Annotated in this window: 61 protein-coding genes; 45 read left to right on the top strand and 16 right to left on the bottom strand. The window is 60.8% G+C overall.

The genetic code is table 11. From position 1 onward, the window contains the following. Positions 1–1,395, bottom strand: a 1,395-nt coding sequence (locus tag VF629_RS09320) for a type VI secretion system Vgr family protein (protein WP_331058202.1), incomplete at its 3' end; no start/stop codon positions are given. A 281-nt stretch (positions 1,396–1,676) separates the two neighbouring features. Between VF629_RS09320 and VF629_RS09315 the strand changes: the two genes are divergently transcribed. From VF629_RS09315 to VF629_RS09290, 6 genes are all read left to right on the top strand, one after another. Beyond that, positions 1,677–2,834, top strand: a complete 1,158-nt coding sequence (locus VF629_RS09315; RefSeq protein ID WP_331058201.1) for a hypothetical protein — start codon at positions 1,677–1,679, stop codon at positions 2,832–2,834. 6 nt (positions 2,835–2,840) lie between these two features. Then, on the top strand, positions 2,841–3,227 hold the full coding sequence (locus VF629_RS09310; protein WP_331058200.1) for a hypothetical protein: 387 nt from the start codon (positions 2,841–2,843) through the stop codon (positions 3,225–3,227). Positions 3,228–3,272: 45 nt separating this feature from the next. Then, entirely contained in the window at positions 3,273–3,671 is a 399-nt protein-coding gene (locus tag VF629_RS09305; RefSeq protein ID WP_331058199.1) for a hypothetical protein, read from the top strand. A 110-nt stretch (positions 3,672–3,781) separates the two neighbouring features. Then, the gene (locus tag VF629_RS09300; RefSeq protein WP_331058198.1) at positions 3,782–4,099 is read left to right on the top strand and encodes a hypothetical protein; all 318 of its coding nucleotides are present in this window, start codon (positions 3,782–3,784) and stop codon (positions 4,097–4,099) included. 107 nt (positions 4,100–4,206) lie between these two features. After that, on the top strand, positions 4,207–4,836 hold the full coding sequence (locus VF629_RS09295; RefSeq protein ID WP_331058197.1) for a hypothetical protein: 630 nt from the start codon (positions 4,207–4,209) through the stop codon (positions 4,834–4,836). 5 nt (positions 4,837–4,841) lie between these two features. Next, positions 4,842–5,363 carry a hypothetical protein gene (locus VF629_RS09290; protein WP_331058196.1) on the top strand — a complete coding sequence of 174 codons (522 nt, stop codon included), beginning with the start codon at positions 4,842–4,844 and terminating at the stop codon, positions 5,361–5,363. Between the two features lie 30 nt (positions 5,364–5,393). Here VF629_RS09290 and tssD (VF629_RS09285) read toward each other — a convergent pair whose 3' ends face one another. Both tssD (VF629_RS09285) and tssD (VF629_RS09280) read right to left on the bottom strand, forming a co-directional pair. After that, positions 5,394–5,798: a type VI secretion system tube protein TssD gene (gene tssD / locus VF629_RS09285; protein ID WP_331058195.1), complete on the bottom strand. Its 405-nt coding sequence runs from the start codon at positions 5,796–5,798 to the stop codon at positions 5,394–5,396. A 43-nt stretch (positions 5,799–5,841) separates the two neighbouring features. Continuing rightward, positions 5,842–6,237, bottom strand: coding sequence for a type VI secretion system tube protein TssD (gene tssD, locus VF629_RS09280; protein ID WP_331058194.1), 396 nt, complete (start codon positions 6,235–6,237; stop codon positions 5,842–5,844). Between the two features lie 219 nt (positions 6,238–6,456). On the opposite strand from tssD (VF629_RS09280), the gene VF629_RS09275 reads away from it, so the two are divergent. Together VF629_RS09275 and VF629_RS09270 are read left to right on the top strand one after the other, a co-directional pair. Further along, positions 6,457–6,882, top strand: a complete 426-nt coding sequence (locus tag VF629_RS09275) for a GPW/gp25 family protein (RefSeq protein WP_331058193.1) — start codon at positions 6,457–6,459, stop codon at positions 6,880–6,882. Between the two features lie 159 nt (positions 6,883–7,041). Further along, complete coding sequence (locus VF629_RS09270; RefSeq protein ID WP_331058192.1) at positions 7,042–8,928, top strand: type VI secretion system baseplate subunit TssF; 1,887 nt, start codon at positions 7,042–7,044, stop codon at positions 8,926–8,928. A gap of 400 nt (positions 8,929–9,328) precedes the next feature. On the opposite strand, the gene VF629_RS09265 is transcribed toward VF629_RS09270, so the two are convergent. The 3 genes from VF629_RS09265 to VF629_RS09255 form a co-directional block, all read right to left on the bottom strand. Then, entirely contained in the window at positions 9,329–9,913 is a 585-nt protein-coding gene (locus VF629_RS09265; RefSeq protein ID WP_331058191.1) for a DUF6714 family protein, read from the bottom strand. A 100-nt stretch (positions 9,914–10,013) separates the two neighbouring features. Next, positions 10,014–10,898 (bottom strand): type VI secretion system tube protein TssD, encoded by an 885-nt coding sequence (gene tssD / locus VF629_RS09260; protein WP_331058190.1) that lies wholly within the window; start codon positions 10,896–10,898, stop codon positions 10,014–10,016. Between the two features lie 43 nt (positions 10,899–10,941). Next, entirely contained in the window at positions 10,942–13,527 is a 2,586-nt protein-coding gene (locus VF629_RS09255) for an ATP-dependent Clp protease ATP-binding subunit (RefSeq protein WP_331058189.1), read from the bottom strand. Positions 13,528–13,810: 283 nt separating this feature from the next. On the opposite strand from VF629_RS09255, the gene VF629_RS09250 reads away from it, so the two are divergent. The 6 genes from VF629_RS09250 to VF629_RS09225 all read left to right on the top strand — a co-directional run bounded on the left by VF629_RS09250 (position 13,811) and on the right by VF629_RS09225 (position 23,110). After that, entirely contained in the window at positions 13,811–14,251 is a 441-nt protein-coding gene (locus VF629_RS09250) for a hypothetical protein (protein ID WP_331058188.1), read from the top strand. A 47-nt stretch (positions 14,252–14,298) separates the two neighbouring features. Further along, the gene (locus tag VF629_RS09245; protein ID WP_331058187.1) at positions 14,299–15,672 is read left to right on the top strand and encodes a DUF5458 family protein; all 1,374 of its coding nucleotides are present in this window, start codon (positions 14,299–14,301) and stop codon (positions 15,670–15,672) included. A 144-nt stretch (positions 15,673–15,816) separates the two neighbouring features. Beyond that, complete coding sequence (tssD, locus tag VF629_RS09240; protein WP_331058186.1) at positions 15,817–16,218, top strand: type VI secretion system tube protein TssD; 402 nt, start codon at positions 15,817–15,819, stop codon at positions 16,216–16,218. A gap of 544 nt (positions 16,219–16,762) precedes the next feature. Then, positions 16,763–19,834, top strand: coding sequence for a TonB-dependent receptor (locus VF629_RS09235; protein WP_331058185.1), 3,072 nt, complete (start codon positions 16,763–16,765; stop codon positions 19,832–19,834). A 25-nt stretch (positions 19,835–19,859) separates the two neighbouring features. Continuing rightward, positions 19,860–21,479, top strand: coding sequence for a RagB/SusD family nutrient uptake outer membrane protein (locus VF629_RS09230; RefSeq protein ID WP_331058184.1), 1,620 nt, complete (start codon positions 19,860–19,862; stop codon positions 21,477–21,479). Positions 21,480–22,054: 575 nt separating this feature from the next. Beyond that, entirely contained in the window at positions 22,055–23,110 is a 1,056-nt protein-coding gene (locus VF629_RS09225) for a glycosyl hydrolase (protein ID WP_331058183.1), read from the top strand. 43 nt (positions 23,111–23,153) lie between these two features. On the opposite strand, the gene VF629_RS09220 is transcribed toward VF629_RS09225, so the two are convergent. Then, positions 23,154–24,029 (bottom strand): AraC family transcriptional regulator, encoded by an 876-nt coding sequence (locus tag VF629_RS09220; protein ID WP_331058182.1) that lies wholly within the window; start codon positions 24,027–24,029, stop codon positions 23,154–23,156. Positions 24,030–24,883: 854 nt separating this feature from the next. On the opposite strand from VF629_RS09220, the gene VF629_RS09215 reads away from it, so the two are divergent. The 9 genes from VF629_RS09215 (at position 24,884) to VF629_RS09175 (ending at position 40,634) form a co-directional block, all read left to right on the top strand. Next, positions 24,884–26,002, top strand: a complete 1,119-nt coding sequence (locus VF629_RS09215) for a glycoside hydrolase family 26 protein (RefSeq protein WP_331058181.1) — start codon at positions 24,884–24,886, stop codon at positions 26,000–26,002. A 116-nt stretch (positions 26,003–26,118) separates the two neighbouring features. Beyond that, on the top strand, positions 26,119–27,951 hold the full coding sequence (locus VF629_RS09210; protein WP_331058180.1) for a sodium:solute symporter family protein: 1,833 nt from the start codon (positions 26,119–26,121) through the stop codon (positions 27,949–27,951). A 298-nt stretch (positions 27,952–28,249) separates the two neighbouring features. Next, entirely contained in the window at positions 28,250–29,467 is a 1,218-nt protein-coding gene (locus VF629_RS09205; RefSeq protein WP_331058179.1) for a glycosidase, read from the top strand. Positions 29,468–29,483: 16 nt separating this feature from the next. Further along, entirely contained in the window at positions 29,484–30,701 is a 1,218-nt protein-coding gene (locus VF629_RS09200) for an AGE family epimerase/isomerase (RefSeq protein ID WP_331058178.1), read from the top strand. Between the two features lie 904 nt (positions 30,702–31,605). After that, positions 31,606–34,725 carry a TonB-dependent receptor gene (locus VF629_RS09195; RefSeq protein ID WP_331058177.1) on the top strand — a complete coding sequence of 1,040 codons (3,120 nt, stop codon included), beginning with the start codon at positions 31,606–31,608 and terminating at the stop codon, positions 34,723–34,725. A gap of 21 nt (positions 34,726–34,746) precedes the next feature. Next, positions 34,747–36,414, top strand: a complete 1,668-nt coding sequence (locus VF629_RS09190) for a RagB/SusD family nutrient uptake outer membrane protein (protein WP_331058176.1) — start codon at positions 34,747–34,749, stop codon at positions 36,412–36,414. Positions 36,415–36,502: 88 nt separating this feature from the next. Next, complete coding sequence (locus VF629_RS09185) at positions 36,503–37,642, top strand: glycan-binding surface protein (protein ID WP_331058175.1); 1,140 nt, start codon at positions 36,503–36,505, stop codon at positions 37,640–37,642. A 130-nt stretch (positions 37,643–37,772) separates the two neighbouring features. Next, positions 37,773–39,002 (top strand): glycoside hydrolase family 27 protein, encoded by a 1,230-nt coding sequence (locus VF629_RS09180; RefSeq protein ID WP_331058174.1) that lies wholly within the window; start codon positions 37,773–37,775, stop codon positions 39,000–39,002. 75 nt (positions 39,003–39,077) lie between these two features. Continuing rightward, positions 39,078–40,634, top strand: a complete 1,557-nt coding sequence (locus VF629_RS09175; protein ID WP_331058173.1) for a rhamnogalacturonidase — start codon at positions 39,078–39,080, stop codon at positions 40,632–40,634. 257 nt (positions 40,635–40,891) lie between these two features. Here VF629_RS09175 and VF629_RS09170 read toward each other — a convergent pair whose 3' ends face one another. The 3 genes from VF629_RS09170 to VF629_RS09160 all read right to left on the bottom strand — a co-directional run bounded on the left by VF629_RS09170 (position 40,892) and on the right by VF629_RS09160 (position 46,821). Beyond that, on the bottom strand, positions 40,892–42,883 hold the full coding sequence (locus VF629_RS09170) for a hypothetical protein (protein WP_331058172.1): 1,992 nt from the start codon (positions 42,881–42,883) through the stop codon (positions 40,892–40,894). A gap of 116 nt (positions 42,884–42,999) precedes the next feature. Next, entirely contained in the window at positions 43,000–44,343 is a 1,344-nt protein-coding gene (locus VF629_RS09165; RefSeq protein WP_331058171.1) for a sugar MFS transporter, read from the bottom strand. A gap of 57 nt (positions 44,344–44,400) precedes the next feature. Further along, complete coding sequence (locus VF629_RS09160; RefSeq protein WP_331058170.1) at positions 44,401–46,821, bottom strand: beta-glucosidase family protein; 2,421 nt, start codon at positions 46,819–46,821, stop codon at positions 44,401–44,403. 862 nt (positions 46,822–47,683) lie between these two features. Between VF629_RS09160 and VF629_RS09155 the strand changes: the two genes are divergently transcribed. From VF629_RS09155 to VF629_RS09140, 4 genes are all read left to right on the top strand, one after another. After that, positions 47,684–49,150 carry a sialate O-acetylesterase gene (locus VF629_RS09155; protein ID WP_331058169.1) on the top strand — a complete coding sequence of 489 codons (1,467 nt, stop codon included), beginning with the start codon at positions 47,684–47,686 and terminating at the stop codon, positions 49,148–49,150. A gap of 24 nt (positions 49,151–49,174) precedes the next feature. Continuing rightward, entirely contained in the window at positions 49,175–50,230 is a 1,056-nt protein-coding gene (locus VF629_RS09150; protein WP_331058168.1) for an SGNH/GDSL hydrolase family protein, read from the top strand. A 78-nt stretch (positions 50,231–50,308) separates the two neighbouring features. Next, the gene (locus VF629_RS09145) at positions 50,309–51,313 is read left to right on the top strand and encodes an ROK family protein (protein WP_331058167.1); all 1,005 of its coding nucleotides are present in this window, start codon (positions 50,309–50,311) and stop codon (positions 51,311–51,313) included. 141 nt (positions 51,314–51,454) lie between these two features. Next, positions 51,455–52,540, top strand: coding sequence for a LacI family DNA-binding transcriptional regulator (locus VF629_RS09140; protein ID WP_331058166.1), 1,086 nt, complete (start codon positions 51,455–51,457; stop codon positions 52,538–52,540). 69 nt (positions 52,541–52,609) lie between these two features. Here VF629_RS09140 and VF629_RS09135 read toward each other — a convergent pair whose 3' ends face one another. The 3 genes from VF629_RS09135 to VF629_RS09125 form a co-directional block, all read right to left on the bottom strand. Next, positions 52,610–53,812 (bottom strand): glycoside hydrolase family 26 protein, encoded by a 1,203-nt coding sequence (locus VF629_RS09135; RefSeq protein WP_331058165.1) that lies wholly within the window; start codon positions 53,810–53,812, stop codon positions 52,610–52,612. Between the two features lie 25 nt (positions 53,813–53,837). Beyond that, positions 53,838–55,985 carry a glycosyl hydrolase gene (locus VF629_RS09130; RefSeq protein ID WP_331058164.1) on the bottom strand — a complete coding sequence of 716 codons (2,148 nt, stop codon included), beginning with the start codon at positions 55,983–55,985 and terminating at the stop codon, positions 53,838–53,840. Between the two features lie 562 nt (positions 55,986–56,547). Then, positions 56,548–57,573, bottom strand: coding sequence for a LacI family DNA-binding transcriptional regulator (locus tag VF629_RS09125; RefSeq protein ID WP_331058163.1), 1,026 nt, complete (start codon positions 57,571–57,573; stop codon positions 56,548–56,550). A gap of 380 nt (positions 57,574–57,953) precedes the next feature. Between VF629_RS09125 and VF629_RS09120 the strand changes: the two genes are divergently transcribed. The 10 genes from VF629_RS09120 to VF629_RS09075 all read left to right on the top strand — a co-directional run bounded on the left by VF629_RS09120 (position 57,954) and on the right by VF629_RS09075 (position 71,287). After that, positions 57,954–58,328 (top strand): L-rhamnose mutarotase, encoded by a 375-nt coding sequence (locus VF629_RS09120; RefSeq protein WP_331058162.1) that lies wholly within the window; start codon positions 57,954–57,956, stop codon positions 58,326–58,328. 51 nt (positions 58,329–58,379) lie between these two features. Further along, positions 58,380–59,873 (top strand): alpha-L-fucosidase, encoded by a 1,494-nt coding sequence (locus VF629_RS09115; RefSeq protein ID WP_331058161.1) that lies wholly within the window; start codon positions 58,380–58,382, stop codon positions 59,871–59,873. A gap of 288 nt (positions 59,874–60,161) precedes the next feature. Continuing rightward, positions 60,162–61,415 (top strand): L-fucose:H+ symporter permease, encoded by a 1,254-nt coding sequence (gene fucP / locus VF629_RS09110; RefSeq protein ID WP_331058160.1) that lies wholly within the window; start codon positions 60,162–60,164, stop codon positions 61,413–61,415. Positions 61,416–61,535: 120 nt separating this feature from the next. After that, positions 61,536–62,300, top strand: coding sequence for a glucose 1-dehydrogenase (locus VF629_RS09105; protein WP_331058159.1), 765 nt, complete (start codon positions 61,536–61,538; stop codon positions 62,298–62,300). Between the two features lie 6 nt (positions 62,301–62,306). Then, positions 62,307–63,137 carry an amidohydrolase family protein gene (locus VF629_RS09100; RefSeq protein ID WP_331058158.1) on the top strand — a complete coding sequence of 277 codons (831 nt, stop codon included), beginning with the start codon at positions 62,307–62,309 and terminating at the stop codon, positions 63,135–63,137. Between the two features lie 357 nt (positions 63,138–63,494). Then, positions 63,495–64,283, top strand: coding sequence for an SDR family oxidoreductase (locus VF629_RS09095; RefSeq protein WP_331058157.1), 789 nt, complete (start codon positions 63,495–63,497; stop codon positions 64,281–64,283). A 139-nt stretch (positions 64,284–64,422) separates the two neighbouring features. Next, positions 64,423–65,433: a zinc-binding alcohol dehydrogenase family protein gene (locus VF629_RS09090; protein WP_331058156.1), complete on the top strand. Its 1,011-nt coding sequence runs from the start codon at positions 64,423–64,425 to the stop codon at positions 65,431–65,433. Between the two features lie 35 nt (positions 65,434–65,468). Continuing rightward, the gene (locus VF629_RS09085) at positions 65,469–67,166 is read left to right on the top strand and encodes an alpha-L-fucosidase (protein WP_331058155.1); all 1,698 of its coding nucleotides are present in this window, start codon (positions 65,469–65,471) and stop codon (positions 67,164–67,166) included. 703 nt (positions 67,167–67,869) lie between these two features. Beyond that, the gene (locus VF629_RS09080; protein ID WP_331058154.1) at positions 67,870–68,859 is read left to right on the top strand and encodes a glycosyl hydrolase; all 990 of its coding nucleotides are present in this window, start codon (positions 67,870–67,872) and stop codon (positions 68,857–68,859) included. Between the two features lie 445 nt (positions 68,860–69,304). Next, a complete protein-coding gene (locus VF629_RS09075) occupies positions 69,305–71,287 on the top strand; it encodes a glycoside hydrolase family 97 protein (RefSeq protein ID WP_331058153.1) in 1,983 nt (660 codons plus the stop codon). 185 nt (positions 71,288–71,472) lie between these two features. Here the strand turns inward: VF629_RS09075 and VF629_RS09070 are convergent, their stop codons facing one another. Then, entirely contained in the window at positions 71,473–72,507 is a 1,035-nt protein-coding gene (locus VF629_RS09070; RefSeq protein ID WP_331058152.1) for a quinone-dependent dihydroorotate dehydrogenase, read from the bottom strand. 642 nt (positions 72,508–73,149) lie between these two features. Here VF629_RS09070 and VF629_RS09065 point away from each other — a divergent pair. After that, on the top strand, positions 73,150–74,130 hold the full coding sequence (locus VF629_RS09065) for an aspartate carbamoyltransferase catalytic subunit (RefSeq protein ID WP_331058151.1): 981 nt from the start codon (positions 73,150–73,152) through the stop codon (positions 74,128–74,130). Positions 74,131–74,225: 95 nt separating this feature from the next. Further along, a complete protein-coding gene (locus VF629_RS09060) occupies positions 74,226–75,503 on the top strand; it encodes a dihydroorotase (protein ID WP_331058150.1) in 1,278 nt (425 codons plus the stop codon). Between the two features lie 201 nt (positions 75,504–75,704). On the opposite strand, the gene VF629_RS09055 is transcribed toward VF629_RS09060, so the two are convergent. Beyond that, positions 75,705–77,921, bottom strand: a complete 2,217-nt coding sequence (locus VF629_RS09055) for a TonB-dependent receptor family protein (RefSeq protein ID WP_331058149.1) — start codon at positions 77,919–77,921, stop codon at positions 75,705–75,707. Positions 77,922–78,291: 370 nt separating this feature from the next. Between VF629_RS09055 and VF629_RS09050 the strand changes: the two genes are divergently transcribed. From VF629_RS09050 to VF629_RS09030, 5 genes are all read left to right on the top strand, one after another. Continuing rightward, a complete protein-coding gene (locus tag VF629_RS09050; protein ID WP_331058148.1) occupies positions 78,292–81,483 on the top strand; it encodes a TonB-dependent receptor in 3,192 nt (1,063 codons plus the stop codon). Between the two features lie 450 nt (positions 81,484–81,933). Further along, the gene (locus VF629_RS09045) at positions 81,934–84,414 is read left to right on the top strand and encodes a bifunctional YncE family protein/alkaline phosphatase family protein (RefSeq protein ID WP_331058147.1); all 2,481 of its coding nucleotides are present in this window, start codon (positions 81,934–81,936) and stop codon (positions 84,412–84,414) included. 280 nt (positions 84,415–84,694) lie between these two features. Further along, entirely contained in the window at positions 84,695–85,180 is a 486-nt protein-coding gene (locus VF629_RS09040) for a hypothetical protein (RefSeq protein ID WP_331058146.1), read from the top strand. A gap of 557 nt (positions 85,181–85,737) precedes the next feature. Beyond that, on the top strand, positions 85,738–88,113 hold the full coding sequence (locus VF629_RS09035; protein WP_331058145.1) for a TonB-dependent receptor: 2,376 nt from the start codon (positions 85,738–85,740) through the stop codon (positions 88,111–88,113). 9 nt (positions 88,114–88,122) lie between these two features. Next, positions 88,123–89,031 (top strand): DUF4249 family protein, encoded by a 909-nt coding sequence (locus VF629_RS09030; RefSeq protein ID WP_331058144.1) that lies wholly within the window; start codon positions 88,123–88,125, stop codon positions 89,029–89,031. Between the two features lie 207 nt (positions 89,032–89,238). Here the strand turns inward: VF629_RS09030 and VF629_RS09025 are convergent, their stop codons facing one another. Then, positions 89,239–90,084 carry a hypothetical protein gene (locus VF629_RS09025; RefSeq protein ID WP_331058143.1) on the bottom strand — a complete coding sequence of 282 codons (846 nt, stop codon included), beginning with the start codon at positions 90,082–90,084 and terminating at the stop codon, positions 89,239–89,241. 304 nt (positions 90,085–90,388) lie between these two features. On the opposite strand from VF629_RS09025, the gene VF629_RS09020 reads away from it, so the two are divergent. Then, positions 90,389–91,186 (top strand): serine protease, encoded by a 798-nt coding sequence (locus tag VF629_RS09020; protein WP_331058142.1) that lies wholly within the window; start codon positions 90,389–90,391, stop codon positions 91,184–91,186. Positions 91,187–91,296: the final 110 nt, after the last annotated feature.

Here is a 91,296-nt window from a genome sequence, read left to right as displayed (position 1 = left end):
CGTTTGCAGGCCTTTGAGGTTGTTGTTGGGCGGGCTGTAGGACGTGTTCTGCTTGTTTTGGGGGTGAAACAGGTTGCCCAGCGCCACCGGGAACTCGGCCTGGCCGTGCTCGTAGCCCACCAGCACCTGCGAGCCCACCTCGGGCGTGAACATCTGGCCCTTGCCGTCGCCGGCGTAGGGCGTGCTCACCCGCACCCAGCCGGTTTCGGCGTCGGCGGGCCCGGCCACGGGCCAGTAGTAGCGCAGGCGCAGGCGGCCCAGCCGGCGCGGGTCGGCCAGGTCAATCACCTCGGCCAGCTCCGGCTGCGCGTCGGAAGCAGCGTAGAGGGGGTTGGGCGGCGGGGCCGGGGCCGCGTCGGGCATGGCTTCGAAGTGGTTTTGGTAGTTGCCGTCGCCGTCCACTTCGTGGCGCACGGCCAGCACCCGAAACTTGCCGTAAGCAGTGCCGGCCGCGTCTTGCACATCCAGCACGCTGCCGGGGGCCACGTCGAAGGCCTCGCCGCTGCCTTCCAGGCTCACCTGATTGCCGGCGCGCTTGGCGGCCAGCCCGTCCAGGGCACGCTGCAGCTGGGACTGGTCGTTCATTTGGGCGCCGGCCTGCAAGCGGTGGGGCTGGGTGAATAACTCGTCGGACTTTTGCACCGCAAACTGGCTGAAAGGATGGCCGCCCGAAGGGGCGGCCGCTGTGGTTTTCAGGGGCGCGTGGGTGCGGTAGTTGTAGTGCCCGCCTTCGGTTTTGCCGGGCTGCAGGTGCATCGAGAGCGTGAACACCTGCGCGCTGTTGCTTTTGAAAGGGATGGTTTTGCCCGCGCCGCGGCCCAACTGTAGGGTGGTGCCGTCGTAATAAAACCACTCGCCCTGCTGGGCGGCCAAGCGGCTCAGAAAGTTGAAGCTGGTTTCGTGGTACTGCACCGTGTAGGGCAGCACCTGCTGGCCCTGGGCCTTAAGCTGCTTTTGCAGCGGGTTGGCGGGGTATTCGCCGAGCACCTGCGCAAAGATGGATTGTAATGATTTCTTAACAAACGTTCGGCTTTGGGTGCCGTCTTCCAGCAAGAAAGTAGGGCTGTAGCCGCTGACGTGGTAGTAGTTCACCAAGTCGGCGTCGGTCTGAATGCTGATTTGGGTGATGATGCCCTTGAACTCGAACGAGCGGCCGGCATCGGCCTTGGCTGCACTGGTCCATCCGATGGTAATGTTTTTGCCGCTCAGCTTTTCGTGGGCCTGCGCAAACAGCGCGTCGGGCTTGAGGCCAAGCGCTTTGCCCAGGGCCTCAAACGAGAAATCGAGCGCGAACGAGTGGTGCGTGAGCACGTGCTGGTTCAGGGTGAGCTTATTGTAGTCGGTGAGGGCAGCACCGCCGTCAACTTGCACGTTAACAGTAACCGGATATGACATATTCGGAAGAAAAAGAAGGGTAGTCGTAAAAGTAACCCAATTAACCAATTTGCTGTACGTAAGCCCGGCAGTAGGTGGTCGTCCTCGCGTTTGGCGTACCTTGCTTTGCAACCAATTTCCTCGTCATGAATCCAGGTTTTCAAGATGGCCGGCGTCCCCGCGCTAATGCCGTGGCATCTGTGGCGGCCACGGGCCACATGAGCCCGTTGGCGCGCCGCCCCGGCGCGGGGGCCGTGCAGCGCGCCCACCAGAGCGCCGCCGGCCGGCCGGGGCCCCGGCCGATGTCCGCTCAGCAAATTACCAGCGTCAACGCGGCTCAGAGCCATCTGAAGCGCACGGTAAACCAAGTGGCGCAGCTCACCAGGGAAGAAGCTTGGCGCCTGAACTCGGACGCGCAACTGCGGCGCCGAATGGAAGCGCTGCCTTACGCCAACTACAATGCCAACCGGATGCCCGCCAGTGCCAAAGTGGACGTGATGGACGAGTCCGGGACTGCCATGGGGCAGGAGCGGTACGTGGTAGGCCAGCTGTGGGTATTTGCCAGTACGGTCAACGACGCGTTTGGCACTCGCAAATACTGGGTATACAACACGAGAACCGGGGTATTGGTATCGTTCGAGCCGGAACGTGGCATTGCGGCCAAAAACCGCTCTTATATGTCGGAAAAGGGCCAATTTCAGAACATAGCCGCGGGCACGGGCGTGGTGGGTGGCTACCTGGAGAAGGGGTTTTTGGGCATAACAGCCGGGGCGCTAACAGGAGGCCTGATATACGAAGTAGGCGGGGCCGCCGCCGTTGGCACGGTCATCCGGGCGTACGTTGTGAACGCTGCCAAAGGGGCTGCCCTCCGAGGGGCAATAGATTTAATTGCTCAATTTGGTGTGGGAGCAGTGACTGGAAAAGGGTCAATTTCAGAACGGTCGCGTGCTTCGTTTCAGGATGTGAACTGGACTTCGGTGGGGGGGGCTGCCGCAGTAAATACGCAGGGCTTAAAATGGTGCGCTAAATTGTTGGTTGCATTTGGTTCGTCGGCCGCCACCAATTTTTATACTCTCAAAAAGAGTAACTCGAGAAATTATGGCAGTTTGGGCCACGCCGTGAACTTCAACGACGAGGTTCAAAGCAAGGAATTTGTCATTAATCTTATCCTTGGAACGGCATTCGACCAAGTGAAGGAATACGGCGCGCCTTGGCTAGAAAAAATAATGCGCAACACACCTCATGCGGCGGGCATGCTCACTGCCCTAAGGCACCACCGCGTGGTGCCCAGCCCCACTGTCAAGACAGTGGACCAGACCATGGTGGCAGTGCTAGGCTTTGAAATGGGCGCAATGTTGGAGACGGCTAAGAAGCTGTGGGAAAGTCAACAAGCCGGCCAAACGCCGGCTGCAAAGAAGGTCGTTCCAACCACGCGGCCATCGGCTCAGTTTAACCATTGAGATAGCATGAGTTGGGTTCGAAAATATTGGATGTACGTGGTATTGGCCATTGGCCTAGCCGCTAGTTGGTACAGTGGGCACGTCAGCGAGGTGATGCACACTCGTGCGCGCTACACCATTGGCTATTTAACGGGCGGCATCTATACCCCGAAAAGTGGCAAGAAGTACAGCTACAACTACCGCGTGCAGAACAAGGTGTATGAAGCCACCGACAGCCGCGAGGACCGGATGAATAATACAGAAGGAGCACGCTTTTTGGTAGAGTATGACAGCCTGAATCCGGAAGTGAGCGACGGGCACTTTGCTGCCGCCGTGCCCGACAGCATCCTCGACAGCCCGCCTAATGGCTGGAAAACGCCGCCCGTGCCCATCCCAAAGATTCCGGCGGAATAGGCGCGCGTAGAAAGCCACCAAAGCCCCACGCCCTGCCCGTAAATTGTGAGTACAGTAGAATGGATGCGCAAAAATTGGGCGGCCTTGTTTTTGGGGCTTGGAGCCGTGGGCGGCTGGCATACCTTGCGCACCAACGAAGAACTGCACCAACGGGCCCGTTTCACCATTGGCCACTTAACCGGGACCGTGTACACCCCCAAAAGCGGCACAAAGTACAGCTACCGCTACCAAGTGGGCGGCAAAACCTACGAAGGCACCGACGCCAGCGAAAAAGGCATGGTAGCAGACGAAGGGGGCCGTTTTTTGCTAGAGTACGACAGCCTGAATCCGGAACGAAGCAACGGGCGTTTTGCTCTCCCCATTCCCGACAGCGTCCGCAACAGCCCTCCCAACGGCTGGGTAACACCGCCGTTTCCGGTGCCCGCCGAAGTGCTCAAGCGGTAAGGTGGCCCTTGTGTGAGCGCCCGCAACAGCATTTTGCCCCAATGGACTGGAATAGGATTTACGGACCAAGCTTCATAATAGCCCTTGGCCTGGCCGGGGGCTGGTACAGCATGCACGTAAAACAGGTGATGCACACCCGGTCGCGCTACACCATTGGCTACCTCACAGGCGGCATCTACACGCCCAAAAGCGGCAAAAGCTATAACTACCGGTATCGGGTGAAAGGCCAAGAATACGAGGCCACCGACAACCGCGAGAAAAACATGAACACAGAGAACGGCTCTCGGTTTCTGGTGGAATACGACACCTTGGACCCCGGCGTGAGCACCGGACATTTTGCCGCCGCCATTTCCGATGGCATGCCCGATAGCCCACCCAACGGTTGGAAAACGCCGCCCGTGCCCATCCCAAAGATTCCATCGGAATAGGACTTCGCCATAGTAGCTTTCGGCGGCACCTGCCGAGGTCTGGGACACGGCTGGTGGTACAGCCCGTATTTTCCCTTCGATGGCTAAACTGGCCGCACACTTACTCCATGAAAAACATCGTTCCTGGCACAATACGCACAATTATCTGCGGCGGCTTTATGGCCCTTGGTTGTGTCAGCTGCATGTCGAGCACGGCTGATGCTCCGTGGCAACAAGCGGCGGTAACGTCCTATCTGCAACAAGACCTCGCGGTGCCGGCCAGTTACCAGCCCGTGCGCTGGGGTCCCATCACTTCTTGGCGGCTGGGAGCCATCGCAAAGTCCGATTTGCCCATGGCCCGGCGGCGTTATGTGGATGCCGCTGCCGCGGTACGTCACGACTCGGCTGATTTCGAGCTTGTGGCACAGACAGCCGCTCAACTTGGCACCCCGGCCTCCGACGTAGCACTCGTCGAAAAACGTTACCGCAACAGTGCACGGGAACGCGATACCTGTTTGACCCAGTTCCAAGAGCTTATTGCTGCGCAAAACGATACGACGCTGGTGTTTTACCGGCTTGCTCACACCTATACTTTCAAAGATGAGGAAGGCCAGACGATACGCGACAGCGTACAGTTCAACGTTGGCAAGCAAGGAGTTGTAGTTCCATTCCGGTCTTTTCGGATTGCTCCTGCCACAACTGAAAGCACTTCGCCTGCCTCCTCGTTACCTCCGCCACCGCCACTGAAGCATTTTTAAGGCCGTTGAAAAACCTGTTGCTTGCCCTGCCGCTGTTGGCGGCTTGTTCGTCGCCCTCTTCGCCCCAAAGCACCACACCCGAAGCGGCCACTGCGGCCGCGCCAGCGACTTACAACGCCGTGGTGGACGCGCAAAACGGCTACGACGGCCACCACCTCGGCGATTCGTTGAGCACTTTCAAAGGCGTCAACCTGAAGCTGGTGCCCCGTATATGGCCCGCGGTGATGTACGTCATTCCGAGCCACAACGAGCACCTCGACACCCTTCGCCTCGACGGCCTGGGGTACGAGTTCTGGCAAGGCCGGCTCTACCGCGTCAATTTCAATTCGCGGCGCCCCGGCCTGCTGGAAGCCGGCAAGCGCATGTACGGCCCAGGCGTGCAGATGAGCCCCACCGAGTACCGCTGGACCGGAAAGCGGGCTTCCGCCAATTACACGGAAAACGGGGAATGGACCTACCTGCGCATTTTCGACAACGCGGCCGCCGCGCAAGTAGACTCGGCGGTGGCAGCGGCTACTCCCCAGTAGGAAGCCACCGGCCAGGGCTGCCGCAAGGCCCTAGCGCGTTTGCACCCAGGCGCTGTCTTTTTCCACAACCCCCAGCGTGAGCTTGGCGGCGGATATGTGCAGCGTGCACTGATAGGCGCCGTCCGTGTCGGAGCCGGACACAAACACTTCCTCGTAGGCCACGCAGAAGCCGTCTTCGAAAGCCAAACTCTCGCGGACAATGGGGCGGTTGGTTTCCTGAAACACGAGCAGGCCGTTGAGCTTTTTCTGCGGGTCGGTGGCCCAGGCCAGCAACTGGTCGCCGTGGGGCACGTCGAGGTGCAGCGTGAGCACACCGCTGCGCACTTTGGCCGCAGCCCGGCCCCGTTCGGTGGTGGCCTGGCTGAATTCGTAGGTGCAGTGCGCTACCGGGTAATTCTGGCCTTCGAGGACGAGGAGGGAACGAAACGAAGACATGCGGAAGGCCAGGCGGCGCCCGGCGCGCTGTAAGGGTGAAAAGTTAAGCGGGCCATTTGTTGTCGAGGGTCACCTCGCCGCTGCTCAGCTTGTTGGCCGACAGCACCAGGGTCATAGTCATGCCCTGGTTCGAGGCCGAACCGTCGAACTGCTTGCTCAGGCCCACGCAGTAAGCGTCTTCGAAGCGGATGGTTTTGCGGAGCGAGAAGCGGTTGTCGGCCGAAAACACCACCACCTCGCCGTTCATGCGCTTGGTGTCGTCCAGGGCCCAGTGGTGCAGCATTTCGTCGGGCTCGGAGTCCAGCTCGACTTGCAGCCGCCCGCCCTGCACGCGGGCGTCGGGGCGGCCCACCACGTCGGTGTTTTGGTGCACGCCCCAGTTGAACCGACGCACCGTGTAGCTTTTGGTGCCAATGATAAGCGCAGCGCTAAAGGACATAAGGAACAGAGCAAAAAAGGTGAGCCAATATAACGGCCGCCGCAAGGTGCCGCTTATTCCACTACGGCGCCAGTCTCCAAAAGGATGGCGGGCCAGCGGGCGGCGCCCCGCGAAAGGGCAACGAAAGATACGCAACGTGGGCGTAGGCCAACGGCAACGCGCCCGTCCGGGGGGCTCCCGGCTTGCGGCCTGCTGTGCCAGCCGCTACCTTCGCCCGCCATGAGTGCTTCGTACTACCACCTACCGCTCGACCTAGAAAGCATCCTGGAGCGCCAGCAATTGCCGCGCTGCTCGGTGCAAGAGTCCATTGCCCAGCACCTATACCTGATGCTGACCACCTACTTTGGCGAGTCGCGCTTCGACCCGGATTTTGGCTGCCAGGTGTGGGAGCAGGATTTCGAAGCCATGACCACCATCCGCTGGAAAGACAACGTGCAGCATTCCATCGAGCAGTCCATCCGCGCCTTCGAGCCGCGCTTGGCCCGCGCCCGGGTGGAGGTGGGCGTGACGGACTTTGAGCTGAAAAACGTGCACCAACGCATTCGCAAGCGGCTGGAGGTGAAAGTGACCGCCGCCCTCTTCCGCACCGACGAGCCGTTTGCCTTCCAGGCCAGCTTGTTCGTGGCGCCGCTGTCGATAGACTGAGGTGGTGAGATGGTGAGTTGTGAGATGGTGAGTTTGATGTTGAATCGGCGCAGATGGCGCATTTTGAACATTGAACTCACCCCATCACCATCTCACCAATTCACCATCTCACCATTTCACCAATTCATCACCTCCCATCCAACTACTAATCCTTGAATCGTGCTGCCTCCTTCGCCGTCCACCACACCCGCTGCCGACTTCCGCAAATCCAGCGTCAAAAGCCGCCTCACGCGGCAGGCCGCTGAGCTTTGGGGCTATACCGAAGCCGACCTCGACGGCTTCGACCCGCTGGTGAACTTGCTGCTCGAAGCCTGCGCCGTGGAGTTTGAGAAAGTAGGGCAGGAGCTGCACAACACCCAGGCCCGCCTCATAGAGCGCCTCGCCACGCTGCTCAACCCCGACGTGGTGGACGCCCCGCGGCCGGCCCACGCCGTGGCCCGCGCCAACGCCCGCGAGGCCCTGGTGCAGCTGCCTGATGACGCCCAGTTCGTGTTCGAGCCGTCTACGGCCGGGCGCCGCGCCACGGGCCAAGAGTTGTTTTTCTCGCCCTTGCAGGCCACCCGCTTGGTGAATGGCGCCGTGCGCTGCCTGGCCACCGACTCCGTGGTGTGGCAGATTGAGCCCAGTGGCCAGAAGCGCCCGGTAGCCCAGGCCGTGGCCCCGCCGCCAGCCCAGCACCGCCGCCTGTGGATAGGCCTGCAGCTGCCAACAGAAAGCGTCGACCTCGGCGATTTGACGTTTTATTTCGATTGGCTGAACGAGCCCCGCCGGGCTGCTTACCTGGCTTTCTTGCCCGGTGAGGAGTGGCGGCTGGGCAACGCGGCATTGACCCCCATTCAGGGCCTGCCCGAGCCCGAGGTCGTGGTCGGTGCCACGGGCTTGCCCGAGGGCCTGAACAGCGAATACGACTTTCTGCGCCGCGCCGAGCAGCACGTGCGCGAGCTGTACGCGCCGGCTTTCGTGCGGGTGGCGGCCCCCGCCACTGCCCTGGCGGCCTACGCGCCCCGGCCGTACCCCGCCGAGCTGACCGACGCCTTTCCCGACCCCGCCACGCAATTGCAGGCCCTGACGCAACCTCTGGTTTGGCTGGAAGTGCGCTTTGCCCACGCCCTGCCCCCCGAAGCCTTCGACCAGTTGGTGTGCGCCATCAACTGCTTTCCGGTGCTCAACCGGCGCTTGCACAAGGTGCTGTTCCGGCTGCAGCCCGCGCTCAACTTGTTTCCCCTGGCCAGCGAGGAGCCCTTTTTGGCGATGCGCGACGTGTACAGCCTCAGCAACGTGGCCTACCGCTCCACCACGCTGAGCAACCTCTCGGAAGGCGCCACCGACACCTACACCCTGCGCACCCACGGCGTGGGCCGTTTCGACACCCGCACTGGCCGGGAAGCCCTGCGCGAGTTGCTGGAGCTGCTGCGCGACGAAAGCCGCGCCTTCACCGCCGCCGGCACCGACTTCATCGGCAACATCTTGCGCGAGCTTGACCAAAACATGGCCCGCCTCGAAGAGCGCCTCGACCGCCGCCAGGCCGCCGAGCAGCCGGTGCCTTATGTGCTGCTGCGCCCCCAAAACGTGAACGACAGCGTGTACCTCGAATACTGGTCGAGCAACGGCGAAGGTGCCAACCGCCTGGCCGCCGGCAGCCGCCTGCGCGTGCACGATGGCCACTACGTGGACGAGGTGCGCCTGCTCACCACCACCAGCGGCGGCCGCGAACGGCCCCGCCCCGAGGAGCGCACCCACGCCCTGCGCCGCAACTTGCTGGCCCGCAACCGCCTCGTAACGCTGGCCGACATCAAGGCCGCCTGCTGGGCCGAGCTGGGCGCGCATCTGGCCGACGTCGAAGTTGAAAAAGGGTTTCAGACCGGCGCCACGCCCGCGGCTGGCTTTGTGCGCTGCATCCGCATTCATCTCACGCCCTTGCCAGCCAGCCGCCTCAGCGCCCCAGAGTGGCAACTCGCCGCCCAAGACCTGCAAACCACCCTGGCCGGGCAGTCGGCCATGAACCTGCCCTACGAGGTGGTGGTGAAATCCCTTCCTGCTCGCTAGCGCATATAGGCTCCGGTTAGCATAGTCATCACCCACGATGCGCTGCTGGTAAATGCCCTTGTCTTTTTCGGCCTTTAGCAAGCGCTCAAGAATCATCCGTTGGTCCGCGGGCCTACGCAAGGCCGAGCGCAGCTTGCCTTCACTGAGCCCGCCGCCGTGTCATACTCCCGCGCCGCGGCCGCTACAAAGGCCCGGGCGAGCCCGTCGGGAGTCAGTTCCAGGCTCGGCTGTGGCGGTAAGCCGACACACGTAGGCCCCGTTTCTTTGTCGCCAAATACACACACACACATTTCCTTGCAGCCCACGCGCAATGGTTCGCGGTAAAGCTCACCGTTTCACGGGCTGTCAGCCAGTTAGTTTCGACAAAAGTGACGTGCTCCGTGTACGGCCCATATGATTTTTAAGCAAACTGAAACCAGTAGCGCTGAATGGCTAATTCGGCTTCAGTGCTTAAAAAATCATCACCGAACTCGTCTCGCACATACACTAGGAAATGGTGGATGACCCGGCCTTGCATAGCGGTAAACTGACCGGCTCTGGCAATAAAGGTGCTGATGCCCGAATTTGTCTGAGTCAGCTGGTTTTGCAGCACTTCGTTCAAGTCAACGTCCGGTAACATGCTAGACACGTCGTGACGCTGTATTTGCTCAGCCACTACGGCGATATCAATTTCAGCAGGCAGCTTCAATAATTGCACTATCATACCGATGCCGTCGTCAACAATGCTGCTGTCATCGAGAACGGATTTCATAAAGGTCGGCAGGTAATATTTGAACCCTGCCTTGCTCATAAATGCTAAGCCGGTGCGCTCAGTGGACAACACGTCTTCCGGCACCTCATGCCACTTATGGCCTTTGAATGCGTCACGTATCTCAATGCATTCCAAGTGGAATCCAGTATTGTCGTAGACAATGTTTGCATCACCAGGGTAAGGCTCGTCTTCAAAAGCGGCTTTGATTTCGGCGATAAGTTCACTGTGTTTCATGGTTCGGCTAGTAAGGAGCAAGGACAGGAAGGAAACGAGAGCACTATACTCACGCACAGGGCCTGCTTTGAAGTTTTATAAACTAACGTGTAGCAGTTTTCTAAATAGGGCCTGGCCTTAAAGCACCCGAAAGAAGGTAAAGGATAAACAGACCGACTCCGGCGACCGTAAGCGGAGCCTCTTTGGGAATTGGTGGTAATCTGACAGGCTCACTGCTAGGTGCTCTGCGCGGTGCCGGTACGGGCTGAGAAGGCTTACACTTATTGAAGTAGTAGCCTTGGCATTTTACCAATCCATTGATTTTATGGATAATTTGCTCTTTATGGCCGGCGTCTCCTCCTTTGAAGCAAACCATATTTATTTTGGTGCGAGCCGCAATGCACGCATTTAGAGTCGCCATCGTTTCTTCCAGAACTGGGCAATTATCCGTAATTGAACAAGCCTGCTTGCCACTTTTGCAGTTCTGCTTAACTTGATTTTGCAGGCTTTGACGCATGGAGTCCGTGCAATCGGAAGTAATTGCTCTGCTGCTAACAGGGGAAACGGTGGGGCCACTTGCCAGTGGCGCCGCGTAGTCCCGCGTTTCGGCTGCCACCAACGCCCGCGCCGGCCCACCGGGCGTGAGTTCCAGCTTCTCGGCCGCGACGGTGAGCCGGCACACGTAGGCGCCTTCGCCGTCGTCGCCGGCCACGAACGTTTCCTCGTAGCCCACGCAGTGGCCCGCGGCAAAGCCCACGGTTTCGCGCGCCACCAACCGGTTGGTCTCAAAAAAGGTGACGTGGCCGGCCAAAGGCTTGTGCGGGGCCGCGCCCCAGGCCAGGAGTTGGTCGCCGGCGGGCACGTCCACCGTCAGGTGCAGCAAGCTGTGGCGCACTTTGGCTGCTACCCGGCCGCGCTCGTTGGTGGCTTGGGTGAAGAAAAATTCGCACAAGCGCACCGGGTAGGAGTGCCCTGCTACTTCAAGTTCCGCATAGAACGATGCCATAAACGGTGTGGAAAAGCCAAGTCCTGGGGTGGTAAAGCGATGCTCAATTTTGATTGAAAGAGGTAGGCTCGGCCACGTCGGCCTCGGCGGCGGTGGCGGGCTCGGCCGCAGCTTCGGCCGCGGGTTCTGGCGCCTCGGTCGCCTGTGTGGTGGTCCACACCACCGCGTCGCTGCCTTCGGGCTTGTTCAGGGTCAGCACCGTGCCTTTGCGGGCTTCGCCGCTGATGATGAGCCGCGAGATGGGCCGCCGCAGTTGCTGCCGAATCACGCCCGTAATGGGCCGGGCCCCGTAGCGCGGCGTGAAACCCGACAGCGCCAGGTGCTCCCGCGCCTCCGGGCTCAGCTCCAGGGTGATGCCCTGGCGCCGCAGCTGCTCGAGTAGTGGCCGCAGGTGAATGTCGAAAATCCGCCCCACGTTTTCCTCTGAAATGGGAGCGAAGGGCACAATTTCGGTGAGGCGGGCCAAGAACTCGGGCCGGAAAAAGCGGCTCATGGTTTCCATCAGTTCCGTGGCCGGCGGCACCTGGCCAGCCGCAAAGGCGGCGCTAATCTGCTCGGAGCCGATGTTGGACGTGAACAGGATGACGGCGTTGGAGAAGTCGCCTTCGCGGCCCAGCCGGTCGTGCAGGCGGCCTTCGTCCAGTATTTGCAAGAAGATGTCGAACACCGACGGGTGGGCCTTTTCAATCTCATCGAACAGCACCACCGAATAAGGCTTCTCCCGGATTTTATTCACCAGCAAGCCGCCTTCCTCGTAGCCCACGTAGCCGGGAGGCGCGCCGTAGAGCAGCGCGGCCGAGTGCTCTTCCTTGAACTCCGACATGTCGAAGCGGATGAGGAAGGACTCGTCGTTGAACAGAAAGTCGGCCAGGGCCTTCGCCAGCTCGGTTTTGCCGGTGCCCGTGGGGCCCAGCAGGAAAAACGAGCCGATGGGTTGCCCCGCCCTCGTGAGCCCCGAGCGCGACTCCAAAATGGCCGCGCACATGGCCTTCACGGCAAAGTCCTGGCCCACCACGCGTTTCTGCAGAATCTGGTCCATGCGCAGCAGCTTTTCGCGCTCGTTGCTTTGCAGCTTGCCCAGCGGAATGCCCGTTTTGCCCGACACGATGGCCGCAATGTCTTGCTTCTCTACGCTCTCTTTCTTGGTGTCGGCCAGGGCCAGCACCGCACCCAGAATTTCGCGCAGGTAGGTTTCCAGCTCGGCGCTGGTTTCCAGGGTTTCGGGCTGCTGTTCGTTCTCCAGCTGGTTTAGCCAGAGCTGGCTCACTTGGTTTTGCACCTGGTACAGGAACCAGCGCAACTCGCGCAGGTACTCGGGCTCGGCCAGCTCCTCGCGGCGCGCGATGAGGGCTTCAAACTCAGTTTGCAGCTGCGTGAGGCCTGCCACAGCCTGCTCGTCCAGCATGCGAATGGCAGCCATGGTGCGGTCCACCAGGTCGATGGCCGAGTCGGGGAGCTGCCGGTCCTTGAGGTAGCGCTTGGCCAGGCGCACGGCCTCGGCTACGGTGCCCTCGCCCAGCGTGAGGCCGTGATGCTCGGCGTAAATGGGCAGCACGCGCTCCAGCATGCGCTCGGCTACCACCAGCGTGGGCTCCTCCACCCGCACAATGTCGAAGCGGCGGTTGAAGGCCTCGTCTTTTTCAATGTACTGGCGGTACTCGTCGTTGGTCGTCGCCCCAATCACCGTCAGCTCGCCTCGCGCCAGCTCAGGCTTCAGCAACTGCGCAATTCCGCTGCCCGCGCTGCCCTTGGGGTCGAGCAGCACGTGAACTTCATCAATAAATAATATGGCGCGGGTGTATTGCTTGATTTCGGTCAGCACTTTTTTGATGCGGTCCTCCACTTCGCCTTTGTAAGAGGCGCCCGCCACCAGCGTGCCCAGGTCCAGTTCAAACAGCGTCACCTCGCGCAAGTGTACCGGCACCAGCCCGGCCGCAATCTGCTGCGCGAAGCCTTCTACCAGCGCCGACTTGCCCACGCCCGGCTCGCCAATCAGCAGCACGTTGGGCTTGGTGCGCCGCCCCAAAATCTCGGCCACCAGCCGGATTTCGCGGTCGCGCCCTACTATGGGGTCCAGCTTGCCGGCCCGGGCTTGGGCGGTTTTGTCGGTGCAATAAGTAGCCAGCGCGCCGCCCTTGCCGGCCGGAGCAGCGCTGCCAGCGGCAGCGGGCTCACCGCTCTGCTCCGCTGCGGGAGGGGCAGGCATTTCGGCCTGGGCGGCGTCCATGAGCTCTTTTTGGGTCAGCGGCAGCGATTTCAGCTGCTCTGCCGTGAAGGCCAGGCCGGGCCGCAGCAGCGCCGCCAGGGCGCTGAGGGGGTCGGTTTGGTCGCGAGATAACTGCAGCGCCACCAGGTCGGCCATTTCCAGCACCTGCTTCACGCCAGGGTCGGGCGTGGGCATTTCGGGCGGGCGAGCGGCCTTGGGCTGGTCTTCGAGGCGCACCTCGGCCCATTCGCGCAGGTAATGAATGTCTTTGTCGAGCACCGCCACCAGCCACGAGGCCAGGCCGATTTCGTTGTGGAGCAAGGCCGTGAGCAGGTGCGGGGCGGCGTAGTGCTCTTGCCGGTATTCGTGGGCCACCGCTTGCGCGATGTGCAGGCTGCGTTTGAGATTGTCGGAGTAGGCCACCGGCGCGCTTAGGGGAAAATGAAAGACAAGGTAGTGTGGAGTTTCGGCAACGTGCTTTCCGCAAGCCGGGTTTGCACGCGCCGCCAATAGCCGTTGGGCACAGACGAGGCACACACGCTGGAGGGTATTACTTGCGACTTCCCAAAAAACCTGTACATTTAGGCCCAACCTTTGGTTTTACTCACCCGTAAAGCTCGAGCGGAGTTAGCTAAAGTTGCATGCCCCCACTTAGGCAGTTGCGGCGCTTTTGGAAGCCCGTAACTGCGCCACCTTCCCATCTGCTATGTACACTTACGGAATTGGCGGTCAAGAGCGTAAGCTCGACAATGCCTCCGAAGCAATTTCGGACATCCCCCTCAACCGCACCCTGCTGGTGCAGAAGCTGACCACCAACACGCCCATGCGGCCCGTGATAGTGGAAGGCCTGAAAACTCCAGAAGCCGTATTCGCGCATTTCAAGCCCGAAGTGGACGTGCAATTCGACGACGCTCAGGGCGCTTCGGTGCCCGAAAAGCTGCATTTTTCGTCCTTGGGCGACTTTGGCAAGAAAGGAATCATCAACCAGAGCAATTTCTTGCAGGGCCTGGCCACCGAAACCGACGACTTGCAAAAGTTGCTCCGCCAGCTCAAATCGAATAAAATATTGAAGACGGCCTTGGAAAACCCCGAAACCAAGGCGGCTTTTCTGGCGGCCGTGCAAGCCATGATGGACGAGCTGGAGTAGATTTCGGCGCGCATCCATTCCCCTCCGATTTATTGCTTCTCCCCTTTATGGCTCTCGAACAGCAAGATGCTGCCGCTGCCGGCTACCGCTCGCGTGAAGCGGCCGGCCCCGCCCTCGAACAAAGCACCCAGGCCCTGCTGAAAGTGGGCGGTTTCGATTTGCTCGAAACCACCATCGACGGCGCTTCCAACCTTAACCCGGAGAAGAAGGCCCGCAAAAAGATTTTTCTCTCCGAAGAGAACAAGAAAAACGACCGCAAGCAGCTCAAAAAGCGCTTGGCCCTGTGGCACAAGCTGCTGAGCGAGGCCGACTCCGTAGCCGACGCCGTAGAAAAAGGCGAACAGCGCGTGGAAGCGTCGCAGCAATTGCTGACCGAAAACTTGAAAAAGGCCGTGGAAGCCACCCACGAGCTGGAACAATCCTACCGCTCGGTGGCCCTATTTTTCCGCAATACCGACCTGGATGAGGTGAAAAACGTTTCGGTGATGAACGCCGACAAGGACCAACTACAGGACCTTGACAACACGACGTTCATCGACGCGGTGTCGGCGGAAATGGAGCAGAATTACGACCGCCTCGACCTGCGCGACAACTACTCGCTGCTGGTGGTGCCCGGCTACCTCGGCTCGAACAAGGTGATTGACAAATGGGCGAAAATTGCCCACAAAAACAAGGTGATGCTCGTCACCGATTTCGAGCATTACGACACCCCCGAGGACGTAATTGAGCTGTTTGAGGAAGCCAACCTCACGGGCGCCGACCCGCACAAGGCCAACGTCATCATGACTGCCAACTGGCTGGTCGGCCGCGGCAAGCTCGAAGAAATCGGCGAAGAAGAGGATTTGTACGTGCCGCCGTCCTCGGCGCTGGCGGGCCGCATCTACACCACGCTGGCTTCGCAAGTGACCGCCGGGCGCAAGCACGGCACCCTGAACGAGGTGGACGGTGTTAAATTTCCGTTAAGAAAAAGCGAAATCGCCAACCTCGAAAAAATCGGCCTCGTGCCCATGGTGAACGAGTACGGCCGCGTAATGGCCTTCTCGGCCAAAACGCTTTTCAACGGCGACAACATCGGCTTGCAGACCTACTCGGTGGTGCGCGTGTTCGACTACGTGACCAAGGTGCTCATCGATTTCCTCAACCGCCGCGCCTTCGAAAACTGGGACCACAACATGCGCATGGACATCCAGAACCAGATTGTGCGCTTTTTGGATGGCATTGCGGGCCCGGGCAAGCTGATTGAGAAGTTCTCGATAAAAAAATTCGAGCGCGACCCCGAGCAGAAGGACCGGATTATCCTCGACATCCACATGGTGCCTTATTTCCCGGCCAAAACCTTCCTGGTGTCGCTGGATGGTACCAAGGGAGACGACCCGGACAACCCCGGTCGCGACTGGAGCGCCGAGTACGCGCAACAATAAAATGGCTTGCGGCTGGCCCCACGGTCCCATAACCGTGCGGCCCTCCATATAGTAATTCAGAAATAATATTTACTTTCAACCTAAAGTAAGCTCCTGCGTATTGAGTTTTAAGTTTTTCACACCACTAAACCCCCTTTTTACCACATGGCCTCTTTCAGTGCTGTTTTTGACGCTGCTGGCAGCGAAGAATGCGAAGTAGTTAGCTGCGGCTACTCCTTCAATCAAACCACCGACGACAAGGGACGCCCGTCTTCTGTAGTGCAGGGCGGTACCATCAAGGTGACCATTGTGTCGACTGATAGCGTGAAGCTCATCAGCTGGATGCTGGACCCTTACAAGCGGGCCGACGGTAAAATCGTATTCAAGCGCGGCGACCAAGACTCCAAGATGAAGGAGATTGCGTTCAAAGAAGCTTATTGCGTGGGCTATACCGAGAGCTTCGATGCTCGCGGTGCCGAAACCCAAGCCTCGATGGTGTTGAGCCTGGTTATCTCGGCCAACAAGATTGACGTGAACGGCGCTTCGCTGGACAACAAGTGGGTATAAGGTTCCTCGGAAACCTACTCGCTTAATGCAAAAAGGCCCTACCAGCTCAGCTGGTAGGGCCTTTTTCTTGGCTCTGTTTCTTCGAAGAAGAGCAATCACTCGCGGCGAAGCTTTATCTATTATTCCGTTACAATTGCGGCTTGCTGTTCTACTGGCACACGTCCGAGTGGGAACGCCCGCGTCAGGGACAGGACTGTGCAGCAGCTTTTGTCGCGAAGTCATCCACGGGATTCCGCGCGGCGAGATAAGGACAGGCACTGTTTCACCATGAAGTGAGTGGTGGCTCACACACGACAATGACCTCTAATACAATGTTTTTTGCTTAGTAGTACTAAAAAGTCAAATATATGTTAAAAAAGTATATAAGTTGCTAGGGGAATAAATGAGTGAGTAAGATTGACAAGTTGCTGAATGTTATTGGTTTATAATTTAAAATTTAAGATTGGTGTATAATTAATACAAACTAAGTATAAAAAAACATTATAATTCGGCTTAACGGTGACTTTACATTTGAGGCAGCAATTTCCTCATTTTGTAACGTCCTATGAAAAGACTTTTGTCTACTATAACGCTGGTGGTGTGCAGTGCCTCACTAGCGTTTGCGCAGCAGCGCGCCGTCACGGGTACCGTAACCGACGGCAAGGGTGAGCCCCTGGTAGGGGCCACCATTCTTGTGAAGGGCACCACTACGGCCACCTCGGCGGGGGCCGATGGCAGCTACCAGCTTACATTGCCTGAAGGCGCCACTACGCTGGTGGTCAGCTTCGTGGGTTCGAACACCCAGGAAATCACCGTGGGCAGCCAATCGACCATTAACGTTACGCTGGCCGCTGCGGCCCAGGGCCTGAACGAAGTGGTGGTGGTGGGCTACGGCACGCAGCGCCGAAGCGACCTGACGGGCGCCGTAGGCTCCGTGACAGGTGCTCAGCTCCAGCAGGTAGCCACTTCCGACCCGGTGCAGGCCCTACAAGGCCGGGTGGCGGGTGTTGACATAACGACCAACAGCGGTCAGCCGGGCGCAGGTACTCGTATTCGGGTGCGTGGCGTCGGCACCATCAACAACAGCGACCCCCTGTACGTGGTGGACGGTGTGCAGACTGGCGACATCAGCTTCCTGCTCCCCACCGATATTGAGTCGACGGAAATTCTGAAGGATGCCTCGGCCACGGCCATCTACGGCTCGCGCGGCGCCAACGGCGTGGTGCTTATCACCACCAAGCACGGCAAGGCGGGCAAAACGCAGTTCAACCTGTTTGGCTATACCGGCTACCAGGAGATTCGGCGTACGCTGCCCCTAACCAATGCGCAGCAGTTCGCTACGCTCGTGACGGAGGCCTACCAGAATGAGAATGCCCCCATTCCTCCTGACTATACATCCCTACTGAGCGGCGCCCTACAAGATGGGGGTCCGGGCACCGACTACCAGAAACTAGTGCTGCAGAAAGGCCTGATTACCAACTACAGTCTGTCGGCCTCGGGTGGCACCGAGCAAAACCGCTACCTCATCAGCGGCAACTACTTCCAGCAGGATGGGATTGTGCAGCAGTCTGGCCTGAAGAAGTATGTACTGCGCCTGAACGACGACGCCACGCTGACCAAGTTCCTGAAAGCGGGCGTGTCGGCCACCTTCACCAACTCCAACCAGACCGGAGCAGGTGATGGCACCGGTAACACCGCCTACAGTACGGTGCTGCAAAACGCCATTCTGGCTAACCCTATCTCTCCACCCTTCAATCCGGACGGTAGCTACGCGTATAATAACATTACGAGCTTCACGCCCAACCTGGCACGTTACCTTACCCAGCAGAAGTTCAACAAAACGACCAACAGCACGCTCTTTACGAGCGCCTATGCCGACGTGGCGCTGATGAAGAACTTGAGCTTCCGCTCCACTTTCGGCATCAACTACAACAACGTGCGCCCCAAGTTGTACCTGCCGCAGTACTTCATTGGGCCCAACGACCGGCGCCCGCAGAGCTCCCTGATTGAGTCGCGCCTCGAGAATATAAGCTGGGTGTGGTCGAACTACTTCAACTACAGCAAGACCTTTGCTGACAACAGCAACCTCTCCTTTACCTTAGGCCAGGAAGCGCAGCGTGGCTACGGCAGCGGCATTTCGGTGACCGGCTTCGATGTACCCGAAGATGCAACTCTGCAATACATCTCGGCCGCCCGCTCTGCTACCGCTAACATCCGCAGCTCGCAGTACGATGGCTCGCTGCTCTCGTACTTTGGCCGCGCCAACTACAACTTCCGTGACCGTTACCTCGTGACGGGTACCCTGCGCTTCGACCAGACCTCGCGCTTCCTGGGCTCAAATCGCACGGGCATATTCCCGTCGGTGGGCGCCGCCTGGAACGTCTCCAACGAGAACTTCCTGAAGGGTATAACCGCCATATCGCAGTTAAAGCTGCGCGCCAGCTACGGCTCGGTGGGCAACCAGAATGCCGCCCCCAACTACGGTTATGCCTCCACGGCCGTCAACAACCAAAACTACGTGTTCGGCCTGGACCAGTCGCGGGCACCAGGCCTGGCCATTGCTACGCTTAGCAACTTGGACCTGAGGTGGGAAACGGCGGTGACGAGCAACCTTGGTGTTGATGCCTCCTTCCTCGACAACAAGCTGACTTTCACCGGCGACTACTTTCAGCGGACCACCGAGGACATGATTGCCTTGTCCCCCGTGCCTAACTACCTGGGCCAGGCGCCCGCCAGCGCCAACGTGGGTACGCTCCGCAACCGCGGCCTAGAGCTAGCCCTGAGCTACCGCAACGAAATAGGGAAGCTCCAATACAACGCAGGAGTGAACTTCACGAAAATCAACAATGTTATCACGAGCCTGGGCGGTGCTAACCCCATCTCTCAGGGTAATACCCAAGCAGGATTCACAACCCGTACGGATGTAGGCCGCGAAATAGCTTATTTCTACGGCTTAAAGGCACTAGGCATCTTTCGCACGCAAGACGAAGCCAGTGGATACGTGAATTCCGCCGGAACCCCCATCCAGCCCACCGCTAAAGCAGGTGATGTGAAATACCAGGATACCAACGGCGACGGCAGAATTACCGGTACCGACAATACGTACCTAGGCAGCGCTACGCCGAGCTTCACCTACGGCGCTTCGCTGAACTTGGCTTACAGCAACTTCGATTTCAAGGTTCTGCTCTACGGAGTACAGGGCGTGGAGGCTGTTAACGCCGCCGCTATTAACCTGGATAAGTCGAGTGCCATTGCGAACGTCTGGACCAACTTTTACGCTGACCGCATGGACCGCTGGACCCCAAGCAACCCGAATAGCAACCAGCCTCGCATGACGTCGGCCGCCACTACGAACGACCTCTACAGCAGCCGCCACGTGGAAAACGCCAGCTACCTGCGGGCCCGCAACATGGAGTTGGGCTACTCGCTGCCGCAGACCGTACTTGAAAACTTCAAAATCAACGGTTTCCGGGTGTTTGCTTCGGTCGACAACGTATTTACCATTACCAAGTACCGCGGCCTGGACCCCGAGATTTCGACCAGTGGTTCCTTTGGCAATCCGCTGGCGTACGGGGTAGACTATGGCAACTATCCCCAGCCCCGGACCTACCGTTTGGGCCTCAACGTACAGTTCTAAGACTAACTTGACTCATTAAGAACAGATGAAAACCTTCTCTAACGCCCGTATGCTGACCTTCGCGGTCCTACTGGGCCTGGCTTCCGGCTGCGAAAGCTTTCTAGATAAAGACCCTCTGGGTAGTGTTACCCAACTTAACCTCTTCAACGACCCTACCAACGCAACGCAGGCCGTGAATGCCGTTTACGATGTGGCTGGCTGGGACCAAGGCCGTAAGTTCGGCGTAGGAGAGGGCGTGGGGGTCAGCTTCGATTGGATGTTTGGCGACGTTCTGAGCGACGACGCCGAAAAGGGCAGCAGCGACAGTGACTTCGGCGCAATAACTGAACTTAAAACCTGGGCGACGCCAACCACCAACGCAATTATTTCCAGCTGGTGGGTCAACAACTTCACGGGCATCGCACGGGCTAATATCGTGATTAACAACATCGACGCGGGCACCATTGATGCCCCGTTGAAAGCTCGCCTGAAGGGCGAGGCGCTGTTTTTGCGGGCGTTTTTCTATTTCAATCTCGTGAAGGTCTTCGGCGGTGTGCCGCTGTTCGAAAAGACATTGCTACCTACTGAGGTTGCCAATGTGAAGCGTAGCACCATCGCCGAAACCTACGCTTTCATCGAGAAGGACCTGAGAGCCGCCGCCGCAGTGCTGCCAGAAAAAGGGGCTTATGCCGCCGCCGACGCAGGTCGCGCTACCAAAGGAGCTGCCAATGGCTACCTGGCCCGCGTTATCATGTACCAGCTCGGTACTGACAACACCAATAACCACACCTGGCAGGAAGTATACGACCTGACGAACACCGTTACCACGTCGAACCAGTACACCCTGCTGCCCAACTACGCCGCTATTCACCAGGAAATTGGCGAAAACAGCAGCGAGTCGGTGTTTGAGGTTCAGTTCGCTAACTCCAACGATAGCTACGGCCCCATCTCGACGGGTACTACTAGCAATGTATTCCAAGGCAATCGCGAATTTGCTGGCTACGGTTTTGGCTATGGTTTCAATAACCCAACCCAGAGCCTGTACGATGAGTTTGAGGCCAATGACCCGCGCCGGGAGGTAACTATTTTCAAAGATGGGGATGTGGTACTAGGTGTGGTAAATCGTATACAACCCGCTTTCAGCGCGACTGGTTACCTTAACCGCAAAGTGGCCATTACGGCGCCTCCTTCTCCACAGTCAGCGGGCCAAAACCTGCGCAAGCTACGCTACGCTGACATTCTACTCATGAAGGCTGAAGCCGCCGCCCAACTCAGCAGAAATGGTGAGGCAGTAACTTTGGTAAACCAGGTGCGCGCCCGCGCCCGCATGTCTACCCGGCCTCCGGGCACTACGGTAGGCTCCACGGCCTACGCCCCCGCCAACACGCCTGCTGGTACGCTGCCCGACCTGTCGGCTAGTCTCTCGGGACAAGCGCTACTCAATGCCATCTGGCACGAGCGCCGCGTAGAGTTTGGTGGGGAGTCGCTGCGCTTCTGGGATTTGGTTCGCACGGGCCGCTACTTTAGCATCTTGTCGCCCGATGTGGCCGCTCGCGCCCGTGCCCGCAGCATCACGACGGGGGTAGTAAACCCCATTCCCCTGCTGCCCATTGAATTGCAGGATACCCAGACCTGGGGAATTGTTCAGAATCCCGGCTACAACTAGCCTGAGCAGCTAGTAAAACATTGGTAGAAAACCGGCCTCGGAAGTGCTTTCTGGCATTACTGAGGCCGGTTTTTCTGCTTCAGGCAGTTGTGGAAGTCCTGGCTTTAGGCTTGCCTCAACAGCTCAGTGGCGCGGTAGCGTAGTACCGGTCGCATCGGCACCCGTTGCCTGCCATTCCAAAGGCCTGCGGCCCCTGCCGAGTATCGACGCTTAACCTTTTAGAGCGGTTTCGGGGTCGGTGCGCCCGGTGTAGAGACGCAACATCTTGCGTCTCGTCGTCCGCGCCGTTTGGGTGTCGTTGGGGGGGCATCGTTCAACGCCGAGACGCAAGATGTTGCGTCTCTACACCGGGCGCACGAAACCTGTACCCCAACCTGAAAAGCGCTCTAAGCTGCGGCAAAGTTCCAGCTGGCGACCGTGCAAGCCTGTTCTGCGCTACTTCCTTCACCGAAGGGCTCGTACAGCTTTTGGCCTTTCCGGCCGGGCCGTGCGGGCCGTTTGTGGCGATACAAGTTGCCGCAGCGGGCGGTGGAAAAAGTTGCTCAGAAAACCGTTCTATCAATCCATTGATGCTTATGCCCATTCTCTTCTACGGCCGAGGTGCCTTGTTGCGCACGCGGCGGCTCGCGCTGCTGGCGGCTTGCTTGCTCATCAGCGTGGGCAGTTTCGCGCAGCGCCGGCCCATCAACCCGCGCGCAACGCCGGAGGCCCGACAGCTGCTGAAGTACCTCTACAAAATCAAGGGCAAGAAGACGCTTTCGGGCATGCACAACGTGCTGGGCAAAATGTCGCTTCCCACCGAGCGCGTGCAGCAGCTGACGGGCAAGTACCCGGCCATTTGGGGCGGCGATTTTGGCTTTGCCGACTCCACCCACGACATCGACAACATCAAGTACCGGCCGCTGCTGGTGCCCGAAATCAAGCGGCAGCACGCCCGCGGCGCCATCATCGTGCTGAGCTACCACCAGGCCAACCCGGTCATCGGGGAACCCTGCGATTTTCAGGGCGGCATCATCAGCAAGCTCACCGACGCGCAGTGGCAGGAGCTGCTCACGCCCGGCACGCCGCTCTACCAGAAGTGGGCGGCCCAGATGGACCTACTCGCCGGCCACCCGGAGCAGCTGCAGGCGGCGCACATTCCGGTCATCTTCCGGCCCTACCACGAAATGAACGGGAACTGGTTTTGGTGGGGCGGGCGGCCCGGCGCGCAAGGCTACCTGGCGCTCTGGCAGCAGCTGTACACCTACTACACCGAGCACCATCGCCTCAACAACCTGCTCTGGGCCTGGACGCCCGACAAGCTCAACCCCGGCGTGGAAAACTTTTTCCCCGGCCGCGACAAAGTCGACTTGCTGGGCACGGACATCTACCCGCGCAAGGACAGCGCCAACGCAACTTACCCGCAGCGCTGGTACGAGGCCATGAACCGCCTGGCTGCCGGCAAGCCCATGGGCCTGTCGGAACACAGCCAGCTGGTGCCGCCCGAGCAGCTCCAGCAGCAGCCCTACGTGTGGTTTATGTCGTGGGGCGAGATGCTGTTCAAAGCGAACAGCGAAGAGGAAATCAAGCGGAATTATGCCTCGCCCCGCGTACTGGGAGTCGAGGACGTGCCCAAGCGGCTATCGAAATGAGCCGGCGCTGGTGAGGCGAGCGGCGGGCCTGGTTGCTGCGTAGTTAAATGAAAATGCGCGTGCCGGAAAAGCTCTGGCGGAATTCCTTGGGCGTGCAGCCCTTCTTCTTCTTGAAAATGCGGTTGAAGTTGGAGATGTTGTTGAAACCGCACTTGTAGGCCACTTCGGCCACGTTGTGCGTGGTGTCGATGAGCATGCGCGTGGCGTGGCCCAGCCGAATTTCGTTGAGGCTGTCGATGAAGGTGCTGCCGATGCGCTTTTTGATAAAGCGGCTGAACGACACTTCCGGCATGTTGGCCAGCTTGGCTACTTCGGCCAGCGTGATTTGGCGGCTGTAGTTGGCGTTGAGGTACTCAAATACCTTCTCAATCCGGCGGCTGTTGTAGTTGAACTGCTCGTTGTTGAAGCTGGGGTCGGAGAGGATGCGCATGTTGCGCGACGTGGACAGGTCGTGCAGGATGGAAAGCAGTTCCAGTACCGAATCAAACCCCGTTTTCTGCTCCAGCGACATGATGCGGCCGCGCAGGCGCTCCACCGTGTCGCGCGAGAAGAGAATACCGCGTTGGGCATTCTCAAACATCTTGCGAATGAAGCTCAGCTGGTTGCGGCGCAGGAACCGGTCCTCGAGCAGGTCTTTGTGAAACTGAATGGTGACCTCCAATATTTCCTGGCTCACGCACTGGTGCGTAAACCAGGCGTGGCCCAGGTTGGGGCCCACCAGCACCAGTTCCAGGTCCTCGATGGCTTCGAGGTGGTCGCCCACGATGCGCTTGGCGCCGGGCGCGTTGATGATGAGATTGAGCTCGTACTCTTCGTGGTAGTGCAGCGGGAAGTTGAACTCCTTTTTGCTGCGCGAAAACAGAGTAAAGCAGTCGCTCTGGGTGAGGGGAGTAATCTCCCGCATCAGGGTCTGAGGCATAACAGGGGGCTGAGAGACGAGCGAAAGGTACTGATTATTGGTAAAAAAGTATTGCTGGCAAGTACGCAAAATAGCGTCTGCTAGATTGAATTAAACTATGTTCAAGGCCTATTTTGAAGAAACGTGGCTGTGTGCCCGTTAAACCAATACAAGAGAATGGTAAAAAAGCATTAATAGGAAAGTCGGCAAGAGGGTAATTTTGACTATCTGATTCCTATTCGAAATATCATCCCAACAAGAACACCCTAGCCAAGCTGTGGCACGCCGCCTAACACCTCGGCTGGTTAGCCTTGAGCAACTGCCACTCGTGAGCCTTTGAACCGGCCAACTGGTAGCGGGTCCGAGCGGTGAGCCACCCGGAAGGCCTTGCTCAACACCGTTGTTTACTGAACATGTCTAACACGACTTGACTATTGAAGAAAACCTGCGCTGCCTGTTGCCTGACGTTGGTGGGACATTGCCCGGCACGGGCGGCGCGGGAATTCTTCTTTGCTTGGCGGCTACTGCACGGCCCACCTCATTTGCCTCATGGCCCCCGGCGCCTCGCATTCTTTTTATGAACCTCACCTGCTTGATGTTGCTGCTCCTGCTTGGAAGCGTGCCCGGCGTTGCCCAGGCGGGCTTTTTGCGCGTTACGGGGCCGCAGTTCACGCCCCGCGGTGGGGCTTCTGGCTTCCGCGGAGGCCATTGCGGGTGCGGCGCTCTGCTGGCTACTCAAGGCAAGGTGCTCTGGAAAGCCGGCGGTACCTACACGAGTAGCCGTAGTAGGGCAGCGCAGGGCCGGAACTCAGTAGGCACCTCCGGCAAGTCGCTCTGTAAGCTGATTACATCTTTTGGCAAACCCCTCGAATAATATGCGGTTACGCTCATTTTTTCTGGTGGCGCTGCTGGGATTGGCTGGTGGGACCGCCGCGGCGCAGACGGCCGAGGTGCGGCCTTCCGACCCCAAGGCGACCCGCAAAACCGCGCACCTCTTCCGCAATCTGGAGCGCATGGCGCGCACCAACATCATGTTCGGCCACCAAGACGCCCTGGCCTACGGCATCGACAACGGCCGGCGCTGGGTGGGCGATGCCAACCGCTCGGACGCGAAAAGCGTGACCGGCTCCGACCCGGCCGTGTACGGCTGGGAGCTGGGCCATTTGGAGCTGGACAGCGCCCGCAACCTCGACGCCGTGCCCTTCGCCAAAATTCGGCAGTACGTGAAGGCCGTGTACAAGCGCGGCGGTGTCAACACCATCAGCTGGCACCTAAACAACCCCACCAACGGCCGCACGGCCTGGGACTCCACCAACACCATCAGCAAGATTTTGCCCGGCGGGCCCTACCACGCTCAGTACCTGACCTACCTCGACCGGATGGCCAAGTACCTGCGCAGCTTCAACAGCGGTTTTTCCAAGGTGCCGGTGGTGTTTCGGCCTTTTCACGAGCACACGGGCAGCTGGTTTTGGTGGGGTCAGAAAAACTGCACGGCCGACGAATACAAGGCCCTGTGGCGCTTCACGGCCGACTACCTTCGTAACACCAAAAAGGTGCACAACCTGCTGCTAGCCTATTCCGCCTCGTCGTTCACCTCCAAGGAGCACTACCTGGAGCGCTACCCCGGCGACGAGTACGTGGACATCGTGGGCTTCGACACTTACTGCTCCAAGGATATTGCCAAGTACCAACGGGAGCTAGACCGCCAATTGCCCTTGTTGATGGAGATTGCCACGGAGCACCGCAAGGTGGCGGCCCTCACCGAAACCGGCTACGAGCGCCTGCCCGATGCCAACTGGTGGACCCAAACGCTCCTGCCCACGCTCAGCAAGTACAACTTGTCTTACGTGCTGGTGTGGCGCAACGGCCGCCCCGACCACTACTACGTGCCCTTTCCCGGCCACGCCAACGCCGAAGATTTCAAGCAGTTTTACAGCAACCCCCGGGTGCTGTTCCAAAACCGGCTCGCTCCCCTGAATATCTACAGCAAGTAGCTCCTGCTGTGCCCAGCAGCGCCTCAGGCCACTGCTACGGTGTGCAATCGATTACCCTGACCTACTTCTACGCTCTCTTTCATCCGCCGCTTCGCTAGTCGCCCTTATTCCCGTCCATGAAATTACGCCTGCTCGACTTCCTTATCATCTCAGCTTACTTATTGGCGACCGTCGGCATCGGCGTGTACTACAGCAAGAAGGCCCGCGAAGACAAGGATAGCTACATGCTGGGCGGGCGCACCCTGCCCTGGTACAAGCTGGGCCTGAGCGACGCCTCCGACATGTTCGACATCAGCGGCACCATGTGGATGGTGAGCTTGTGCTTCGCCTACGGCATGAAGAGCATCTGGATTCCCTGGCTCTGGCCCGTGTTCAACCAAGTGTTTCTGATGATGTACCTCTCGCGCTGGCTACGCCGCTCCAACGCCGCCACCGGCGCCGAATGGCTGGCCACCCGCTTCGGCCAGAAGGGCCCGGGCGTGTGGGCTTCGCACCAGGTGGTCATCGCGTTTGCCCTGTTCAGCTGCCTCGGGTTCCTGGCCTACGGCTTCGTGGGGCTGGGCAAGTTCATGGAAATATTCATTCCCTGGGAGTTGGTGAAGGGGTACGTGCCGTTTGCGGTGGCCCCGCAGTACGTGCCGCACGTGTACGGCATCGTGTTCACGCTCTTTGCCATGTTCTACTCCATTATCGGGGGCATGCACAGCATCGTTCTTGGCGACCTGATTAAGTACGCCATCATGACGGTGGCCTGCTTTGCCATCGCCACCATTGCCTTCATCAACCTGCAGGGCAAGCAGCTGGCCGTGCCCGAGGGCTGGTTCAACCCCTTCTTCGGCTGGCGCCTGGGGCTGGACTGGTCGCGCCTGATTCCGGAAGTCAACAGCAAGATTGCCAGCGACGGCTATTCCCTCTTCGGCATTTTCTTCATGATGATGGCCTTCAAGGGCGTTTTCGCCTCGTTGGCCGGCCCGGCGCCGAACTACGACATGCAGAAAATCCTCTCGACCCGCTCGCCCGAGGAGGCCAGCAAGATGAGCGGCTTTGTGTCCATCATTCTGCTGCCCATTCGCTACTCGCTCATCATCGGCCTCACGGTGCTGGGCCTGCTTTACTACCGCCAGATGAACCTGAAAGCGCCCGACGGGAGCATCGATTTCGAGCGCATCCTGCCGCTGGCCATCAACAACTTCCTGCCCACCGGGCTAATGGGGCTGGTGCTCACCGGCCTGCTGGGGGCGTTCATGGGCACGTTCAGCGGCACCGTGAACGCGGCCCAGGCCTACATCGTCAACGACATCTACCTCAAGTACATCAACCCCCACGCGCCCACCCGGCGCATCATCTCCATGAACTACCTGGTGGGCGTGTTGGTGGTGGCCGTGGGCGTGGCCCTGGGTTTCCTGGCCAAGGACGTGAACACGGTGCTGCAGTTCATCGTGTCGGCTCTTTACGGCGGCTACATCGCGGCCAACATGCTCAAGTGGCACTGGTGGCGGTTCAACGCCATGGGCTTTTTCGTGGGCATGAGCGCGGGCATTGTGGCGGCCGGAATTTTCGGCTTTTTCATTCCCGGCAACCAGCTGCTGTACTGGTTTCCGCTGCTGTTTGGCATTTCCCTGGCCGGCTCGGTGCTCGGCACTTACCTGGCCCCGCCCACCGACCCGGCCGTGCTGCACGCCTTTTACAAGAACGTCCGGCCCTGGGGTTTCTGGGGCCCGGTGCTGGCCGCCGTGCAGGCCGAAGACCCGGCCTTCCAGCCCAACCGCAATTTCCGGCTCAACATGTTCAACGTGGTGCTGGGCATCATCGCCCAGCTGTGCCTCACCATCCTGCCCATGTACCTAATACTGATGCAGAAGCTGCCGCTGCTGGTCACGGTGGCCATCCTGGCCGTGGTCATCGCCATTCTCAAAAAAACCTGGTGGGACCGGCTGTCCGAGTATTAGCCGCCCGTTCCGGCCACCAACCCAAATTTTCAATTTACCCAATTAGCTGAAAAAATACCCCGGCGGAAGGTGAGTGCCGCCGGATAAGTGCCAGTAGAGTCTTGGACAACGCTCTGCTGGCTACTGGTCCGCCGTTGATGGGAGTCTTGGCGGGCCAGTTTTTCAGTGTTTGCAGCCCAGTGTCCGCGGGGCCTCGCTTCTGCTTTCCGCTGCCGGGGCCTGCCAATCCTTCTGCTTTCCCCACTACTCTTTAGCCACTATACCTGCTCTATCAGGGTGCCTTTCCTCAAGTACGCTCATGACGCATCATGCCTTTGAAACCCGCCTCCGTGCCCTGCAAACGGCCCACGAGACCCTGCTAGCCCGTCCCAACCAGCCAGAAGCGCTGGGCAACGGCGTCTACGTCCGGCACCAGTTCCCGGTGCTCACGGCCGCGCACGCTCCCTTGGCCTGGCGCTACGACCTGCACCCGGAAACCAACCCCTTCCTGATGGAGCGCCTCGGCATCAACGCCGTGCTCAACGCCGGCGCCATCAAGTGGCGGGGCAAGTACGTGCTGGTGGGCCGCGTGGAAAGCGCCGACCGCAAGTCGTTCTTCGCCGTGGCCGAAAGCGCCAACGGCCTCGATAACTTCCGCTTCTGGGAGTACCCCATCGTGATGCCCGAAACGGCGGAGCCCGACACCAACATCTACGACATGCGCCTGACCCAGCACGAGGACGGCTGGATTTACGGCACCTTTTGCACCGAGCGCCGCGACCTCTCCGCGTCCGACGCCGACCAATCGGCCGCCGTGGCCCGCTGCGGCATCGCTCGCACCAAGGACCTGGTGAGCTGGGAGCGCCTGGCCGACCTGAAAACCCGCTCGGCCCAGCAGCGCAACGTGGTGCTGCACCCGGAATTTGTGCACGGGCAATACGCTTTCTACACCCGCCCGCAGGACGGCTTTATCGAAGCCGGCTCGGGCGGTGGCATCGGCTTTGGCTTGTCGGCCTCCATCGAGCACGCCGAAATAGGGGAGGAGGTGCTCATTGACCGCAAGCGCTACCACACCGTGTACGAGGCCAAAAACGGCCAGGGCCCCACGCCGCTCAAGACCCCGCTGGGCTGGCTGCACCTGGCCCACGGCGTGCGCAACACCGCCGCCGGCCTGCGCTACGTGCTCTACCTGTTCCTCACCGACCTGCACGACCTGACCCGCATCACGCACAAGCCCAGCGGCTATTTCCTGGCCCCGGAAGGGGAGGAGCGCGTGGGCGACGTTTCGAACGTGCTGTTTTGCAACGGCTGGATTGCGGACGACGACGGGCAGGTATTCATCTACTACGCTTCCTCCGACACGCGCGTGCACGTGGCCACGTCCACCATCGAGCAGCTGCTCGACTACGTGCAGCACACCCCCGCCGACGGGTTTAGCTCGCGCACCTCGGCCGAAGCCATCGTGGCCTTGATTGACCACAACAAAGCCCCCGAGCCCGTGGCGCCGGTGCTGGCCGCTGCAGGCACCCTCCACTAACCCTCGTTGGCCACCCATGCAGCAGCTCAGCCTTCTATTTCAGCAGGAGCTCGACCGGATACTTGCGTATTGGGGCACCCGTGTGCCCGATGAGCAGTACGGCGGCTTCCACGGGCAAATCACCGAGGCCAACGAAGTGGTGGCGCACGCCCCCAAGGGCGCGGTCCTCAACGCCCGCATCCTGTGGACGTTTTCGGCGGCCCACCGCCACCAGCCGCGGCCCGAGCTGCTGGCGCTGGCTACCCGCGCCTACGACTATTTGGTGCAGCATTTCCTCGACCGCGAGCACGGCGGCGTATTTTGGTCAGTGAACCACCAGGGCCAGCCCCTGGATACCAAAAAGCAGATATACGCCCTGGCCTTTGCCATTTACGGGCTGAGCGAGTACTACGCGGCCAGCGGACACGCGCCGGCTTTGCAGCACGCCCAGCACCTGTTTCACAGCATCGAAGCCCACAGCTTCGACCAGGAGCACGGCGGCTACCTCGAAGCCCTGGCCCGCGACTGGAGCCCCCTGGCCGACCTGCGCCTGAGCGATAAGGACGCCAACGAGAAAAAGACCATGAACACCCACCTCCACGTGCTGGAGGCCTACACCAACCTGTACCGGCACTGGCCCGACGCCCGCCTGCGCGCCCAGATTCAGGAGCTGCTGGAAGTATTCCTGACGCACATTGTCGACCCCGCCACCCAGCACTTGCACTTGTTCCTGGCCGAGAACTGGGAGCCCAAATCCACCGCCATTTCCTTCGGCCACGACATCGAGGCGGCCTGGCTGCTGCTCGAAGCCGCCGAAGTGCTCGGCGACGAGGAAAGCATCGACCGGTTTCGGCAAGTGGCCGTTGACATGGCCACCGCTTCCGCGCAAGGCCTTGACGATACCGGCGGCCTGAACTACGAGTTTGAGCCGACCACCCAGCACTGGAGCCGCGACAAGCACTGGTGGGTGCAGGCCGAAGCCATGGTGGGTTTCCTCAATGCTTACCAGCTCAGCGGTAACAACCGCTTCTACGACTACTTCTGGGCCGTTTGGGAATTTACTCGTGAGCACATCCTCGACTACGAGGGCGGCGAATGGCGTTGGGGCGTGACCGAGGCGCTCGAACCCATTGCCGATGAGGACAAAGCCGGGTTTTGGAAATGCCCTTACCACAACAGTCGCGCCTGCCTGGAAGTGTTGGGCCGGCTGGCGCGGGTGACGCCGCCCGCACTGCCCGCGAGAAGCAAAAACTAGCGCGAATTCAACCCTCGATTCACGCTGTGAAGCCGACGTTGGCCTTCGAACACCAACTGCTTTTGTGCCGGTTACTGCCCGCCGAAAAGGCACCAACAATGGCCTACTCTTCTGCCAAGAAAAAGGTTGAAAATTATTGCATTTAACACCGATACTATTTTATCATATTCCGATAGCCATTAAACCAAATCGGGCACTGTTTGCCATCCTGAAAACCGCCGAATAGTTGCTACAGTAAGGGTGCTACTGTGCGTCACATGCTTTCTAGTAGTTGCGGAGCGTCTGATATAAATCGCTGTATGTCAGTAGTATATATTAAATGAGTCGTTAATGCGATAACAATTCCATTCATCAGAATGGACAAGAGAATTTATTCAAGGTTAAATAGTCTAAATCCCCAAATGCTTTCATATTGTGGAGATTTGCTAAAACGTTTTAGTTTTATATCTTGCAACCGCAAACGATTTCTGATAATTCACTTGAATTTAGCTTAAGCTCTCTAGTGATGTCTCACTAAAACCTTTTAGTGAACTCAGATTAGTTCCGCAAACGATTAGGTAAATTACAGCTACTCACTCGCTGTTATTTAGTCACCTTTCAACCCCCAATCCCCACCAATCATGAGCACTCAAATTCTCTCCGGCGCATGGCCTGGAACCGTTCGCTCGCCAGTCGCCACGGGCGGCTTGTCGCGCCAGTTAAAGCCTACAGGCATGTGCACTCTGGCTGCCTGCTAGCAACAAATAACCTGGCCTTTTCAGGAATACTGCACCGCTACGACCACCGAGCCCGGAGGATGTAGCACCTTTTCATTTCATCCTCATTTTGTATGAAAAATTTCTTACTGACATGTTTCCTGCTTGCCTTGGCGTTATGGCCGGCAGCAGTTTTTGCTCAGGTTGCCGTGAGTGGAAAAGTGACTGATGCCAAAAATGGCGAAGGCCTGCCCGGCGTCAGCATCAGCGAAAAAGGCACCACCAACGGCACCATTACCAACATTGACGGCACGTACAGCCTGTCTGTTGCCAACGACAACGCGACGCTGGTGTTCTCCTTTGTGGGATTCAAAGCCGAGGAAATAGCGGTAAAAGGCCAGTCGACCATCTCGCCCAAGCTAGGGGCCGATGCCAAAGCCCTGGAAGAGGTTGTGGTAGTGGGCTACGGCACCCAGAAGCGCAGCGACGTGACGGGAGCCATTGCCACCGTAAAAACGGACGACATCCTCAAAACCATCCCGACCAGCATCAACCAGGGCTTGCAGGGCCAAGTGGCCGGCGTAACGGTGAACCGCAGCGACGGAGCCCCAGGGGCCGGCATCAGCCTCACCATCCGCGGGGCCAACTCGTTTGCCAGTGGCACCGAGCCACTGTATGTCATCGATGGTATTCCTTTTACCTCACCGGCGCCTACAAGTGGGTCCTCGGAAGCCCAGCGCCAATCCACCAATGCGCTGTCCTATATCAATCCTCAGGACATTGAATCGATTGAGGTGCTGAAGGACGCCTCGGCCACGGCCATCTACGGCTCGCGCGGAGCCAACGGTGTTGTGATGATTACGACCAAGAAAGGCAAGGCTGGCCAGGACCGCATTGAGCTTGTGGCCAACACCAGCTTGGCGGAAGTGTCCAAGCGGATGAAGGTGTTGGATGCTTATACCTACGCCTTATTTCAAAACGAGGCCTACCAAAACAACATCACTTACAACGGCGTCACCCCAACCACAGCCCCGTTTCCAGGTACTTCGGGCGTGGACCAAACTACTGGTCTGACTACGTACCGGCCCGCCCCCGAGGATTTTCTAAACGGCTTGCCCGCCGGCACGTCGTTGCCCGAAGGGTTCAAAGGCACGAACTGGCAAGACGAGATTTTTCGGCGTGCGTTAACTAAAGACTATACCCTACGCATGTCGGGGGGCAACGAAAAAGGCACGTACTCGCTCTCGGGCAACATGCTCGACCAGGAAGGAATCATTACCAATTCGGCTTTCACGCGCTATGGCTTGCAGGCTAACATTGCCCGTAAAATTCACAAATGGGTGGAAATCGGCAGCAACAACAACATTACGTTCAGCAATTACAACCTTAGCAAGACCAACTCAGCCGGCAACGAGTCCAGCATCATCAGCTCGGCGCTGACGTTTCCGGCCACCTACCCGGTGTCGGACCCCAACCAGCAGGCCCGCGAAAACAACATTTCGTGGTATGCCGCCGCCAACCCAGCGCTGTACACCCAACTGGCCAAAGACAAGACGGCTTCCACGAGCATCTATTCTGCCTCGTACTTGCAGCTGAATTTCACGGACTACTTGAGTTTTAAACAGAACTTGGGCGTCAACTACAACTACAACAACCGGGAAGTGTACTACAGCCGTCGCTTGCAGGAAGGTCGTAGCCCGCGCAACGGCTTTGCTTCGGTGAACGAAAACACTTGGCGCGGCATCACGCTGGAATCCATCCTAAGCTTTAACCGCACATTTGCTCAAGACCACAGCGTGAGCGCAGTGGTCGCCGCAACACGCGAAACTGGCTACTCATCCTACCAAGGCGTGTCGGTGCAAAACTTCCCGGACGACATCCTGCAAAACAACAACTTGGCCGCTGGCCTTGACCAGAAGCAACTTACCAGTGGCCGCGTTGAAAACGCATTGGCGTCCTTTCTGGGCCGCGTAAACTATGGTTACAAAGGCCGCTATCTGGCCACCGCCTCGTTCCGCCGAGACGGCAGCAGCAAGTTTGCTCCCCGGAACAAGTGGGCCAATTTTGCCTCGTTTGGTTTAGCTTGGAACGCCTCTGATGAAGCCTTTGTGCAGGACCTGAACCTATTCAGCACTCTCAAATTCCGGGGAGGCTATGGACAGACCGGCAACCAGGGCATCGGCTCGCTGCGCACACTGTCCTTATTCAACTTTGCTCCCTACCCGGCGGCGGGCGTGCTCCAACCCGGATATGCCGATTACACTTGGCGCGGGCCGGCTGATACGGACCTGCGCTGGGAAACGACTAACCAAGCGAACGTAGGCATAGACATGGGCTTTATGCAGAACCGCTTCAACGTGACGGTAGATGCCTACTATAAGAAGACAATCGACCTGCTGCAAGAAGTAGGTACGCCGCCCAGCACGGCGTTTGCCACCAAATTGGTGAACACGGGAGTGGTGGAAAACCGAGGCATCGAAGTTTCGGCCAACGGCGCCGTGCTCACCACGCCCCGCTTCAAATGGGACGTGAACGCCAATATCTCCTTCAACCGCAACAAGATTCTCGAACTTAACGGCGACCAGTTTGCTCCCCGCCTGTACTTCAACGCCGATGAGTTCTTTCTGCAACGCAACGGCCAGCCCATCGGCACAGTGTACGGCTATGTCGAAGATGGCTTCTACGATAACCTGGCCGAAGTAAAAGCCGACCCCCAGCATGCCGGGAAGACCGAAGCTGTACAACGCATGATGATTGGCGAAATCAAGTATAAAGACTTTGACGGTGACCCTACGGCCCTCGGCCCGAAGGACCGCCAGATTATTGGCAACGTGAACCCGGATTACACCTTCGGCGTGACCAACAACTTCAGCTACGGCAACTTCACGGCCAGTGTGTTTTTCCAAGGTGTGCAGGGCAACGACATCGTGAATACCAACCTCTACCAAATTCGGATGGGCGTGGTGGCCAACCTGCCGCAGTTCGTGTACGACGGCCGCTGGACGCCCGAAACCGCCGCTACCGCCACTTGGCCTAAGGCCCTGGCCGCCGATACGCGCCAACTCCGCATGTCGGACCGCCTAATTGAAGATGGCTCCTACGTGCGCCTGAAAAACATCAACATCGGCTACCTCTTCAAGAAGCCGGTAAGTTTCATCGAGTCAGTGAACATATACGCCAGCATGAGCAACGTGTTGACTTGGACTAAATACAGCTGGTTCGACCCGGACGTGAACGCCTTCGGCAACGACGCCTCGCGTCGCGGGGTCGACATGAATTCCTACCCCAACAGCCGCACGGTGACCCTAGGTCTTCGCGCCGCCTTCTAATCTTCTCCCACCGCATTCAATATGAAAAAGATAAAAATCTTCGCCCTGCTGGTGGCTGCTTCGTTCGCTACCTCTTCTTGTAAGGATTTTCTCACCGAAACGCCATTAGATGCCGTAAGCCCCGACCAGATTACGGACGCCAACTCCTACGTCAACGGTGCCTTAAACACGATAGTGTCGGACCCCATGTTCCGCTATGGACCCTTTCCGAACCTGTGGGATTACGATTCTGATGACAGCACGGGCCCGAGTTGGGCCTACGGCGACGTAGGGGCTGGCAACTTCCAGAGCTATTGGGGCATCAACTACGCTTGGAATGGACCTTACATCCTGATTCACCGCTGCAACTTCGCCATTCCGCGAATCGAGGCTATGTCCATGGACGAAGCCACGAAGAAAGCCGCGCTGGGTCAGCTGTACTTTCTGCGCGGTTGGGCCTACTTCTTGCTGGCACGAGCCTACGGCGACGTGCCGGTTTTGACAAAGGCCATCACCGACGGCGAGAACCCGCAGCAGCCGCGCCAGCCCCTGAAAGACGTGTACGCCCGTGTGATAGAAGACTTGCAAACAGCCGAAGCCAACCTCGGGCCGTACCAGTCGGGCCGCATCACCAAAACGGTGGCTAGCAGCTTGCTAGCCAAGGTGTACGTAACCATGGCCTCGGGCTCATTGGCCAGCGGGCAGGTGACCGTGCTGGGAGGCAAACCCTTCGCCCTGGTGGGCGGCCGGAAAGTGGTGCTGGCGCCCACCCCTACCACCTACAACAAGACGGTGGTAGCCGGATTGCAAGGGTTGAACTCGGCCGATTACTTCAAGCTGGCCCGAGACAAGGCCCAGGAGGTAATGAGCAGCAACGAGTATCAACTGTTCCCGTCGCACGCTGAGGTGTGGACGGTGGCCAACCAAAACAAAGGTGAGCACATTTGGTCGCTGCAAACCATTTCAAACGACCCGGCATTCGGCAACGAGATGTCCCTGTTCCGCATTGGGCGCATCACCACCAACGGCGAGATAGAAGGCGGCTGGATTGCCGCGTCCAATCATTGGTACAACCTCTTCGAGCCCAACGACCAGCGCATCACCGAAGGCGTGCTGCACCGCTGGAAGATGTGGGGCGGGACTCACTACTACCCCTTGCGCGACAGCCTGGTGGTGCGAGGTACCGACATGAGCCCCGAAGCCGTGGCCAAACGGGCCAAGTATGGCTACCTGCCCACCGACCAATCCGGCCTGGACGACGCCCACACAGCGCGTTTGCGCAAGTTTGAAGCCGTGACCGACCGCACCATTACGCGGGCCAACTTCAACTTCCCGCTGCTGCGCTACCCCGACGTGCTCCTGATTTACGCCGAAGCCGCTAACGAGGCCAACGGCGGCCCCACGGCCGATGCCCGCGAAGCCGTGAATAAGGTGCGCCGCCGCAACGGCGCGTCCGAAGTGCCGGCTACGCTCAACCAGCAGCAGTTCCGCTCCTTTGTGCTGGAAGAGCGCCGGCGCGAGCTGGCCCTGGAGGGTGACCGTCGCTGGGACTTGCTGCGCTGGGGCATTTACCTGCCCGTGATGAACGCCATCGAAGTCGATGAAAACAACGTCATCAAGCGGCGTCAGCAGAAACACCTGCTCTTCCCCATTCCGGTGCAGGAGCTCAACGCCAACAAAACCATCGCCGGCAACAACCCCGGCTGGTAGGCTGCTTCGCCGGCTCGCCCGCGCTTGCTAAAGGCAGCGCGGGCGAGCCCAGGCACCCCATTGAGACCCACCTCTAACCACTCGCATCATGAACCTTCTTACTAATCAGTTACATAAATTCGGATTTGGCGCCTTGCTGCTGGGCAGCGTGGCGCTGTCGGCTTGCGAAAAAGAAACCGAAGAATTGTGCGGAGGCGCGCCCTCCATCACCGACGTGACGCGGCCTGAAAAGCGCGATACGGTACTGACCAAAGGCAACCTGGCCGACTGGATTATCATCCGCGGCAATAATTTTTGCAGCGTACAAAGCGTCGTTTTCAATGATTTGGAAGCGCCGCTGGCCGACGCGTACGTGACGCCAACCGAAATCACGGTGCGCATTCCCCGGGCCATTCCCAAAAACGTCACCAACAAAATAACCGTGACCACGGAGGGGGGCATGGCCGAAAAAGCGTACACCATCTCCATTCCGCCGCTCACCGTGAGGGGTTTGAGCAACGAGTACGCCGCCCCCGGCACCACGGCCGCCGTTGTGGGCCAGAACTTCGACCTCTACGGCGTGACCCCCGAGAAGGGCAAGGTGCTCTGGAACGGCACGCCCGTGGCCATCACCCGCACCACGGCCGACTCGGTGTACTTCGTGGTGCCGACTTCGGCCACGCCGGGCAACACGGTGAAAATACAGGATGCCAACAGCGTGGAAACCAACGTGCCAGGCCGCTACAAGGACAACCGCAACGTGATATTTAATTACGCCACGGGGGGCAGCGTGTGGGGAGGCACCGATTTCATCACCACGGGCCCCACGCCGGCGCCGGTTGACGGTCCGTTTCTGCGGGTGAACAAGGCCATTGGCGCTTGGGCCTGGACGGAATTCACTGCCAACAACACCATCGTGCTGCCGATGGACGTGCTCAACAACCCCAACAACTACGTGTTGAAGTTTGAGTACAACACCTTGAAGCCTTTCAACACGAACGTCATCAAAATTGCGATTGACGGCGACCCCGGTGCCGCCACCACCCCCAATACTTACTTGTGGAGGCCCACGTCGCCAATCAACACCCGGGGCAAATGGAGCACGATGCGCATCAACATGAGCGACCTGCTGACCACGGGCTTGGTGCCCTCCCGGACGCAGCACGAGTTCAGGCTGTTGTTCCACGGCGATGGCGCCCTCGACGCGGACATTTCCTTCGACACCTTCCGCATTGTACCCAAGGGCTAAGGCCTCAACGAGCTATTGGGTGATGAGGGAACAGAGGTGAGCTAACTACTTTATTACTCAATGGGGAGCAGCGGCTTGAAGTTCAGGCGCTGCTCCTTCTCTTTTTAGTTTTTTGGACCACACAACACACATGAAAAAACTACTCTTTCTTTTGCTCGGCCTGGGCGCGGCCGGGCCCGCCGTCGGCCAGGGCAACAACTACAAGCAGAACTACCAGAAGTACGAAGGGCTGGCCCTGACGCCGCCCATGGGGTGGAACAGCTGGAACAAGTTCGCCTGCAACGTGGACGAGGCCCTCATCAAGCAGGTGGCCGACGCGCTGGTGAGCTCGGGCCTGAAGGAGGCGGGCTACACGTATATCAACATCGACGACTGCTGGCACGGCGAGCGCGACGCGCAGGGCTTCATCCAGCCCGACGCCAAACGCTTCCCGAGCGGCATGAAGGCCCTGGCCGACTACGTGCACGCCAAAGGCCTCAAGTTCGGGGTGTACTCCGACGCCGGCTCCCAAACCTGCGGGGGCCGGCCCGGCAGCCGGGGCTACGAGTTCCAGGACGCGCAGACCTACGCCAGCTGGGGCGTGGACTACCTCAAGTACGACTGGTGCAACACCGAAGGCCTCAAGGCCGAGGGCGCCTACAAGACCATCACCGCCGCCTTGCGCCAAGCGGGCCGGCCCGTGGTGCTCAGCATCTGCGAGTGGGGCAACGATAAGCCCTGGACCTGGGGCCAAAGCGTGGGCCACCTCTGGCGCACGACGGGCGACATCTACAACTGCTTCGACTGCGTGAAAGAACACGGCACGTGGCGCTCGTGGGGCGTGATGCAAATTCTCGACAAGCAGGACGGCCTGCGCCAGTACGCCGGCCCCGGCCACTGGAACGACCCCGACATGCTCGAAGTCGGCAACGGCATGCCCGCGAACGAAGACCGCGCCCACTTCACCATGTGGGCCATGATTGCCGCCCCGCTCATCACCGGCAACGACGTGCGGAAAATGAGCAAGGAAACGGTGGAAATCCTGACCAACAAAGAAGCCATTGCCGTGAACCAGGACCGCCTCGGCGTGCAGGGCTTCAAGCACGCGGTGAAGGACAGCGTCGAAACCTGGCTCAAGCCCCTGGCCGACGGCAAATGGGCCGTCACCTTCCTCAACCGCAGCAAGCGCCCGCAGCCCGTGGCCTTCGATTGGAAAGCGAAACCCATCGTGGACGAGCTGTCCAAGACAGAGCTCAACGCGGCGAAGACCACCTACCGGGTCCGCAACGTGTGGGCCAAGAAGGACGCGGGCACCACCAAGAAAGCCTTTACCGCCACCGTGCCCGCGCACGATGCCGTGCTGTTGGTGTTAAATAAGTAAGTGAACCAATCGATGTACTCCACCGCAAAGGCCGCTTCCTGCATCGGGGGCGGCTTTTGTTATACAGCCTTTCCCATGTCTTTCTTTCGTCTTGCGTATTTTTTTGGGCGCGTCTTACTGGCACTGTTGTGCTGCGGCGCCATTTCCAGCGTGGCCCAAACACCCGCAGCGGCCAGCAACGTGTACAACATCCGGCAATACGGCGCCGTGGGCGACGGCAAAGCGCTGGATTCGCCCGCCATCAATGCGGCCATTGCGGCGGCGGCCAAGGCGGGCGGTGGCATGGTGTACTTGCCGGCCGGTAATTACCTGTCGGGGGCGGTTCGGTTGAAAAGCAACATTTCTCTGTACCTTGAGCAGGGGGCTACGCTCATTGCAACGGCCGAAAACGCGGCGGCGGTCTACGACCAGGCCGAGGCCACCGTGAACACCAAGTACCAGGACTCGGGGCACAGCCACTGGCACGACGGCCTGATTTGGGGCGAGGATTTGCACGACGTCTCGATACTGGGGCCAGGCAAGATTTGGGGCAAGGGCTTGCTGAAAGACTGGGAGAAGGACGCCAAACTGGCCAATAAAGCCATTAGCCTGCTGCGGTGCCGCAACGTGATTATTCGGGACGTCACGCTGCAGCACGGGGGCTGGTTTGCGATTCTGGCCACGGGCGTCGACAACCTGACCATCGACAACCTGAAGATTGACACCAACCGCGACGGCATGGACATTGACTGCTGCCGCAACGTGCGCATTTCCAACTGCTCGGTCAATTCGCCCTACGACGACGGCATCTGCCTGAAAAGCACGTTCGCCCTTGGGCAAGCCCGCGCCACCGAAAACGTGACCATCACCAATTGCCAAGTGAGCGGCTACGACGAAGGCACTTTCCTCGACGGCACCTACCAGCGCTCCGAAAATGCCGAGTACAAGCGCTACCCCACCGGCCGCATCAAGTTCGGCACCGAGTCGAACGGGGGCTTCAAGAACATCACCATCTCAAACTGCGTGTTCAGCTACTGCCGCGGGCTGGCGCTGGAAACCGTGGACGGGGGCCTGCTGGAAGACGTCGCCATCAGCAACATTACCATGCGCGACATCGTGAACTCGCCCTTCTTCCTGTACCTGGGCGCCCGGATGCGCGGTCCGGAAGGCGTGCCCGTGGGGGAGCTGCGCCGCATTTCCATCAGCAACGTGGTGGTCTACAACGCCAACCCGGACTACGCCTCCATCATTGCCGGCGTGCCCGGCCACCCGGTCGACGACGTGCGGCTCGACAACATTCGCATGTACTACCAGGGCGGCGGCACCCCCGAGCAAGCCAGCCGCACCATTCCCGAAGCCGAAAAAAAGTACCCGGAACCTTCCATGTTTGGCCCGGTGTCGGCCTACGGGTTCTACATCCGCCACGCCCGGAATCTGAAAATAAGCGGCGTCGAGGTGAGCTTCCTCTCCAAAGAAGCCCGCCCCGCGTTTGTGCTCGATGACGTGCAGCGGGCGGACTTCTACAACATCCAGGCGCAGAAAAGCTCCACCGGCCAAACGATGACCTTAAAAAATGTAACCGACTTTCAACTGCGCCAAAGCCCTGGCTTGAAAGACCAGCAACTAAAAAAAGCAGCCAGCCACACGTTGTAGCTTTTTTGGGAAGGGCACCCCGAAGCAGTCTACTAAGCCGCTAACACCAGTGAAGCCGTTCTGCTGAACGGAGTCGAAGCGCGCCTCTGCCGTCCCCGGCTGTCATCCTGAGCGCAGCGAAGGACCTTATCAAGCCAGAACCATCCACTCAGCTGTGAGAAGATGTTTCGCTACGCTCAACATGACAGCCGAAGTGGGAAAGATGCTTCGTCAGTGCTCAGCAGGACCGTTTGACTTCTCTATACTCTTCTCCGCACTTATTTAAATTCTTCGCTCACCAAGGTGGTATAGCTACCAGCGTCGAGAGTAAAACGAGCCTGGCCTTGCCGGTTGACTTTCACACGGCGGCCTTGTTTCACGGCTCGGTTTCGGTCGGTGGTGTAGGAATAGAGTTTGCGGAGTTTGGGTGGCAGGCCGGTGATGGTGGCTTGGCGAGTGGCCCCGTCGTTCACCAGGTGGAAGGCGTATTGACCCTGCGCGGCATTGCCCAGCGCCGCGCCCACCACGTTGGGCCGGTCGACGGTGAGGGGCAGCGCGGCCAGGCCGGCGGGCGTGGCCGCCAGCTGCTTCAGGTTGTGGAAGCGCTGGGTGGGGTGCAGCGGCGTATTGTTGCCGAAGAGGCCACCACCGGCCAGCGGCGAGTAGTCAGATGTAAGCTGCCATTGCAGGATGCTCGCCGGCTGGCAAATGTTGAGCAAGCGGGTGTAGAGCTTGATTTCGGCCAGCGCATAGCTTTCTTCTTCAAACACGGCCGGGTAGCCCCAGGCCTGGGCGTCGATGCTGCCTTCGCCCACCAGCAAAGGGAGTTGCAGCTGGGTGGCCGCATCGGCCCATTTCTGTAGGGTTTCGGCATCCCAGCCCCGCCAGGAGTGGAACGACACCGCGCCGATGTAGGGCTTGGCGGCGGCGTCCTGCATGGCGGGGTAGATGAACTGGTAAGTGGTGGCGTCGGAGTTATCGCCGAGCAACAGCTTCGTTTTCAAGCCGCGCGAGGCAAAATAGGCCCCCAGCCCTTTGATGAGGTCGGCGTGTTCCTGGCCGGTCTGACGGACGTTGATGCCGAGGTCGGACTCGTTGAAGGAAAACATCGCCGCTTCCACTCCATACTGCTCCTTCAAGTACACGAGGTAGTCGGCAATGGACTTGTAGCTGGCGGCCGTGGCGGCCGGATTTAGCGGGTTGCCCCACACGCCGTCCGGGCCCGGCCCACCGCCCGATGCCCGTTTGCCCACAATGGCCCAGGCCGGCGCCGACCACGCTGACACGATAACCGGCATGCCCAATTTGCCCAGGCGCTGCGCCATTTCCATCGACTCCTTCACGTGCGGATGCAGCTGGCCTTGCTTGGCGGCCGCCGTGGGGTCAGTGGCAACTTCCGGCTGCCACAGGTGCCAGGGCATCTCGGCGCGGCCCCAGGCCACGCGCAGGTTATTAAGCGAATAGTCAATCACCTGCGGGTCGTGCCTGGGGTTCTGCAGCCGGAAATTGCCGCCGAACCCATCCCACGGCCGGCCCGGCTGTGCGGGGTTCACCGTGAGCTGCACGGGTGCACGGTCGATTTCGCCGGTAGCGGTTAGAGTATAGGTTTTCGTGGCGGTCTGGCCCTTGCGCAGGCTTCCTGGCTGAATGGGCAGGTTGAGCTGGAAGGCTTTGCTGTCGGCCGCAGTTGGCCGTAGCTGCACTGGCGCAGGCTCCGGCAGAGCAATTTCGACCTGGCGCGTGGCCGAAGTCAGCCGCACCCGACTGGCCGACACCGGGTCGGCCGGCGGTGGGCTGCTCAATGCCTGCCGGGCCACCACCGCCCCCGCCGCGTCCAGAAATTCTACGGTGCCGGCCGCGTACAGGTCGCGGGGCACGGCCAGGGTAAAGTAGGTGCCTTGTAAGGCCCGGTTGGCCAGCGCCTCCAGCGAAACCGCTACCGTGGCTTGGCCGGTCTTCAGGTCGGTTACCGTTTCCGTGAAGGCTACGCTGTCGACCCTTGTCGTCACGACTTGCTGGCCGTTCTGGCGGAAGTACTTGGGCCGTTGGCGCTCCTTGCCGGTGGCAGCGCCGCGGGCGCCGTTCAGGCCCACCGTGCGCAGGCTGGTTTCAAATTCCAGCAATTGGCCCTGCACGCGGATGCCGGACAGATTGCCCCAGGGCTCTAGCATGGCTTGGGCGTGGGCCTGGGGCAGCGCAGCGCCCAATGCCAAGCCCGTAGCGGCCAGCCACTGCCGCCAGGGGCGCGGGCCGGTAGGTTGTTGTTTCATAAAAGCAGAGAAAGAATCGGGCAGTCAAGGTTAACGGCCAAAATCTTCGTGCACACAAACAGTGGCGTCCTCGGCCGGCGTGGGTGCGCTACTAGATTTCGGCAACGATGCCGTAGCTAAGCGGCGGCGGTATGGCGGCTGCCGCGCAGGCCGTACCACACAATGTAGAGGTAGCACAGCACGGGCAGCAACAGCGCCAGGCGCAGGCCGCTGTGGTCGGCCACCACGCCAAACAGCATGGGCACCAGGGCGCCGCCCACCACGGCGGTGCACAGCAGGCCCGAGCCTTCCTCGGTATGCCGCCCCAGCCCCGAGAGGGCCAGCGGGAAAATCACGGGCCACATGATGGAGTTCATCAGGCCCACGGCCAGCAGGCTCCACATGGCGATAACGCCCGTAGTATTAATCGAAATAAGAATCAAGACGGCGGCGCTTACGGCATTGAAAGCCAATAGCTTGGCGGGCGAAAACTTGCGAAGCAGATAAGCGCCGGCAAAACGACCAACCATTGCGGCGCCCCAATAAAAGGAAACCATGATGCCCGCTGCTTCCTCCGTATTTTGCGGATTGATGAATCTTTGCAAGCCTAAGTTTGCGGCCAAGTTTCTGACATAAATCAGAATATCTGACATCACGCTGCTCAAACTTAAGTAGCTGACGATGTGCGAGCCAATAGCCACCTCCGCGCCCACGTAGGCGAAAATACCCACCACGCCCAGCACCAGGTGCCGGTAGTGCCAGGCCCGCGTCGAACGGTCGTCCACCGCGCTTACGGCTTCGGTAGCGGGCACAATCTGCGGGAGGTTGACCCGGCTGAGCATCAGGCTGATAAGCAGCAGCGCGGTGCCAATCACCAGGTACGGAATCTGCACGGCCGTCACGTCGATTGTCGCGGCGCTGGCGGCGGTGTTCAGCTTGGGCAGGTTGCTCAGGATGAGGGCGCTGCCCAGCAACGGCGCCAGGAAGGTGCCCAGCGAATTGAACGCCTGCGTGAGGGTGAGGCGGGCCGAGGCCGACTTGGCCGGCCCCAGGATGGCTACGTAGGGGTTGGCGGCTACCTGCAGGATGGTGATGCCCGAAGCCAACACGAACAGCGCCCCCAGAAACAGCCCGTACACCCGCTGCGCTGCGGCCGGGTAAAACAGGTAAGCCCCCAGCGCCGCCACCGCAAACCCAATGAGCATGCCGCGCTTGTAACCCACCCGCGCCACCAGCTTGCCCGCCGGGATGCTGACCAGAAAATACGCCCCAAAAAAACACAGGTTAATTAGGTTGGCCTCCGCGAAGCTCAGCTGAAAAATAGCCTTGAGGTAGGGAATCAGGATGTCGTTCAGACAAGTAATGAAGCCCCACAGAAAAAACAGCGTGGTGACGGCGCTCAGCGCCGTAGTGTAGCGCGGCTGCGTACCAGTGTCCGCCGCAGCGGGCGAATTGGCCAAAATAGGGGAGATGGACGCCATGGGGTTAAGCAGGGATGGGAGGTGAAGGAGCTATTTAGTGCTGGGTTGGTGGGCGGCTTAACGCCCGCCCGAGCCGGAGGGAGCCGCGGAAGCAGCGTTGGAGGCCGCTGCGCCACCCGCGTAGCGGAACCGCTTGGTCTGCGTGCCCACGCGCAAGGTGAAGTAGCCGTCCTCGAGCCGCGCCTGGCCGTCGGGGCCGGGGTAGCTGAGGTGCGGGCGCGGCTGGATGTTGAAGGTCAACTCGCGGGTTTCGCCGGGCTGAAAGGTCTGCTTCTCGAAATGCTTGAGCAGGCGGACGGGGCGCGTAATGCGGCCCACCTCATCGGTCAGGAACCAGAGCACGGCCTCTTTGCCGGCGCGCGGGCTGGTGTTGGTTACGCGCACCGTGGCGCGCACCGTGCCAGTGCTGCTGATAACCGAGTCAGAAATTTGCAGGTTGTCGTAGCGGAAGCTGCTGTAGCTCAGCCCCTCGCCAAACTCCGTGAGCATGGCCGCCTGGTACTTCGGGCCGCGCTTTTCAAACCCCGCCCCAAAGTCACTCAGCTCCAAGCTGTTTTCGTTGTTGTCGTGGTGGTAGTTGGAGATGTGGCCCGCAAACTGCGGATAGGTGAAGGGCAGCTTGCCGCTGGGGTTGGTCTTCCCGCTGATGATTTCGGCCACCGCTTGCCCGCCGCCGAAGCCGGGCAGGCCGGCCCAGAGAATGGCCGTTGATTGACCGCCCACCGCCCGGATGATGTTGGGGCGGCCCCCCACCATGACGAGCACCGTGGGCTTGCCGGCACTTTGCGCCGTGCGCACCAGCTGCAGCTGGTCGTCGGGCAGGGTGAGGTCGCTGGTGTTGCCAATGCCTTCGGTGTAGGGCCGCTCCCCCAGCGCCAGCACCACGGCGTCGGCCCGGCGGGCGGCGGCCAGTACGTTGGGCAACGCCGCTTTGCCCGCGGCAGTTTGGTAGGGCACGGTTTCTACCTGCGCGTTTGGGAATTCCTTTTTAAGGGCCATGTAAATCGTCAGTACCTCTTTCGGGTAAGCTTCTTCGGCGCGGCCCTGCCAGGCCAGGGTCCAGCCGCCGGCAAGGTTGGCGCGCGAGTCGGCCGACGGGCCCACCACCAGCAGGCGCTTCACGCGGGCGGGGGCCAGGGGCAGCGCGTTCTTCTCATTCTTCAGCAGGACCACCGACTCCCGGGCGGCTTCCAGCGACTGCAGCTTCAGCGCGGGGTCGCCGATGCGGTTGAAACGGTCGGCGCGGGGCATGGGGTGGTCGAACAAGCCGATTTCATCCTTCATCTGCAGCACCCGGCCGGCCGAGAGATTGATGCGCTCCTGCGTGAGGCGGCCTTCCTGCACCAGCTCCTTCACAATGCGGCAGAAGTTGGTGTTGTACGGCGTCATGGCCATGTCCACGCCCGCGTCGATGCACATAAACGTGGCTTCCTTCTCGTTGGCGGCGGTTTTCTGAATCGTCACCAGCCGGATGATGTCCTGCCAGTCGGTCACGGCCACGCCCTTGAAGCCCATTTGGCGGCGCAGCAAATCGGTGAGAATGGCCTTCGACGAATGCACCGGCTCGCCGTTGACTTCGCCCGAGTTAATCATGATGGACTTCAGGCCCGCGTCGATGGCCGCCTGGAACGAGGGCCGGAAAAACTCCTGCAAGCGCTGGTCGGGAATCAGGGCGTTGGTGCGGTCCCAGCCGTTGCGCGGGTCCGAGTAGCCCAGAAAGTGCTTGCCGCAGGCCGCGACTTTTTCGGGCAAAATGTCCTTGTTTTCCTGAAGCTCCTTCACGTAGGCGGCGCCCATCACGGAGGCCACGTGCGGGTCCTCGCCGTAGGTTTCGTAGAGGCGCGGCCAGTACACATTCACCCCCAAATCCAGCACCGGCGCAAACACCCAGCGGTGCCCCAGGTCGGCCGACTCCATGACCGTGGCGCGGGCCTCCTGCTGCGCAAACACGGGGTTGAAAGTGGCGCCCAGGTTCAAATTGTGCGGAAAAATAGCCGACCCCGACACGTAGCTGGCTCCGTGCATGTGGTCGACGCCATAAATGATGGGGATGTGCAGCCGCGACTCCCGCATGGCAATGCGCTGCAAGGCCGAGAGGTATTTTACCCACTGCGCCGGCGGCACGGCCTCGCCGTTCAGGAACGAGCCCACGTGGAAATCCCGGATGAACGGCACCAGCTTGGCCGAGTCCAGCGTCACGTCTTTCTGCTCGCCCGTGTGGTTGATGGTGGCGTTGGTGAGCTGGGTCATCTGCCCAATTTTCTCCTCCAGGGTCATTTGCTGGAGCAGGGCGGCCACGCGCGGGCTCCATTGCGGCGCAGCCACCGGAGTTGCTGCGCTGCTTGCGGGAAGGGCGGTAGCGGGCGCAGTGGCCACGCCGGCCCGCTGGCAGGCGCCAGCCAGCAGCACGGCCCCGAGCATCAGCGGCAGGGCTACTTTTTTGGGTGATTTTCTCTCGAAACTGGGAAAGGCAAACATGGGCAAAGGGCGGAAAAGCGAGAGTAGAAAACGTCAACCGTGGAGTGGACCACATTGGCTGCCTGCGCAGTTGGGCAGCATCTCACGGTAGGGCTTTCCATCTTCTCAGTAAAAGCGTGAGAGTGGATGCACCTGTCGGGCCGCGCAGCTACCGCAGCCACCTAAGTCCGTGGTAAGACCACCGGAGGTGCCGGCAAAAGAGCGCATCGCAAAGCTAAAAGGTTTTAGCATTTACAAACGTTTGCGGATACATTATTTTCGGTTACAAGCGCGACTTGAGTTGCGCAGGGGCGTCCTTTCGATGAGAGTTTTCAAAGATAGAATGTTGACGTTGTTCGCGCTGTATTTAGCTAAAGGTCCGCTGAACGTTGTCAAATGCTCGTTGCCGCAGCGCAGCCTCAGATAAAATTCTGCGGCACATGTACAAGCCGTGTGAGCGAATGGCAGGCGGCTAAAAGTGATTTTGCCGCTGAATTCATTGTAGGCCTACTTAGGGACCATGGCCCCCAGAAGCACTTGAATAGTTCGGTTAAAGGTTCGGGGGCCTCCCAGCACAGTCAACAAAAACACGGGAGCGGGTGCTGTTTAGAAAAAAAGCCGCATATTTAGCTTGCAAATACGTTTTAGCAAGTTGCTCTGCCTTGGTTGATTCAATTAGCAAGGCCAAGAATACAAGAATCTCTGCTTAAGAAAAGAAGCTTCAATTTGCCGGCGGCCCAAGCCTAAAGCGACAAGCTTTCTCCTTTACCAATCTGCCTACCTTACTCATCTGCAAACGTTTGTTTATCAGCGCGCCGGCTAAGTAGGCGCTGCGCCAGGCGGACGTTTTGCGGCGGTTACGGCCATGTTTCTGCCATTCTTCATGCGTGTAAAACACTTGCTTGCGCTTTCTTTGGGGCTGACCCCAGTTGCGGCCACGGCCGCCGTGCGCGTGCCCGCTCTGGTGGGCGACCACATGGTGCTGCAACGCGACCAGCCGCTAGCCATCTGGGGTTGGGCCGAACCGGGCGAAAAAATTACCGTCGATTTTCGGCAGCAAAAGGTTTCGGTGGTGACCCCCGCAAACGGCCGGTGGCAGGCCACGCTGCCGGCAACCAGCAGCGGCGGGCCGTTTGTGATGACCATTGCGGGAAGCAACACGCTTACCATCAATGACATTCTGGTGGGTGATGTGTGGCTGGCGTCGGGCCAGTCGAACATGGAGCTGCCGCTGCGTGACCCCAATGCCCCCAAGCCCGGGGCCTACCCACTAATAAAAAACGCGGAGCAGGAAGTGGCGCAGGCCAATTTCCCGCAAATCCGGCAGTTCACCGTCAAAAAGCAGCCCGCCGCGCAGCCCCAAGCCACCATGGAGGGCTACAACTGGCGGGTGTGCACCCCCGAAACGGCGGCCGGCTTTTCGGCCGTGGCCTACTTCTTCGCCCGCGACCTGCACCAGCGCTACCGCGTCCCGATTGGCATCATCAGCAGCCCCTGGGGCGGCACGCCAGCCGAGGCCTGGGTAGGCGGGAGCACCCTACTGCAACAACCCGATTTCCGCGAGAAAGTAGCGGCGCTGCAAGCCACGCCAGCGCCAGCTTTGCCCGAAAAGGACCCCCAGAACACGCCCAGCGCCTTGTTCAATGGCATGATTGCTCCCCTGATTCCGTACACCCTCAAGGGCATTATCTGGTACCAGGGCGAGAGCAACGTGGGGCGAGCGGCGCAGTACCGCACCCTGTTTCCGGCCCTGATTCAGGACTGGCGGCAGCGCTGGGGCCAGCAGTTGCCCTTCTTGTTCGTCCAGCTGGCCAACTGGCAGCCCGCCCACGCCCAACCCACCGACTCGGACTGGGCCCGGCTGCGCGAAGCCCAGACCGCCGCGCTGGCACTGCCCCGCACGGGCATGGCCGTGGCCATTGACCTGGGCGATGCCGCCGACATTCACCCCGCCAACAAGCAGGACGTGGGGCATCGGCTGGCGCTGGTGGCGCGCTCCGTGGCGTACGGCGATAAACAGGTGGTAGCGAAAGGGCCAGCCTTGAAAAAGATGAGCGTGCAGGGGAGTGCCGTGCGGCTGGAATTTGAACCCGCGGGCGCGGGCTTGCAGCTGCGGGGAGAAAGCGGCGCTGCGGCCAAGCCCGGCGGCGTGCGCGGCTTTGCCGTGGCTGGGGCCGACAAGCTGTTTTATTGGGCCGAAGGCAAGCTGCAAGGCAATACGCTGGTGCTCAACAGCCCCCAAGTAGCAGCCCCGGTGGCCGTGCGCTACGACTGGGCCGACAACCCCAACGGCAACCTCTATAACCGGGAGGGCCTGCCGGCCGCGCCCTTCCGCACCGATACGTGGTAGGCCGCCGGCCGCCCCCTCGACTTGATGAAAAACCTATTTCTCGCGCTCCTGTTGTCGTGCACCCTCCCGGCCTTTTGCCGGGCCGATGATATCTTCTATCCGGCTGACGACAAGCGCATTCAGTACGTGGGCCGCATCGACTTTTCGGATGCCAAGAAACCCCGGTTCTGGCCGCCGGGCGTGTACGTCACGCTGCGTTTTCGGGGGCCGTCCTGCGAGGTGAGTATCAACGATGAGGTGCTGTACGGCAAGAACCACAACTACCTCGAAGTCGTGGTGGATGGCAAGCCGCGCCGGCTGCAACTGAAGGACAAAACCAACGTGCTGCCCCTTACCGGCCTGGCCGATGCCGAGCACACGCTGGTTATTTGCAAGAACACAGAATCGAACATCGGCTACCTGGAATTTGTGGGCGTCAAGTGCCGGCAGCTGCTGGCACCGGCCCCGCTGCCCCGTCGCAAAATCGAGTTCATCGGCAACTCCATTACCTGCGGCACGGGCAGCGACCAGTCGGAAATCCCCTGCGGCAAAGGCGTGTGGCACGACCAGCACAACGCCTACCTGGCCTACGGCCCCACGGTGGCCCGCGCCCTGAATGCGCAGTGGTCCCTCACCGCCGTGTCCGGCATTGGCTTGATGCACAGCTGCTGTAATATGGACGTGGTAATGCCGCAGGTATTCGACAAGGTGAGTTTGCGGGAAAATAAGATTGCCTGGAATTTCCAGCAGTACCAGCCCGACGTGGTGACCGTGTGCCTGGGCCAAAACGACGGCATTCAGGATTCGGTCGCTTTCTGCCGCAACTACGGGCAGTTCCTGAAAACCTTGCGGGGGCATTACCCCAAGGCCGAAATAGTGTGCCTGACCAGCCCCATGGGCGACGCCAAGCTCACGGCCGCGCTGAAAAATTACCTCACCAGCATCGTGCGGACCGCCACGGCGCAGGGCGATAAAAAAGTGCACAGCTTCTTCTTCGCCAACCGCTATACTGCCGGCTGCGACAGCCACCCCAGCCTGGCCGAACACCAGCTCATTGCCAAGGAGCTGGCGGCTTATGTGCAGTCCATTACCCGCTGGTAAACAGGGCGCTTGCCCTACCTTTTACCCCCGAAAACATCCGTTATGGAACCCCAGACCTGCTATAGGAGCACAGAAAATATGAGTGATTTTACTACGGTTGCCGCATTGCCCGAGCTAGAGGAAGCTGCGTCTCCGGCTCCGGCCAAAGACACGGCAAACAACTTCAACAAAGCCCAAAACCTGTGGGGCCTGGACATGGGCGGCACCAAGATTGAAGGCGTGATTTTGAAGTCGGCCCAGGAGCCGGAGGTGCTGTTCCGCGACCGGGTGCCCACCGAAGCCAGCCAGGGCTACGACCACATGCTGGCGCAGGTAGCCCGGCTGGTGGAGCGCATGGAGCGCGCGGCCGGCTACCGCGCCGAAAAGATTGGCATGGGCACGCCCGGCACCACCATTCCGCAGTCGGGGCTGATGAAGAACTGCAACACCACTGCCCTGAATGGCCGGCCGCTGCGAGCCGATTTGGAGCGCCTGCTGCGCCAAAAAGTGACCCTGGCCAACGATGCCAACTGCTTTGCCCTTGCCGAAGCGCGCCTGGGCATTGTGAAGCAGCAATTCCCAAATGCCAAGGTCGTGTTCGGCATCATTCTGGGCACCGGCGTAGGCGGCGGGCTCGTGGTGAACGGGCAGGTGCTGGAAGGCTTTCACGGCATTGCCGGCGAGTGGGGCCACAACCACCTCAGCGAAGCCAACGGCGAGCCCTGCTTCTGCGGCAAAACCGGTTGCATCGAAAGCATTCTGGCCGGCCCCTCCCTGGAGCGCTATTACGCCAAGCAAAGCGGCCAGGCGCGCCCGCTCAAGGAAATTATGGCGCGAGCCACGGCCGGCACCGACCCCGCCGCCGCCCAAACCCTGGACCGGCTCACGCACTACTTCGCCCTGGCCATCAGCGCGGTGGTGAACGTGCTCGACCCCGATGTAATTGTGATTGGCGGCGGCGTGGGCAACATCCCAGAGCTGTATACCACCGGCGTGGCCAACATCAGCCAGCACATCATCGACCACCACTTTGCCGCGCCGGTGGTGCAGCCCTTGCTGGGCGACAGCGCCGGAGTGTTTGGGGCCGCTTACTTGGCGGTCTGAGCTGGGAATAGTAAAGTTTAAACGGCCTGCGTCTCAACCGTAGCAGCCGGCCCGGCCCACGTGGCCAGGGCAAGGGGAGCACGAGCTAAATGGTTTTAGGTGTTCTACCTTTGACCATAATAAGCAGTCAGTGCCCCCGAGATGAGCGAAAAGGTTAAAAAGCGCACGTTGATAAACGACATTGCCAGCCACCTGGAGGTGTCCATTGCCACCGTGTCGTTGGTGTTGAACGGCAAAGCCAAGCAGAGCCGCATCAGCGACGCGGTGGCGCAGCGGGTGCTGGCCTATGTGGAGGAAGTGGGCTACAAGCCCAATCAGCTGGCCAAAAGCCTGCGCACCGGCAAAACCCACGTGATAGGGCTGGTGGTGGAAGACATCTCCAACCCCTTTTTCGCTACCGTGGCCTGGATGATTGAGAAGCAGGCTTTTGAGCGCGGCTATCGCATCATTTATTGCAGCACCGACAACAACACCGAAAAGACCCGGGAGCTGATTTCCATGTTCCAGGAGCAGCACGTCGACGGCTACATCATCGTGCCGGCCGAGAGCATTGAGAAGCAGATAACGGGCATTCTGCGGGCGCACACGCCCTTGGTGCTTTTCGACCGCTACCTGCCCGACCTGCCCACCAACTACATCGTGGTCGATGGCAAGCGGGGCACCTACGAAGCCACGCAGCACCTGCTGGCCCAGGGCTTTTCCAAAATTGCTTTCGTCACCACCGACTCGCTGCAAATCCAGATGGAGGAGCGCCTGCAGGGCTACGCCATGGCCCTGGCCGAGCACCAGCTGCCCCAAACCGTGAAGCGGGTGGCCGTGACCAAAGACACGAACGCCATCATCGCCGACATTCAGCGCTTCATTCAGGCCAACGCGCAGTGCGATGCCATCATTTTCTCGACCAACTACCTGAGCATTTACGGCCTGGAGGCCATTTCCCACCTGGCGTTGCGCATCCCCGACGACCTGGCCGTTATTTCCTACGACGACCACGACCTGTTTCGGCTGTACACGCCGGCCATTACCGTGATTGCGCAGCCCGTGGAGAGCATCGCCAAGAATGTAATTGACATCTTGCTCGAAGAGCTCAAGCACCACTCCGACAAGGCCCCGCTGCCCATGCAGCACGTCGTGCTCTCGCCCACGCTCATCGTGCGCAAATCGTCTTTGCGTAGCGCCGCCACGGCCGCTACAGGCCCGAAAAAAGCAGTTGCCAGCAAGAAGTAAAAATCGGCGTAGAAGCGAGTTGCACTCGTCTTCCCAATCCTCTGTTTGCTGATGCTCGCGCAGGCTTATTTAGAGCTTGGCTTGCGACTTAACAACCGGTGACAGCCGCTTTTGCCCGCGCCCGGGCTTGGGCACGGTGTAGAGGCGGGGCCGGTCGTTTTCGAACGTGGTGAGCGAGTCCTGGTAGAAGCGCAGGAAGCCAAGCACGCTGGCGTGGCCGGGGTAGGGGGCGTAAAAGTGGCCTTCGTGGGCGTTGCGCCACACCATGAGGTAGGAAATCTGGCGGGCTTTGGGGCTGGCTTTGATTTGCTCCAGCAAGTTTTCAGGGAAGTAGTTGGGGTTGGGTATTTTTTCCAGGCCGGTTTCGGTGAGGGCCGCTATTTTGTTGCGGCGTTGCGCTTCATCAACCAGCATTTCCAGCGTGGCCACGCCTTTGTTGGGCGTGGCTACGTTGTTAAAATCCCCGTAATTGTCGTGGCCCAGCACGTCTACGAAGTCGTTGCCGGGGTAGCGCTCGAAGTACTCGGCCGCGTTGGGCACCCGGTCGGGCGAGTAGGCGTAGAGCAGGTTGTGCACCTTCTTTTCGTCGCGCAGGTAGCGCACCGTGAATTGCCAGAGCTGCACAAATTCGGCCTGCGTGCAATGGCGCTTGCCCCACCAAAACCAGGAGCCCGTATGCTCGTGCAGGGGCCGGAACACCACGGGCACCAGGGTGCCGTCGGCCGCCTTCAGGTGGCGGAAATAGTCGGCAATGATGTCGAGGCTGCGCGTGTAGGCCGCGTGCTGGGCGCCGCCCGGCAAAATGGCGGCCACCACGGCCGTGGTGTCGTAAAAATTGCGCCCCGTCACGAAGTTGCCCATGTGCCAGCAAAACGTGTTCATACCGCCGCGCTCGTAGGCGTCAATCACCAATTGGCGGTTGCGGGCCAGCGCGGCGTTGCCCTTGAGCTTGCCTTCCATGCCGGCGCGCACCAAATCGGCCACGTCCCAGCCGTACACGGCGGGGTGGGAGCCGCACACGCTTTTCACGTCGCTGCGGCCGGGCTCGTTTTTCCAGCCAACGCCATATTGCGTCGCGTCCTGCTGGCCGAAAAGCAGGCCGTTGGTGGCGGGGCGCTGGAGGTTATAGAAAAGGGCTTTGGTCTGGTAAGTAGCCTTGGCGTCGACGATGGGGGCGGGGTAGGGGAAACGCTTCCCCATGCGGACGCTGCTGCAACCCGCCAGCCACGTGGTGGCCAACAGGAGCAGCAGCGCCCCATTTTTGATGTTCATAGCAGGCAGGGTGGGTATCGTAGGTCTAGTGTTGGACTTGAACCCGCTTGGTGACCGCGGGAAAGGCCGCGCCCTGCACCGTGAGCAAGTACAGGCCGCTGCTCAGCTCCCCGATGGGCAGCTGAAACGTGTTGGCGCCGGCTTGCAGCTGCGCCGTTTGCTGCCGCACCTGCTGGCCCAGGGCATTGGTCAGGGTGAGGGTAACGGCTTGCCCTTTGGGCAGCGTTAGGTTGGCATTGAGGCTGTAGCCGGTGGCCGGGTTGGGGTACAAGGCCAGCGCGTCGGGGGCCAGGGGCGTGCGGGTGGCCGTGACGGTGGTGCCGGCCCAGTCCGGCAATTCGTCGAGCGTAATCACGTCCTGGTCGTTGTATACGCGCTGGAGCAGCGCCGGGGCCTGGCCACGGATGTAGTTGGCGCCTTCCCACACGCTAAACCAGGACCACCACGTGGCGAAAGCGCGAATTTTGACGGGGTCTGGCAGGTTGCCGCTCTCGGTGAGGGCCACCAGCTTGCGGCCCCCAAACTGCGTCTGCAGGCCGGCCCAGTCGCCGCTCATGTTGGCGGAAGGCGGCAGGTAGAGGTCCACGCCCGCAATGTCCACGTAAGCATCGCCGGGGTACCAGGCGTTGCTGGGGTTTTGCACGCCCGAATACACCCAAATCAGGTTGTGCAGCTGGTGGTGGGTGGTGAGACGGTTGTAAAGCAACTGCCACAGCTGCCGGTACACCGCCGGCCCTTTGGCGCCCCACCAGAACCAAGCACCTTGCGCCTCGTGCAGGGGCCGCCACAGCACTGGCACGCCGGCCGTCTGGAACTTGCGCAGCTGCACCGCCACGCTGTCGATGTCGCGGAGCAGCAACTGGTAGCGAGCCCCGGTGGGGTCGGCCAGCACGGCTTGCACGTCGAAGGTGCTGGCGTCGGTGTAGAAACCGCGCCACCACGGGTTGGTGGCGCTGTTGATGAGGTCGGTGGGGGCGTTCCAGTGCCACATCAGGCTCACGATGCCCCGGCCGTTGCCGTGGCGGGCCCAGGCGAGGTACTGCTCGGTGTGGTTCCGGGGGTTAGAGCCGTTGGCGCGGCGGGAGGGGGAGTATTCAATGAGGTCGAAGCAGGCCAGCGCGGCCTCTTTGCCGGTACGCCGCTGCACGTAGCGCAATTCCGCCAGCGTGTCTTGCGGCGACGCATGCTGGCCGGCCAGTACCTTGGTGCCGTACACCCCGCGCAAATACGTGAGCAGTCCCCGCGTGGCTGGCGTGGCTTGCGCATCCACAAGCGGCGTGGCAACTGCTGCGGGCAGCGGGGCCGTAGTGGGTGTGATTTGCAGGTAATCAACCCCAAAATAGCCCCAGCCCCGGCCCACCACCACGGTGTTTAGGCCCTGGGTGAGCAGAAAAGTGCCGGCGCTGGCCGTGGCGAAGGCGTTGCCGGTCAAGGCAAAGCGTCCCACGCTCTGCTCGCCGTTCACGCTCAAGGCGAAGTCTTTCTCGCCGAAGGGCGAGGTGTACCCGAGGTCAATCTTGTAGAGGCCCGCGGTGGTCACATCAAACGTAAGGCTCACGTTATCAGCCGCGGCATCAAACCCCGTCACGTACCCGGTTCCGGAAAAGCCCGTGGGAGTAGCCGACACCTGCACGCCCGATAAGTCGCCCAATTCCGCCTCGGCCCGGCCGTTGACGAGCGGCACGGTGGCCAAATTGCGCGCCGCCGACACCGGCGTCAGGCTAACGTAGTCAATGCCGAAATAGCCCCAGCCCCGCTTCAAGGTAATGGTGTTGGTGCCGGCCTTCAACTGAAACCGGCCCACCCGGCTGTTGCCAAAGCCTGCCACGGGGCCGGCCAGCGAATAGCCGCTCTGCCGGCCATTCACTGCCAGCTGATACTCTTTGTCGCCGTAGGGCGACGTGTAGCGAATGGCCAGGTCGTACCAGCCGGCCGCCGCCGCGAAGCTGAACGTCAGGGAGTCGGTGGCGCCTTCAAAGTTGCCGGCGTAGCCCGCGCCCGAGTAGCCCGGCGTGTCGCGCAGGACCCGCGCGCCGTGCAAGGTGGCTTTTTCGGCTTCCAGCTTGATTGGGGAGGCGGCCCGCAGCGCACCCGGCAGCAACGCCAGGAGGCAAAGCAAAAAAAACGCAGCGCGACCACGCGGCGGTGCAGGGGTAGAATAGGCTTGTTTCATTGGGAAAGGGTTTAGGAAGCGTGAAAATTTGGGTAGAGGCAGCGCGAAAACGGTTGTTGGGGCAGCTCCGCAATCGGTTTCAGGTCAGAAAAGTAATCAAGCTAAATCGATTTAGCAAGTTTGCTTGTATATTGCGTCAGCTATTCGCGATAGCGCGTGCCGATTCCCTTGAGTGGTGGGAACAATCTTTGGGTATCGGCACACGAAAAAGGGCCGTCCTGCTATGAGCAGGACGGCCCTTTTTATTTTTATTAGTTTTTGATTAATAATTGCAAGCAGGGGGATAAGAGTCGCTAGCTAAGCTGGCATGTCTACTTAGTAGGGTGAGTGAGCATCTAGCAAATAGGCCTAGTGGATTCTGCAGCACCATTCACACTTACTGTCCAGACATCCATAGGAAAGGCACGGAAAAGCAGCTGCAGCCTATGTGCTTTTGCCGAACAGCATAGTATTCAGACAGCCATCAAGCGCATTTACTTACTGATGCTGGGTGGGCCACCGGCCTTTTTTGAAGCTGGCAAAAGGGCCGCTTTGAGAAGTACGGCAGCCCGGGCTTTGCCTGTTAATCTAAGGCCCTGGTGGAAGACTCCCGCACAACCAGTTGCGTGGTGAGGACCGTTTGGCGGGGCGGCAGGGGCACCTTGGCCGCTGCTTGCGCCAGAAAAAGCAGGGCGGCCTCCCGGCCCATCTCAAAGGTTGGGTGCATCACCGAAGTCAGAGTCGGTTCCACCACGGTGGCGTGGAACTCGTCGGTAAACCCGACCAGGCCCACGTCTTCCGGAATGCGGAGGCGCTGGCGCTTGATTTCCTTCATGGCAGCGAAGGCCGTGGTGTCGTTTACGCCAAAAATGGCGTCGGGGCGGGAGGGGAGGGCCAGCAGGCGTTGGGTGGCGGCGGTGGCGCTGGCAATGCTCAGGTCGCAGTGGGTGAGCAATTCACGGTCGAAGGGCAGGTTGCAGTCGGCGAGGCCTTGCTGGTAGCCTTCGATGCGTTCGCGGGTGATGTTGAGCTGGGGCGGGCCGGCAATGTGGGCTATGCGGCGGTAGCCACGCTCGAAGAAGTGGCGCGTGATGCGCCGGGCCGCTTCCCGGTTGTCGACCACCACGGTGGCCACTTCATCGGCCCGGCACACCCGGTCGAAAAACACCAGCGGCAGCTCCTCCGCAACGAGCGCGTCGAAGTGGGAGTACTCGGTGGTTTCCTGGGCCAGGCACATGATAATGCCTTCCACGTGCAGTTTCAGGAGGTTTTCTATGCATTCCTTCTCCTTCTCGTAGCTCTCGTAGCTCGAACGAATCACGATGTAGTAGCCGTTTTCGTTGGCTACTTGCTCGATGCCGCTGATGATGGAGGAAAAGAAATGCGTTACCAAATCGGGCACGATGACGCCGATGGTATGCGTCCGATTCTTCAGCAGGCCCATGGCCAGGGGGTTGGGCGTGTAATTCAGCTCGCGGGCCAGCGCCTGCACTTTTTGGGTGACTTCCGGGCCGATATCCGGGTGGTTTTTGAGCGCGCGCGAAACCGTGGAAATCGACACATTCAAGGCCTGGGCTAAGGTTTTCAGCGAAACGTGTCTTTTGCTCATGCGCGGGCTGGAAATCAGAGTTCAAACTTAGGCGGCATGGGCCATTGTTGCTGGTTCGGGGGGCTTGGAACGACAGCTCTAAGGTTGAAGCAACTGCTCCACCCTCGGCGATTTATTCTCGCGCGCGGGGTGGTTGAGTTAGCTGAAAAGCCTTCTAAAACGGTCATGCTCATCTGGCGTCCGCGCAGTCGATGCATCTGGCTCGGGGCAGTAATCCAGTCGCAAGAGAAGAATTATAACCAATCCGTTTTTCTCCGCAAAGGTTAGCGCAAAGGTTTGCGGAGAAAAGTATAATTTATTGATTGTGAGTTGATTTCAGGCTGCTAGTTTTGTTTCCGACGGCTTTGCTTTCAAGGCTGTCAATCTCCTTTGGCTACGCAATGAATCATCCCGACAGTTCCGTGCCGCTACGCTATAAACGCTATTGCAAAACGCTGCGCTTAAAGAATGACGCCCAGCTCATCAGCGACTACAAAAAAGTGCACGCGGCGGGGGCCGCCTGGCCCGAAATCACCCAGGGCATGCGCGAGGTGGGCATTGTGGACATGGAGATATACCTGCTCGGCGAGCAGCTCTTCATGATAATGGATACCGTGCCCGAATTCGACCACGACCAGGCCATGCAAACCTTGGCCACCAAGCCCCGGCAGGCCGAATGGGAAGCCTACGTGGCCGCCTTTCAACACACCTCCCCCGATGCCACTGCCGATGAAAAATGGCAGCTGATGGAGCGCATCTACAAACTGGGAGAATAGCATTTGCTAGCTGCTCCTCCTTATTTCCGCCTAAAAATCCCACCCAATTCAATGCAAAAAAATACGTGTCGCCTGCTGGCCACCTCCCTACTCGCCGGCCTGGCCACGGCCGCCCAGGCGCAGACCGCCAAACCGGCCCAGCAATTCCAGCCCACTTGGGAATCGCTGAAAAATTACCAGGCCCCGGAGTGGTTTCGCGACGCCAAGTTTGGCATTTTCATTCACTGGGGGCCGTATGCCGTGCCCGCCAGCTACAGCGAGTGGTACCCGCGCGAGATGTACCACCAGGACAGCAAGACCTATAAGTACCACCAGGAGAAATACGGGCCCCAAGCCAAGTTCGGCTACAAGGATTTCATTTCGATGTTCACCGCCGACAAGTTCAACGCCGACCAGTGGCTGGACGTGTTCAAGAAGTCGGGCGCCAAGTACATTGTGCCCGTGGCCGAGCACCACGACGGCTTTGCCATGTACAAGACCAAGCTCACGAAATGGAACGCCGCGGAAATGGGCCCCAAGCGCGACGTGGTGGGCGAGCTGGCGGCCGCCACCCGCAAGCAGGGCCTGGTGTTCGGGGTCTCGTCGCACCGCATCGAGCACTGGTGGTTTTTCGGTTTTGGGCAGCAGGGGGACTCCGACGTGAAGGACCCGCAGTACGCCGACTTCTACGGCCCGGCCAACGCCTACGACCCGTTCAAGAAGGGCGACAAGGCCCCCACCATGTCGGCCGAATTCATGCAGGACTGGCAGGCCCGCACCACCGAGCTGGTGGACAACTACCAGCCCCAGTTGGTGTGGTTCGACTGGTGGATAGAGCAGCCGGAGCTGGAGCCATACAAGCAGAAATTTGCCTCCTATTACTACAACAAAGGCTTGGATTGGAACAAGGGCGTGGTGATTAATTACAAGAACAACGGCTTCCCGGAGGGCACGGCCGTCTACGACATCGAGCGCAGCAGCAGCAAGGCCACCAAGAAATACCCCTGGCAAACCGATACGTCGGTGGGCAAAAAGTCCTGGGGCTACATCGAGGGCGAGGACAACAAGAGCCCGAACGAGCTGATTGACGAGCTGATTGACGTGGTGAGCAAGAACGGCAACCTGCTGCTCAACATCGGCCCCAAGGCCGACGGCACCATCACGCCGGAGCAAACGGCCGTGCTGCTGGGCATGGGCAAATGGCTGGCCGTGAACGGCGAAGGCATCTACGGCACCCGCCCCTGGGCGGTGGCCGGCGAAGGCCCCACCGAAGGCCTGGACGAAAACGTGCGCTTCAACGAGTACGCCCACAAAGGCTACACCGCCCAAGACGTGCGCTTCACCCGCAAAGGCAAAACGGTGTACGCCTTCGGGCTGGACGTGCCCAAAACCGCCACCACCATGAAAGCCCTGGCCGCCGGCAAAAACGGCAAAGTGAGCAACGTGCAACTGCTCGGCAGCCAGGAGAAAGTGCGCTGGGCGCAAGGCCCCACCGGGCTGGTTGTGCAGCCGCTCCGGAGCTACCCCACGGCCCACGCGGTAGGCTATAAAATCACGCTGCAATAGCTTGGCCGTGCACCTCACCCCCGGCCCTACCGGGTACGCCCCCGGTTCGCTTGATGCGCGGAGAGGAGAGCCACGGCGGCGCGATTGTAGCGCGGACTTTTAGTCCGCGCGTGAACTGTGTAGAGGGGAGCCACTCGCGGACTAAAAGTCCGCGCTACAACTCGTCAGGCTCCCCTCTCCCGCGGAGAGGGGTCGTACCCGGTAGGGTTGGGGGTCAGGTTCCCCGTGCCCAGCAGCACATATTGTAGAACTTTCCAAGTCATTCCGATTCACCTCCAATCCCACCTGATGACCACCGCCCGTAAGACCGTCTTTGCCGTTGGCCTGATTACGTCGCTGTTTTTTCTGTGGGGCTTCGCGCTCAACCTCAACCCCATTCTGATACCGCACCTTAAGAAAGCGTGTCAGCTGACGGACGCGCAGTCGGCCCTGATTGATTCGGCTTCCTACATCGCCTATTTTTTGCTGGCGCTGCCGGCCGGGCAGTTCATGAAGCGGTTCGGCTACAAGGCGGGGATATTGGTGGGGCTGGGGCTGGCGGCGGCGGGGGCTTTCCTGTTTTATCCTGCGGCGGAGGCCCGTTCCTACGCCTTTTTTCTCACGGCCATCTTCGTGATTGCCTGCGGACTGGCCTTCCTCGAAACCGCGGCCAACCCCTACATCACGGTGCTCGGCGAGCCGGCGGGCGCCACGCAGCGCATCAACCTGGCGCAGTCGTTCAACGGGCTGGCGGCCACGCTGGCGGCGTTTCTGGGCGGCCGGTTCATCTTGTCGGGTACCAGCCTTACGGCGCAGCAGGAAGCCGCCATGCCGGCCCCGCAACTCGACGCCTACCTCGCCCGGGAGGCCGCCACCGTGCAAGTGCCCTTCCTGCTCATCGGCGGCATGATACTGCTAGTGGCCCTGCTGCTGTTCTTCACCCGCCTGCCCGACATCGTGGAGGAAGAAGGCCTCGACAACGAAGGGCGCCCGCTGCTGCAGGAGAAAAACCTGCTGCTGGGCGTGCTGGCGCAATTTTTCTACGTGGGCGCGCAGGTGTGCGTGAGCAGTTTTTTCATCCGGTTTTCGCAGCAGGTGGCGGGCCTTGGCGAGAAGTCGGCGGCGGTGTACCTGTCCATTGCGCTGTTTGGGTTCATGGCGGGCCGCTTCATCGGCACGTTGCTGATGCGCTACCTTCCGGCCTCGCGGCTGCTGGCCATTTACAGTTTGGTCAACTTTTTCCTGGTGCTGCTGGCGGTGGTGCTGCCCGGCGTGTTGTCGGTGTACGCGCTGATGGGGGTCGAATTCTTCATGTCCATCATGTTTCCCACCATTTTTTCGCTCAGCATTCGGGGGCTGGGAGCCAAAACCAAGGTGGGCTCCTCGCTGGTGATTATGTCCATCGTGGGCGGCGCGGTGTTCCCGCCCCTCATGGGCCGCTTGTCCGACGCCACCACCATTCAGGTGGCCTACCTGGTGCCCGCGCTGTGCTTTTTGGTGGTGTTCTCCTTCGCCCTGCGCAATGCCCGGGTCAAGAAAATCCAGCTGGTGGCCGCGCATTAAGTTGTCAGTCCTCAATATCAAGTACTCAGTAGTAGGAGCGAGACAACTAATTGATATCAAATGAATCATGGATGAGTCGTGCTACTCAATGCTTATGACCTGTTACTCAATTTCTAACCCATGTTCGATTTAACCGGAAAAAAGGCCGTTGTCACGGGCGGCGGCAGCGGCATCGGCCAGGCCATTTGCGTGCTGTTTGCGCGGCAGGGCGCCGAAGTGCACATCGTGGAGCTAAACGCCGAGGCCGGCCAGCAAACCGCGGACGCCATCCGGCAGCAGGGCGGCACGGCGCACGTGCACGCCGCCGACGTTGCCCAGCAGGCGCGGGTGGTAGAGGTTTTTCAGGAAATTGGCCGGGTTGACATTCTGGTCAACAACGCGGGCATTGCGCACGTGGGCAACGTGGAAAACACGCCCGATGCGGACTTTGACCGAATCTTTCAGGTGAACGTGAAGGGCGCCTACAACTGCCTGTTTGCCGCGGTGCCGTTGATGAAAGCCCACGGCGGGGGCGCCATCGTGAACCTGGCTTCCATTGCCGCGCACGTGGGGCTCACCGACCGGTTTGCGTATTCGATGAGCAAGGGGGCCATTTTTGCCATGACGCTCTCCGTGGCCCGCGACTACGTAAGCAGCAACATTCGGTGCAACAGCATCTCGCCGGCCCGCGTGCACACACCCTTCGTCGACGGCTTCATCGCCCGGAATTACGCCGGCCAGGAAGCCCAAAAGTTCGAAGAGCTTTCCCGCAGCCAGCCCATCGGGCGCATGGGCCAGCCCGCGGAAATAGCCGCGCTGGCCCTGTACCTGTGCTCCTCCGAAGCCGGCTTCGTGACCGGTTGCGACTACCCCATCGACGGCGGATTCATCAAGCTTAATTCCTGATGCCTCATGGGTAGAATCGACTCACACCAGCACTTCTGGCGCTTCGACCCCGCGCGCGACGCCTGGATTACGGACGACATGGCCCGCATCCGGCGCGATTTCCTGCCCCTGGACTTGCAGCCGCTGCTGCAGGCGCACGGCTTCGACGGCTGCGTGGTGGTGCAATCCGACCAATCGGAAGCCGAAAACGCGTTTCAGCTGGCCAATGCCGCGGCGCACGATTTCATCAAGGGCGTGGTGGGCTGGGTCGACTTGCGGGCCGATGACGTGGAGGAGCGGCTGGCGCACTACCGGCAGTTTGAAAAGCTCAAAGGCTTCCGGCACGTGCTGCAGGGCGAAACCGACCGGATGTTGATGCTGCGGCCCTATTTCCAACGCGGCATTGCCGCGTTGGGCCCGCACGGCTTCACCTACGACTTGCTCATCCTGCCCGACCAGCTGCTGGCCGCCGCCGAGCTAGCCGCCGCTTTCCCATCCCAACCCTTCGTGCTGGACCACCTGGCCAAACCGCCCATCAAAGCCCAGCTCGTCGAGGCCTGGGCCCGCGACCTACACGCCCTGGCTGCCCAGCCCAATGTGTGCTGCAAAGTGTCGGGCCTGGTAACCGAAGCCGACTGGCAGCACTGGCAGCCCAGCGACTTTGGCCCCTACCTCGACGTGGTGTTCGCGGCCTTCGGGCCCCAACGCCTGATGTTCGGCTCCGACTGGCCGGTGTGCGAAGTGGCCGGCGGCTACGGCCGGGCGCTGGGCATGGTGGAGGCCTACGTGCAGCCCTTTTCGGCCGAAGCGCAGGACCTGTTCTGGGGAGGTAACGCCACCCGCTTTTACGGGCTTTGAGGCCCAGTAAGCGGGTGTAAAACTATTTAATAATCAGCCTAAAACATCCTTAAAAAAGCCCGTCATGCAGAGCGCAGCCGAAGCATCTCGCCCGCGCCTGCTGTCATGCTGAGCGCAGCGAAGCATCTTCTCACTGCCGAACGACTCGTTTAAACGTGAGAAGGTCCTTCGCTGCGCTCAGCATGACAGAAAGTGCAGAATAACAGACGAAGTGAGAGTTGCTTCGACAAGCTCCGCATGACGGGCTTTTTTTTAAGGAAGTTGATTTTCTGGACTGATTCTACAGCAACGCACAAAACCGGTAGCGCTTGGCCCTCCGCTCATCATTGACAGCAACTTATTCCCCAGCAATAGAGCATGGATTTATACTTGGCAAATCAGATTATTGTGGTGACGGGCGGCGCCAAAGGCATCGGCGAGGGTATCTGCCGCGTGCTGGCTCAGGAGGGTGCCGTGCCCGTCATTGTGGGGCGCAGCGCCGAAGACAACCTAGCGGCTGTGGCGGCCATTGAAGCCGCGGGCGGCCGGGCCGGGCAAGTGGTGGCCGAGCTGTCGGACCCGGCCGAGTGCGAGCGGGCCGTGCAGGAAATAGTGGCCCAGTACCAGCGGATAGATGGCCTGGTCAACAACGCCGGCGTGAATGACGGCGTGGGGCTAGAGCAGGGCGACTACCAAAACTTCATGCGCAGCCTGCACCGCAACGTGGTGCACTACTACCTCATGGCGCACCACGCCCTGCCCGAGCTGAAAAAGTCCAGGGGCACCATCGTCAACATCACCTCCAAAACTGCCGAGACGGGCCAGGGCAACACCTCGGCCTACGCCGCGGCCAACGGCGCCCGCAATGCCCTCACCCGCGAGTGGGCCGTGGAGCTGCTCAAGTACGGCATCCGCGTGAACGCCGTCGCCGTGGCCGAATGCTGGACGCCCGCCTACGAAACCTGGATTCAGACCCTGACCAACCCCAACCAAAAGCTGCGCGAAATCACCGCCCGAATCCCGCTGGAAAACCGCATGACCACGGCCGAGGAAATTGCCAACACCACCGCCTTCCTGCTCTCGGCCCGCAGCAGCCACACCACCGGCCAGATTCTGCACGTCGACGGCGGCTACGTGCACCTCGACCGGGCCCTCGCCAACGCGTAGCAAATAGGTGAATGAGCAAATGGCTGAATGAGTGAATGTTGCCTACTTCTCCGCTTATCTATTTTATCCAGCCTATTCAGCCACTCGCTCATTCACCCATTCGCTCATTCGCTCATTCGCTCATTCACCCATTGAATTCATGAATACCCTCGTTTGCACCGCGCCCGGCCACTTTGCCTACGAGCAGCGCCCCGCACCCGCCGCCGAGGCGGGCCGGGCCTTGCTGCGCATTCGGCGCATCGGCATTTGCGGCACCGACTTGCACGCTTTCGAAGGCACCCAGCCGTTCTTCGCTTATCCGCGGGTGCTGGGGCATGAGCTGGCGGGCGAGCTGGCCTCGGAAGTACCGGGGTTTGCCGTGGGGGAGGCCGTCACGTTCATCCCGTATTTCAACTGCGGCAGCTGCATTGCCTGCCGCTCGGGCTTGCCCAACTGCTGCGCCCATATCAACGTGTGCGGCGTGCACTCCGACGGCGGCATGGGCGAGTACCTGTCGGTGCCGGCAGCGGCGCTGGTGCACGGCCAGGGCCTGAGCTTCGACGAGCTGGCGCTGGTGGAGCCGCTGGCCATTGGGGCGCACGGGGTGCGGCGGGCCGGGGTGCGGGCCGGGGAGTTTGTGCTGGTGGTGGGCGCCGGGCCCATTGGCTTGGGCATTATGGAGTTTGCCCGCATTGCCGGCGCCCAAGTCGTTGCCCTTGACCTCAACGAGCAGCGCCTGGCTTTCTGCCGCGACCGGTTGCGGGTGGCCCACACCATCAACGCCCTGGCGGCCGACGTGGCCGAGCAGCTCCGCACCATCACCCACGGCGACATGCCCACGGTGGTCATTGACGCTACCGGCAGCCTGAAGGCCATCAACAACGCCTTCGGCTACCTGGCCCACGGCGGGCGCTACGTGCTGGTGGGCTTGCAAAAAGGCGACCTCAGCTTCTCGCACCCCGAATTTCACAAGCGCGAAGCCACCCTCATGAGCAGCCGCAACGCCACCCGCGAAGACTTCGAGCACGTCATTGCTTCCATGAAAGCCGGCTTGGTGCAGCCCACCACTTACATCACGCACCGCGTGCCGTTTGCGCGGGTGCAGGCTGAATTTGCCAGCTGGCTCGACCCGGCTACCGGCGTCATCAAGGCCCTGGTTGAAGTGGGCTGATTCACTCTGTTTTTCCTAACTATCCCATCCCGCCCATGTACAAGCGCTGCTGTTTTTTCCTCTGTCTGGCACTGGCTTCGCTGGTGGCCCAGGCGCAACCCTCGCCCGCCAGGCCGCCGGTGGATGCCCCGAAAATGGCGTGGTGGAAAGACGCCAAGTTTGGCATGTTCATTCACTGGGGCGTGTATTCGGTGCCGGCGGGCACCTACGACGGCCAGCGCATCCCCGAAATCGGCGAGTGGATTATGAACCACGGCAAGATTCCCGTGGCCCGGTACCGCGCCTATGCCCAGGAGTTCAACCCCGTGAAATACGACCCCGAGGCCTGGGTGCGCATGGCCAAGGACGCCGGCATGAAGTACATCGTCATCACCTCCAAGCACCACGACGGCTTTGCCCTCTTCGACTCGAAAGTGAGCACCTGGGACGCCGTGGACGCTACGCCCTACGGCAAAGACCTCCTCAAACCACTGGCCGATGCCTGCCACAAGCAGGGGCTGAAACTCGGCTTCTATTACTCGCAAGCCCAGGACTGGAACCACCCCGGCGGCCGGGCCTCTGGCGGCACCTGGGACCGCGCCCAGGACGGTGATTTCGACACCTATCTGGACCAGATTGCCGTGCCCCAAGTGCGCGAAATCCTCTCCAATTACGGCGACGTGGACATCCTGTGGTGGGACACGCCGCAGGAAATGACTCCGGCCCGCGCCGCCAAGTTCCAGCCGCTGCTGGCGGCCCACCCCCGGCTGATTACCAACAACCGCCTCGGCGGCAACCAACCCGGCGACACCGACACGCCCGAGCAGTTCGTGCCCTCCACGGGCTTCCCGGGCCGCAACTGGGAAACCTGCCAAACCATGAACGACACCTGGGGCTACAAGTCGTACGACACCAACTGGAAGAGCCCGCAATTCCTCATCCGCAACCTGGCCGATGCCGTGAGCAAGGGCGGCAACTTCCTGCTGAACGTGGGCCCCACGGCCGAAGGCGAAATCCCGGCGCCCAGCGTGGAGCGCCTGGCCGCCATTGGCCGGTGGGTGAAAATCAACCGAGAGGCCATCTACGGCACCACGGCCAGCCCCTTCCCGTACCTGTCGTGGGGGCGCGCCACCCGCAAGGGCCAGCAGTTGTTCCTGCACGTGTTCGACTACCCCGTCAACGGCCAATTGCGCGTGCCGCTGGGCAACAAAATCAGCCGGGCCTACCTGCTGGCCCAGCCTGCCACTGCGCTGGCCGTCACGCCTGGCAAGCAGCTTTCCACCATCAAGCTGCCCGCTACCGCGCCCGACCCCAACATCACCGTGGTGGTAGTAGAATTTGCCGGCGAGCCCCAGGTGGCGCCGCCGCCCGTGAAAGGCAAAACCGCCACGGTGTCGTCGCAGCTCTCGCCCACTGAAGGAGCCCAAAGCCTGCTCGACGGCGACCGGGAAACCCGCTGGACGGCCGCCAAAGGCGAACGCAGCGCCACCGCAGCCGTCAACCTGGGCAAGCCAACCAGCATTTCCTGCTTAATCGTGGACGAGCCCTGGCACCCCTGGGAGCGCAAGAGCCAGCAGCTGCAACTCCAGTACAAGCAGGGCAGCGAATGGAAAACCGCCACCACCACCAAAACCGGCGGCGCAGGCCACATCGAGAAATTCAACCCGGTTACGGCCCAGGAATTCCGCTTGGTGGTGACCAATGCCACGAATGAGCCTTCGCTGCTGGAGTGGCAGCTGTATGGCGCTGAATAAGTCAGTTCAGGCACCTTGGATGTAATGTGCCTAGGCCACTTGGCAGCAGCGCTGGCGTGAACAGTGGTTCAAAAGGAAGTCTGATTGAAAAAAGTAAGTACTCGTTGAGTTTAACGACCGTGGCCCTTGAACCACAGCAGTTGGTAAGAACGGTGAGCATCGTTACCAAAAAGCTCGGGCGTCGGGCAGCCGCGCTAACAGCCCCCTTCATGCGTGCGGGAAACCGCGCGACTGGAGCGGCCCTGCGTTGCCTACGATACGCCGGCGGCGCGGTGGCTGATTACGGCTGGGCCGAAGGGGTACCAATCAAGCTGGTGGTACCCGACACAATTGCCGGTGCCGCAACGAGCATCACCGATTGCCAAGGGTAGCCCATCGACTGTATCTGGTGTCTGACCGCGGTGCCTTGCCGCTTGTAATGGGGTGAATCTTAGCGGGCACACCACGTGCGACCGGTGTGCCCGCATCCGCGTAAAACGATGATTGTCTATCATTTAGCAACGAATGAAAGGAAGAAACGGGTCCACCGCTTGTGACGCCAGCATATTTTGGCAACCGACCGCTACGGGCATGGTTCAGTAGGGAGCGCTGCGTGCCTTATGGGTAGTGCTAAAAGGTTTTTGCAAGTATGGTACCCGTATACTCTTACCTTTAGTCTATCTTATAGTCTATCTTACGGTCGGCACCACTTTAAGAAATACTGATGTTGTTCCGCGTAAAGAGCCTGGTGCTCGTCCTCCTCGCTTTTCCGCTGCTGCTTGCCGCCCAGAATCGGCAGGCGTTGTCGAACCACAAAGCCAGCAAACAGGCCAAAGCCGTGTATGCGTACATTAATGACATGTACGGCAAGAAAATGCTGTCCGGGCAGATGTGGGCCAGTTGGGGCATCGACGAACTGAAATACATTCAGGACAGCACGGGCAAGCAGCCGGCCCTGCGCGGCATGGACTTCATCGACCGCCGCCAAAACCAACAGGAAGTGCAACGCGCCATCGACTGGTGGAAAACGGGCGGCATTCCGACCGTGATGTGGCACTGGGGCGCGCCGAGCGTCGGACAAGGCTATGAGAACAGCAAAAAGCCCGTCAGCATCGACAGCATTTTCATCGAAGGCACGCCGCAGCACAAAGCCTTTTGGGCGGAGCTGGAGGAGAAAGGCGACCTGCTCGAGCAACTGAAGAAAGCCAAGGTGCCGATACTGTGGCGGCCCTTTCATGAGTTGAACGGCAACTGGTTTTGGTGGGGCAAGCAGGGACCCGACAACTTCAAACGCCTCTGGATTACCATGTATGAGTACTACACCAAGAAACGGAAGCTCAACAACCTCATTTGGGTGCTCTGCTACACGGGCAAGCCCGACGCAGCCTGGTACCCCGGCGACCAGTACGTGGATATTGCTGGCGCCGACACCTACAGCCGAACCAATGCCCCGCAGGCACCCATGTTTCAAGCAATGCAGGCCATAGTCGGCGACCGGGTTCCCATTACGTACCACGAATGCGGCATTCCTCCCAATCCGGATTCCTGCCTGAGCAAAGGCATCATGTGGTCGTGGTGGATGGAATGGCACACCAGCCATTTGCAGCGACTCGACCCGAAGTACTTGCGCTACGTCTACCAGCACGACGCGGTCATCACCAAAGACGAAGTGCCAGACATCATGAAAGCGTACCGCCGGCGCCGGCGCATTTGATGGCTGGGTGAATGGCCGACAACGAAGAATTGCCAGCTCTCGTCAACCGAACCTTGTGCGCGGCCGGGCCCGCAGTCGGCCGGTGTGTAGAAAAGCGCATGCGGCTGAAGCCGCCGCCCTTGGCGGCCACGGTGCTGTCATGCCACTGGCTTGTGAAGGCAAGCATGCACAGTGAGCAGCTCAGCCGGGCCAGCGCGCTTGCACCGTCGCCGGCGGCCGGGCCTTGGCAGCGGCGGCTTCCTGCACAAGGCGTTGCCGCTGCGCTTCACTTTCCGCCCCGCGCAGGCGCAACTTCCGCCCTGTTTCTTCCGGGCACGCGCTTATCTCATGGAGCCAGGCCGGCGCCCGTTAGCCGGCCACTTTCGAATCCTGCAAAGGGACCTGGGGTGCATTCGTTGTCCCCCGTAAAGTCTTCCCCACTACCAACGCATCAACCCCATTCGCTATGAATAAAAGGAGTATTCAGCTGCTCAGCATCGGCCTGCTGACTGCCACGGTTGCGGCTGCGCAACAAGGCAAAAGCTACGAGGTGAAGTCGCGCGACGGCAACGTCTCGGTGAAAGTGGAAGCGGGCGACCAGCTGCTCTGGTCGGTGCAGCACAAAGGGCAGCCGTTGATTACGCCCTCGGCTATTTCGTTGGAATCGACGAAGGGCGTGCTCGGGAAGAACCCCAAAGTGACTTCCGCGCCCGTCAAACAAGTAAACACTACCATCAAAGCCCTCAATTACAAAAAGGCCAGCATCATCGACCAATACAACGAGCTGACGCTGAATTGCAAAGGCGACTACGGCGTGGTGTTCCGGGTGTATAATGATGCCGTGGCCTACCGCTTCTTCACCAGGAAAAAGGGCGAGCTGCTCGTGAAAAACGAAGAAGCCACCTTCAATTTCCCCGGTGACCAGAAAGCCTTCCTTCCCATTCAATGGGACTACCGGGGCGGCCAGAATTTCAACTCTTCGTTCGAAGCGCTTTACCGCGAAATCAACCTGTCGCAGTTCCCGAAAGACTCCCTGGCTTTCCTGCCGCTGCTGGTGGAGGCCGGCCAAAACAAGAAAGTCGTGATTCTGGAGGCCGACCTGGAAGACTACCCGGGCATGTACCTCAACAATCAGCCCGGCGGCAACGGCCTCAAAGGCGTGTACGCGCCCTACCCGCTGGAAGTGCAGAACAGCGGCTACAACAACATCAACCTGATTCCCACCAAGCGGGCCGACTACATTGCCAAAACCACCGGCACCCGCAACTTTCCCTGGCGCGCCATCGCCATCAGTGAGCAAGACAAAGAGCTGCTCAACAACGACATCGTGCAGAAGCTGGCCGCCCCGAGCCGCATTGCCGATGCCAGCTGGATAGAGCCCGGCCAGGTGGCGTGGGACTGGTGGAACAGCCGCGACATTACGCACGTCGATTTCAAGGTGGGCCTCAACACCGACACCTACAAGTATTTCATCGATTTCGCGGCCGCCAACAAAGTGAAATACATTGTGATTGACGGTGGCTGGACCCCGCAGCTCGACCTTTTCCAGGTGCGGCCCGAGCTTGATTTGCAGCAGGTTATCGACTACGGCAAGCAGAAGAACGTGGGCGTGGTGCTGTGGGCGTCGTGGAATGCCGTGGTGCACCAGATGGACAAAGCCTTTCCGCACTACGCGAAAATGGGCGCCAAGGGCTTTAAAATCGACTTCATCGACCGGGACGACCAGGTGGCCGTGGCTTCGCTCTACCAGATTGCCCGAAAAGCCGCCGAACACAAGCTGCTCGTCGATTACCACGGCTCGTTCAAGCCCACCGGCCTGCACCGCACCTACCCCAACGTAATGGGTTACGAAGGCGTGAAAGGCCTCGAAAACTACAAGTGGGCCGACGAAGACCAGCCCCGCTACGCCGTCACGATTCCGTATATCCGGATGATGGCCGGCCCCATGGACTACACGCCGGGCGCCATGCGCAACGTCAACCAGCTTAACTACCGCGCCATCGGCAGCCAGCCCATGAGCAAGGGCACCCGCTGCCAGCAGCTGGCCATGTACGTCATCTACGAAGCACCCCTGCAAATGCTGTCCGACAGCCCCACCGCCTACCAGAGAGAGCAGGAGTGCACCGACTTCATCGTGAAAGTGCCCGTCACGTTCGACGAAACCGTGCCGCTCGACGGCAAAGTAGGCGAGTACGTGGCCCTGGCCCGCCGCAAAGGCGACACTTGGCACGTCGGCGCCATGACCAACTGGACCCCCCGCGACCTAACCCTGGACTTCTCGTTTCTGCCGGAAGGAACCTACGAAGCCGAAATTTTCAAGGACGGAATCAACGCCGACCGCAACGGTACCGACTACAAGCGGGAAGTTATTACAGTGTCGAAAACGACCAGGCAGCTCGTAAAGCTCGGCCCAGGCGGCGGTTGGGCGGCCCGCATTTACCGGAAATAAAGCTGTTTTGGTGTGCACCTCCCTGCTCCCTCTCGGAAGAGAGGGGCGGGGGGCGAGGCGCGCCGCAACGCAGCTAAACGGCGATATTTCTGTCAAAAGGTGGCAAGCCAGAGCGGTTTCGGAGCCAGCAGGCAGCAGCTGACGCGGCACCAGTGCCGTCGGGTGGCCCCTGAACCGTGCCGGGTCTACCCCCGCACCAACGCTTTGTTAATCTGGCTCACCAGCGCCGGGCCCTCGTACACAAAGCCCGTGTACAGCTGCACCAGCGACGCGCCCGCGGCTAGTTTTTCCTGCGCATCGGCCGCCGAGTGAATGCCGCCGGCGCCGATGATGGGCAGCCCGCCCTGGCTGCGCTGGTGCAGGTAGCGAATGACTTCGGTGGCCCGCGCCCGCAGCGGCCGCCCGCTCAGGCCACCTGCCCCCAACGCCGCCACCTGCCCGGCGTCCGTGACCAAGCCCTCCCGGCTGATGGTCGTATTCGTCGAAACCAGCCCGCTGAGGTTGGTTTCGCGGGCTATTTCGAGAATGTCGTCCAGTTGCGAATCGGTCAGGTCCGGGGCTATTTTCAGCAGCAGGGGGCGCGGTTGGGCGCGGCTTAGGTTGCGGGTCTGTACCTGTTGCAGCAAGCGTATCAGGGGTTCTTTCTCCTGCAGCTGGCGCAGGTTGGGCGTGTTGGGCGAGCTCACGTTCACCACAAAGTAGTCCACCTCCTCGGCCAGCGCTTCGAAGCAGGCCACGTAGTCCTCGGCGGCCCGCTCGTTGGGCGTGTCCTTGTTCTTGCCGATGTTGCCGCCGATGAGCAGCTGCCGGTTCTGGCGCTGCGCCAGCCGCGCCGCTACCACGGCCGCGCCGTCGTTGTTGAAGCCCATGCGGTTCACCAAGGCCTCGTCCTGCGGCAGCCGGAACAGGCGCGGCTGCGGGTTGCCGGCCTGTGGCCGGGGCGTCACCGTGCCAATCTCCACAAACCCAAAGCCCAGCGTCGCCAACTCGTCGGTGAGGGCCGCGTTCTTGTCAAACCCCGCCGCCAACCCCACCGGATTAGGAAATTTTAGCCCAAATACCTCCCGGACCAGGCTCGGATGCTGGAAGTCGTACAGGCCCCGCAGCATCGCCTTTGCCCCCGGCAGGCGGGCCGCGCGGCGCAGGTTGTCGAAAACCAGGTGGTGGGCGCGCTCGGCGTCGAGGTTAAACAGTGCAGGTTTGACGAATGCCTTGTACATGTGCGATGTTAGCGGGCCCACCCCTCGCGGCCAGGGCTGCCCAAGTGGGACTACTCGTACACCTCACCGGGCCGGCAGACGAGAACTCCCCGGCTCTGGCAGCTGCCGCCGGAACGTGGCGGCCCGCCAGCTGAGGCTGCGGAATAAAGAGCTAAAATTAAGGGCGACTGTGCTTGCTAAGCAATTGCTTGCGCGAGCCATAATTTTTTTACTGCCAGGAAAGAAGGGCAAAAAGCGCTTCGTTTAGCCCGTTAGGTCTGAAATAAAAGTTGAGAAAAGCAGCGCGAAAAAAAATCAACATTACCGATGAGTTGCCGGGCGCAACAATGCCGTAATTTTGCATCGTGCTTCACCCCAATAACCAATTGATGAAGTGCGGGACGCCGAACAACGACCCGCAGCGAGACCGGAAGGTCTTGTTCTCCATCGGTTTTTCCGATTTTCAGTTCGTTTTTTCTGGTTGTTGCCTCGCTACCGTTTCGGATTCCGAAACGGTTTTTTTATGTCCATTGCCTTCGTTGGCTGCTGCCTTGCGGCCCCTTCAGCCTGCATAATTCCCACGCAGTGTAAGCCCGCCGAAACCAGATAGTCTTACCCGGCTTTTACTACTGACCACCTCCTTAACTTTCCTCAACCATCGGTATGGCACGCAAAGACCTGCTCGACATCGCATCCCTTCACCGTGAGGAAATCGAGTTCCTGCTCGACCAATCCACGTCGTTTAAAAAACTGTTCACCCGCTCGGTGAAAAAAATCCCCGCCCTCGAGGGCAAGTCCGTGCTCATGCTGTTCTACGAGGCCAGCACCCGGACGCACTCCTCCTTCGAGGTCGCGGCCAAACGCCTCTCGGCGGAGGTGACGAACTTCAACGTCGACCATTCCTCCATCACCAAGGGCGAGTCGGTGCGCGAGACCATCGAGACGCTTCAGGCCATGCGCACCGACTACATCGTCGTGCGCCACAGCCACTCCGGCCTGCCCGGCATGATTGCCCGCCAAACCACGGCGTCGGTCATCAATGCCGGCGACGGCGCGCACGAGCACCCCACCCAGGCCCTGCTGGACGCCTTCACCATCAAGGAGAAATTCCCCGACCCCAGGGGCAAAAAAGTCCTCATCATCGGCGACATCCTCCATTCCCGCGTCGCGCGCTCCACCAGCACCCTGCTGCAAAAGCTGGGCGTCGAGGTGGCGTACCTCGGCCCGGGGTCGCTGGTGCCCAAGTACATTCCGGAAAGCATCCGCCGCTTCACCGACTATGAGGCAGCCATGGCCTGGACGCCCGACGTGGTGTACTTGCTCCGCGTGCAGATGGAGCGCCAGGATGTGCAGTTTTTCCCCAACGTGCGGGAATACCACCGGGTCTACGGCATCACCAACGCCCGGCTGGCGGAAATCAGCGACAAGGGACTTTACATCATGCACCCCGGCCCCGTGAACCGGGGGGTTGAACTGTGCGACGCCGTGATGGACTACGAGCGCAGCCTGATTACCAACCAAGTCGAAAACGGGATTTCCGTTCGCATGGCCGTTCTCGACTGGCTCACGCCGGGCGGGGATTTTCCGAAGCAGGAAGCCTATGCCGCGCGGCAGCAGGCTAGCCCAACGGTGATTACGCCCTAAACGCCGGACGTGGCGGCTGGTTCCGCCCGTGTATTTTCTTTTCCAACAGTCAGAATACCCCAACCCCCTTGCCGGTTTACAGCACTCCTCCCCCCATGCTCCTCCTTCAAAACGCCCGCATTGCCTCCGAAAACTCACCCGTGCTGCTCGAGAGCGATGTCCTGATTGTCGAAGGAAAAATTCAAGACATCGGCAAAAGCCTGGACATTCCCGAGGGCGCCCGGGTCATCGACGCGTGTGGTCGCGTGCTGATGCCGGCCATGTTTGACGCCCACGTCCATTTCCGCGCCCCCGGCTTTGAGAACAAGGAAACCATCACCACCGGCAGCGAAGCGGCCATTAATGGCGGCATTACCGGCGTGGTGATGATGCCGAACACCCGCCCGGCCCTCGACTCGGCGACTGCGGTGGCCACCGTGCTGGAAAATGCCAAGGACCGGTCCCGCATTCCGGTGTACACCTCCGGCTGCGTCACCAAAAACCGCGAGGGCAAGGAACTGGCGGAAATCGAGGGCATGCGCGAGCTCGGGGTGAAGATGCTCACCGACGACGGGGACACCACCAAAGACCCGGCGGTGCTGCTCCGGGCGATGCAGTATGCCACCGAGTTTGGGATGTTTTTCGCCAGCCACTGCGAGGTGCCGGAGCTGGCCGGCCCACGCGCCCTGAACGAAGGGGTGATGAGCTACCGGCTGGGCATCAAGGGCTCGCCGGCCTGCGCGGAGGAAATCATCATCGACCGCGACATCCGCCTGGCCCGGGCGGCGGGCGCGCACGTGCACATCCAACACGTGTCCAGCAAGCTCGGCATGGAGACCATCCGCTGGTGGAAATCCCGGGGCGATGTGAAGGTGACAGCCGAAGTGGCCCCGCACCACCTGATGTTCACCGACGAGCACATCGGCGACTACGACACGAACTATAAAATGAACCCGCCGCTGCGGACGCAGGCCGATTGTGATGCCCTGCTCGAAGGGCTCAAAGAAGGCGTATTCGACCTCATTGCCACCGACCACGCGCCGCACACGCCGTTCGAAAAAGCGCAAGATTTTATCAGCGCGCCCAACGGCATCACCGGCCTGGATACGGCCCTGGTCTCGCTCTACCACCACTTCGTCGAGCCCGGAAAATTCGGGTGGGACCTGGTGGTGAAGCGCTACTCGGCGGAGCCCCGCCGCCTGATGGGCCTGCCGGTAGCCGCCGTCGAAGTCGGCCAGCAAGCCGAGTGCGTCTTGTTCGATACCGAAGCGGAAACCACCTTCACGCGGGAGTTCATGAAGTCTAAATCTCAGAACACGCCCTTCATCGACCAAACGCTGAAAGGCCGGGTAGACCTGGTGATTTTGGGTACGGAAATCCTGCTGGAGCGCTAACCGTTAGGGGTTTGTGGGTAGTATAATGTCAGGCTTCGATAAGCGGCCGCAAGATGAAGCATGACGCAGCCTAAAAGTCGCTAGAACGGCTTTAACACGTTTTATTGGCTAACCGGGCATGCCCAGCCCATTCTGTAAGGGACCTCAGGAGTACTGTTATAGGGTGCTTACCCCGGAATTCCCGGGCTTTCCTTTAAAGGTTTAGAAGGTCACGTCCAGCCCTGCCGTGAGCAGGCGGGGCGTGCTCACGCGGATGCCCTGGGGGCGGCGCGAGGCGATGTAGCGCGCGTCAGTGAGGTTTTTGCCGGCGAGGCTCAGGCGCACATGGTCGCCGGGCAGGCGGTAGAGTACGGTGGCGTCGAGCAAGCCGTAGGCGGCTAGGCGGCCGGTGCGGCCGTCGGCCGAAGGGAGGATGGTATTGAGCTCGTCGGTGTACTGGCGGCCCACGTAGGTGCCGGTCACGCGCACAGTCAAGCTGCGCAACACTTCGGCGCTTAGCCCACCAGACAGCAGCACGCTCGGGGCATAGGGGGTGCTGTTGCCCTTGATGTTTACTGGGCGGGCGTCGGAGCCCGTGACCACGCGGTCGTCGGCGTAGGTGGCGCGCACGTAGGTGGCCTTGGCGTCGAGCGCCAGCGAACGGGGCAGGCTCAGCAATTGCCCGACGTCCAGTAGCAGGCTGCCCTCGGCCCCCTGGTGGCGGATGGCGCCGCCGTTGAGGAAGCCCGCCCCGGCGTTGCCCGAGGACTGCGACACCGGAATGACCTGGTTGGAGAAGTCCATGAGGAAGGCCGTGGCTTCAAGCTCGAGCCCGCGCGCCCCGCGGGCCCGCACGCCCAGCTCGTAGTTCCAGCTCAGCTCGGCGTCCAGCTGCAGGGCCACGCCCGCGCCCGTGATGGCGTCCTTGATGCGGGGCGGCGCGAAGCCGCGGTGCACGCCGGCAAATACCGTGGCCCGGTCGGTGAGCGTGTAGTTCAGGCCCGCCCCGGGAATAAGGGCCGTCACAGTGCTCGAAGCCACCACGGCCGTGTCGCGCGCTTGGGCGGGACGGCCGCGCAGGGCGAAGAGGCCGCGGCGGATGTCACGCTCGTAGGCGAACCGCTCGCCTCGCAGGCCCACCGTGGCCGACAGCCGCTCGCTCAAGGCCAGTTTATTCTGAAAAAAGGCGCTCATGGCCACGCCCGTGCGTATTTCGAAGTCGCGCTGGTCGCCGCCGCGGGCGTCGGCCTTGCGGCCCACCACGTACTGCTCCTCGGCCTGCTCGTGCAGCAGACGGGCCCCCGTCAGCAGCTCGGCGGGTCGCCCGGCCAGCTGGTAATTCACCGAGAGCCGCGGCTCTAAGCCTGCCACCTGAAACTGGCGGTTGCGGTGGCCATTGCTGTTGAGCATGTACACCGCTCCGCCCGGCACTTCGGGGTTGCCCCAGACAACGCCGGTCTGGTTGGCGGCAGTGGGGGAGGAGGAGAAGTCCTGGCGCTGCCAGTTGCGGGCGGTGGTGTAGCCAAAGGCCGTGGTGCTGAGCTCCACCCGGTCGGAAAAGCGCAGGCGGTGGCCAGCGCTGAGCGAGTAGCGGCGCACGGGCAAACGGTCGTCGGGGGCCAAGGGTTGGTAGTCCTGGCCGCCCCGCTCGTACTGGGACTGCGTCAGGCCCAGGTAGGAGGCGTTGCTGAACTCGTCGTAGACGCCCAGCTTAAGGCGCAGGGTTTGCCGCGCCGTCAGGGCCACGGTGAGCTTGGCGGTGAAGTCGTGCAGGCGAAAGTGCACGGGCCCCAGGTTGTCGGCGCGCTTGTGCAGGTAGCTGACCAGCAGGCCGGTGTTGCCGAAGGTGTTGCCATAGCTGACCAGGCCCGAGAAGTAGCCGCGCTGCCCGCCGCGCACCCGCACCGTGGTCAGCTCGGTGGCGGGGGCCTCGGCGGTGAGGTAGTTGATGACGCCGCCGATGGTTTGGGGGCCATACTGCAGCTGGCCGCTGCCTTTGAGCACCTCCACGCCCGTCATGCGGTCAATCACGGGCGTGTAGTAGAGCTCGGGCTCGCCGTAGGGCGCCAGGGCGACGGGAATGCCGTCTTCGAGTACGAGCACGGTACGTGAGCGGTCGGGGTCGAGGCCCCGGATGCCAATGTTGGCACGCAGGCCTACGCCTTCTTCGTCGACTACGTTCAGGCCCGGCACCCGGCGAAACACCTCGTTGCTGCTCACCGGCGCCAGCAGCCCGATTTCCTTGGCCGACACCCGGCTGACCGAGCCGGGAATGGCCGTGAACAGCTCCGTGGCGTCACGGCCCAGGATGGTGACTTCGGAAATTTCCACCCGGCGGGTGGTGTCGGGGGCTGCCGGGCTTTGGGCGAACGCCGCCGGCGCGGCCAGCAATAGGGTCCCGGCAAGGCCGGCGAAATAGCAAGGTAAAGGACGGCTCATTGACGGCGCAGCGAAGGAAATGACGCAAAGCTAGAGGAGCCCTCCAGGCGCAGGCCACGCAGCTGCCAAGCTTAATCCAAACGTAACGCAGTGTGAGCAGGCGCCTATAAAGGTGTGTCCGCCGCCGGACCGCTGGCAACCGCATGTTCATCAGGGAATCACCCGTGAAAAAGGTTGCGAAGCCTCATGCTGGAAAGCGCGCGAAATGCGCTATCGACCCGCTACTGTTTCGACCCTTATTCGGCATTAGGTAACATATTGGTCATATTATCAGGTCTTTACTCTTTGGTGAAGGATAAGGTTTCTAAGACATTCGGGGGGGAGTGGCCAATACTTTTGACCCGTCAAACCACGCTCACTCCCTCACTCGATGAAAACTACTTTACTCCCTCGCCGGCAGCCGTACGCGGTGCTGATTGGGCTGCTCATTCTGCTGCTGGGCCCGCTGACGTCCCCGTTGCGGGCCCAGTCCACGGACGCCTCATTTGCTGGTACTGTGGTGGACGCCAAAGGCGTGGCCATCCCCGGCGCGACGGTGGTAGTACGCAACGCCTCAACCGGCTTTCAGACCGGCGCGGCCACGGGTACGGATGGCCGCTTCACCTTCCGCCAGCTGCCGCTCGGCGGGCCTTACGAGCTCAACGTCAGCTTCGTGGGCTACGCCACGACGCAGCGCACCGGTCTCAACCTCAACCAGGGCGACCGGGTGACGGTGGACGTGCAGCTGCGCGAAGCCAGCGCCGAGCTGCAGGAAGTGGTGGTGGAAGCCAACAGCCTCACCAGCCGGGTCGACCGGCTCGGCGGCAGCACCGCCTTCAACCCCCAGCAAATTAACCGCCTGCCAACTACCAACCGCGACTTCACCAGCTTGGCCAACCTGGCCCCGACGTCCAACGGTACGAGCATCGGCGGGCAGCTGCCGTCTTCGACTAACTACCTCGTCGATGGCCTCAGCTCGCGCAACATGCTCACCAGCGGGCCCATTGGCCGGGGGCCATATACGCTTTCGCTCGAGGCAATCCGCGAGTTTGAGGTGGCTTACAACGTGTACGACGTCACCCAGGGGCGGCAGGGCGGCGGCACCATCAGCGCCGTGACCAAGTCGGGCACCAACACGCTCACCGGCTCGGCTTTCACCTACCTGCGCACCGACTGGCTGGCCAGCCCGAACGACATCCGCGGCAACAAGCGCACCACCGACTTCAGCACCACGCAGTACGGCTTTAGCCTGGGCGGGCCCATCATCAAGGACAAGCTGCACTTCTTTGTGGCCGTGGACCGGCAGCAGGAGGCGCTGCCCTTCTTCATTGCCGACATCCGCAGCGCGGCCGACGAGCAGGCCCTCAACATCAGCCGCGCCGTACTCGACAGCGTGGTGCAGATTGGCCGGGCCAAGTACGGCCTGGGCCCGCAGCGGCAGGCCGGCGCCTTCGACCGCAAAACGGTTGCCAACAGCCTGTTCGCGCGCTTCGACTGGCAGCTCAACGATAAGCAGCGCCTCACCCTGCGCAACAACTACAGCGACTGGGACAACCCGGTGAGCACCAACGACAACTCGGCCATCAACCTCTACGAGACTTGGTCGAACTTCAGCTCCCGCGAAAACAGCACGGCCCTGTCGCTGCGCTCGGCGGTGTCGAGCAAGCTGCTTAATGAGCTCAAGGTGCAGTACGTGTACTCGCGCAACGCCATCGAGCCCAACGAGCAGCTGCCGGCCGGCAACATCCCGCGCGCCATTTTGGAGGTAAGTTCCCGCCTGCCCGACGGGCGTATTGGCCGCACCCAAGTGCAGTTCGGCGGGCAGCGCTTCACGCCCGAAATCCAGCAGGTGCACCAATTCCAGCTTGTGAACACCAGCTACCTGACGGCCGGCCGCTTCAACTTTACCTTCGGCACCGACAACATGCTCACGAACCTGTACAACTACGTGTCGAACGAGCAGAACGGGCGCTTCTTCTTCAACGGCCTGCGCGAGTTCGACAACCTGAACCCCAACCGCTACGCCCGCGAAGTGCCCTTGGACGGCATCCCCGACGTGCGCCACAGCGTGCTCGACGCTTCGCTGTTTGCCCAGGGCTCCTACAACCCCCACCCGCATGTGACGGCCCAGCTCGGGGTGCGCTACGACGTGACCAGCTACCTGACGCCCGCTGCCTACAACCCCCTGGTGGACGAGGCGCTGGGTTTGCGCACCGACGCCCAGATTACCGACTGGGACAACATCCAGCCCCGCCTGCAGCTGACCTGGGACGTGGGCGGCAAAAACCGCGACCTCGTCCGCCTGGGCGGGGGCGTGTTCTCGGCCTACGTCATCAACTACGCCCAGCTCAACAACATCCAGAACGACGGCACCCAGCTGGCGGCCATCGACGTGACCCGGCCCAACAGCGGCCCCAACCCCGTGCCGCGGCCCGACTTTCCCAGTTACCGCAACGACCCCTCCACCGTGCCCGGCGTGCCGGCCGGCAGCAGCTCGGTGGCCACCATCAACCTGACGGACCCCAACTTCGAGGTGCCCACCGTGTACAAGGCCAACCTGAGCTACAACCGCATTGTGAACGAGTGGCTGCGGGTGGGCGTGAACGCGCTGGTGGCCCGCACCGACAACAACTACGTGTACCTCGACGCCAACTTGCGCGACCCCGTGTTCCGCCTGGCCAACGAGGAAAACCGGGCCGTGTTCGTGCCGGCCAACACCATCTCGCCCCGCGGCCAAACCAACAACGTGCTCAACCGCCGCGCCCCGCAGGTGGGCCGTACCCTGCTGCTCACCAACGGCGCCAAGCTGCGCACCGCTTCGCTGATTGTCGACGCCGAGATGCGCCTGCCCAAGGGCGGCGCCTTCACGGCCAGCTACACCCTCAACGACAGCCGCGACAACACTTCCTACAACGGCAACGTGGCCAACACCTCCACGTTCCGCCCGGTGAAGAGCGACCCGCGCAGCCTGGACGAGCTGAACTACTCCGACAACCATTTCCGCCACAAGGTGGTGCTCTACGCCGTGTCGCCGGTGGTGAAGGGCTTTAGCCTGAACGCCCGCTTCAGCGGCCTGAGCGGCACGCGCTACTCCCTGCTGGTGAATGCCGACATCAACGGCGACTTCGTGGGGCAGAGCGGCAACCGCAACGACCTGGCCTTCGTGTTTGACCCCAACAACCCGAGCACGCCCGAGACCGTGCGCACCGACCTCAACCGCCTGCTCAACGAGTCGGACAGCCGTTCCAAGGACTACATCCGCGAGAGCTTCGGCACCATCGCCGAGCGCAACGGCGGCGAGAACAAGGCCCTGACCGGCGTGGTGGACGTGCGCCTGCTCAAGGTGTTCAAGACCTTCAAGTCGCAGTCGCTGGAGCTGTCGGTGGACGTGTTCAACTTCGCCAACCTCCTGAACAAGGACTGGGGCGGCAACTTCAACCTCGGCAACCAGAGCCTGCTCAACGTCACCGGCTTCGACCAAGCGAAGCAGCAGTACGTCTACTCCGTAAACACCAACGTGGGCGTCGTCCAGAAAAACGGCACGCCTTATCAGATTCAACTCGGCGCCCGCTACGCGTTTTAAGCTGTTGGCTGTTAACTTATAAAAGGAACGACATGCAGAGCGCAGCGAAGCATCTCGCCTGGCGGTTCACCTCACCCCCGGCCCCTCTCCCGCGGAGAGGGGAGCCAGCCAAGTGTAGCGCGGACTCTGTAGTCCGCGTCCCCGCGCCGTTAAAGCCGTTCAGGTATCCGCCGGGGACGCGGACTACAGAGTCCGCGCTACATCCGGCAAAACCGGTACCCCCTCTTTTTTGGAGAGGGGCCGTGCCCGGCAGGGGTCAGGGGGTGAGGTTGACGCCGGGCGAGACGCCAGCTAAATACCATAGTCGGCCCGCCAGGATATTATCATTCCATTAGGCTCTAGCCTGAGCCTTTGGCAGCGTTCCGTACCTGCTTACTTTCGGCGGCTTAACTGCTGGCTGGCCTATCCCGGGCTACTTGGCCGCTCGCACCCGCTATATTCTCTTGTTTGATGAACACCTTTCTCAAAGCGACCCTGTGCCTACTTGTGTTGGCTTCGGCCCAACCGGCGGCCGCGCAGCAGCCCACCAACCCCGCGGCCCTTATTACCAACCAAACGCCTACCAGCCGCATTCTGCTGCCCAACGGCTGGTCGCTGAGCCCGGCGGGCTCGCGGGCCGCCGTGCCGCTGGGCGATTTGCCGCTGAACATGCAGCTCAGCCGCTCGGGCCGGCTGCTGGCCGTCACCAACAACGGGCAAAGCAAGCAAACCATCCAGCTGATTGACCCGCGGGCGGGCCGGGTGCTCGACGAGGCCACCATTCGCAAGTCCTGGTACGGGCTGAAATTCAGCGCCGACGCCAGCCGGCTATACGCGTCCGGCGGCAACGACAACGTGGTGCTGGCCTACCGCATCGCCCAGGGCAAGTTTGCCGGGGCCGACACCCTGCGGCTGGGGGCACCCTGGCCGAAGAACAAAATCAGCCCCACCGGCCTGGAACTAGACGAGGCTCGCCAGCGCCTGTACGTGGTGACCAAGGAGGACAATTCCCTGTACGTCGTGGACCTGAAGACCAAAGCCACGCTCAGCAAGGTGGCCCTGGGCCACGAGGCCTACGGCTGCCTGCTGGCCCCGGATAAAAAGACGCTCTACATCACGCTCTGGGGCGGCGATAAGCTCGCCGTGTACGACGTGGCTTCCGGCCGCATCACGGGCGAAGTGGCCACCGAAAATCACCCCAACGAAGTGATTCAGACCCGCGACGGCCGGCGCCTGTTTGTGGCCAATGCCAACAGCAACTCGGTGTCGGTGATTGACGCGAAGACCCGGCAGGTGCAGGAAGTCATTTCCACCGCCTTGTACCCCACCAAACTCACGGGCGCCACGCCCAACTCGCTGGCCTTGTCGCGGGACGAAAAGACGCTCTACATCGCCAACGCCGACAACAACTGCCTGGCCGTGTTCGACGTGGCCACGCCGGGCAAGAGCGCCGGGCGCGGCTTCATTCCCACCGGCTGGTACCCCAGCAGCGTACGGACGCTGGGCAAGCAGATTCTGGTGGCCAATGGCAAGGGCTTCTCCTCGCTGGCCAACCCCAAGGGGCCGCAGCCGCTAAAGAAAGCCGCCGACACCGGCGTAGCAATGGGCGCAATGGAGAAAACCGAGTCGCAGTACATCGGCGGCCTGTTCAAGGGCACCCTCTCATTCATCGACGCGCCCGACGAAGCCCAGCTCAAGGCCTACTCGGCGCAGGTGTACGCCAACAGCCCCTTTACCCCACAGGCCGAAGCCCGGGCAGCGGGCGAGGCCGGCAACCCCGTGCCCCGGGCGGCGGGGGAGGCCTCGCCCATCAAGTACGTGTTTTACGTGGTGAAGGAAAACCGCACCTACGACCAGATATTCGGCGACATGCCCGAAGGCAACGGCGACCCCGCCCTGTGTTTGTTTCCGGAAAAGGTGACGCCCAACCACCACGCCTTGGCCCGGGAGTTCGGGCTGCTCGACAACTTCTACGTCGACGCCGAGGTAAGCGCCGACGGCCACAACTGGAGCACCGCCGCCTACGCCACCGACTACACCGAGAAAACCTGGCCCACGAGCTACGGCGGCCGCGGCGGCAGCTACGACTACGAGGGCAGCCGCAAAATAGCCTACCCCCGCGACGGCTACATCTGGGACTACTGCCAGCGGGCCGGCGTGAGCTACCGCAGCTACGGTGAATTTGCCGCCTCGGGCAAAGCCACACTCAAATCCCTGGAAGGCCACATCAGCCCCCGCTCGCCCGGCTTCGACATGGACGTGAAGGACGTGGAGCGCGTGCGCATCTGGCGGCAGGATTTCGACTCGCTGCTGGCCCGTGGAGCGGTGCCGCAATTCAGCACCATCCGCCTGGGCAACGACCACACCAGCGGGCAGCGGCGGGGCAAAATCACGCCCACGGCGGCCGTGGCCGACAACGACCTGGCCCTGGGCCAACTGGTGGAGCACCTCTCGAAAAGCGCCATCTGGAAGGAGACGGCCATTTTCGTGCTCGAAGACGACGCCCAAAACGGCCCCGACCACGTCGATGCCCACCGTTCGCCGGCCCTGGTCATTAGCCCCTACACCCGCGGCGGCGCGGTCAACCACACCATGTACTCCACCTCGGGCATTTTGCGCACCATGGAGCTCATTCTCAGCCTGCCGCCCATGAGCCAGTACGACGCCGCCGCCCGGCCGCTGTTCGGCTGCTTCCGGGCCGTCGCCAACCCGGCTCCCTACCAGGCTCGGCCCGCGCAAGTCAACCTGGAGGAGCGCAACGTGGCTTGGAACAAGAGCGCGCAACGCTCCGAGGCGTTCGATTTCGCCACCGAAGACGCCGCGCCCGACCTGGACCTGAACGAGGTCATCTGGAAGTCGGTGAAGGGCGAAAACGCCGTGATGCCGGCCCCGCGCCGGGGTGCCTTCCTGCAGCTCGAGCGCAAGCGCGACCGCGACGGAGACGACGACTAATGCTGGTAGGTAAGGGAGCGGCTGAATAGAACGTTTGCGTGAACTACGTTCCGCACCATAACCAAGGTGGACGGATGCGGCCAGGTGCTAAGAAGTAGTAGCGAAACTGGACTCGGGGATATTGCCTGAAGTGCATCATTGGTTCGAGTGGTGGCTCCGCTTGTTGGCTTTACGGTGGTCACCGGCAAACACGGGCTTTTTTATATTTGCTAATAGCCAGCTGGTTCAAAAAATAACCGTGCATCGTGCTGTGTATCAGCTGCCGCTAACCCAACGTCTCATGAACGTACGCCCCCTCGCCACGCCTTTCCTCGCCACGGCTTTGTTGCTGAGTGCCTTCGGTTGCTCGAAGAAAGACGCGGCATCCCCGGCAGGCAGTACGGGAAGTTTCCAGATTGATGGCACCGCCGTCCGCGGCCAGGCCACCGCCACGCGCAGCGCGGGCAGCATCGGCGGCACGTTCTATGATTTCCTCGACCTCGACCTAACCCCGAACCAAGCCACCGGGGGCATGGACCGACTGCGCCTGCGCCTGTACAAAACGCCCGGCTCGCCCGCCGCGACCTACCGGTTGAACAATATGGCGGTCTACTCCGCGAGCAACGGCGCGCCGTACAATTTTGCCGGCACCGAATTCACGCTCACCGACGCCGGCGAAGGACGCTTCTCGGGTCGCTTCGCCGGAAAGGTCAGCGCCTCGAGTAGCGCCATTCCCGGCCCATACACCACCATCACCAACGGCGTGTTCACCACAGTACAATTCTAGCAGAAGCCATTTCAGGCCAGGGCTTGCCAACGAAAACTACGGAGGCATTCCCTCGTTTCCCTGACCGAAGCGCGTTTAGCTTCGGACCCTTTTCACAAACTAGCCTTTAGCTACTGGTGCAGCCTTGCTGATGAAGCGGTTGTTGAAGCCCTCCAACTCGACGTACAGCAGGTCCGCGTCGTCGAAAACCAAGAGGGTGCCCCGGCCCACCACTTCGCCAAGGGCCGTGCTGAGGTCCAGGAGGCGGGTGAACAGGCAGTTGATTATGGACCATAGTGCTGGCGCCTGTGGGCATCACGGTTTGTGCCGCCCTCATCATGATGGCCAGGCGAAGACAAAACGTTCAAAAGTGAACTCCCTTACTTTTTGAAGTCGCGCTCCGACAAGCCGACCGGGAGAAGCACTAGAGCCCTTGTTGCCGAAAGTGCCGCTCTTTTCAACGCGTCCGGCCCGGTAACGACCACACTTGAAGTCGGAAAGCAATAACAATTGGGGGGCTTGTCGTTTTCCTAAGCGAAGGATTACAACGACTCGTGAAATTTATGCAGCAACAACGCATGCCCGCCGTACCAAGCGCCGCCTACCGGGTCGCTATTTTGAGCCTCCTGCTGGGGCTTTTGGCACCCCAGTTGGGATGGGCACAGGTGCGGTACTTGCTCAGCGGCACGGTGCGCGGCACCGACGGCGCGGCCCTGCCGGGCGCGACCGTGGCGGTGCCGGCCCTGGGCCTGGGCACGGCCACCGACGAAGAAGGCCGCTATCGCCTCGACCTGCCGGCGGGACCCCAGGACGTGACGGTGTCCTTTGTTGGCTACCAGCCGCAGACTTTCCGCGTGAACTTGCGCCGCCCCCAGCAGCGCGACCTGGCGCTGGCCCCGGACGCCAACGAGCTGACCGAGGTGGTGGTGCAGGGCCAGCAGACGCTCGAGGAGAAGCTCACCACCACGCAGATGGGCGTCGAACGCCTCACCATCCGCGAGGCCAAGCTGCTGCCGGCGCTGTTTGGCGAGGTCGACATTTTGAAAACCTTGCAGCTCAAGCCCGGCGTGCAGAGTGGGGGAGAGGGCAGCAGCGGCTTGTTTGTGCGCGGCGGCTCTTCCGACCAAAACTTGGTGCTGCTCGACAACGCGCTGGTGTACAACCCCAACCACTTGTTCGGCCTGTTCTCGGTGTTCAATTCCGACGCCGTGCAGTCCGTGGACCTGTACAAGTCGGGATTTCCGGCGCAGTTCGGCGGGCGCTTGTCGTCGGTGATTGACGTGAAAATGCGCGAGGGCAGCCGCGAGAAGCTCACCGTGACGGGCGGCATCGGGCTCATCGCCTCGCGCCTGAGCGTGGAAGGGCCCATCAACAAGGGCAACCAAGGGTCAGCGCCAGCTAAAGGCTCGTTTCTGGTGAGCGGGCGGCGCACCTACTTCGACGTCTTCACCCGCGCCCTCAACCAGGCCAACGCCAACGACGAAACCTGGCGGCCCATCCCGGACTACTATTTCCACGACCTCAACGCCAAGGCCAACTACACGCTGGGCGAAAAAGACCAGGTGTTTGCCACCGGCTATTTGGGGCGCGACGTGTTCGGCTTCAACTCGTTTGGCAATCTGCAGGCCGATTTTTCCTGGGGCAACACCCTTGGCACGCTGCGCTGGCAGCACACGTTTTCGCCCCGGCTCACGGCCAACACGCAGGTGGGCGTGACCAGCTACCGCTACTCGCTGGGCAGCCAGGTCGACGTGGCGTCCTTCGGGCTGACGTCCACCATCCGGGACCTCAACGCCCGCGTCGATTTCGACTACGCCCTCGACTCGGCGCACCAGGTGCGCTTCGGGGGCAGCGTCACCCACCACACCTTTGGCGTGGGCCGCCTGCAGGTGGAAACGGACGACAACTCGCTCAACATCGACGACAACATTTCCTACCCCGCGGTGGAAGCGGGCCTCTACGCCAGCGACAACTGGAAGGTGAGCGACAAGCTCCAGGCCGAGCTGGGCCTGCGCCTGAGCGGCTTCAGCAGCGGCGGGCGCGCCTACGGCGGGCTGGAACCGCGGCTGGCCGCCCGCTACGCCCTCACCCCCACGCTGTCGGTGAAGGCCAACTACGCCCTGATGTACCAGTACGCCCACTTGGTGAGCAATACGGGGGCTTCCTTGCCCACCGACATTTGGTACCCCACGCGCCTGAGCGTGAAGCCGCAACGCTCGCAGCAGGTGAGCACGGGGGTGAGCTGGCTGCTGTTTGGCGGCAAGTTTCTGCTGACGGACGAGGTGTACTACAAGTGGGCCGCCAACCAGATTGATTTCCGCGACGGGGCCCAGATTTTCGCCAACCCCAACCTCGACCAGGAGTTTCTCTTCGGCCGGGGCTGGAGCTACGGCAACGAGCTGTACCTGGAGAAGAAGGAGGGCAAAACCACCGGCTGGATTGGCTACACGCTGGCCTGGGCCTGGCGGCGGTTTCCGCCCCAGCGCGGCACCACCGGCATCAACGACGGCCGCGACTACTACCCCAGCTACGACCGCCGCCACAACCTCAACGTGGTGCTGCTGCATCAGCTCAACACGCGGCTGAGCCTGACGGCCAGCTTCGTGTACACCAGCAGCGCGCCGACCACGCTGCCCGCCGGCCGCTTCCCGCTGCAAAACGTGCCGGGCGGCGACATCCTGGCCGTGCCCGTGTACCCCGACCGCAACACCTACCGCCTCATTCCCTACCACCGCCTCGACCTGGGCGTGGTCTGGAAGCTCCGGCCCGTGCGCTTCGGCACCGAGCGCGACCTGACCTTCAGCGTGTACAACGCCTACGACCGCCGCAACGCCTACTTCGTGTACTTCGAAGTGCTGCGCAACCCCACGACCGACTTAATTGATGGCTTCAGGGCCCAGCAGGTGTCGCTGTTTCCCATCATCCCGTCGGTCACCTACAACTTCAAATTTTAACCCCGCCGCATGAAAACGAAGCAATTAGTGGCCGCGCTGGGCCTGGGCAGCCTGCTGCTGGGGGCCGCCGGCTGCAACCTGGAAAACGAAATCGATGTGGTGCTGCCCGCCTACACGCCCGAGCTGGTGGTGGAGTGCTACCTGCAGGCGGGGGAGGTGCCGCGCCTCACGGTGGTGGAGTCGGGGGCGTACCTGCCCACCACGGTCGGCACCGGCCAGCCCACCATCACGCTGCCCACCGCCACCACGCCCACGCTGGGCCTGGGCCTGCCCAACGGCATCACCATTCAGCTGCCCGTCGACGTCACCGCCCGCCTCACGCTGCCCAGTGGCCAGGTTGTGCCCCTGCGATTCGCGCCGGGCATCGACCCAGTCACGCGGAAGGTTTTCACCCACATCGGCACGGCGCCGCTTGCCATGCAGCCGGGCCAACGCTTCGCCCTGGAGGTGCGCGACACCCGTAACCACCGCATCACGGGCACGGCCACCGTGCCCACCTTTGTGCCGATTGACTCGGTGCGCTACGGGTTCAACGGGCTGAGCGGCTCCGACCGGCAAGCCAACTTCATTACCCGCTGGACCGACCCCGCCGCGAGCGCCGACTATTACTACCTGCTGCTCAACAACGCCAGCGAGCCCAACGACGACTCGGGCGACTACCTCATCAACGACCAGCTGTTCAACGGCCAGACCTACACCGCCCCCACCACCTACCGCTTCACGCCCGGCGACACCCTGACCGCCACGCTCTTCCACCTGGAGCAAGACTACTACAACTTCCTGCAGAGTGTGGATGGCGCCGTCCGGGCCAACGGCAACCCCTTCGCGCAGCCGGCCCGCATCCGCAGCACGGTGCAGGGCGGCCTGGGCGTGTTCGCCGTCCTCGTGACCGACCGCCGGACGGTGATACTGCAGTAGATGAGGGCAGGAGGCCTTGATACCCGACAAAAGGGAAACCAAAAAACGGCGTCCGTAAACCGAGTGTTCAACTCACTTTACTACAAAAGGCCCCAAAAACCTGCGTTTTTTGGGCCTTCTGGTGAGTGCCCAAGAGCGTTCAAAAGAGAAACCAATTTTGAACAGGGCAGTAAGGGAAACCCTAATCCATTCCCCGACAGCAAGGAATTACAAAGCCAGGGCCTGGGCCACGGTGTAAGCATTGTGGCCTGGGCCGGCCTGCGACTGGTAGCCGCTGAATTTGTTGCACACGGCGCACGGATGGTCCAAGCCCCGTTGCCGGCAGGCCTGGTTGAGGGCGGTAGGCACCGCCGCCAGTGCGGCCTCGTACCGGGCCAGCAATTCGTCGGGCGGGGTGCTGAACAGCCCCACCACCGGGCTTTGGGGCAGGCAGCACAGGTGCACGGTTTTCTGCGGGCCGTTGTAGAGCAGGCCCGATTGCTTGGAAAAGCAGGCCCGGCCGGGCCAGCCCACCGGCAGGTGCTTTTGAAAAAAATCTTTTTTGTGGCCCGCCTGGCCCACGGCACCGCGTCCCGTGGGAATGCTCATGGGCAGTAGGTGCAAGCGAGCCACGCCTTTGAACTCGCGCAGGGCGGCGGCGGCGCGCTCGTTGACCGTGTCGGGATTGACCAGGATTTCCAGCCGTTGGCGCCCGAGGATGGCGAGGACTTTGCGGGCCGAGGCCGCGCGCAAGGTGGTATAAAGCACCAGTTTGCTCACAAAGGGCGAATCGCGCACGCGGCGCGCCAAGTGTTCCACGTAGCCGGGGCGGGACATGAGTTCGCCGCCGTAGAGGTGCAGTTGCAGGGGGCGGCCGTAGCGGGCGCTGCCGGCGGCCAGCAGGGCAAACAACTCCTCCTCGCCGGCGTCGGGCCAGCCGGGGGCTTTGCCCGGCAGCGAATCCACGCAGCAAAACTCGCACATGTACGGGCAGTCCCAAAAGGGCACGAAGAACACGCGGTCCAGCACGGGGCGGTTCAGGTAAGCGTAGAGGGTGACTTTGGGTTCGACCATGGGGCAGAGCAGCGGAAGCTGAAGCAGGCACAAGGTAATGGCCCCCTCTTCAACTCGTCAGTAGTTGCAGGCGGAACCACCCAGCGACCCGGCCAACGCACGCACAGGCCGGGCGAAGGCAATGAAAGAATTGCATTTTTACGGGGGTATAAATACTCTGTAGCACCCAACAAACACTCTTTTTTTACACTTTCTAAATGAAAGGTGAATCTACCTTTATAGCACCCTTTGCTACCATTCTTTACTTATTGCTTCCGACACGATGCCCTTGCACCCGTTATCCTTTTATCCCACTTTACTCAGAATGGTCTTTGATGAAACTGGAACTGAAATGGCGATAGGAACGGGCTTTTTCTATGAGCACAGCGGCAACTACTATCTCATCACGAATGGACATTGTGTTACGGGTATCAACCCTGAAAACAACACACGAATCTCTAGTCACGCAGGCTATCCGACCGTGGCTAGCGTGGGGCTTCTAAGCTCGCATGAACAAACTATCGTTAATCTAAAAGACCAACCTCGGCCAATTGGCATTACAAACTTTAAGATTCCACTCTACATGGATGAGCATTACGCTCAGCCTACTTGGTTTATTCATCCCGAGCACGGCTATCGGGTCGACGTCGTTGCTATTCCAGTTTGCAAGGTAAACGAAGTGCCTTCCCATTTGAGCATCTTTCCCTTGAACTCATATCCATTCGAAGTGGAGCCTGAAGTGGGCGATGAGGTATTTGTTCTGGGATACCCATTTGGTATAACTGACCCATTCGAAATGCCCATCTGGAAGAAAGGCAGTATTGCTTCTGAGCCATTTTTTTCCTTTAAGGGCTTGCCTATGATGTTAATTGATACCGCCACGCGCTCCGGGATGTCAGGCTCACCTGTCATTATAAAAAGAATAGGGGTCCACGGCCCAGAGGAAGATGAGCGTTTTGGCACAGCTTCTGGGTTTGCTGGTGTTTATTCGGGACGCTACGGAGTGGAAAATGATAAACTGGGTAGAGCTGACGTACAGTTAGGAATCGTCTGGAAACAGGAAGTTATACAGGAGATAATTGTAGGAAAAGCTCAGGGCACAATTGCATTTCAGAATTTATAATCTATGCGAGCCGCCATCTATGCCTGCGTGTCAGCCTGCGACGAGGCTAAGAATTGAACGACTAGGTGCACTAACTGCGCAGTAGTGATGACTACTTCCTGTAACATGGA

It is taken from the genome of Hymenobacter sp. (genome assembly GCF_036388155.1).
GTDB lineage: Bacteria > Bacteroidota > Bacteroidia > Cytophagales > Hymenobacteraceae > Hymenobacter.
The sequence above is the reverse complement of the archived record's forward strand: the minus strand, read 5'-3'. Positions and strand labels throughout refer to the sequence as shown.

Excerpts from the sequence above, each read along its gene's own strand:
- VF629_RS09250 (WP_331058188.1), top strand. The coding sequence starts at position 13,811 with ATGTACACTTACGGAATTGGCGGTCAAGAGCGTAAGCTCGACAATGCC.
- VF629_RS09210 (WP_331058180.1), top strand. The coding sequence starts at position 26,119 with ATGAAATTACGCCTGCTCGACTTCCTTATCATCTCAGCTTACTTATTG.
- VF629_RS09035 (WP_331058145.1), top strand. The coding sequence starts at position 85,738 with ATGCCCGCCGTACCAAGCGCCGCCTACCGGGTCGCTATTTTGAGCCTC.
- VF629_RS09185 (WP_331058175.1), top strand. The coding sequence starts at position 36,503 with ATGAACCTTCTTACTAATCAGTTACATAAATTCGGATTTGGCGCCTTG.
- VF629_RS09150 (WP_331058168.1), top strand. The coding sequence starts at position 49,175 with ATGAAAAACCTATTTCTCGCGCTCCTGTTGTCGTGCACCCTCCCGGCC.
- VF629_RS09215 (WP_331058181.1), top strand. The coding sequence starts at position 24,884 with ATGCGGTTACGCTCATTTTTTCTGGTGGCGCTGCTGGGATTGGCTGGT.
- VF629_RS09235 (WP_331058185.1), top strand. The coding sequence starts at position 16,763 with ATGAAAAGACTTTTGTCTACTATAACGCTGGTGGTGTGCAGTGCCTCA.
- VF629_RS09100 (WP_331058158.1), top strand. The coding sequence starts at position 62,307 with ATGGGTAGAATCGACTCACACCAGCACTTCTGGCGCTTCGACCCCGCG.
- VF629_RS09315 (WP_331058201.1), top strand. The coding sequence starts at position 1,677 with ATGTCCGCTCAGCAAATTACCAGCGTCAACGCGGCTCAGAGCCATCTG.
- VF629_RS09180 (WP_331058174.1), top strand. The coding sequence starts at position 37,773 with ATGAAAAAACTACTCTTTCTTTTGCTCGGCCTGGGCGCGGCCGGGCCC.
- VF629_RS09160 (WP_331058170.1), bottom strand. The coding sequence starts at position 46,821 with ATGTTTGCCTTTCCCAGTTTCGAGAGAAAATCACCCAAAAAAGTAGCC.
- VF629_RS09055 (WP_331058149.1), bottom strand. The coding sequence starts at position 77,921 with ATGAGCCGTCCTTTACCTTGCTATTTCGCCGGCCTTGCCGGGACCCTA.
- tssD (WP_331058195.1), bottom strand. The coding sequence starts at position 5,798 with ATGTCTTCGTTTCGTTCCCTCCTCGTCCTCGAAGGCCAGAATTACCCG.
- VF629_RS09310 (WP_331058200.1), top strand. The coding sequence starts at position 2,841 with ATGAGTTGGGTTCGAAAATATTGGATGTACGTGGTATTGGCCATTGGC.
- VF629_RS09065 (WP_331058151.1), top strand. The coding sequence starts at position 73,150 with ATGGCACGCAAAGACCTGCTCGACATCGCATCCCTTCACCGTGAGGAA.
- VF629_RS09140 (WP_331058166.1), top strand. The coding sequence starts at position 51,455 with ATGAGCGAAAAGGTTAAAAAGCGCACGTTGATAAACGACATTGCCAGC.
- VF629_RS09175 (WP_331058173.1), top strand. The coding sequence starts at position 39,078 with ATGTCTTTCTTTCGTCTTGCGTATTTTTTTGGGCGCGTCTTACTGGCA.
- VF629_RS09265 (WP_331058191.1), bottom strand. The coding sequence starts at position 9,913 with ATGAAACACAGTGAACTTATCGCCGAAATCAAAGCCGCTTTTGAAGAC.
- VF629_RS09030 (WP_331058144.1), top strand. The coding sequence starts at position 88,123 with ATGAAAACGAAGCAATTAGTGGCCGCGCTGGGCCTGGGCAGCCTGCTG.
- VF629_RS09105 (WP_331058159.1), top strand. The coding sequence starts at position 61,536 with ATGTTCGATTTAACCGGAAAAAAGGCCGTTGTCACGGGCGGCGGCAGC.
- VF629_RS09190 (WP_331058176.1), top strand. The coding sequence starts at position 34,747 with ATGAAAAAGATAAAAATCTTCGCCCTGCTGGTGGCTGCTTCGTTCGCT.
- fucP (WP_331058160.1), top strand. The coding sequence starts at position 60,162 with ATGACCACCGCCCGTAAGACCGTCTTTGCCGTTGGCCTGATTACGTCG.
- VF629_RS09230 (WP_331058184.1), top strand. The coding sequence starts at position 19,860 with ATGAAAACCTTCTCTAACGCCCGTATGCTGACCTTCGCGGTCCTACTG.
- VF629_RS09205 (WP_331058179.1), top strand. The coding sequence starts at position 28,250 with ATGACGCATCATGCCTTTGAAACCCGCCTCCGTGCCCTGCAAACGGCC.
- VF629_RS09130 (WP_331058164.1), bottom strand. The coding sequence starts at position 55,985 with ATGAAACAAGCCTATTCTACCCCTGCACCGCCGCGTGGTCGCGCTGCG.
- VF629_RS09170 (WP_331058172.1), bottom strand. The coding sequence starts at position 42,883 with ATGAAACAACAACCTACCGGCCCGCGCCCCTGGCGGCAGTGGCTGGCC.
- VF629_RS09295 (WP_331058197.1), top strand. The coding sequence starts at position 4,207 with ATGAAAAACATCGTTCCTGGCACAATACGCACAATTATCTGCGGCGGC.
- VF629_RS09095 (WP_331058157.1), top strand. The coding sequence starts at position 63,495 with ATGGATTTATACTTGGCAAATCAGATTATTGTGGTGACGGGCGGCGCC.
- VF629_RS09120 (WP_331058162.1), top strand. The coding sequence starts at position 57,954 with ATGAATCATCCCGACAGTTCCGTGCCGCTACGCTATAAACGCTATTGC.
- VF629_RS09060 (WP_331058150.1), top strand. The coding sequence starts at position 74,226 with ATGCTCCTCCTTCAAAACGCCCGCATTGCCTCCGAAAACTCACCCGTG.
- VF629_RS09275 (WP_331058193.1), top strand. The coding sequence starts at position 6,457 with ATGAGTGCTTCGTACTACCACCTACCGCTCGACCTAGAAAGCATCCTG.
- VF629_RS09200 (WP_331058178.1), top strand. The coding sequence starts at position 29,484 with ATGCAGCAGCTCAGCCTTCTATTTCAGCAGGAGCTCGACCGGATACTT.
- VF629_RS09025 (WP_331058143.1), bottom strand. The coding sequence starts at position 90,084 with ATGGTCGAACCCAAAGTCACCCTCTACGCTTACCTGAACCGCCCCGTG.
- VF629_RS09220 (WP_331058182.1), bottom strand. The coding sequence starts at position 24,029 with ATGCCTCAGACCCTGATGCGGGAGATTACTCCCCTCACCCAGAGCGAC.
- VF629_RS09115 (WP_331058161.1), top strand. The coding sequence starts at position 58,380 with ATGCAAAAAAATACGTGTCGCCTGCTGGCCACCTCCCTACTCGCCGGC.
- VF629_RS09080 (WP_331058154.1), top strand. The coding sequence starts at position 67,870 with ATGTTGTTCCGCGTAAAGAGCCTGGTGCTCGTCCTCCTCGCTTTTCCG.
- VF629_RS09245 (WP_331058187.1), top strand. The coding sequence starts at position 14,299 with ATGGCTCTCGAACAGCAAGATGCTGCCGCTGCCGGCTACCGCTCGCGT.
- VF629_RS09040 (WP_331058146.1), top strand. The coding sequence starts at position 84,695 with ATGAACGTACGCCCCCTCGCCACGCCTTTCCTCGCCACGGCTTTGTTG.
- tssD (WP_331058190.1), bottom strand. The coding sequence starts at position 10,898 with ATGGCATCGTTCTATGCGGAACTTGAAGTAGCAGGGCACTCCTACCCG.
- VF629_RS09045 (WP_331058147.1), top strand. The coding sequence starts at position 81,934 with ATGAACACCTTTCTCAAAGCGACCCTGTGCCTACTTGTGTTGGCTTCG.
- tssD (WP_331058186.1), top strand. The coding sequence starts at position 15,817 with ATGGCCTCTTTCAGTGCTGTTTTTGACGCTGCTGGCAGCGAAGAATGC.
- tssD (WP_331058194.1), bottom strand. The coding sequence starts at position 6,237 with ATGTCCTTTAGCGCTGCGCTTATCATTGGCACCAAAAGCTACACGGTG.
- VF629_RS09300 (WP_331058198.1), top strand. The coding sequence starts at position 3,782 with ATGCACGTAAAACAGGTGATGCACACCCGGTCGCGCTACACCATTGGC.
- VF629_RS09145 (WP_331058167.1), top strand. The coding sequence starts at position 50,309 with ATGAGTGATTTTACTACGGTTGCCGCATTGCCCGAGCTAGAGGAAGCT.
- VF629_RS09125 (WP_331058163.1), bottom strand. The coding sequence starts at position 57,573 with ATGAGCAAAAGACACGTTTCGCTGAAAACCTTAGCCCAGGCCTTGAAT.
- VF629_RS09155 (WP_331058169.1), top strand. The coding sequence starts at position 47,684 with ATGCGTGTAAAACACTTGCTTGCGCTTTCTTTGGGGCTGACCCCAGTT.
- VF629_RS09070 (WP_331058152.1), bottom strand. The coding sequence starts at position 72,507 with ATGTACAAGGCATTCGTCAAACCTGCACTGTTTAACCTCGACGCCGAG.
- VF629_RS09075 (WP_331058153.1), top strand. The coding sequence starts at position 69,305 with ATGAATAAAAGGAGTATTCAGCTGCTCAGCATCGGCCTGCTGACTGCC.
- VF629_RS09085 (WP_331058155.1), top strand. The coding sequence starts at position 65,469 with ATGTACAAGCGCTGCTGTTTTTTCCTCTGTCTGGCACTGGCTTCGCTG.
- VF629_RS09020 (WP_331058142.1), top strand. The coding sequence starts at position 90,389 with ATGGTCTTTGATGAAACTGGAACTGAAATGGCGATAGGAACGGGCTTT.
- VF629_RS09225 (WP_331058183.1), top strand. The coding sequence starts at position 22,055 with ATGCCCATTCTCTTCTACGGCCGAGGTGCCTTGTTGCGCACGCGGCGG.
- VF629_RS09050 (WP_331058148.1), top strand. The coding sequence starts at position 78,292 with ATGAAAACTACTTTACTCCCTCGCCGGCAGCCGTACGCGGTGCTGATT.
- VF629_RS09090 (WP_331058156.1), top strand. The coding sequence starts at position 64,423 with ATGAATACCCTCGTTTGCACCGCGCCCGGCCACTTTGCCTACGAGCAG.
- VF629_RS09165 (WP_331058171.1), bottom strand. The coding sequence starts at position 44,343 with ATGGCGTCCATCTCCCCTATTTTGGCCAATTCGCCCGCTGCGGCGGAC.
- VF629_RS09135 (WP_331058165.1), bottom strand. The coding sequence starts at position 53,812 with ATGAACATCAAAAATGGGGCGCTGCTGCTCCTGTTGGCCACCACGTGG.